This window comes from Ensifer sp. VA4, from assembly GCF_055710065.1.
The window spans coordinates 115,343-230,685 of record NZ_JBVQPO010000009.1; the positions used below are offsets into that span (position 1 = coordinate 115,343).

The 115,343-nt window shown below is 59.2% G+C and carries 101 protein-coding genes, 4 pseudogenes and 1 riboswitch (2 of these 106 running past the window's edge); of the genes and pseudogenes, 39 read left to right on the forward strand and 66 right to left on the reverse strand.

Translation table 11 applies throughout. The features are described 5' to 3' along the window. The 5 genes from AC0C6X_RS17105 to AC0C6X_RS17125 all read right to left on the reverse strand — a co-directional run. Window positions 1-849, reverse strand: partial view of a putative FMN-dependent luciferase-like monooxygenase gene (locus AC0C6X_RS17105; protein ID WP_472954212.1) — the 5' portion only. Its footprint begins 198 nt before the window's first position; the window shows 849 of its 1,047 coding nt (coding positions 1-849); the start codon lies at window positions 847-849; the stop codon falls past the left edge of the window. Between the two features lie 29 nt (window positions 850-878). Next, the gene (locus AC0C6X_RS17110; protein WP_472954214.1) at window positions 879-2,522 is read right to left on the reverse strand and encodes a dipeptide ABC transporter ATP-binding protein; all 1,644 of its coding nucleotides are present in this window, start codon (window positions 2,520-2,522) and stop codon (window positions 879-881) included. Further along, entirely contained in the window at window positions 2,519-3,403 is an 885-nt protein-coding gene (locus tag AC0C6X_RS17115; RefSeq protein WP_173518260.1) for an ABC transporter permease, read from the reverse strand. Before AC0C6X_RS17115 ends, AC0C6X_RS17110 begins: the two co-directional genes overlap by 4 nt. Beyond that, window positions 3,400-4,344 (reverse strand): ABC transporter permease, encoded by a 945-nt coding sequence (locus tag AC0C6X_RS17120; RefSeq protein WP_472954215.1) that lies wholly within the window; start codon window positions 4,342-4,344, stop codon window positions 3,400-3,402. Before AC0C6X_RS17120 ends, AC0C6X_RS17115 begins: the two co-directional genes overlap by 4 nt. A 66-nt stretch (window positions 4,345-4,410) precedes the next feature. Further along, complete coding sequence (locus AC0C6X_RS17125) at window positions 4,411-6,051, reverse strand: TIGR04028 family ABC transporter substrate-binding protein (protein ID WP_472954218.1); 1,641 nt, start codon at window positions 6,049-6,051, stop codon at window positions 4,411-4,413. 335 nt (window positions 6,052-6,386) lie between these two features. Between AC0C6X_RS17125 and galE the strand changes: the two genes are divergently transcribed. Continuing rightward, window positions 6,387-7,373 carry a UDP-glucose 4-epimerase GalE gene (gene galE, locus AC0C6X_RS17130; RefSeq protein WP_173518257.1) on the forward strand — a complete coding sequence of 329 codons (987 nt, stop codon included), beginning with the start codon at window positions 6,387-6,389 and terminating at the stop codon, window positions 7,371-7,373. A gap of 55 nt (window positions 7,374-7,428) precedes the next feature. On the opposite strand, the gene AC0C6X_RS17135 is transcribed toward galE, so the two are convergent. The 4 genes from AC0C6X_RS17135 to AC0C6X_RS17150 all read right to left on the reverse strand — a co-directional run bounded on the left by AC0C6X_RS17135 (window position 7,429) and on the right by AC0C6X_RS17150 (window position 11,774). Next, window positions 7,429-8,457, reverse strand: a complete 1,029-nt coding sequence (locus tag AC0C6X_RS17135) for an acyltransferase family protein (RefSeq protein WP_247960437.1) — start codon at window positions 8,455-8,457, stop codon at window positions 7,429-7,431. Continuing rightward, window positions 8,457-9,740 (reverse strand): O-antigen ligase family protein, encoded by a 1,284-nt coding sequence (locus tag AC0C6X_RS17140; RefSeq protein WP_472954219.1) that lies wholly within the window; start codon window positions 9,738-9,740, stop codon window positions 8,457-8,459. Before AC0C6X_RS17140 ends, AC0C6X_RS17135 begins: the two co-directional genes overlap by 1 nt. A gap of 8 nt (window positions 9,741-9,748) precedes the next feature. Continuing rightward, window positions 9,749-11,020: a polysaccharide biosynthesis/export family protein gene (locus tag AC0C6X_RS17145; RefSeq protein WP_247960439.1), complete on the reverse strand. Its 1,272-nt coding sequence runs from the start codon at window positions 11,018-11,020 to the stop codon at window positions 9,749-9,751. Window positions 11,021-11,093: 73 nt separating this feature from the next. Beyond that, complete coding sequence (locus AC0C6X_RS17150; protein ID WP_173518254.1) at window positions 11,094-11,774, reverse strand: sugar transferase; 681 nt, start codon at window positions 11,772-11,774, stop codon at window positions 11,094-11,096. A gap of 740 nt (window positions 11,775-12,514) precedes the next feature. Between AC0C6X_RS17150 and AC0C6X_RS17155 the strand changes: the two genes are divergently transcribed. Continuing rightward, window positions 12,515-12,799: an exopolysaccharide production repressor protein gene (locus tag AC0C6X_RS17155; RefSeq protein ID WP_472954222.1), complete on the forward strand. Its 285-nt coding sequence runs from the start codon at window positions 12,515-12,517 to the stop codon at window positions 12,797-12,799. Window positions 12,800-13,018: 219 nt separating this feature from the next. Beyond that, window positions 13,019-14,038, forward strand: coding sequence for a glycosyltransferase family 2 protein (locus tag AC0C6X_RS17160; protein ID WP_472954224.1), 1,020 nt, complete (start codon window positions 13,019-13,021; stop codon window positions 14,036-14,038). 46 nt (window positions 14,039-14,084) lie between these two features. On the opposite strand, the gene AC0C6X_RS17165 is transcribed toward AC0C6X_RS17160, so the two are convergent. The 3 genes from AC0C6X_RS17165 to AC0C6X_RS17175 all read right to left on the reverse strand — a co-directional run bounded on the left by AC0C6X_RS17165 (window position 14,085) and on the right by AC0C6X_RS17175 (window position 16,938). Beyond that, complete coding sequence (locus AC0C6X_RS17165) at window positions 14,085-14,525, reverse strand: lipid-binding SYLF domain-containing protein (RefSeq protein WP_173518251.1); 441 nt, start codon at window positions 14,523-14,525, stop codon at window positions 14,085-14,087. Between the two features lie 408 nt (window positions 14,526-14,933). Beyond that, window positions 14,934-15,881 (reverse strand): polysaccharide pyruvyl transferase family protein, encoded by a 948-nt coding sequence (locus tag AC0C6X_RS17170; RefSeq protein WP_472954227.1) that lies wholly within the window; start codon window positions 15,879-15,881, stop codon window positions 14,934-14,936. A gap of 91 nt (window positions 15,882-15,972) precedes the next feature. Beyond that, on the reverse strand, window positions 15,973-16,938 hold the full coding sequence (locus AC0C6X_RS17175) for a glycosyltransferase family 2 protein (protein WP_472954229.1): 966 nt from the start codon (window positions 16,936-16,938) through the stop codon (window positions 15,973-15,975). A gap of 122 nt (window positions 16,939-17,060) precedes the next feature. Here AC0C6X_RS17175 and AC0C6X_RS17180 point away from each other — a divergent pair, with 122 nt between their 5' ends. From AC0C6X_RS17180 to AC0C6X_RS17220, 9 genes are all read left to right on the forward strand, one after another. Next, window positions 17,061-18,545: a lipopolysaccharide biosynthesis protein gene (locus tag AC0C6X_RS17180; RefSeq protein ID WP_472954231.1), complete on the forward strand. Its 1,485-nt coding sequence runs from the start codon at window positions 17,061-17,063 to the stop codon at window positions 18,543-18,545. A gap of 410 nt (window positions 18,546-18,955) precedes the next feature. Then, window positions 18,956-20,077 carry an acyltransferase family protein gene (locus AC0C6X_RS17185; RefSeq protein ID WP_472954445.1) on the forward strand — a complete coding sequence of 374 codons (1,122 nt, stop codon included), beginning with the start codon at window positions 18,956-18,958 and terminating at the stop codon, window positions 20,075-20,077. A 2-nt stretch (window positions 20,078-20,079) separates the two neighbouring features. Beyond that, window positions 20,080-20,862: an endo-1,3-1,4-beta-glycanase ExoK gene (gene exoK / locus AC0C6X_RS17190; RefSeq protein WP_472954233.1), complete on the forward strand. Its 783-nt coding sequence runs from the start codon at window positions 20,080-20,082 to the stop codon at window positions 20,860-20,862. A gap of 100 nt (window positions 20,863-20,962) precedes the next feature. Further along, the gene (locus AC0C6X_RS17195; protein WP_472954234.1) at window positions 20,963-22,168 is read left to right on the forward strand and encodes a glycosyltransferase family protein; all 1,206 of its coding nucleotides are present in this window, start codon (window positions 20,963-20,965) and stop codon (window positions 22,166-22,168) included. Continuing rightward, a complete protein-coding gene (locus tag AC0C6X_RS17200; protein WP_472954236.1) occupies window positions 22,165-23,163 on the forward strand; it encodes a glycosyltransferase family 2 protein in 999 nt (332 codons plus the stop codon). The genes AC0C6X_RS17195 and AC0C6X_RS17200 overlap by 4 nt, the downstream gene beginning before the upstream one ends. Continuing rightward, the gene (locus tag AC0C6X_RS17205; RefSeq protein ID WP_472954238.1) at window positions 23,160-24,086 is read left to right on the forward strand and encodes a glycosyltransferase family 2 protein; all 927 of its coding nucleotides are present in this window, start codon (window positions 23,160-23,162) and stop codon (window positions 24,084-24,086) included. Before AC0C6X_RS17200 ends, AC0C6X_RS17205 begins: the two co-directional genes overlap by 4 nt. Then, window positions 24,086-25,102 (forward strand): glycosyltransferase family 2 protein, encoded by a 1,017-nt coding sequence (locus tag AC0C6X_RS17210; protein WP_472954241.1) that lies wholly within the window; start codon window positions 24,086-24,088, stop codon window positions 25,100-25,102. Before AC0C6X_RS17205 ends, AC0C6X_RS17210 begins: the two co-directional genes overlap by 1 nt. Window positions 25,103-25,106: 4 nt before the next feature. Beyond that, window positions 25,107-26,012, forward strand: a complete 906-nt coding sequence (locus AC0C6X_RS17215; RefSeq protein WP_472954243.1) for a UTP--glucose-1-phosphate uridylyltransferase — start codon at window positions 25,107-25,109, stop codon at window positions 26,010-26,012. 72 nt (window positions 26,013-26,084) lie between these two features. Then, window positions 26,085-28,448, forward strand: coding sequence for a polysaccharide biosynthesis tyrosine autokinase (locus AC0C6X_RS17220; protein WP_472954245.1), 2,364 nt, complete (start codon window positions 26,085-26,087; stop codon window positions 28,446-28,448). Between the two features lie 108 nt (window positions 28,449-28,556). Here AC0C6X_RS17220 and AC0C6X_RS17225 read toward each other — a convergent pair. Beyond that, window positions 28,557-28,808: pseudogene (locus tag AC0C6X_RS17225) on the reverse strand (TrkH family potassium uptake protein); the annotation flags it as partial. Between the two features lie 634 nt (window positions 28,809-29,442). Next, the gene (locus AC0C6X_RS17230) at window positions 29,443-30,696 is read right to left on the reverse strand and encodes an ATP-binding protein (protein ID WP_472954247.1); all 1,254 of its coding nucleotides are present in this window, start codon (window positions 30,694-30,696) and stop codon (window positions 29,443-29,445) included. A gap of 521 nt (window positions 30,697-31,217) precedes the next feature. Here AC0C6X_RS17230 and AC0C6X_RS17235 point away from each other — a divergent pair. Next, complete coding sequence (locus AC0C6X_RS17235; protein WP_247960455.1) at window positions 31,218-31,460, forward strand: hypothetical protein; 243 nt, start codon at window positions 31,218-31,220, stop codon at window positions 31,458-31,460. A gap of 37 nt (window positions 31,461-31,497) precedes the next feature. Here the strand turns inward: AC0C6X_RS17235 and AC0C6X_RS17240 are convergent, their stop codons facing one another. The 7 genes from AC0C6X_RS17240 to AC0C6X_RS17270 form a co-directional block, all read right to left on the reverse strand. Beyond that, the gene (locus AC0C6X_RS17240) at window positions 31,498-32,595 is read right to left on the reverse strand and encodes a glycoside hydrolase (RefSeq protein ID WP_472954447.1); all 1,098 of its coding nucleotides are present in this window, start codon (window positions 32,593-32,595) and stop codon (window positions 31,498-31,500) included. Window positions 32,596-32,626: 31 nt separating this feature from the next. Then, entirely contained in the window at window positions 32,627-33,799 is a 1,173-nt protein-coding gene (locus AC0C6X_RS17245) for a polysaccharide pyruvyl transferase family protein (RefSeq protein WP_472954250.1), read from the reverse strand. Window positions 33,800-33,951: 152 nt separating this feature from the next. Then, window positions 33,952-35,130, reverse strand: a complete 1,179-nt coding sequence (locus AC0C6X_RS17250) for a polysaccharide pyruvyl transferase family protein (RefSeq protein WP_173518237.1) — start codon at window positions 35,128-35,130, stop codon at window positions 33,952-33,954. Window positions 35,131-35,168: 38 nt separating this feature from the next. Beyond that, window positions 35,169-37,850 carry a glycosyltransferase gene (locus AC0C6X_RS17255; protein WP_472954252.1) on the reverse strand — a complete coding sequence of 894 codons (2,682 nt, stop codon included), beginning with the start codon at window positions 37,848-37,850 and terminating at the stop codon, window positions 35,169-35,171. Further along, window positions 37,837-39,309 (reverse strand): DUF6212 domain-containing protein, encoded by a 1,473-nt coding sequence (locus tag AC0C6X_RS17260; protein WP_472954254.1) that lies wholly within the window; start codon window positions 39,307-39,309, stop codon window positions 37,837-37,839. The genes AC0C6X_RS17255 and AC0C6X_RS17260 overlap by 14 nt, the downstream gene beginning before the upstream one ends. 176 nt (window positions 39,310-39,485) lie before the next feature. Continuing rightward, window positions 39,486-40,739, reverse strand: coding sequence for a glycosyltransferase family 4 protein (locus AC0C6X_RS17265; protein WP_472954256.1), 1,254 nt, complete (start codon window positions 40,737-40,739; stop codon window positions 39,486-39,488). Between the two features lie 45 nt (window positions 40,740-40,784). Continuing rightward, window positions 40,785-41,357, reverse strand: a complete 573-nt coding sequence (locus AC0C6X_RS17270) for a MarR family transcriptional regulator (RefSeq protein WP_472954449.1) — start codon at window positions 41,355-41,357, stop codon at window positions 40,785-40,787. A 232-nt stretch (window positions 41,358-41,589) separates the two neighbouring features. Between AC0C6X_RS17270 and AC0C6X_RS17275 the strand changes: the two genes are divergently transcribed. The 9 genes from AC0C6X_RS17275 (at window position 41,590) to AC0C6X_RS17315 (ending at window position 54,495) form a co-directional block, all read left to right on the forward strand. Further along, window positions 41,590-43,335, forward strand: a complete 1,746-nt coding sequence (locus AC0C6X_RS17275) for a type I secretion system permease/ATPase (protein ID WP_247960461.1) — start codon at window positions 41,590-41,592, stop codon at window positions 43,333-43,335. Beyond that, on the forward strand, window positions 43,332-44,750 hold the full coding sequence (locus AC0C6X_RS17280; RefSeq protein ID WP_472954258.1) for an HlyD family type I secretion periplasmic adaptor subunit: 1,419 nt from the start codon (window positions 43,332-43,334) through the stop codon (window positions 44,748-44,750). The genes AC0C6X_RS17275 and AC0C6X_RS17280 overlap by 4 nt, the downstream gene beginning before the upstream one ends. A 292-nt stretch (window positions 44,751-45,042) precedes the next feature. Continuing rightward, window positions 45,043-45,702 carry a calcium-binding protein gene (locus AC0C6X_RS17285; protein ID WP_173518231.1) on the forward strand — a complete coding sequence of 220 codons (660 nt, stop codon included), beginning with the start codon at window positions 45,043-45,045 and terminating at the stop codon, window positions 45,700-45,702. 66 nt (window positions 45,703-45,768) lie between these two features. Continuing rightward, window positions 45,769-48,021, forward strand: coding sequence for a glycosyltransferase family 2 protein (locus tag AC0C6X_RS17290; protein ID WP_472954261.1), 2,253 nt, complete (start codon window positions 45,769-45,771; stop codon window positions 48,019-48,021). Then, window positions 48,018-48,863 carry a class I SAM-dependent methyltransferase gene (locus AC0C6X_RS17295; RefSeq protein WP_472954263.1) on the forward strand — a complete coding sequence of 282 codons (846 nt, stop codon included), beginning with the start codon at window positions 48,018-48,020 and terminating at the stop codon, window positions 48,861-48,863. The genes AC0C6X_RS17290 and AC0C6X_RS17295 overlap by 4 nt, the downstream gene beginning before the upstream one ends. Then, window positions 48,860-50,122: a glycosyltransferase family 4 protein gene (locus tag AC0C6X_RS17300; RefSeq protein ID WP_472954264.1), complete on the forward strand. Its 1,263-nt coding sequence runs from the start codon at window positions 48,860-48,862 to the stop codon at window positions 50,120-50,122. The genes AC0C6X_RS17295 and AC0C6X_RS17300 overlap by 4 nt, the downstream gene beginning before the upstream one ends. 113 nt (window positions 50,123-50,235) lie before the next feature. Next, window positions 50,236-50,967 carry a hypothetical protein gene (locus tag AC0C6X_RS17305; RefSeq protein ID WP_472954266.1) on the forward strand — a complete coding sequence of 244 codons (732 nt, stop codon included), beginning with the start codon at window positions 50,236-50,238 and terminating at the stop codon, window positions 50,965-50,967. Window positions 50,968-50,977: 10 nt separating this feature from the next. Then, window positions 50,978-53,197 (forward strand): hypothetical protein, encoded by a 2,220-nt coding sequence (locus tag AC0C6X_RS17310; RefSeq protein WP_472954268.1) that lies wholly within the window; start codon window positions 50,978-50,980, stop codon window positions 53,195-53,197. Continuing rightward, window positions 53,194-54,495 (forward strand): glycosyltransferase family 4 protein, encoded by a 1,302-nt coding sequence (locus AC0C6X_RS17315; protein WP_472954270.1) that lies wholly within the window; start codon window positions 53,194-53,196, stop codon window positions 54,493-54,495. Before AC0C6X_RS17310 ends, AC0C6X_RS17315 begins: the two co-directional genes overlap by 4 nt. 157 nt (window positions 54,496-54,652) lie before the next feature. Here the strand turns inward: AC0C6X_RS17315 and thiD are convergent, their stop codons facing one another. Continuing rightward, window positions 54,653-55,462, reverse strand: coding sequence for a bifunctional hydroxymethylpyrimidine kinase/phosphomethylpyrimidine kinase (thiD, locus tag AC0C6X_RS17320; protein WP_472954273.1), 810 nt, complete (start codon window positions 55,460-55,462; stop codon window positions 54,653-54,655). A gap of 243 nt (window positions 55,463-55,705) precedes the next feature. After that, a riboswitch (TPP riboswitch) is annotated at window positions 55,706-55,808 on the reverse strand. A 1,166-nt stretch (window positions 55,809-56,974) separates the two neighbouring features. Further along, entirely contained in the window at window positions 56,975-57,145 is a 171-nt protein-coding gene (locus tag AC0C6X_RS17325) for a transposase (protein WP_472954275.1), read from the reverse strand. A 107-nt stretch (window positions 57,146-57,252) separates the two neighbouring features. Here AC0C6X_RS17325 and AC0C6X_RS17330 point away from each other — a divergent pair. Continuing rightward, window positions 57,253-57,426: pseudogene (locus AC0C6X_RS17330) on the forward strand (IS66 family transposase); the annotation flags it as partial. Between the two features lie 41 nt (window positions 57,427-57,467). Here the strand turns inward: AC0C6X_RS17330 and AC0C6X_RS17335 are convergent. The 8 genes and pseudogenes from AC0C6X_RS17335 to AC0C6X_RS17370 all read right to left on the reverse strand — a co-directional run. Next, entirely contained in the window at window positions 57,468-58,658 is a 1,191-nt protein-coding gene (locus AC0C6X_RS17335) for a KpsE/RkpR family capsule polysaccharide export protein (protein WP_472954277.1), read from the reverse strand. Window positions 58,659-58,773: 115 nt separating this feature from the next. After that, the gene (locus AC0C6X_RS17340) at window positions 58,774-59,835 is read right to left on the reverse strand and encodes a hypothetical protein (protein ID WP_472954279.1); all 1,062 of its coding nucleotides are present in this window, start codon (window positions 59,833-59,835) and stop codon (window positions 58,774-58,776) included. Window positions 59,836-59,846: 11 nt separating this feature from the next. After that, window positions 59,847-61,115, reverse strand: coding sequence for a KpsE/RkpR family capsule polysaccharide export protein (locus AC0C6X_RS17345; protein WP_472954281.1), 1,269 nt, complete (start codon window positions 61,113-61,115; stop codon window positions 59,847-59,849). Window positions 61,116-61,128: 13 nt separating this feature from the next. After that, window positions 61,129-61,782: an ABC transporter ATP-binding protein gene (locus AC0C6X_RS17350; protein ID WP_472954284.1), complete on the reverse strand. Its 654-nt coding sequence runs from the start codon at window positions 61,780-61,782 to the stop codon at window positions 61,129-61,131. Then, the gene (locus AC0C6X_RS17355) at window positions 61,779-62,621 is read right to left on the reverse strand and encodes an ABC transporter permease (protein ID WP_472954286.1); all 843 of its coding nucleotides are present in this window, start codon (window positions 62,619-62,621) and stop codon (window positions 61,779-61,781) included. The genes AC0C6X_RS17350 and AC0C6X_RS17355 overlap by 4 nt, the downstream gene beginning before the upstream one ends. Next, a complete protein-coding gene (locus tag AC0C6X_RS17360; protein ID WP_472954288.1) occupies window positions 62,599-64,410 on the reverse strand; it encodes a glycosyltransferase in 1,812 nt (603 codons plus the stop codon). Before AC0C6X_RS17360 ends, AC0C6X_RS17355 begins: the two co-directional genes overlap by 23 nt. Window positions 64,411-64,629: 219 nt before the next feature. After that, window positions 64,630-65,170, reverse strand: a pseudogene (locus AC0C6X_RS17365) (UPF0149 family protein). A 129-nt stretch (window positions 65,171-65,299) separates the two neighbouring features. Continuing rightward, window positions 65,300-65,484 (reverse strand): annotated as a pseudogene (locus AC0C6X_RS17370) (IS3 family transposase); the annotation flags it as partial. A gap of 220 nt (window positions 65,485-65,704) precedes the next feature. Between AC0C6X_RS17370 and AC0C6X_RS17375 the strand changes: the two are divergent. From AC0C6X_RS17375 to AC0C6X_RS17385, 3 genes are all read left to right on the forward strand, one after another. Further along, on the forward strand, window positions 65,705-66,346 hold the full coding sequence (locus AC0C6X_RS17375) for a class I SAM-dependent methyltransferase (RefSeq protein WP_472954290.1): 642 nt from the start codon (window positions 65,705-65,707) through the stop codon (window positions 66,344-66,346). A gap of 1 nt (window position 66,347) precedes the next feature. Then, on the forward strand, window positions 66,348-67,544 hold the full coding sequence (locus AC0C6X_RS17380; RefSeq protein ID WP_472954292.1) for a hypothetical protein: 1,197 nt from the start codon (window positions 66,348-66,350) through the stop codon (window positions 67,542-67,544). Between the two features lie 240 nt (window positions 67,545-67,784). Then, window positions 67,785-68,615 carry a hypothetical protein gene (locus tag AC0C6X_RS17385; RefSeq protein WP_472954295.1) on the forward strand — a complete coding sequence of 277 codons (831 nt, stop codon included), beginning with the start codon at window positions 67,785-67,787 and terminating at the stop codon, window positions 68,613-68,615. A gap of 6 nt (window positions 68,616-68,621) precedes the next feature. On the opposite strand, the gene AC0C6X_RS17390 is transcribed toward AC0C6X_RS17385, so the two are convergent. The 13 genes from AC0C6X_RS17390 to AC0C6X_RS17450 all read right to left on the reverse strand — a co-directional run bounded on the left by AC0C6X_RS17390 (window position 68,622) and on the right by AC0C6X_RS17450 (window position 84,611). Then, window positions 68,622-69,557, reverse strand: a complete 936-nt coding sequence (locus tag AC0C6X_RS17390) for an NAD-dependent epimerase/dehydratase family protein (protein WP_472954298.1) — start codon at window positions 69,555-69,557, stop codon at window positions 68,622-68,624. A 43-nt stretch (window positions 69,558-69,600) separates the two neighbouring features. After that, entirely contained in the window at window positions 69,601-73,005 is a 3,405-nt protein-coding gene (locus AC0C6X_RS17395; RefSeq protein ID WP_472954300.1) for a glycosyltransferase, read from the reverse strand. Window positions 73,006-73,472: 467 nt separating this feature from the next. Continuing rightward, the gene (gene rfbA, locus AC0C6X_RS17400; RefSeq protein ID WP_472954302.1) at window positions 73,473-74,357 is read right to left on the reverse strand and encodes a glucose-1-phosphate thymidylyltransferase RfbA; all 885 of its coding nucleotides are present in this window, start codon (window positions 74,355-74,357) and stop codon (window positions 73,473-73,475) included. A 34-nt stretch (window positions 74,358-74,391) separates the two neighbouring features. After that, a complete protein-coding gene (rfbD, locus tag AC0C6X_RS17405) occupies window positions 74,392-75,276 on the reverse strand; it encodes a dTDP-4-dehydrorhamnose reductase (protein WP_472954305.1) in 885 nt (294 codons plus the stop codon). Next, a complete protein-coding gene (gene rfbB / locus AC0C6X_RS17410; RefSeq protein ID WP_472954307.1) occupies window positions 75,273-76,328 on the reverse strand; it encodes a dTDP-glucose 4,6-dehydratase in 1,056 nt (351 codons plus the stop codon). Before rfbB ends, rfbD begins: the two co-directional genes overlap by 4 nt. 13 nt (window positions 76,329-76,341) lie before the next feature. Further along, the gene (rfbC, locus tag AC0C6X_RS17415; protein ID WP_472954310.1) at window positions 76,342-76,914 is read right to left on the reverse strand and encodes a dTDP-4-dehydrorhamnose 3,5-epimerase; all 573 of its coding nucleotides are present in this window, start codon (window positions 76,912-76,914) and stop codon (window positions 76,342-76,344) included. Between the two features lie 42 nt (window positions 76,915-76,956). After that, window positions 76,957-78,075 (reverse strand): glycosyltransferase family protein, encoded by a 1,119-nt coding sequence (locus tag AC0C6X_RS17420; RefSeq protein WP_472954313.1) that lies wholly within the window; start codon window positions 78,073-78,075, stop codon window positions 76,957-76,959. Then, window positions 78,072-80,006, reverse strand: a complete 1,935-nt coding sequence (locus AC0C6X_RS17425) for a glycosyltransferase (RefSeq protein ID WP_472954451.1) — start codon at window positions 80,004-80,006, stop codon at window positions 78,072-78,074. The genes AC0C6X_RS17420 and AC0C6X_RS17425 overlap by 4 nt, the downstream gene beginning before the upstream one ends. Before the next feature lie 147 nt (window positions 80,007-80,153). Continuing rightward, on the reverse strand, window positions 80,154-80,966 hold the full coding sequence (locus AC0C6X_RS17430; protein WP_472954315.1) for a sterol desaturase family protein: 813 nt from the start codon (window positions 80,964-80,966) through the stop codon (window positions 80,154-80,156). An 80-nt stretch (window positions 80,967-81,046) separates the two neighbouring features. After that, the gene (locus tag AC0C6X_RS17435) at window positions 81,047-81,844 is read right to left on the reverse strand and encodes a 3-methyl-2-oxobutanoate hydroxymethyltransferase (RefSeq protein ID WP_472954318.1); all 798 of its coding nucleotides are present in this window, start codon (window positions 81,842-81,844) and stop codon (window positions 81,047-81,049) included. 52 nt (window positions 81,845-81,896) lie between these two features. Beyond that, window positions 81,897-83,123 carry an NAD(P)/FAD-dependent oxidoreductase gene (locus AC0C6X_RS17440; protein ID WP_472954320.1) on the reverse strand — a complete coding sequence of 409 codons (1,227 nt, stop codon included), beginning with the start codon at window positions 83,121-83,123 and terminating at the stop codon, window positions 81,897-81,899. A gap of 50 nt (window positions 83,124-83,173) precedes the next feature. Next, complete coding sequence (locus AC0C6X_RS17445) at window positions 83,174-83,491, reverse strand: MocE family 2Fe-2S type ferredoxin (RefSeq protein ID WP_173519892.1); 318 nt, start codon at window positions 83,489-83,491, stop codon at window positions 83,174-83,176. Window positions 83,492-83,519: 28 nt separating this feature from the next. Next, window positions 83,520-84,611 carry a fatty acid desaturase family protein gene (locus tag AC0C6X_RS17450; protein ID WP_472954453.1) on the reverse strand — a complete coding sequence of 364 codons (1,092 nt, stop codon included), beginning with the start codon at window positions 84,609-84,611 and terminating at the stop codon, window positions 83,520-83,522. 164 nt (window positions 84,612-84,775) lie between these two features. Between AC0C6X_RS17450 and AC0C6X_RS17455 the strand changes: the two genes are divergently transcribed. From AC0C6X_RS17455 to AC0C6X_RS17480, 6 genes are all read left to right on the forward strand, one after another. Then, complete coding sequence (locus AC0C6X_RS17455; protein ID WP_472954322.1) at window positions 84,776-85,807, forward strand: LacI family DNA-binding transcriptional regulator; 1,032 nt, start codon at window positions 84,776-84,778, stop codon at window positions 85,805-85,807. Between the two features lie 176 nt (window positions 85,808-85,983). Further along, window positions 85,984-86,796 carry a TIM barrel protein gene (locus AC0C6X_RS17460; protein ID WP_472954325.1) on the forward strand — a complete coding sequence of 271 codons (813 nt, stop codon included), beginning with the start codon at window positions 85,984-85,986 and terminating at the stop codon, window positions 86,794-86,796. Window positions 86,797-87,030: 234 nt separating this feature from the next. Further along, window positions 87,031-87,960, forward strand: a complete 930-nt coding sequence (locus AC0C6X_RS17465; protein ID WP_173519896.1) for a sugar ABC transporter substrate-binding protein — start codon at window positions 87,031-87,033, stop codon at window positions 87,958-87,960. A 163-nt stretch (window positions 87,961-88,123) separates the two neighbouring features. Continuing rightward, on the forward strand, window positions 88,124-89,665 hold the full coding sequence (locus AC0C6X_RS17470) for a sugar ABC transporter ATP-binding protein (RefSeq protein WP_472954328.1): 1,542 nt from the start codon (window positions 88,124-88,126) through the stop codon (window positions 89,663-89,665). Between the two features lie 34 nt (window positions 89,666-89,699). Continuing rightward, entirely contained in the window at window positions 89,700-90,725 is a 1,026-nt protein-coding gene (locus AC0C6X_RS17475; RefSeq protein WP_472954330.1) for an ABC transporter permease, read from the forward strand. Between the two features lie 212 nt (window positions 90,726-90,937). Next, a complete protein-coding gene (locus AC0C6X_RS17480; RefSeq protein ID WP_268802306.1) occupies window positions 90,938-91,060 on the forward strand; it encodes a hypothetical protein in 123 nt (40 codons plus the stop codon). Between the two features lie 117 nt (window positions 91,061-91,177). Here the strand turns inward: AC0C6X_RS17480 and AC0C6X_RS17485 are convergent, their stop codons facing one another. Beyond that, window positions 91,178-92,557, reverse strand: coding sequence for a sensor histidine kinase (locus AC0C6X_RS17485; protein ID WP_472954334.1), 1,380 nt, complete (start codon window positions 92,555-92,557; stop codon window positions 91,178-91,180). Continuing rightward, window positions 92,554-93,231, reverse strand: coding sequence for a response regulator transcription factor (locus AC0C6X_RS17490; RefSeq protein ID WP_472954337.1), 678 nt, complete (start codon window positions 93,229-93,231; stop codon window positions 92,554-92,556). The genes AC0C6X_RS17485 and AC0C6X_RS17490 overlap by 4 nt, the downstream gene beginning before the upstream one ends. Before the next feature lie 77 nt (window positions 93,232-93,308). On the opposite strand from AC0C6X_RS17490, the gene AC0C6X_RS17495 reads away from it, so the two are divergent. After that, a complete protein-coding gene (locus AC0C6X_RS17495) occupies window positions 93,309-94,376 on the forward strand; it encodes an ABC transporter substrate-binding protein (protein WP_472954339.1) in 1,068 nt (355 codons plus the stop codon). 41 nt (window positions 94,377-94,417) lie between these two features. Here AC0C6X_RS17495 and AC0C6X_RS17500 read toward each other — a convergent pair whose 3' ends face one another. Both AC0C6X_RS17500 and AC0C6X_RS17505 read right to left on the reverse strand, forming a co-directional pair. Continuing rightward, window positions 94,418-94,864, reverse strand: coding sequence for a DUF1801 domain-containing protein (locus tag AC0C6X_RS17500; RefSeq protein ID WP_472954341.1), 447 nt, complete (start codon window positions 94,862-94,864; stop codon window positions 94,418-94,420). A gap of 70 nt (window positions 94,865-94,934) precedes the next feature. Continuing rightward, entirely contained in the window at window positions 94,935-95,468 is a 534-nt protein-coding gene (locus tag AC0C6X_RS17505) for a DUF1801 domain-containing protein (RefSeq protein ID WP_472954343.1), read from the reverse strand. Between the two features lie 447 nt (window positions 95,469-95,915). On the opposite strand from AC0C6X_RS17505, the gene AC0C6X_RS17510 reads away from it, so the two are divergent. The 4 genes from AC0C6X_RS17510 (at window position 95,916) to AC0C6X_RS17525 (ending at window position 99,271) form a co-directional block, all read left to right on the forward strand. Further along, complete coding sequence (locus AC0C6X_RS17510) at window positions 95,916-96,860, forward strand: Bug family tripartite tricarboxylate transporter substrate binding protein (protein WP_173519904.1); 945 nt, start codon at window positions 95,916-95,918, stop codon at window positions 96,858-96,860. After that, entirely contained in the window at window positions 96,857-97,348 is a 492-nt protein-coding gene (locus tag AC0C6X_RS17515; protein ID WP_247960955.1) for a tripartite tricarboxylate transporter TctB family protein, read from the forward strand. Before AC0C6X_RS17510 ends, AC0C6X_RS17515 begins: the two co-directional genes overlap by 4 nt. A 14-nt stretch (window positions 97,349-97,362) precedes the next feature. Next, the gene (locus AC0C6X_RS17520) at window positions 97,363-98,880 is read left to right on the forward strand and encodes a tripartite tricarboxylate transporter permease (protein ID WP_472954346.1); all 1,518 of its coding nucleotides are present in this window, start codon (window positions 97,363-97,365) and stop codon (window positions 98,878-98,880) included. Window positions 98,881-99,103: 223 nt separating this feature from the next. After that, window positions 99,104-99,271, forward strand: coding sequence for a hypothetical protein (locus tag AC0C6X_RS17525; RefSeq protein ID WP_089045897.1), 168 nt, complete (start codon window positions 99,104-99,106; stop codon window positions 99,269-99,271). A gap of 178 nt (window positions 99,272-99,449) precedes the next feature. Here AC0C6X_RS17525 and AC0C6X_RS17530 read toward each other — a convergent pair whose 3' ends face one another. From AC0C6X_RS17530 to AC0C6X_RS17600, 15 genes are all read right to left on the reverse strand, one after another. Continuing rightward, window positions 99,450-99,896, reverse strand: a complete 447-nt coding sequence (locus AC0C6X_RS17530) for a universal stress protein (RefSeq protein WP_173519907.1) — start codon at window positions 99,894-99,896, stop codon at window positions 99,450-99,452. Window positions 99,897-100,083: 187 nt separating this feature from the next. Beyond that, window positions 100,084-100,359 carry a hypothetical protein gene (locus AC0C6X_RS17535; RefSeq protein ID WP_210266661.1) on the reverse strand — a complete coding sequence of 92 codons (276 nt, stop codon included), beginning with the start codon at window positions 100,357-100,359 and terminating at the stop codon, window positions 100,084-100,086. A 101-nt stretch (window positions 100,360-100,460) separates the two neighbouring features. Continuing rightward, window positions 100,461-101,453, reverse strand: a complete 993-nt coding sequence (virB11, locus tag AC0C6X_RS17540; protein ID WP_173519909.1) for a P-type DNA transfer ATPase VirB11 — start codon at window positions 101,451-101,453, stop codon at window positions 100,461-100,463. A gap of 10 nt (window positions 101,454-101,463) precedes the next feature. Next, window positions 101,464-102,636, reverse strand: coding sequence for a type IV secretion system protein VirB10 (gene virB10 / locus AC0C6X_RS17545; RefSeq protein WP_173519910.1), 1,173 nt, complete (start codon window positions 102,634-102,636; stop codon window positions 101,464-101,466). 9 nt (window positions 102,637-102,645) lie between these two features. Beyond that, window positions 102,646-103,500, reverse strand: a complete 855-nt coding sequence (virB9, locus tag AC0C6X_RS17550) for a P-type conjugative transfer protein VirB9 (RefSeq protein ID WP_173519911.1) — start codon at window positions 103,498-103,500, stop codon at window positions 102,646-102,648. Further along, complete coding sequence (locus AC0C6X_RS17555; protein ID WP_173519912.1) at window positions 103,500-104,171, reverse strand: VirB8 family type IV secretion system protein; 672 nt, start codon at window positions 104,169-104,171, stop codon at window positions 103,500-103,502. Before AC0C6X_RS17555 ends, virB9 begins: the two co-directional genes overlap by 1 nt. 4 nt (window positions 104,172-104,175) lie before the next feature. Continuing rightward, complete coding sequence (locus AC0C6X_RS17560; protein ID WP_173519913.1) at window positions 104,176-104,451, reverse strand: hypothetical protein; 276 nt, start codon at window positions 104,449-104,451, stop codon at window positions 104,176-104,178. A 37-nt stretch (window positions 104,452-104,488) separates the two neighbouring features. Then, window positions 104,489-105,424, reverse strand: a complete 936-nt coding sequence (locus AC0C6X_RS17565; protein WP_173519914.1) for a TrbL/VirB6 family protein — start codon at window positions 105,422-105,424, stop codon at window positions 104,489-104,491. Between the two features lie 3 nt (window positions 105,425-105,427). Continuing rightward, window positions 105,428-105,658: an EexN family lipoprotein gene (locus AC0C6X_RS17570; RefSeq protein ID WP_173519915.1), complete on the reverse strand. Its 231-nt coding sequence runs from the start codon at window positions 105,656-105,658 to the stop codon at window positions 105,428-105,430. Then, on the reverse strand, window positions 105,655-106,353 hold the full coding sequence (gene virB5, locus AC0C6X_RS17575) for a P-type DNA transfer protein VirB5 (protein ID WP_173519916.1): 699 nt from the start codon (window positions 106,351-106,353) through the stop codon (window positions 105,655-105,657). The genes AC0C6X_RS17570 and virB5 overlap by 4 nt, the downstream gene beginning before the upstream one ends. Continuing rightward, complete coding sequence (locus tag AC0C6X_RS17580) at window positions 106,353-108,719, reverse strand: VirB4 family type IV secretion/conjugal transfer ATPase (protein ID WP_472954355.1); 2,367 nt, start codon at window positions 108,717-108,719, stop codon at window positions 106,353-106,355. Before AC0C6X_RS17580 ends, virB5 begins: the two co-directional genes overlap by 1 nt. Further along, window positions 108,712-109,053, reverse strand: a complete 342-nt coding sequence (locus AC0C6X_RS17585; RefSeq protein WP_247960967.1) for a VirB3 family type IV secretion system protein — start codon at window positions 109,051-109,053, stop codon at window positions 108,712-108,714. The genes AC0C6X_RS17580 and AC0C6X_RS17585 overlap by 8 nt, the downstream gene beginning before the upstream one ends. A gap of 4 nt (window positions 109,054-109,057) precedes the next feature. Further along, complete coding sequence (locus AC0C6X_RS17590) at window positions 109,058-109,357, reverse strand: TrbC/VirB2 family protein (protein WP_060582384.1); 300 nt, start codon at window positions 109,355-109,357, stop codon at window positions 109,058-109,060. Beyond that, complete coding sequence (locus AC0C6X_RS17595) at window positions 109,354-110,025, reverse strand: lytic transglycosylase domain-containing protein (protein WP_472954359.1); 672 nt, start codon at window positions 110,023-110,025, stop codon at window positions 109,354-109,356. The genes AC0C6X_RS17590 and AC0C6X_RS17595 overlap by 4 nt, the downstream gene beginning before the upstream one ends. A gap of 2 nt (window positions 110,026-110,027) precedes the next feature. Beyond that, the gene (locus AC0C6X_RS17600) at window positions 110,028-110,549 is read right to left on the reverse strand and encodes a hypothetical protein (protein ID WP_246304583.1); all 522 of its coding nucleotides are present in this window, start codon (window positions 110,547-110,549) and stop codon (window positions 110,028-110,030) included. Between the two features lie 93 nt (window positions 110,550-110,642). Here AC0C6X_RS17600 and AC0C6X_RS17605 point away from each other — a divergent pair, with 93 nt between their 5' ends. Beyond that, window positions 110,643-111,011 (forward strand): MarR family transcriptional regulator, encoded by a 369-nt coding sequence (locus tag AC0C6X_RS17605; RefSeq protein ID WP_173519920.1) that lies wholly within the window; start codon window positions 110,643-110,645, stop codon window positions 111,009-111,011. 216 nt (window positions 111,012-111,227) lie between these two features. Here the strand turns inward: AC0C6X_RS17605 and AC0C6X_RS17610 are convergent, their stop codons facing one another. The 3 genes from AC0C6X_RS17610 to AC0C6X_RS17620 form a co-directional block, all read right to left on the reverse strand. After that, window positions 111,228-112,691, reverse strand: coding sequence for a hypothetical protein (locus AC0C6X_RS17610; RefSeq protein WP_472954363.1), 1,464 nt, complete (start codon window positions 112,689-112,691; stop codon window positions 111,228-111,230). A gap of 121 nt (window positions 112,692-112,812) precedes the next feature. Then, on the reverse strand, window positions 112,813-113,517 hold the full coding sequence (gene traR, locus AC0C6X_RS17615; protein ID WP_472954365.1) for an autoinducer-binding transcriptional regulator TraR: 705 nt from the start codon (window positions 113,515-113,517) through the stop codon (window positions 112,813-112,815). Between the two features lie 169 nt (window positions 113,518-113,686). Further along, entirely contained in the window at window positions 113,687-114,646 is a 960-nt protein-coding gene (locus AC0C6X_RS17620) for a LysR family transcriptional regulator (protein WP_472954368.1), read from the reverse strand. Between the two features lie 151 nt (window positions 114,647-114,797). Here AC0C6X_RS17620 and AC0C6X_RS17625 point away from each other — a divergent pair, with 151 nt between their 5' ends. Continuing rightward, window positions 114,798-115,343, forward strand: the 5' portion of a protein-coding gene (locus tag AC0C6X_RS17625) for a nucleotidyltransferase and HEPN domain-containing protein (protein ID WP_472954371.1). 348 nt of this gene lie beyond the right edge of the window; 546 of the gene's 894 nt are visible here — the first part of the coding sequence; it begins with the start codon at window positions 114,798-114,800; its stop codon lies off the right edge, out of view.

Here is a 115,343-nt window from a genome sequence, read left to right on the forward strand (position 1 = left end):
CACCGATCCGACATGTACGTCGAAGGCGGCGATCAGATCGGCAAGGGAGTTGCCGGCAACCTTGTGGCCGGCGGCAATCAGGCGTTCTGCACCGCGGTTCAGTCCAATCTCCGCCAGCCGCAGCGCTTCGGCGCGGCTATCGGCGACAAAAAGGCTGCGGGAACCGAGAATGCGCGGCGCGCGACCGGCGGGAAGCGCATGCAGATAGGCGTCAATGATCGGGTTCTGCAGTTCCGCCAATGTGGCACTCGGGTTGTCGTGCGGTCGCGGCTGCGTGCGTGAAAGCATCAGGCCGTCGCCAGCGCGACCGGCGCGCTCACCGCCGGCGACCGAGAAGCTTGCCTGCCAGATACGATCGAGCAGTTGCGGTGCCGCGGGATAGAGACGATCGCCGCCGGCGAGCGCTCGGCCGGCCCAGGCATCGAGCACGGTTTGCAGATGCCGGCCAAAGACCACACCACGCTCCGCGCTTTCAAGGCCGAAGGCAGTGAAGGATGATGGCGTTCCGCCTGTGCCGAAGCCGACCTCCAGCCGGCCGCCGGAGAGCAGATCGAAAACCGCTGCGTCTTCCGCCACCCGGATCGGGTTTTCGAGCGGCAAGGTGATGACGCCCGTGCCGAGGCGGATGCGCGTCGTCTCGGCAGCCACATGAGCGAGGAAAACAAGGGGCGCGGGCAGGCCGCCCTCATCAGCATGAAAGTGATGCTGCGCCACCCAGGCCGTATCGAAGCCAAAGCGCTCGGCCGCGACGATCTGCTCCTTGGCGTAATAATAGCGTGTGCCGGCGGGAACATCGTCGAGCAGGCGCGTGAAAAAGCCAAGGCGCTTGCGTGGGGTCGTCTCTGTCATGATCTGTCCTGTCTGTCGTTCCCGCTGCCTCAGGCAGCGGCCCGGCGGCTTTGCCCGGGAATGGCGTTGATCAGTTCGCGCGTGTACGCGCTTCTGGGGTGTTCGAAGACTTCCGAAACCGTGCCACCGTCGACGAGGCGGCCATCCCTCAGGACGGAAACGGTGTCGGATATCTGGCGCACGACGGCGAGGTCGTGGGAGACGAAAACGTAGGTGAGGCCGAGATCGCTCTGCAGTTCCTGGAGAAGCGCGAGAATACGCGCCTGGACGCTCACATCCAGTGCGGACACGGCCTCGTCCAGCACCAGCACCTGAGGATCGAGCACAAGCGCCCTGGCGATCGCGACCCGCTGACGTTGACCGCCGGAAAGCGCGTGCGGTCGCCGTGCAAACACGTCTTCGGGCAACCCGACCCGGGTGAGGATCGCCCACGCCTTCGCCTCGCGATCGACGCGCTTGAGCCTGCCGAAATTGAGCAGTGGCTCCGTTACGATTTGCAGGATGCTCTGGCGCGGATCCAGCGATCCGTAGGGGTTCTGGTAGACGAGCTGGATCCTGCGTCGAAACTGCCGGAGATCCTCTCCAGCAAGGCACGAGAGATCTGTCCCGTCGATAACGATCCGGCCCGCAGTCGGTTTGTCGAAGCCAACGATACTGCGGATGGTCGTCGTCTTTCCCGAGCCGGATTCTCCGACGATCGCATGGGTCGACCCGCGGCGGACGCGAAAGCTCAGCTCGTCGACTGCGCGAAACCGGCTGCTGCCCGCGCCGGCAAATTCGCGAACAAGACCGTCCACGACGACAATATCGTCCTCAACGCCTGGTGGGCTTGAACGCACTTCCGATTGCGGCCTGGACACCGGCCGCGCAAAGGACGGTGCAGCCGCAAGCAGTTCTCGTGTGTAAGGGCTGCGCGGAGCCGCAAGAACGGCGCTGGCCGCGCCCTGCTCTTGAATTCGGCCGTTCTGGAGGACGACAATCCGGTCAGCGCGGTCGGCAGCCACGCCGAGATCGTGGGTCACGAGGAGCACGGCGGTGCCGTACTCGGCTCGCAATTCATCGATGAGATCGAGAATGCGTTTCTGCACCGTGACGTCGAGCGCACTCGTCGGCTCGTCAGCGATGATCAATTGCGGTTTCAGGGCGACGGCGATCGCGATCAGTACGCGCTGACGCATGCCGCCCGATAGCTCGTGCGGGTACTGCCGTGCTCTCAGTTCCGGCTCGCTCAGCCCTACGCGCTCGAGCAGCGAGATGACGCGGTGGTCGATTTCGTCCGGGTGCAGCGCCCCGTGAATCCGGAAGATCTCACCGATCTGCGCCCCGATGGTCTTGACCGGATTGAGAGAGTTTCCCGGGTCCTGCGGCACCAGGCTGATCCTGGCACCACGCACCGTCTCCAGTTGCCGGTCGGTCCACCGGGCAATGTCGGTCCCGTTGAGCTTGATGCTGCCGCGCTCCACGCGGCCGTTGGCGGCGAGCAGACCGATGATCGACTGCGCCGTGGTCGTCTTGCCCGAGCCGGATTCACCGACAAGAGCAACGACTTCGCCAGGATTGATGCGGAAGGAAACATCTTGGACGACGCGGCGCGGCGCAGTCCCATCATCATAGGCGAGGCAGAGCCCCTCGACTTCGAGAACGGGCGGCACTTGTTTGGGAATTACGGTCATGCTGCGGCCCTTCCAAAGGATTGGCTGACCCGGTTGGCGGCCAATACGACGAGAACGACCACGACGCCGGGAGCCGTCGTCAGCCACCAGGCCGTCGAGATGTAATTGCGTCCTTCTGCGATCAGCAGCCCCCATTCGGGCGTCGGCGGTGGCGCGCCATAGCCGAGAAAGCCGAGGGTCGAGATTTGCAGGACCGCCGAGCCGAATTGCAGCGATGCGAAGGCAAGAACCGATGTCAGCGAGTTCGGAAGAATGTGCCGCCAAAGCACCGATACAAAGGTACCGCCGCTGCCGAAGGCGGCCTCGACATAGTCGCTGCGGCGCACGCGTACGACTTCCGCTCGCGCCAATCTGGCGAAGCCAGCGACCGAGGTAACGCCGACGGCAATGGCCGCATTCACCGTGCCGAAGCCAAGCAGGATAATGATGCTGAGTGAAAGCAGCAGTGGCGGAATGGACAGGAAAACGTCGACGAGGCGCATGATCGCATCGTCAAAACGACGCCGGACGGAGCCGGCGACGACGCCGAGCCCGGTGCCGACGATAAGGCCGAGGCCAACCGCGACGAAGGCGCCGGTCAGCGAATGCACGGCACCATGGATGATGCGGGCGTACAGGTCGCGCCCAAGTGCATCGGTCCCCAGCAGATGCTCTGCGGTCGGGCGCTTCAACTGCGCGCCACCCACGCCCTCGAGCGGATCGTAGCCTGTGAAGAGCGAGGGGGCGACCGCCCAGAGGAAAACCGTCGCCAGGATAAGCCAGGACAAGGCCAGTCCCGGAGGCACGCGCCGCAGCGTCGAGGCCGCGCGAGAGCGCTGTCCTTGGCGCTGCCGCCTCGCATCCGCGGCGGTCTCCTCGTGAAGTGTATCGAAAGTGGTCATGCGGCGGCTCCGATTTTTGTTCTCAGGCGCGGATCGAGCACAGGGAAAAGCAGGTCCACGATGAGATTGATGATCACGAAGGCGAGCGCCGAGAGCACGACGATGGCCTGAAGAACGGCGGCGTCCTGGCTGCCGACGGCGCGTTCGGTCAAACCACCGATGCCGTTGAGCCCGAAGACGGTTTCCGTCACGACGGCTCCGGCGATCAGTTCGCCGAAGAGCACGCCGGCGATGGTCAGTGTCGGGAGGAGTGCATTCTTCGCGACGTGCCGCCAGAGTATCCACTGGCGGTTGGCGCCTTTGGCGCGCGCAACGCCGACGAAGGGTCGCGTCATCACGTCGTCGATGTGGCGCACGAGCACCTGGGCGAGCGGTGCGGAGATGGGCACCGCCAGCGTGATGACTGGCAGGATCAATTCCTGCCATGGGCCCGGGTTGATGACCGGAACGAGCTTCAGGCGAAAGGAAAAGATCTGGATCAGCATGATCCCCAGCCAGAAAGTGGGGATCGAAATGAAGAGTGAAGGAACCGATTGCAGCGCGCCGCGCAGCGAGGCGAACGGCGTCAGGCTGGAAAGGAAGGCGATGAGGATCGCCAGCACTGAGGCAAGGAGGAAGCCAAGCGTGGCGAGCTTCAACGTCGCCGGCAGATGAGCTGAAAGAAGACTGCTCACCGGGACACCGGCCTGAACGGAGTAGCCGAAGTTGCCGGTCAGGAATTTGCCGATCGTGTGTGCGTACTGGACGAAAACGGGGCTATCGGCAGCGTAAGATGCCCGGATCTCGGCAACCTGTTGAGCGGTCAGCCCGAGATCGGGGTTCTGGAACTTGATGAGGATTGCGTCGCCGGGCATCGCCTGCAGCAACACGAAGGAGATCGTGAAGGCGGCCCACAGGACGAGCAGCGCCTGTCCAACACGATTGAGCAAAAAGGCGGACATGATCCGTTCCTCTGGACGCAGATTTCAGGAGTGGCGGCCACCGCGAGCGCGGTGGCCGCGGCTCGATCAGTGCTCGGGGAGCCAGGTGCTGTAGAAGCTTGGGCGACCGACGGCCTCGAAGGCGACGCCCTGGACATATGGTGCACCGGCATAAGCCTGCGGCTCCTCGAAGATCGGGATCGCATAGGCCTGGTCGACGACGTAGTCCTGGATCTCGCCAGCAATCGCCAGGCGCTTTTCGCGGTTCGGTTCGGAGGCCAGCGCCTCGAGCAGGCCGTTCAGCTTGTCGTCGACGAAGCTCTGGACCTTGTCGCTGAGACCGCCCTTCTGGCGCAGCACGTCACGGTTCTTTGGATAGTATTGGCTCTTGATCACATCGGGGTCGGCGCGGCCGACCATGGCCGGCGAGACCGGCGTCTTCAGGGGATCGAGATCGTCGACCGTCTTGCTGCCGCTGTCGCCGGCAAGCACGTTGAGCTTCACGCCCACCTTGCCCCATTGCTGGGCAACCAGTTGCAGCGTTTCCTTGTTCTGCGGCTGCGGCAGAGATTCATAGGCCGTCAGAACCAGTTCCTTGCCGTCCTTCTGGCGCAGGCCATTGGAACCGACCAACCAGCCGGCCTCGTCAAGCAGCGCCTTGGCCTTCTCGGGATCAAAAGCAAGCTTTGCCGAGATATCCTTGTAGCCAAGGGCGGAGGACGCGATGATCGATGTCGCCTGCGGATAGTTGGCCGAAAACAGCGTCGTGACGATTTCCTTGGTGTCGGTCGCATGCAACAGCGCCTGGCGCACCTTGACGTCGGCCACCAGTGGATTGTCCGGCCGGAAAACGACGCTGTTGTTCACGCCGCGTGTCGATGGTGCATAGATCTGGTAGTCCTGTGCCTCGACCTGACCCTCGTCATAGGCCTGGACCTGGCGGATGAAGTCGGCCTGGCCTGCAAGCAGCGCACCGATGCGGACACTGTCCTCGCCGGTGATGATGTAGGTGATGCCATCGAGATAGGCTCGCCCCTGGTGCTCGAGCTTCACCGGCCCCCAATTGTACTCCTCGCGGGCCTTGAGTTTTAGTTCCTTGCCGATCGTCTCGCTCTCGACCACGAAGGGACCGGAGCCGATGATCTTAGTCGCGTCGCCGAGTTCTTCGAAGGGCAATGCGAGAGTGCTTGCCGCCACGAGACCGGAGCCGATCACCGATGTTCCCTGCAGGAAACCGGGTGACGGCTTCTTGAAGTAGAATTTCACCGTCAGCGGGTCGACGACTTCGCTGCGTTCATAGTTGTTGATGACCTCGGAGACCGGGTGCTTCAGCGCTTTGTTGCCGAGGCCGAAAACGTCGTAGTTCTTGGCGACGGCTGCAGCGTCAAGCGGCGTGCCATCAGAGAAGGTGACGCCGGGGCGGATCTTGAACGTGTATTCGGTTGCATCCGCGTTGACCGTCCAGGATTCGGCAATCCACGGCTCGATCTCGAGCGTCTTCGGGTTCTGATAGGTCAGCTTGTCGGTGATCTGATTGAGGATACCGCCGTTCGGATAGAAGCCGCCTGCGGGGGGATAGAGATTGGTATGGGCCTGCTGCTCCAGATAGATCAGTGTTCCGCCCTTGGCCGGCTCCGCCGTGCCTTCGGCCCGGGCACCCGGGTGGGCCAGGCTGGTTGCTGCAAGCATCGCCAGGGTAAGCGCTAACCGTTTCAGTTTCGTCGTCATGAGAGCCTTCCTTCAAAAATCCGAAGGCAATGGTACGACTGTCGGCGTCATTATCAATTAAATCTAGTAAATTAATATGCTATATGTTTTGGCGGATGGGAAAGAAGCATCTCGCTCATGGGCCAGGCTGAGATAATTGTCCCCGGAGCGGATTTTCGCGCCGACCTCGACATGGCATTGAGTGGCTTGTCCTTGTGGAAAAGCCGCCGCTCAGCCTAACCGCCACACACGCGACATGGACGCGTGCTTGATTGCAGCCGGCATTGACAAGCCTGTCATTATCCGTTGAAAAATCTCGGCAATTCCTTTGAACCTCCCAGGGATCGAAAAGCATCATGGAAAGCAACAAAGTCCTCGTCGTCGGCGGTGCCGGCTATATCGGCTCGCACACCTGCCTCGAACTTGCCAACAAGGGATTCGAACCGGTCGTCTACGACAACCTGTCGAATGGTCACGAGGAATTCGTCAAATGGGGCGTTCTCGAAAAGGGTGATATCCGCGATCGCCAGCGGCTCGACGAGGTGCTTGCCCGTCACAAGCCGCGCGCGATCCTGCATTTCGCCGCGATGATCGAGGTTGGTGAATCGGTCAAGGACCCGGTCTCCTTCTACGACAACAACGTCATTGGCACCTTGACGCTGCTTTCGGCCGCGCTCGCCGCCGGCGTCGAAGCCTTCGTCTTCTCATCGACCTGCGCAACCTATGGCCTGCCGGAAAGCGTTCCGATCGACGAGCAGCACCGGCAGGCGCCGATCAACCCCTATGGCCGGACAAAGTGGGTGTGCGAGCAGGCGCTGAAGGACTATGGCCAGTACAAGGGCCTTCGTTCGGTGATCCTGCGCTACTTCAACGCCGCCGGCGCCGATCCGGAAGGTCGCATCGGCGAGTGGCACGAGCCCGAGACGCATGCGATCCCGCTTGCGATCGACGCTGCCCTTGGCCGCCGCCAAAGCTTCAAGATCTTCGGCACGGACTACGACACCCGCGATGGCACCTGTGTCCGCGACTATATCCATGTGCTCGATCTGGCCGACGCGCATGTGCGCGCCGTCGAGTACCTGCTTTCCGGCGGCGACAGCGTCGAACTCAATCTCGGCACGGGTACGGGCACGACCGTCAAGGAGCTTTTGACGGCGATCGCCGACGTCTCCGGCCGCGCGTTCAATATCGATCTGGTCGAGCGTCGCGAAGGCGATTCCACGACACTGGTCGCCAACAACGACAAGGCACGCGACATTCTCGGCTGGGTCCCGCGATACGATCTGTCGGACATCACCCGCACCGCATGGAACTGGCATTCGCGTCGCAACCAGGGCGCCTGATGACGTGCTGACGTCGGTGCGGCGATTCGTGCGCCGCGCCGACGAGAACCGTAAGCTACACCACCTGCTGCGATGGCTTCGACACGATCCGCGAGCGCAAACGCCGCGTCAGCGGTTTTTCGAAGAGAATATAGGCAGCGACGCCCAATGCCGTTCCCGCCAGGACGGCGAGGAACGCCGATAGCGCCAGGTCCACACCTGCCCGGGCACAGACCTTCACCACAACCGATATGGCGAAGGTATGCCAGAGATAGATGGAATAGGACGCGTCGCCGAGAAGCATCGGCATCCCGCGCCCGCGAAACCAGCCACGGCCTTCGAGCGCCAATGTGCCGACGACGAGCATGACGGCCAAGGGGCCAAGGACGAGTTCGTCGAAGGGCAGACGAAACACGGCCAGCGCCGAAAAACCCGAAATAGCGGCTGCGACGAAGGCCCATCCGACGACATTGCTTCCCGGTACCCTGCCCCGCAGCCAAAGCTCGGCTATGATCATGCCGGCCACGAATTCGAGAATGATCGGCCGCGTGTAGGCGACGAACAATGCGTTGTCGCTGTCGATGGCATAGCCCAGGCCCACCAGCAGCAGGAAGCAGGCGGTGATCGCCAGCAGTCGGCGCGACCGCGGCACAAGCAGGGTCAAGGCGAAGAGGGCGTAGAAGAACATCTCGTAGTTCAGCGTCCATCCCTGGACGAGAACCGGCCAGACCTCGCCGGTGCTCGGGGATGGCATCGGCACGAACAGCAGCGACGCCATCACGTGAGCTGGGCTCAGAACAAGATTGGGAAAAAGCCCGACAAGGCCGCCAAGGACCATCACCATCGTCGCCAGCCAATAGACCGGCGCGATCCTTTGCACGCGGTCTCGCAGGAAGGAGAACGGCGACATCGGCCGGCGCTCGCTGATCACCCACATGATGAAGCCGCTGATGACGAAGAAGATATCGACGCCGGCAGCGCCGATCGCGAAATGATGCCCCGTGCGCTCGGCCGCATGAAAGAGGACGACGCCGAGCGCCGCAAAGGCGCGCAGATACTGGATGCCGTAGATTGTGGCCTTCACGCCCCCCGTGGTCCGATCCATCAGTACCTCAACTGCGGCATGCCATGCGGTGCGATCCGCGCGCTGCGGACCTCAGCCGGGCGCACTTCCGGTCGGGTGAGCGGCAAGGTCAGTTTGCCGGCGGCGAAATAGAGCAGGAACGAGCCGACGTGATACGGGTTCATGATGTCGATCTCGACGAACGAGCGTACCAGCAGCAACATGGCGATACCGAAGAGCACCGAGGACTGGGTATCCTGGTCTAGCGTCAAGAGGCGCTTGATGTGGCCGAGGACGGTCGTCAGCAGAATGCCTGACAAGAGGACAAGCCCGATGGCACCGGTTTCCACGATCGCCTCGATGAAGGTGTTGTGGAAGTGGAAGCCCGCGCGCGTCGCGATGTAGAACTCCTCCCAAAGGCGTTCCGCCTCCGAGAAGCCCTGTACCCAATAGGCCTGGTAGCCAACGCCCACCAAAGGCGAGGCCATGGCTGCTTCAATGCCCTGCTGCCACAGATAGGTGCGCCCGGTCAGCGTCGAATCCTTGCCGAAGAGGCCGAGCACCAGATCGACGCCGCCGCCGTAGATGCCCGCGACGGCAACCAACGCGCTGCAGATGACGGCAGCAAGAAACAGACCCTTGCGGTGGCCGGGCGAGAGCAACCCGACGACGCGCATGCCAAGCCAGAGCCCGATAATCACGGCGGTGGTCAAGACGGATGTGGCCGATTGCGAAGCGAGCAACGAATAGGCCGCAAGCAGTCCGACTGCGGCGGATGCGAAGAGCCACAGGCGTCGTTCCCCAAGGGCGACCGGCGCAATGAAAGCGAAATAGATGCCGAGCGAGGCGTAGAAGCCCAGCTGGTTCTTCGAAGCGAAGGCGCCGACGAAGCTGTATGTGCCGTCGAGCGGGTCCAGATGGTAGACGCCAAAAAGCAGGGAATAGACGAGTACGATCCCGGTCCCCGCAATCGCGCCGCGCGTCAGCGTTCTGATGTCGATGAGCCTCATGGCGATCAGGGCGCAAACGACATGCGAGAGATATTGGATGCCGGTGCGTGCCGTCATCGCAGGTGCTGCCGACCAGAAGACCGACAGGCAGGCAAAGACGGCAAAGCCGAGGATCCAGAGACGCCTGCCGTAGTTGCCGAGCACGCGACGGTAATCGACAAGCACCAGCGGCAGCCAAAGCCCGTAATAGAGCAGGATCGACGCCTGCCCGAAGCGTGACGAATAGGCGAAGACGAAAAACGACAGCGCGACCGCAACGGTGCCATAGGCGCCGTTGCGGTCAGGCGATATCAAGCTCGACTTCGCAATTCTCACGGCCGATCCTACTGTGTCGCGAGGTTGGCTTGAACCTTGATCACGTCACCGGGCAACACCGCGGTGTTTTCATCGGCAGGGATCTCGGTCGGCTTGCCGTCACGCTCGCGGATGATCGAATAGGCGATGACGGCATCTTCCGTATTGTCCTTCGATTGAGCCGCTTCTGCCGACTGCAACAGTGCTTCGGCCATCAGGTCGCGGCTGGTGCCGAGCTTGAGCTGCAGCGTTTCGAGCTCGGCTTCGGTGTTCTGAAGATCCTGCGCCAACTGCGCGTCCCAGTCGTTGCGAAGATTGGTCTCGTCCTGTGCCGCCTTGCTGGCATCCTGCTTCGCCTTGAGCGAGGCCGTGTCGATGTCGAGCAAGGCCGCCTGCAGTTCCGCCACCCGCTGCTCCAGTGACAGCTTGCGCTGGCTGAGCGCCAGCCCCTTTTCGGCCAGGCTCTCGACCTTCTCGCGATCTTCCACCACCAGCTCCATCTGGCGGTTTTGAGTTTCCGACTTCTTTGTCAGCGACTGGATTTCGCTTTCCAGCAATGACTTCAGGTCGGCGAGTGATTTCAATTGCAGCTTCTGCTTCCGGTCGCGCGAGGCCATCAGAGCCGTCTCGTTCGCAAGAAGCTTGTCGATGCCCGGTACGCCCTGGAGGTCCTTCGGCAACTCGATGTCCTGCTTGTCGGCAATCTCCGCCTGAAGCCGGGCGCGGCGGATCAGCAGCCTGTTGCGTTCCGCTGTCTGCACGCTCGATTCGCCATGAGCGTTGATGTAGTCGCGGGCGAAACGTTGGCCGCTTTCGGAGCGACGCAATCCGCCGCCGAGGCTTATCGCTTTCAGCACCGTCAGATTGGGTGCGTAGGGATATTCGCCTGGCTTTTCGACTTCGCCCGATAGATAGAGCGGGCGGTATTGTGCGAGTTCGACGGAGGCGGACGGGCGATCGCGCAGACCAAACAGGGTCTGCATTTTCTCGCCGATCGCTTCACCGACCTCGGCGGTCGTCTTGCCGGCCGCCGGCAGATCGCCGATGAACGGCAACGACAGTGCACCGGACGGCCCGACGGTATATTCACCGGTGATGACGGACCAGTCGCGCACAGCGCCTTCAGCGGTCTGCCACTCGGCTACGCGGATTTTGAGCTTGTCCATGGTGCCAAGTTGATAGTCCTCGGCTCGGACCTGAGCGGCCCCGAGGACCAAAGCGCCGGCCAGGACCGTGTGGTGAAGGAAACGAGACACCTTGCGGGAAATCCGGGACTTCCCTGACGGAGCATGCTTGTTCATATGAGCTTCCCGTTAAAAGACGCCGATCCCGCGGCCGACCTTGTTGGTCGGGCGGGAGTCAAAGCGCTGATCGTCAGTAGCTGCCGCGCGAGAAGCAAACGGCTGGAATGGTCTTCACGACGATGGAGAAGTCGCTGAGCAAGGACCAGTTCTGGACATAGTGGGTGTCGAACGCGACGCGAGCCGCGTAGGATACGTCGTTGCGCCCGCTGATCTGCCACAGGCCGGTCAGACCGGGACGCGATTGCAGGTAGTAGACGGCAGCACTGTCATAGAGCTCCAGCTCATCCTGCACCACCGGCCGGGGGCCGACGATGCTCATTTCACCGCGCAGGATGTTGATGAGCTGTGGCAGTTCGTCGAGGCTCAGCTTGCGCAGCACGCTGCCGACGACGGTGACCCGGGGGTCATCCTGCAGTTTGCGTGTCGCACGCCACTCCTCGTAAGCGGCTGGATTGTTTCTAAGATACTCTTGCAGAATCCGGTCGCCGTCCGCCCGCATCGTGCGGAACTTCAGACAACGGAAAGGCTTCCCGTTGTGACCGATACGGCGATGGCCATAGAAGACGCTGCCGCCGTCAGAGAACTTGACGAGCGCAACCAGCATCAAAAAGAGCGGGCTCAGAAAGACGAGCGCCAGTGAAGCGGCAAAAATATCGAAGCCACGCTTCGAAATACCACCCACGGGCTTGAGCGCCGCAGTCTCTGCGGCACTGAAAAACGGCGAATTGGCCGATCGAGTCGCAGACTTCATAGAGATGACTCCATTTACGTTGGCGAATGGTCGGTCCCCCGAAAGGGAGCACTCATTATTCAAGGAAGAGTGTGTGGTGAGAATTTGTCTTTTGAAGGCAAAATAATGGCGGGTGCCCGAAAGGCGCCCAAACGACGAATATCACTGATTTCGAATATATAATATTTCCATCCGGCAAGGCGATATATTGTCAGACGATGAAGTCTTACGTTCGGCGCTTTCGTGTATTGTATTCAAGGCGCGCAATTGTGTTGCGATAAAGCCAATATATCTTGGTATCTGTTATGTTTGCTTTCATCTGCAACCACGTGTTTTAGCGTCGATGAAAATTGACAGGCGTCAGTCTTTCCGACCGAATGCTGCGTTGCAACAGGGTTTTGCACCGCACGCGCAGCGGGACACCAAAAGTTAATTTTGTAACAAAAGGTGATATCAATCGTTACGCAAACAGCAACCAGTGGGCGGTGCGGGCCTGACAAAACGCCGGATGGTGGAGGAATTGCCTTAGGATTGCCATGGAGTCACAAAGGCCGGACCGACGCGGGATCGAAAAACGGCCAATTTGATTCGTATGCTGGTGTTCTAAACACGACATAAAGACTTTGGAGGCAGGGTGGCAGCAGGACGCGGGCTTTTGGCGGTTGAAGCGAAAGGGCGCTGCCAATATATTGGAACTCTGAGGAGGAAAGGCCGAACTCCGATGACCACATCGTCGACATTACCGAGTGCGAGGTAGCGCTATGTACGCACCGCGCGTTCTTGCGAGCATGCTCGGCGCCCTCGCCGTATTTGCGATCGTTACCTATTTCCTAAACGGTTCACTGGCGTCGACACTTCTCCAGACCGTCATATGCGCCGTTCTGATGCAGGTCGGCTATTTCGTGGCCGTGCTTTACCTCGTGTGGAAGAAGGCGCGGGAAAAGGAAAGACAGGCCGCCGCGTTGACGCAATTGGCTGGCGACGAGAAGTCAGCCGCCAAGGCGGCGCCGCGCGGCCTCGATCGCCCCGGGCATTTCAATCGGTGATCCCGGCCGGGCTTGCACTCGGCTGACGGCAACGATCCACCAGAAAATCATATCTTTGACGCGTTTGCGACACGATCGCCCTGCATGGTTCGGCCGTCGCCATCGTCGGCGACGTCACGTGGCCGACCTGACCCAGAAAGCGGGCCACGCCGAACGGAAGTGCCGCAGCGAACGCAAAGACCAGTGCGCTGCCTGTAAGACACGATGCTGGAGGCCCTCATGACCACGGACGTCTGCGTCATCATCGCCGCAAAGAATGCCGAGGCGACCATCGCCCGAGCCGTTGCATCGGCCCTGGCCGAGCCGGAAAGCGCCGAAGTGGTGGTTATCGATGACGGATCGTCGGATGAAACCGAGGCGGCTGCCCGCTTGGCCGACGACCTGAGCGGGCGCCTGACGATCGTGCGCTTCGAAAGCAATCGTGGACCGTCGGCCGCCCGCAACCATGCCATTTCGATCAGTCGTTCACCGGTGCTTGCCATCCTCGACGCCGACGATTTCTTCCTGCCGGGTCGCCTCGGCCGGTTGCTCGCGGAGGATGATTGGGACTTTATTGCCGACAACATCGCCTTCATCGACGAGGCCGCAGCGACCGACGTCGCCCGGAAGATCGACGATTTCCAACCGCAGCCCAGCCTGCTTGGCCTTATCGACTTCGTTGACGGCAACATCTCCCGGCGCGGCGTGAAGCGCGGCGAGGTCGGGTTCTTGAAGCCGTTGATGCGCCGCGACTTCCTGGATCGTCACTCCATCCGCTACCAGGAAACGCTTCGGCTGGGCGAAGATTACGATCTCTATCTTAGCGCTTTGGCCAAGGGCGCGCGCTACAAGGTCATTCGCAGTTGCGGCTACGCGGCAATCGTGCGCAGCAATTCCTTGAGCGGTAGCCACCGTACCGAGGATCTCAAACGGCTCTACGAGGTCGACCGGATTATCCTCGCGGCGAACAGGCTGGAGAGCGCGGCTGAGGCCGCGATCCGAAGACACGAGCGGCACGTCAGGAGTCGTTATCAGCACCGGCACTTTCTCGATTTGAAGAGAGAACGCGGCGCGGTTGCCGCAATAGGCTATCTTCTACGGCAACCCGATGCCGTTCCCGCCGTCACGGCCGGCATTCTTGCCGACAAAACCGAACGCTTCAGACAACCTCGCTCGGATGCTCCGGCCGCTCTCGGTGGCGCCGGAGGGCTGCGTTATCTCCTTCCCGCAACTGCCAACGGTCAAGCGTCCAATCGCTGAGTTTTCACTCCTGCCTATCCGGCGACTGGCGAACGGGTGACGCCCCCTACTTCATGGTGATGGTCATCCCGCTGACATCGGCGTTGACTTGAAGGCCGACCTGCTTGCCTGAGAGTTCAAGTTCGGCGCCCTTGTCGTTGGTCATGACGATCACCTGGGCCCCTTTGCCGACCGCACCGCCACCGCCCGCCGCAGCGTAAACTCCCGTCACATCTTGGGCGCGGCGAATGTGGCGCACGGTACCTTGGAAATAGGTCTTAGAAGCCCCAAAGGCGAGGCCGCCCGAGATGCCGCCAACCGTGATCGGATAACGGCGACCATGGAAGGTTAGCGTGCCCTCGCCTCCGGCGCCACCCACGAAGAAAGCGGCCTTGTAGATGGCGAAGCGGATCTGGCCGGTATCGGCGTGCGCAACACTGGCAATGCTGATTCCCGCCGCGGCGATAACGGTGACCGCGACTGCACGGAAGCTGGACGAGATTTTCATGATGAGAGCTCCTCACTTGTCGCCGCGGACCCGGCGGGCCGGATACGTCAGCGTCGTATCAAAGTTACAACTGAACAGCCCGGCCGGACATTAGTTCCGCGCCCGTAACTGATTTTCGACGGGGCTGGCCCCTCATAACAGGTCGCTTCTGTTGAGTGTGCCTGCGGCATCCGATCCCTGAACGGATGGATACGACCGAGCCCGAGTGCTCGTCTTTGGCCGGATTCATTTTTGCGATCGAAACCAATGGCTTATGCCATCGCGGCTTGGCAACAAGACGGCCCTCGGATCCTCATCATGGCGCGCCCATCCGGACAGGGGCCGGCGGCAGTCGACGTTCCCTCCTGGTTGAATGGGCGATCAGGTTCGGCGCATCAGCGCTGACGCGCCAAGGCCGTGGCCGGATCATCAGAAGTACGCGCGCCGTACGGCCGCCAGTGCCTCCTGAAAGCGGTCCTTGCGCTCGGCAAGTCGGTCGTCTGCGCTCAATTGCGGTGTTGCCCGCATTGCCTGCCAAAGTGCGAGCGTCGACGGTGCGGCAAGAACCTGCTTGGCGGCGCTGCGCAGGAAGGTCTGCCGCGGCTCTCTTGCTGCCGCGATCACACCGTGACCGACGGGGCGCAGGTTCGGGGCTTCGGCCAGCGCCTGTGCCTCGAAGTCCATCCCCCAGAAACGCTCCCCCTTGAGCATGGCTTCGGCGCGGCTCGATACCGGTACGTGGCGAGGCTGATAGCGGACGCCGACGGTGCTTGCCCAATCGTTCCACTTGAAGCTGTTGATGCTGTCGGACGTCGTCACGGCCACCCACGGCACGCGGAAAGCATCTGCGAGAATGGCCCCATGCATCGATTCGGCGATGATGAGCTCGGACTGGGCAATCTCACGGATCACGCTTTTCGCTTCGCCACGCGGATCGATATAGTGCAGGCCGACCGTACCGCAGGTCACCGGCCACATGCCGGCTACCGCACTTTCCCAGTGCGGAACGAAGCTGCGTTTATGGCGCTTCGGCAGGTTTTGGAACTCCGGCATATCGGCGACCATCACGGCGGGATCGACGATGCCGAGTTCGGGCGCGATGCCGATTTTCCCGGCGGTCAGCGGACCTCGGACACAACGAATGTCCCATTCCTTCGGGTCATGCATGTCTGGCAGGGTGCCGTAGCCGAAGCCGCTGCCGATAACGAGCTTTCTGATGCCGTCAGGCAGAAGCGCCCGGTTGAGCACCGTGCCGACGCCCACCAGCAGGATATCCTCATGAACGTCGCGCAACCCCGGCAGCAGGAAATCCCAGAGCCAAAGATTGAGGTCGTCGCCGAAATTTCCGTGCTGAGATTCCCAATAATAGGGGTTCATGGGGTAGTCCCTTCTTTCAAAATGCCGGGGTACGTCCGTGTGTACCGACAGGCGGTCTTGTTCTTCCTCCTCGAAGGAGCGTTTCGGTTGCTCAATGCGAGCGGGAAATCTTGCCGAGAGCGAGTTCCAGCGCGCTTCGCAGGAGTCTGGGATCACGCAGAACCCAACGTGCCAGCAAGCGGAATTGCGGCGACTTGCGTCGCTTGAGCCGGCGCGCCTGGCTCCACAGCGCCTGACGCCGGGCGGTATGCTGATAGGAGCGGATCGAGGCGATTTCCGTGGGCTTGCGTGAGAAGCGGCCCTCGAGCGTTTCCAGCGCAACGAAGGTGTTGAACTGCTGCTGCAGGAACTGCGGCGAATCGTTGTCGATCGAGTGAAAGATGTTGATGCCCTCGCCCCGCTCGGCGCCAGCTGCGTCGCAAAGCACGACGCGTCTTGCGGCAAGAATGCAGTCGCAGAAGAACAAGACATCCTCCGCTGCCAGTCTCAGCGCCGCGTCGAAGCGGATCCTCTCGAAAAGGCTGCGCCCGATCACCATGCAGGAGAGATGCAGGAAGCTCCAGTTTCTGAGCATCACATTGGTAAGGTCAGGAATTTCGACGACCAGCGGCGCTTCCTGCAGCCTGACAACGCTGTGGCTTTCCGTCAGTTCGGCAACATCGAAATGGTAGTAGAACGCCTCACCGCCGGTGATCGAGGCCCAATAGCAGTCGGCGCCAAAGCGGCTCATGCTTTCATAGGCATTTTTCAGATGGTCCGGGGTCCATTCATCATCGGAATCGAGGAATGCCACGAACTCGGCATCGTCAGGAACATGGTCCAGTCCGGTGTTGCGTGCGCCGCCGGGCCCCTTGTTGGGTTGGCGAATCACGGTCAGCCGCGCTCGTTCCTCCTCGGTTAACGGTTTCAACTCCTCATCTATCGAATAGGGTGAGCGATCGTCTATCACCAGAACGTGGAAGTCCTGGAACGTCTGGGCAAAGACGGAGCCGAGCGCCCGCCGAAGAATACCCGGTTCCTTCTGATAGTATGGAATAATAACAGTCAGCTTCGCCATCTTTTCGCCCCTGCGGTTTCTCTAAAAGATTCTTGCGTGGTCTCCTCCCACCGGGTCGCGGCCTTATATTTAGCCCTAGTCCTTTGTCGGGAATCCTTCAAAGGCATCATAGGATGCTCGCTATGCCCTCAACCGTAAATGCCAAGTCCGTGACATGGAATGTCGGCTGGAGCGTCCTTTCAAAGACAGGTACTTTCGGGCTGAAGTTTGTCACGGTGCCGATTCTGGCGCGGATCCTGACTCCAGAAGAGTTCGGAACGGTGGCCGTTGCGCTCACTGTCGTGCAGTTCCTGGCGATGATCGGCGGTGCTGGTCTCGCCTCCGCGCTGATCATTCAGCGCGATGAAGACATGGAGCTCATCCACTCCGCTTTCTGGGCCAATCTCGCGGTCGCGCTTCTGATGGCGCTTGCGCTTTTCGCCTTCGCCGATCCGCTCGCACGCCTGCTCGGGGCACCCGAGGCGGGTCACCTGCTCCGGATCATGAGCCTGTTGATCCCGCTGCAGCTTGGCGGAGACGTCGCCTATTCGCTCCTTGCCCGCAGGATGAATTTCAGCAAGGACGCGGTCTGGACCATGATCTCCGAGACCGTCGGGGCGCTTGTTGCCGTCGGAGCAGCCCTTCTTGGCTTCGGCGTCTGGTCGCTGCTGGCGCAGCTTTTCGTCTCCGCATTCATCCGCCTTGCCGGCCTCTATACGGTATCCGGCTATGTGCCGCGAATGGTCTTCTCCCCGCGCCGCGTTCTTACGCTCAGCCGATTCAGTTTCGGCATGATGGGGTCGGAAATGGCCAATTTCGTCACTTTCCAATCGCCGATGGTGGTGGTCAGCCGGTACCTCGGCCTTTCGGACGCCGGAGCCTATTCGGCGGCAAACCGTTTCTCCAGCATTCCCAACCAGATCGTGCTTTCGGCGGTTATGGGCGTGCTCTTTCCAGCCTTCAGCCATATGGGCGAAGATCGTCAACGGCGGTCACAAGCGCTGATGCTGAGCACGCAGGTCACCACCATACTGCTCGCGCCGATGATGTTTGGCCTTTGGGCGCTCGCCGAACCCGCAATGCTGGTCCTTTTTGGCCAGCAATGGGCGGCAGCCTGGCCGGCCCTTGGATTGCTTGCGTTGTCAAAGGGACTTTTGACGCCCTGCAGCACCTACATTCCCTACCTGAAAGGGATCGGCCAGGGGACCGTCCTCTTCTGGTGGGCGGTGATCCGCGCCGTCGTGACGACGGCGGCGGTCGCGTATGGGGCGATCGGCGGCTCGCTCGTGGACGCGATGATTGCGCTCTGCGTCGTCAATCTGGCAACGCTGGTCGGCTATTCCTGGGTGGTATTCCGGGCCGACCGCCTACCCTTCCTGCGCAGCTTCCTGGTCTCGATCAGGCCGATGATCGCCGCTTTCGTGATGGCGGTTGCCGTCAGGCTGTTGCTGGATTTCTATGGTGCGATGGTCCAGAACGCGGTCGTGCAGGTGGTTATCGGAGCCGCGGTCGGCGGACTGATCTATCTCGTGCTGATGTTCCTGGTAGAGCGTCCATTGTTGCTGAAACTCTACGGCATGATCCGCAAACGCGATGTCGAGCCGACCGCGCGCGTGGCGGCGGAATAACCGATTTCAAGGGCTGGAAACTGCCTCACCCTTGCCGCATTTCGGCTTGGTGCGCGCTCGTGTAGGTCCTTTTTCGCCTGACAAAAGAGAAAAAATGCACAATTTTACCGCGCTTCAGCGCGAATTATGCAAGTAAAAGCATCTACCAAATAAGCATCTGATAATATTCCGTAAACGCCGAGGGCATAGGCTTTTTTCCTCGTCACCGCCGCTCCGATAGGCACATGTTCCTAGAAACCGTGGAGCGCGCCATGCTGCATCGCAACAAACTGCGACCGATTCGTTTGCTGCGGCGCCATATTTTGATCCGCGCCCAAGCCTACCTTTAGCACAGTGAAATGCGGGCTCTGGTCTGCTCTGTTGAAACGGTCGCCTGCAAATGGCGCTGGCAGATAGGGGTGACGGACATCGTGGATGTGAACGCGAACATCTCGTCGCGGATCAATCTGATGCGCATCGTACTGATCTCCGGCATCGTCTTCGTACACGTGCCGCATGATCCGGCGACGAGCCCGTATGTTGGCACCTATGGTGTGCTCGATTGGCTGCGCGTCTTCCTCGGCGACAGCCTCTTTCGTGTCGGCGTCCCGTGCCTCAGCGCGATCTCCGGCTATCTCCTGTTCCGGCGTGGCCTCGACAATTTCGACTACGGCAAGACGCTGAAAACAAAGGCAAGAACCGTCCTGTTGCCCTTCCTGCTTTGGAACATAGCTTTTCTCGCGCTCGCCTTCGTTGCGCAAAGCAAGGGTATCGGCTTCGGCTACCTGCCGGATGTCGTGGGTGCAAGCGCACGGGAATGGTTGAACCTTGCCGTGGCGATCCGGGGTCTGCCGATCAACGTGCCGCTCTACTTTCTCAGGGATCTGCTGCTTTGCATCGTGATTTCGCCGTTCCTGGCGTGGCTGATCATGCGCTATCCGATGCAGACGCTCGCCCTGCTGTTCGCCTATGCCGTGCTGCCATTGCCAAACGGGATCTTCCTGAAGAAGTCGATCCTCTTTGGTTTCAGCGCCGGCATCTATATGAGCCTGCATCGCGTCGACGTTCGCAGTCTCGATCGCTTTTCCTGGCCGATCGCCATCACTGTTCTTGGCGCCTCGGTGCTGCTTTCGCTCCTGCTCTACCCGTACGGACCCGACTTCCCTGTCTGGGTCGACATGCTGCGCAGCCTGACGGCCTTGTCCGGCATCCTCGGTTCCTGGGCGGTTTCCGCGTTCCTGGTCCGCACGGGCTGCGGGGCATCGCTGGCGCGCGGCGGCGGGCTCAGCTTCTGGATCTTCTGTGCGCACTATCCGCTGCTGGTTCTCTTCTGGATGATCTGGAACCGCACCGGATTCGGATATTACCCGGCCTTCTACTACACGGTTCCGTTCATCACGATCGCCATCCTTGTCGCCGCCTACGGCCTCGCCAGGCGTTGGCTTCCGAACCTGACCGCAATCCTGACCGGCAGTCGAGCGGGAGCGACGCGAGGCGCGAGGGCGCGGCCGGCGGAAGCGCACGCCGAACTCTCACCACAGCAAAGGACCTGACCATGAGATCTTCCGGACCTCACCGCCTTGCCCTTTTGAGCCTTGTCGCCATTGGCCTTGCCGGCCCGGCAAGCGCCGCAGGCATTGGAGAGGTAACGTCCTTCATCGACAACTTCGATACGCTCGACACCGGCATCTGGTACGTCTCAGACGGCTGGAACAACGGGGCACACCAGAACTGCACCTGGTCCAAGAAGCAGGTGAAGGTTGAGAACGGCATTGCGGAACTCTCCTTTGCCGAAGGAAAGCTTAGCAAGCGCAACTACGTCTGCGGCGAAATCCAGACACGCAAGCGCTTCGGCTACGGCACCTACGAGGCCCGCATCAAGACGGCCGATGGTTCCGGGCTGAACTCGGCTTTCTTCACCTATATCGGCCCGGCCGACAAGAAGCCGCATGACGAGATCGATTTCGAAGTCCTCGGCAAGAACTCCGCAAAGGTTCAGATCAACCAATATGTCTCCGCCAAGGGCGGCAACGAAAAGCTTGTCGACGTGCCCGGCGGCGCCAACCAGGGTTTCAACGATTACGCCTTTGTCTGGGAAAAGGAGCGGATCCGCTACTACGTCAATGGCGAACTGGTCCACGAAGTCACCGACCCCGCGAAGATCCCCACCAACCCGCAGAAGATTTTCTTCAGCCTCTGGGGAAGCGACACGCTTTCGGATTGGATGGGCATCTTCTCCTACAAGGGGCCTACGACAATGCAGATCGATCGGATCGCGTTCACCGCACCGGGAGACAAATGCCAGTTTGCCGAGTCTGTCGCCTGCCGAACGAACTAGGCGGAGGCGAGGAACAGCATTCATAGGCGACGCGTTCAAACCGCGACGTGCAACGTTCTAAACCATGCTCGGCGACAGCCGAGCAGAAAACCGGGTGCAAATGCTGCAGGTACTTTATTTCGCACAGGATCTTGCCGATCCCGCCGTCCGCCGGCGCGTCCTGATGCTTCTTGCCGGGGGCGCAAAGGTCAAGCTTGCCGGGTTCCGGCGTGACGCCAACCCACTGGCGGCGATCGAGGGCATCGAGCCCATTGAGCTCGGGACAACGCATGACGGCCGTTTCGTCCAAAGGATCGGTGCGATTGCCAGGAGCTGCCTTACGCTCAGGCAGGCACTACACACTGTCGAACGCCCGGATTTGATCATTGCGCGCAATCTCGACATGCTGGCGATCGCCAGGAAGGCTGTCAGTGTTTTTGGCGGCGACGTGCCGATCGTCTACGAATGTCTCGATATTCACCGGCTGCTTTTGCGCCGCGACATCCCCGGCAAGACGTTGCGGGCGAGCGAGGCGTTTCTCGGTCGGGATGCACGACTGCTGATCACCAGTTCTCCGGCCTTCATCGAGCACTATTTCCGCCCGCTTTCCGGCATCTCGGCGCCAACCATGATGCTGGAAAACAAGGTGCTCGAGCTCGACGAAACCATGGCGCGGCCGCTCGTTCCGGCAGCAACGCCGCCACCGGACGGACCGTGGCGGATCGGCTGGTTTGGAGCATTGCGCTGCCGCAAGTCGTTGGCACTGCTGTCGGCCTTTTCCCGCAGGATGGAAGGCCGCTTCGAGATCGTTCTGCGCGGCCGGCCAGCCCATTCGGAGTTCGACGACTTCGACGGCTTCGTCCGAAATGAGCCGTTCATTGAGTTCCACGGGCCCTACCGCAGCCCGGAAGAACTGGGCGCAATCTATTCCGACGTGCACTTCACCTGGGCGATCGATTTCTTCGAGGAAGGCCAGAACTCGAAATGGCTGTTGCCGAACCGGCTCTACGAGGGCTGCCGCTTCGGCCGTGTGCCGATTGCGCTGCGTGGTACCGAGACGGCAAGGTTCCTTGCGATCCGCGGCCTCGGCATGCTGCTCGATGAAGCCGAGCCCGACGCTCTCGCCGCCCTCCTCGGCTCGGTCGACCCCGAACGTTACGCCGAGGCATCCGACCGGATCGCGGCTTGTGCGGCCGACACCTGGATCTTCAATCGCAGCGACTGTGAAAACCTGGTCCGTTGCCTTTCGGCGGCGACATCGGCGGCTCCGCCGCGGATTGCACCGAAACTCGCCCCAACGCCCCAGAACGAAGGCGGATTGTCATGAGCAACAACACGCTGGCTTCGACACGAACCCTTATCGTCATTCCCTGCCTCAACGAGGCCGAGCACATCGAGGGCCTGGTTGAGGCGTTGCGACCGTCGGCGGCACGTCTCAACGGCGCCATTCTGATCGTCGACGGCGGCAGCACGGATGGCACGCGCGAGATTGCTGCCCGCCTCGCTGCGGCGGACGCATCGGTCCTTGCCCTCGACAATCCCAAGCGCATTCAGAGTGCGGCGATCAATCTGGCCGTCGCCGAATATGGAGCGTCCTTCGGTTATCTGATCCGGATCGATGCGCACGGGACCTATCCTGAGGACTACTGCGAGCGCCTTGTCGAAGAGGCGCTTGAGACCGGTGCGGACTCGGTTGTCGTCGCGATGCAGACGGTCGGCTTCACGCCCTTCCAGAAGGCGACGGCCTACGCGCAGAATTCCAAGCTCGGCAATGGCGGCGCCAAGCATCGACTTGGGGCGACGAGCCACTGGGCCGATCACGGGCACCACGCATTGATGCGGATCTCCGCCTTCCAGGCGATCGGCGGCTATGACGAAATCTTCAGCCACAACGAAGATGCGGAGTTCGACTACCGCTTCCGTCAGGCGGGCTACCGCATCTGGATGACCGACCGGACGAACATGGTCTACTATCCGCGTGCCAAGGTCGGCCCGCTCTTTCGCCAATACTTCGCCTATGGACGCGGGCGCGCGCGCAATGTCCTGAAGCACCGCGCCTGGCCGAGCCTGCGGCAGCTCCTACCGCTTGCTGTAGCGCCGGTAGCGATCGGCGCTCTGCTCGCCGTCATCAACTGGCTCGCCGTCGTGCCGGTCGGGCTCTGGGCTGCCGCCTGCATCGGCTACGGCATGTGGATGGCACTTGGCCAAAGGAACCCCTACGGCCCGCTTGCGGCCCTTTCGGCCATGGTCATGCATTTCGCCTGGTCGGCCGGCTTCTGGCGCGAACTGCTCACCTCCCGAAACCGAAAGATGGCGCCATGACCGGAACGATCGCCAGAAAGCGGATCGATATTGCGGTCTGCACCTTCCGCCGTCCGGAGCTTGCGGAAACGCTGCATTCGCTGGCACTCATCACGGTGCCGGCCGATTTCGACATCCGCGTCATCGTCGCCGACAACGACACGACGCCGAGTGCCGAGGCATTGGTCAACCAGATGCGCCCGACCATGCCTTTCGAGATACTCTACGTACATTGCCCGGCATCGAACATTTCGATCGCCCGCAATGCCTGCCTCGACAACAGCACCGGCCACTATCTCGCCTTCGTCGACGACGACGAGACGGTGTCGAGAACGTGGCTCGTGCAATTGCTCGACACGGCGCTTGCGACCGAGGCCGATGTCGTGCTCGGCCCGGTTCGCGCCGAATACGCGTTGTCCGCGCCGAACTGGATGCGCCGGGGCGACTTTCATTCGACCCGCCCCGTATGGGTACATGGCGAAATCCGCACGGGCTACACCTGCAATGTCCTGCTCGATCTCACCCGGCCGGTCCTTTCCGGCAGGCGGTTCAACCTGGCGCTCGGGCGGACCGGCGGCGAGGACACGGAGTTCTTCCGCCATATGCATGCGGCAGGCGGGCGTCTCGCCTATGCCCCGGAAGCGCTGGTTTTCGAGCCGGTTCCGGAAAAGCGGGCACGCCTTGCCTGGCTTGCCAAGCGCCGCTTCCGCTCCGGCCAGACCCACGGGCGCCTGTTGAGTGAGCCGGGCCAACCCGCAAGGCAGGTTGTGGAAATCGCCCGGGCGATGGCCAAATCCGGCTATTGCGCGGTAGCGAGCCTCCTCCTTCTCGGATCGCCGATCGCCCGTTCACGCTACGCCTTGCGCGCCATCATGCATGCGGGTGTTGTCAGCGGCCTTCTCGGCGTACGTGAACTCCAGCAATATGGGGCCGCGACCGCCTGATGACGCTTTCCCCACCAGAAGTCAGTTTTGTCGTCGCGGCCTATAACGCCGCTGACACGATCCGCCGCGCCATTTTGAGCGCGCTCGCCCAGGAAGACGTCGATCTGGAAGTAATCGTCGTCGACGATTGCTCCGCCGACGACACCTCAGCCGTGGTCGAAGAGATCGCTGATCCCCGCGTACGACTGCTGCGGCTTGCAAAAAACTGTGGGCCCGGGGGAGCGCGCAATGTCGGGCTTGACGCCGCACGCGGCAACTGGATCGCCATTCTCGATGCGGACGACACCATCACCGCCAACCGGCTGTCCCGCATGATCGATCTGGCGTCGACCGCCGGCGCAGAGATTGCTGTCGACAACATCGATGTTGCAAACCTCGATGGGCGCGTCGAGCGCATGTTTCCCGAGGCCTTGCTCGAGCACCACCGGGTCCTGACGCTTGCGGCCTTCATTCAATCCAATGTGCTTTTCCGCTCGACCTATAATTTTGGCTATATGAAGCCGATTTTCGAGCGGCGTTTTCTGAACGCGCATGGTCTGCGCTTCGAGGAAGCCATCCGGATCGGAGAAGACTACATCCTGCTGGCGTCCGCACTTGCTTGCGGTGGGCGCTGCGTCGTCGATCCCTCGGCCGGCTATTGCTACCATATTCGCGAGGGTTCGATCTCTCGCGTCCTCGAACTTCGCCATATCGAGGCGATGATTGCGGCCGACAGGGATTTTCTGGCAAAACACGCGATCGATGCCAGAGCTATGACAATGCAGCGTCGCCGCGACAGGAGCCTGCGCGAGGCGCATGCCTTCCTGCGCCTCGTCGATCATCTGAAATCCCGATCGTTGGTGGAGGCTGCCCAGGTGGCCTTCTCCGACCCCCGCGCGCTTCGGCATCTCAGGATGCCGATCGCCGTGCGGCTGCGCCGCTTGCTTGCGCCGCTCGCACGAATGAAGTCCGCCACACCGACGGTGGCGGCTGAACGATCCACCTCGGGCAATAGCCCCCACGTACGCAAAGGATAAAGCTATGGACCGTATCAGGACCGTCAGGAAAGCTGTGATCCCGGTCGCCGGCAATGGAACGCGGTTCCTCCCCGCGACAAAGGCGATCCCCAAGGAGATGCTGACGATCGTCGATCGCCCGGTCGTGCAATATGCGGTCGATGAAGCCCGCCAGGCGGGAATAGAGCACATCGTTTTCGTTACCAGCCGCAACAAGCAGGCAATCGAGGACCACTTCGACGATACGCCGGAGCTCATCTCGTCGCTGACCCGTTCCGGCAAGAATGCCCAGATTTCCGAGCTGGAAGAGATGCTGCCCCGCGCTGGCTCCGTCAGCTTCACACGGCAGCAGGCGCCGCTCGGTCTCGGCCATGCCGTCTGGTGTGCGCGTGACTTGATCGGCGATGAGCCCTTCGCGCTGCTTCTGCCGGATATGCTGTGTCACGGCGCGCGCGGCTGCATGGCCGGTCTCGTCGATCTCTATCGCCAGACCGGGGGCAACGTCGTTGGTGTCGAACAATGCGCCCCGGAAGATGCGTCGAAATATGGCATTGTCGGCAAGGGCGCTGCGGTTCCCCACGGCTTCGAAGTCACGAAAATGGTCGAAAAACCGCGTGCCGGCGAAGCACCGTCGAACTTTTATCTGAACGGCCGCTACATTCTTCAGCCCGAGATCTTCGACATTCTCGCGCACCAGCAGCGCGGCGCCGGCAACGAAATCCAGCTGACCGACGGGATGCTGAAACTCTCGCAAAATCAAGCCTTTCACGCCCATCCCTATGAGGGGCGCACCTTCGACTGCGGCTCCAAGGAAGGCTTCATCGCCGCCAATGTTGCCTTCGCGCTCGCGCGCTCGGACCTCGGCGACTTGGTCTATGCCTCGGTCAAGGACATGGTCCTGTCTCACGAAGGCCGCATCCGCGCGGCATAACGCTGTTTGGCGCCTCTTTTTAGAAGGGGCGCCAAATCGTCGGACCAAAAGGGAAACGGACAGAGCAACCCAATGAACCAAAGAAGTCTCCCCTTCAACAGCGTTGTGCCGCGGGAAATGGAGGAACCCGACAGGTTCATCGACCTTGATCGGCTCTTCTCGATCATCGTCCGCCGCGCCAGGCTGGTTGGCGCGTTTGTCGTGCTTTTCCTGGCCCTTGGCGCGGTCTATCTCGTTTTCACGACACCGTTCTATACGTCGATGACGCAGATCCTGCTCGACGAGAACCTGTCGAAATACGCCGAGGAAGAGGCGACACCGCAGAACAGCCAGTTGCTCGACACGCAGATGGCGAGCGCCGTCGAGATCCTGAAATCCGGCGAACTCGCCTTGCGGGTCGTCGACAAGATGAACCTCGACGACAACGATACGGTTCTCAATCCGCCACGCTCGCCCTTCGGCGTCGTCAAGGACTGGCTGAGATCCGTAACCGGCATCTTTTCGTTTTTTGGGTCCGAGATCTCGGAAGAAGCAGCGCGCAATGGCCGGCGGCAGAAGGCGGCCGCACTCATCCAGCAGGGACTGGTCGTCGAACGCGTCAACAGGAGCTCCGTCATTTCGCTCGCCTACGGCTCCAGCGATCCCCAGCTCGCCGCGGCAATCGTGCGCGGCTATGCGGACGCCTATCTCAACGATCAGCTGAACGCCAATTTCGAAGCGACGGAACGCGCCTCCGTGTGGCTGCAGGAGCGCCTTGCGGATCTGAGGCAACGCTCCCAGGCCGCTTCGCTCGAGGTCGAGAAATATCGCAGCGAGAACGGCCTGACGCTCGCCCGCGGCGAACTCATGTCCGAACAGCAGCTGGCAGATCTCAACAGCCAGCTCATCATCGCTCAAGCCGACACGGCAAGCGCTTCCGCGCGCTTCAAGCAATTCCAGGCAATCGTCGACCAGGGACCCGAAACCGCGGTCAAGAATGCGACGATTTCCGCCAAGGAGGGCGACAATTCCGTCATCCGGGAGCTGCGCACCCGCTACCTCGCCGTCAGCAAGCGTGAACAGGAGGTGACGCAGAGCTTCGGCGCCGATCATCCCCAGGCGGTATCGCTGCGCAAGGAAAGGTCCGATATCGGCCGTCAGATCTTCCAGGAGCTGCAGCAACTGACTGCGAGCTACCGCAACGAATACGAAGTTGCGCGCTCGCGCGAGGCTTCCTTGCGGGAAAACATCGAAGGCACCACCGGTCGTAACTCGGATGCGAACCTGTCGCTCGTCCATTTGCGCGAACTCGAGCAGAAGGCGGCAGCGTTGAAGACCCTCTACGAGACCTATCTCAATCGCTATGAGCAGGCCTCGCAGCAGCGCTCCTTCCCGATTGCCAAGGCTCGGGTCATCTCCGCCGCTGGCGTTCCGACCGCGCCTTCGAGCCCGAAGAAGACACTGGTTCTGGCGCTTTCGACTGTGCTCGGCATGATGGCAGGCGGTGCCTTTGCCGCGTTCCAGGAGTTCCGCGAGCGGACTTTCCGGCTGGAAAGCGACGTGCGCTCCATCCTCGGACACAGGTCTTTCGGCTACGTTCCGCTGATCGGCCCGCGTCAACCGACCACGACCGACCGGGTTCGCGCGCACTTGATGAAGGGCAAGACGCCCCTGCCGACCACACAGGCCGCAGTGCCGTTCGAGCGGGTCAGTCGCATCGTGCTCGACGCACCGCGCTCCTCTTTCGCCGAGACCTTCCGCAACGCCAAGCTCGCCTGTGACCGGATGCTGCATGGCAATGGCTCGCGCGTGATCGGGATCGTTTCGGCCGTTCCGGACGAGGGCAAATCGATCATCGCGGCGAACTTTGCCGCACTGCTCGCGGCGAGCGGCAAGAAGACCTTGTTGATCGATGCCGACATCCGCAAGCCGGGTCTCAGCCAGATGATCAACCCGCCGCCGAAGACCGGGCTCGTCGAGGCGTTGATCGGCGAATCCTCCTGGCCCGCCGGCATCAAGATCGACCAGAAGACAAAACTGGCGATCTTCCCGGTTGGCGGGGAAGCAGGCGCAAAGAGCGAGCCCTATGACAGTCACGAACTGCTCGCGTCCCCGGCGATGGCCGAACTCATCGACAATGCCCGCAAATCGTTCGACTACGTGGTTGTCGACCTCGCGGCGCTCGCTCCGGTGGTCGATGCCAAGGCGTTTTCACCGCTCGCCGATGGCTTCATCTACGTCGCCGAATGGGGGCGCACGCCGTCGCGTCTGGTGCGTGACCTGCTCAACTCCGAACCGCAGATCAACGGCAAGATCCTTGGCGTGATCCTCAACAAGACGGATATGAACGAGCTGGCGAAGTACAGCGACTTCGGTGGCCCCGAGCACTATCGCCATCGTTTCGAGAAATATTACGTCGAAAACGCCGGGACCTATCGCAGGACCGAGGCGGCCTGACGACCTCCCTCGCCAGGCAGTAAAAGAAACCTCGGATCGGAGACGGTCCGAGGTTTCGTTTTGGGATCAAGGCTTGCTGGGTCGGTGTGCGACCGATAGGCGCTGAGCTCAATCCTTCCAGAACAGCGGCGTCAGGATAACGAGCACCGTCAGGATTTCCAGACGACCGAGCAGCATCATGACCGACAGCAGATAAAGTGTCCGATCCGACAAGGCCGAGAAATTGCCGGCCGGTCCGATGATCGGCCCAAGCCCGGCGCCGACATTCGAGAGTGCGGTGGCAACGGCGGATGCGGCCGTGACGAGATCATAGCCCATTGCGCCCATCGCCAGGCTGCCGAACGCCCAGACGAACATGTAGGCGGTTCTAGACCTCGGCCGGCGCCTCATGCGCCTCTTTATTGGAGGCCATCCGCCCCAGTAACCGGCCATCTCACCGGTCAAGTCGCCCATAAGCTCCGGTGCGCCACGCCGGTGGATCAGCGACGCGCCCTGTCCGGCCTGTATCGAGATGAGTTCGCTGCGCCCCTGCTCGATTGCCGCATTGCGCAATTCAGCGCTGAGTCAATTGCGGATAGGAAAAGGCGGCAGCTCGGCGACGTCGGAGCTATTTCATTCATGAGACAATTTCGCAGGCTGCGCGCGAGGCCGCTTGATTTAGATTGTCTAAGCCGGGCGGGACTTCCCTCGCCTTGCCTGAAGACGATGCCGCCGAGGATGGAAGCGGTTTGCGCCAGCGCGGCTATCGCCGTCGTCAGGCCCGCCGGCGTGTGGGCGAGGATGACCGTGGCTCCACGGACACACCGGAAAAATGCGCGGATCGCATCGGGGCGAAGCGTTAATACGTGCTTTGATGGCCTCGGAGCGCCGAGAACCGCGTGCCAGCTTAATGGTTAAACTTCTCACGCCCTGTGAGGAAGACTTTCGTCGCCTCCCCGTCTCCTGAACCGGACCGCGCCGTGGCGTCATCGCGCCGCCCGACGGTTTTGTCATTCTACATCGACCAGAGGATCGATAGCGGAGCGGCGTGCAACTTCTCTCCAAACGCAGTTACACGATCATGGTCGTGAAGCACTAGACCACGGACAAAACGATCTCCGACCGCCTCCTGCAGTTGCCTCAATCCTTTGAAGTCCTCCGATTTGACCGTCGCCGACGCCTTCACTTCAATTCCAATGATACGCCCTCGTCTGTCCTCGATCACCACATCCACCTCATCCTGGTCCTTGGTCCGGTAATGCGAGAAGGAGAAGCGACGATCCGACCAGGAAGCGAGTTTCAGAAGTTCGGAAACCACAAAGCTCTCCAAAAGTGCACCAAACCTGGTTTTGTCCCGCCGCAGCGTTTCCAGGTCGTCGTCTCGCAAACTTGCGAGAAGACCGGTATCAACGAAGTGGAGCTTGGGGGTCTTCACGAGCCGGCTGAGGCGATTATTCGACCAAGGGGCGATAGTGCGCACCAGAAAGAGGCGCTCAAGTATTGCCACATATTTCTGCGCTGTAACACTAGATAATCCGAGCGCCGCCCCAAAGCTGCTGTGGTTGACCAATTGCCCGGAATGTTCGGCAAGAACGTTAAGCAATCTTGGCAAACGGTCGAGCTGGTCTATGTTGGCGATATCCCGCACGTCACGATCGAAAATGAGAGACACATAGTCCTCGAGCCATGCAGTTCGGCGGGCAGGTGTCGATCGACGTAGAACTTCCGGGTACCCCCCCTTCAAGACGACATTCATCAATTCTTCGCCGAACACGACCTCGCTGCGGGTCGTCGGCTCATCGCCAGCGAAGAGGGCATCGAGCATTTGACCGGGCGTAGAGTGGAGTTCGGATTGTGCAAATGGAAGCAGTGAAACCACGGCCATTCGCCCGGCGAGGGAATCGGCGATGGCTGGCACAGTTGCAAGGTTGGCAGATCCAGTCAGCAGGAAACGGCCGGGATCTTCGTAACGGTCGACACTCTCTTTGATGGCAAGCATCAGGTCGGGCGCACGCTGCACCTCGTCGATAACAGCACGGTCGATGCCACGAATGAATCCCGTCGGATCGGACCTCGCGGCGTTCAGTGTGCCCGCGTCGTCGAGCGTGATGTAGGGACGATTGGCATCCGAGAACTGGCGCGCAAGCGTTGTTTTGCCCGCCTGACGCGGGCCTGATATGAGGACAACACGCGTGTCCGCCAGTGCCGTTTCTACAACGGATCGTGCTTTTCGATCGACGTAAGATTTTGCTAGGAGGCCGGTCTTCATCCGACTATTTTTAGTTCATTTTTCGTCCAATTTAAAGTGATATGGCGACCAATTTAAAGAGAAAATTCGACCGTTCGCGAAATTCCATGTGCGGGAAAGCCATCCAATGGAGCAGTCCTACACCAACTACCTCCGGAGGTCGCGAATTGGGTGTCTGGCGAGGTGGCGGCGATTGGGTGGGGTTGCCGGCGACGACAGCTTCCGGCCGCCGGATCAGTGGGTCATCGCCAAACCAGGAGATAGTTTGCAAAGGGGACGTGAAGCGGAATCTCGAAGAGCCTCGTTACATGCTGGTCGTAACCGTAGTCTGCGACCCCGCACCACAAGCAAGAGCGATTTTCGTCAATTCGACTCAGCGAGGCTCAGCGGGAAATTCCGCAGATTGATGCCTCGATATTTATCAATCAATTCTAACTCACGAAAAGATCAGGGCTTTTGGGCGCGACAAGTCATCACCTTGACTTATTTCTGCGTGTAAAGCCTGCTTCATCCGTTCCACAATGCAACCTTGAGCACGACCGATGACTCCCGCCCGTTTCACCCAATGCCTTCTTGTTCTTCGTTGGACGCCGATCAATCTGGCGAGCGCCCTCCATTGCAACCTTGCATGGATAGAGGCGATGGAGACCGGCGAGGAGAAAGTGCCGGAAGAACTAGCGACCTGGCTCGAGACACTGGCACGCACCCATGAGGAGCTCGGCATCCCGGTCACCTATCGCGGCAAGGGCCTGGAGCCCGCATCGAGCCGTGCTGCACGCCGCTGACCGACATGGTTGGCGCCTACCAACGGGGAGCGCCCAGCTAACGAGGATCGACTGTTTCCGGGGCGATCGCCAAGGCACCCGCCCGACTTAGGGAACCGCAGCGCCACAGACGATAGGATTGCTGCGTGTCCCAGTCGTAGTAGTAGGCCGCACCCAGCCGCGTTGCCTTCGCGAAATCGGAAAAGACCGTGCGCATGGCGGCCATCGCGCCTAAACGCTCACGATCATCGACGGGACAGGTACGCGCCGTGTTGGCGATCCCCCATTCCGTCACCCAGCATGGCCGGCCGCTCTCCGATGGCTTGCAGAAATCGAGGAGCTTGGTGACGACGGATCTGATCGCGCTCGGATCCTTGCGGGCGGGGTAGATGTGGATGCCATAGGCATCGACAAGCTGGTCCATTCCCCGGGCCCGCAGAAGTGTTATCACCTCAGCCGGATCGAGCCGCTCCATGCCCTGTCGGTCCGCTTCCTTGGCACCCATGTCGGAGAGCCCGGCGGAGACGATGGCGGCGCCGCTGCTCTTTTCACTTTTGCGCACCTCGTCCCGCGTGATCTTTAGCACCTCAATATAGCGGTCCAGACCTTCTTCAAACGCTGCGCGATCCTTGAGATCGGCGAGCATTCGCGGCGTTGGCTGACCGGGTTTTGGATAGACGGCAAGGTCGCCGTTGTAGCCGGCAAGGTTGATCTCGTTTCCAGGCTCCACCGCGTCGAGGCGAACACCGAGAGCATCGAGGCGCATGAGCGCTTCGCGAAGGCCTACGCGATACCGATCGAGATCCAGATCGGACAGGCGGTTGATGTCCCAGATGTGCCCCTCGCCGCTGCGGGGTCGAACCGCATCCCCATAATAGCTTGTGTTCGAAAGTTGGATTTCGAGCAGGATGCGCAGGCCCAGCCGGCTGGCTATGGCGACGGCCTCGATGCTTCTGTCGACTGGCCGAGACAGGGAAAGACGCACATGCGTGGCGCCGCTTTCGGCGATCTCCTTGAGCACGCGCTCCTGTTCGCGGGGATCGAGCCAGGCGAGGTTGAGGCGATTGACCCCGTAGTGCGCAAACGCCGCGTCGTCGGCCAACGCCACAGGCGCGCAGACGATCGCCGCCAAGGAAATCTGGGTGGCAAGGAGCAGCGCCCTTGGCGCTGCCCTCGTCATATGGCGATCAGATCCCAACCTGTTTAAGCGCACTTTGGAAGTTCGCCTCGCAAGCCGAGTACCGCTCGGTGACGGCCTGTGCGTCGATCTTGGACAGGAAGTTGGCAAGATGGGTGCGCTTGTCACCTTCACGGTTCCACACGCCCGCCTCGATATAGGGGAAGCCGATGAATTCGAGCATCTCCCGCATGCGGTCGTCGACGGCGATCATCAGCGACGGCGTGCCCGCCTGCATGCCGATGACGCAACCGTGGAACCGCCGGCCGATGCAGAGGTCGCGGGACGACGACCAGGCGCGCCACTGGTTGGTGTCGAAGAACACCAGGAGCTCGTTCTGCCTCTGCCACTTCTCCTGATGCTTGTATTCGGTCTTGCCGGTGATGCGTCCGCTCGACCGGTCATAGACCGGAGCGTTGTCGTCGACGGGAAGGGTCAGGTTATAGGCGACAACCTCGTCCTGGATAACGTAGCTTGCGATGCTATCCGGCTTTAAGAGCGCATGGGCATCGACGATCGTGTCGGCGACGCTGCCGAGATAGCCGCCGAGCGCGAGTTTCTGAGCCGATGCCAGGTCCGCATTGGCAAGAGACGTCAGCGAGCGCCGCATCTCGTTCGGCGCGAAGAAGAGCGACGGGCAGCCGGTCGGCTTGACGAACTTCATGCCTTCGGCCCTGAGGAACTCCGCGGTGAAATAGCCGCGAGTCAGAAAGAAGCTTTCCTTCTGCTTCAACACCTCGAGGAAACGCAATGTGCCGGCCGGCAGGTTCTCCTTGAGCCCCTCACGCTTCTGGATGCCGATGCCCATCACCAGCACAGGCATCTTCAGTTTCTCAAAGACATCGGCTTCGAGGTCGGCTGAATATCCCGGACGCAAGAGGTTCGCCGAGGCGAACACGCACATGTCGAATTCCTTGTTCAGCGCCTCATAGACATCGTTGGCTCCGCGGCTGTTGGCCAGGTGCCAAAAGGGCACATAGGTCACATCATGGCCGCGCAGGGCGTAAGCTGCCCCCTCGCCGATCAGGTAGTTGCCGGTGTTGGCGATCTTTTTAACCTGGTCGATCAGCTCCTTCTTGCTTCGGATGTCGTCGAAGTAGGGCTTGTGATGAACCGTCGCACCGGAAACGCGCGAGACGGTACGCTGGAGATAAGAAGGAATTCCGGTGAGCAGGATACGCATCGATACACCTGAGTTGTGGACTGACCGACAGAGTTGACGAAGAGCGCGGGCGGAATGAGGAGACGTATGCGCGATCTTCCTCTTTCCGCCCGAACATTATTAAATCGATCGCATTCATGCCTCGGGTGCGAACGCACCCGAGGCGCTGCGATTTACTGGCCGATGCCGATCTCGCGCAGCACCGTGCGGAAGTTGCGTTCGCGGTCGGAGTAGCGGTCAACCAGTTCCGACGCGTTCAGACCGGCCAGATGGTCGGCAACGAACTGCGCGCGGTTTTCCGCCTTTTCGAGGTCTTGGACTTCGACCGCCGGCAGACCGGTAAAGCCCAGCATTTCGCGCATGCGGTCGTCGACCGCCACCATCAGGCTGGGAACGCCCGCCTGCATGGCGATGATCGAGCCGTGGAACCGCCGGCCGAAGTTGAAGTCCATGTGCGAGGCCCAGGCGCGCCACTGGTTGGTGTCGAAGAAGGTGCGCACGTCGAACGGCACCTTCTGGCGGTCGGCGCCCGGAAAAGTGAGATCGCCGAGCATCTTGCCCGAGCAGGAGTCGAAAACCCTGCCATCGGCATCCGGCTCGACCTTCATGTCGAAGTGCAGGAACTCGTCCTGAATGACATATTGCGGCTTCGCGCCCTCGGGGTTCAACGCAAGGGCATCGACAATGCAATCGTGATTGGCGCCGAGATAGCCCGAGAAGATGGTCTTTGCCTGGCCGATCTTGACGTTCGGCAGCTTGCGCATCGACGCGCGCATGTTGTTCGGCGCGAAGTAGACCGAGGGGCAACCAGTCGGCCGAACGAACTTGAAGCCCTGGTCCTTCAGGTAGCCGGCCGTTTCATAGCCGCGCGTCAGGAAATAATGTTCACGGTCCTTCAGGACCTCGAGCAGCCGCCTCGTTCCTTCCGGCAGGCCGGTTTCGAGATCCTTGCGGTTCTGGTGGCCGATGCCGAGCATGACGATCGGCATCTTGAGCTTGCTCAGAACATCAGCCTCCGCATCCGCGGAAAGTCCCTTGCGCAAGAGGTTCGCGCAGGTGAAGACGCAAATATCGAAGTTGTTGTTGAACTCTTCGAAACCGGTGCCGTTCTTGTGGCAATTATAGAGGTGCCAGAACGGAATCTGCTTGGCGTGCGGTGCGATGGCGCGCAAGGCCCCCTCACCGATCAGATAGTTACCGGTGTTGCTGATGTTGCGAAGCTCCTGAAGAAACTCGTCCTTGGATTCGGGCTGCTTTTGCCGTTCCGAATAGGAAACCGACAGGCCATTCGCGCCATTGGCGAGGCGCGTGTAATGACCAGGAATTCCCGTCAGGAGGATTCTTGGACGCATGCGTATGTCCCTTCTAGTTGAATAGTCGCCCGGCGCGCTCAAACTGCTGCTGCGACGCCGGTATTGGTTGTCTCACGCGCACGGATGACCTTGGCGCGCGAAAGAGATGAGTTGCTCACGGCGCCGTCGCACCAGCTAAGGAATTCCGCGAAGGAATTGGGCCAGGCGCGTCGCGCCGCCGTTCTGAGGCAGCCTTCCATGATGGGGGCAAGCAGGTTGCGGTCGCGGGCAACCTCGGTGATTGCCTTGACCATGTCTCGGACCACCTGCGGATCGGAAGGAGCGTCGATCAGGATACCGTCCTCGCGATCGACGATGAGCTCGTCCACCGCACCGACGGCGGTCGCGATCGGAACGCAGCCAAGCTGCTGTGCTTCCGCGATCATCAAGGGCGCACCTTCCCAGCGCGACGGCATGACCAGCACGTCGGCCCAGCCGAGCGCCTTGATGAGATCCCGGCTGGCAAAGACCGGCGGACGGACGTCAACGCCAAGCTCCTTGAGCCGGTCCGTCCAAGAGAAGCTGGCGTCGGCCAGGATCTCGCCCCCGATTGCGCGCGCGTCGAACGGCACATGAGCTGCGCGCAGTTCCGCAATCGTCGCGGCAAGCCGGTCGATGCCCTTCTGCTGGTCGAGGCGGCCCATGTAAAGCAGCCGCAACCGATCGTCCTTGCGTTCGATCCGCCGCACCTGCAGCACCTCCGCAAGCACCTTGGGCGGGACCGAGAAGCTCGCGCCGTTCGGAACCGCAAAGATCTTCTCAAGCGGCACGCCGAAGCTATGCAGATAGAACTTCAGCTGTTCCGAGCAGGTCAGGAACGCGTCATAGCAATGCTCATGCGCGATCGCTGCGAAAGGCTGCCCGGCCGGGCGCTTGAACGGCGTGTTGTCGACGACGTGCAGATAGCAGGCCGTGCGCGTGCCTTCGGAACGCAGGCGGGCGATCAGCGGGTGCATCGCCATGACGTGGTTGTTGATGACGAGGTCGAAGCCCGAAAGCTGGCCCTTCAGTGCGCCCCAGTCGACCTCATGATGTTCAGCAATGAAGTCCTGTCCAAGGAAGGAACCGGAGCCGCCCCAGGCCGGAATGCCCTGATCCCAGAAATGAACGTAGTCGAAGCTCGCATCGAATTCGTCGATCACGTCCATTCGGCTGGTACCGAGCACGAACAGATGCGTCTCGTAGCCGGCGGCGCGCAGTTCGCGGGAGGCAGCATAGATCACTTTCTCAGCACCGCCGAAGGAGGCGTTCGGCACGAGCAGAGCCGCCGTCTTCTTTCCGGCTTCGCTGTGCCCGAGCGGCAGCACCGGCGAACCGCCGATTTCGCTGCGCAAGGCCTTGTGCAGATCGGAATAGGGCATGAGGCGTGGCGGCCGCCAGGTCCAGCGGCGGCCGGCCGTGCGACGCAGCGGGCTCGTGGCGATTGCGTTGACGCAGTTGATCATCACCTGTTGCGGCGTGATCAGCGTCCGGCGCGGCAGAGCCCGCGGGAACGGGAACCGCACATTGAGAACCGCCGACGTCGGCCAGACCTGCTGGCTGCCGATCGAGGCGAACCAGTCGAGCGCGTTGTTGCGGATGACGTCGCGCAGAAGCGCCGTCGAAATGAAGATGAGATCCGGCTGGCCGACATGCTCGGTTCCGGCATCGCGGAAGGTCGGCTCGATCTTGCGCTGAGTTGCGTCGTTGCCGAGATGGACGAAGACGACGTTGGCCTTTTCGCTCAGGCGCTCGAGATGGCACAGCACGTTCGGCAACATGCGCGAGCGCAGGAGCAGATCGATCGTCGCGCCGCTGCCAGCCATCACGAAGGGCGGAAAGTGCACGTTGTCCGGTTCGCCTGTGTTTGCCCAGAAGGCCGGAATGATGTCATCGAGGCGCAGCCGCTTCGGCTGCTTGGTCGGGTCGGTGAAGAATGAGATTGCCGCGTCTTCGGTGCGGGCGAAGAGATAGCGCGGGCATTCCTCGTGTTCGAAGTCGACGAGCATCGGCCGCTGGAAGAGCGCTCTGTGACGCTTTCTGAGGAAGCTGACGGACATCGCACGGTCGCGGTTGGCTTCCTTGAAGCGGCTTTCCGCGCGCAGCCGGTATTCGAAGGTCGTCTCGTGGCAGGGCGTACCAACGAATCCGTGCTCGACACAGGAAAGCCAGAATTCCCAGTCTTCGAAACCGTTCTGCCGGTCGTCGTTGAAACGAACACCCTCCCGGAAGACATCGATGGAGATCATCGAGCCTGTGTCACAGATGTTGTCGGTGATGCAGTGAACCAGTCTGGAATAGTGGTTGCCGTAGTGCGCTCGCCAGCTAACCGAGAAGGTATCGATGTTGGTGTAGACCCAGCCGGCGCCGCTCTCACGCAGTTGCCGGTAAAGGGTTTCGATCGTGCCCGGCAAAATCCGGTTGTCGGCATCGAGAAAATAGACGGCCTTCGCTTCGGACAGGTTTTCGAGCACATAGTCGATGGCCCGATTGCGCGCGCCACCCGGCCCCGCATTGCGGCCAAAGACCACATGGATGTCGGGATGAGCTGCAGAAAACAACAGCAACTGATCGAAGGTTTCGTGCCGCGGATCGCCGTCGACGGAGACGACGATGGCGATCCGGCAATCTGAAAGCACCGAAGCCAATGCGGATTCGATTGCCTCGAGCGCCAGTGCCGCGTGCCCGTAAAGCGGCATGGCAATCGCGATAAGGTCGCGGGGATCGCTATTGCTGGACATGAGACGCACCACCCGATTGCTTCACCATCCGGAAGCCCGACACCTTGAGCCAGGAAAAATCGACGGAGTCGGTGACCGCACGGCTGAGGATCATCAGATCCATGGGCTGGCGCACCGGCTCGTCCAGTTGGAAATTGATGTTGATCGGCTGTTGGTTCGTCACCTCGCGCCAGCCACTGAAGAAGGCCGAAGGCTTGGCGGAACCCTTGCGGGCGAGCTCGGCCACTTCCGAGCGCGCGTTCGAATTGGCGGGCGCAAGCAGGAAGCTGACGGCGGCAGGGGCGCCCTTTGGATGATCGACGATGGCGCTTGCGGAAAACGATATGGTTCCAGGCTCGATAGCGCGACCGATTGCACCGGCCGACACCCCGCTCGCCAGCGGATGGCAGACGACCGCGTTGTCGTGCTCGAGGAAGCGTACCGTCTGGAATTCCGGAACCACCGGAGTGACGGAAACATCGACGATCTGGCTCAAGAGATCCACCGACAGCCGATAGTCCTCGATGAAGTGACCGTCGAGCAGCGCCGTTGGCGCGATCATGTTGGGCATGCGTGCCGGCTTGACGCCGGGAAGGCCCGTATAGATGCGAAACGCGAGCGGCCGCAGATCGAGGTCGGCATGACGCGTCTCAGAGCGTGCCGTGTAATGCTCGCTGGCAATGGGGTAACCGAGCGAAAGGCCGATGGTTTCCGAGCCGGTGGTCGACACCCTCACCCGTAAGGTTCTTGCGCCGCCGCCGCAGGTGCGCGGCAGGGCGAAGAAATTCCACGTTGGCACCAGTTGCGAAAACGGCACGGACCATTCGGCGACACCTTCGCCGCTTTCAACATAGCTCAGGACAACGACCAGTTCGCCGCCGTCACGTGGGACCGAATTGAAATGAAGCGCAATGCCAGCCACACCATGGCTGGAAACCGGCAAGAGCTGTTCGACGAAGGCATTGGCGATCAGATGGCCGATCCCCTCATCCTTGGGGTCGACATAGGGATCGTGCGCAAAGACCTCGGTGACCGGCTCCCAGTTGCGGGCCTGGAAGGCATCTTCGAGCGCACGGTAGTTTTCCAGCAGCGTTTCGCGCTCACGGCGCAACAGCGCGAGTTCCGAGGTAATTGCACTCGAAAATCGCGCAAGACGCCCGACACCGCCATCGACGAGCGCCTGAATGAGGGCGGCACTTTCCGTCGCCGTGTGTGCACTCAACCGCTTGACCGGGAATTCCGGCACGGTGCCCAGCGCACGCAAGGAGATGAGCCGCTCCGTAAGGTCCTCCTCCCCCTCTTTCGAGAAGGCGAGCCCGATCAGCGGGAATACGTTTTCGAGAGTGGTTTTCTCCCGATCCCCCGCAGGAAGGAAATGGACCAGATGCTCGATGCCGCTCCCCTCGACACTCGCCCTGTCGTGATCCGATGCCACCACCAGCTTTCGCTTCGCCTGCGAATACCTCACGCCAGAAGACATCAACTCTTGCACGCGCCACCTTCAAAAAATAAACAACTTCCCTCTGAAGTTGAATTCGCCGAGACGAAATAAGTCGGCGAATTCAAGCTTCTACGAAAATCATACCAAGGTTATTTGCAGTGCACAATAAGTTATATTTGTGTTTCTCATGAAATAATACTTCGGATTTTGAAGTATTATGCAGATGAAACCAGTGAAATATTAGAGGGCGAGGCATTGCCTGTTGCCTTATCCAGCAACATCATCTGTCGGGCGATGCAATCACCCAGCCGGAACCGCTGCTCGATCGTCCGACGGGCGGCCGCACGCATCTCGGTATACTTTTCCGGATGCCGCAACGCTTCGGATACGACACTCGCGAGCGCGTCGGTATCGAAGAACGGCACGAGCATGCCGTTGCGACCGGAACTCACCACTTCCTGCATGGGGGCGGTATCCGACCCAATGACCAGTGCGCCGCAGGCCATGGCCTCCAGCACCGACCAGGAAAGGACAAAGGGATAGGTCAGGTAGATGTGAGCCGCAGAAATCTGGAAGAGTTGCCGCAACACGGCATGCGGTACTGTGCCAGGAAACAGGAACCTGTCGGCCGGCACATCCAGGGACTGGAGGAGATAATCCTTCCAGGAGCCTCCGCCCGGTGGAGGAGCGCCGTAGCTGACGCCGTCGCCCCCGACGAACACGAAGAGCGCATCGGGGTGTTCCCGCGCGACTTTCGCAGCCGCGGCAAGCGCCTGTGGAAAACCGCGATAAGGTTCGAGATCACGGGCGACGAAGGTGACAATCGGCGGGTCGCCGGCCTTCAGCACCCGCCCATCCGGAAGCTTGAGGGAGGCTGATGCATCCGGGCGGAAGACGCGCGTATCCACTCCCTCATGGCAGACGGCGATGCGTCCCCGGTGCTCGGCCGGATAGAGGCTTCTCTGCCAATGGGTGGGGCTGATGCCGCCATCGATTGCTTCCAGCGACAGAAGCTGCGCCATGTTGCGCAGGCGCAGCCGCTTTCGCGTGTCCGAATCGGGCTGGTCGCCGGGGGCAAAACCGATGTCCGCCCCGTCGGCGCGATAGAAGAATTCGCAATAGCCGAGTGCTGGAACGTTCGGCAGCACGTCCTTGACGAACATCATGCCGCCCCAGCCGGTGTGCCCGACGATGACATCAGGCACCTGGCCCTGCTTCGCCATCGCCTCGAAGGTCTCTGCGACCCGGTGACCTATCCGGACGTGATGATCCGGGACACCCAGATGCCTTGCCATTTGCGCATTGGCCTGCGGGCCCGGCTCGGCCCTGTGGCGGATGACCCTTGTGGACGGAATCCGCTGGTCCACGGTTTCCGTCACGAGGGTTACCTCGTTTCCCGTCTGCGCCAAATGGGCCACGAGAGCGGCGAACTGGCAGAAGCCGCGCCGGTGTACAAATGCTACGTGCATGTTCCTAGCCTTTTGCCGATGAAAGGACAGCGTTCGCGCCGCGGCTCAGATGCCGTAGCGCGTTGCATTCCCCCAAACCAGCTCAAGCCGGTGCAGCGTTTGAAATGCGGTTTCGAGATTGCGTCGGTCCTGCTCGCCGTGGCTGAGCACCCGCTCATAGGCGCCGGCGGCTTTCCTGAGCGAATCGCAGAGCTGCCTGCCCTTCTCCGAAAGCCGGATGCGCGCCGAACGCCGGTCGCGCTGCGATGCGGCCCGATCGATATATTCCCCATCGCCGAGCTGCTTCAGATAGTAGGAAACGTTGGAACCGACATAGTGGCCGCGATCCAAAAGCTCAGCCACGGACACTTCGGCATCGCCGATCGCGAGCAAGACCATGGCTTGCGCCGGACCGATGTCGTCGACGCCAAGCTTCGTCAGCTCGGCGCGCAACAGCCCGGTAAAGCGTCTGCTTGCTCGCTCCATCATCCGCGCCAGCTCGAAATACGTGACCACGGAGGCTTCACTCTCCTGGCCAATATTTTCGTGTTCAGGGGCACTACCAACTGCGTCATCCCCGGGGCGGATGGCAACAGCGCCGCCAAAATCTGCGAACGGATAGAGAATCTTTTGATTCATCCCTCTCTCCAACTAAGCATTACTACAATATTCAAAAATTGCTTCAAATTTTGAAGCAATTTCCGGCCCCCTTTACTCCCCCCGAATACGATTATCTTGAGCATTCCACCATTATTGTGTCACACTTATCACGGCAACACTGTGATTTAAGTGATAACAAACAAAATAGCTTGCTCAAGACCCCAACGAACTTATCCAGAAAATCGCCACGCGTGACAGCAAACGAGGCAATATGATTAGCAAGAACCAAATTGGGCCAAAGACGGCGCAAAATGGAGCAAACGATCCACGGCTGCTTATTTTGAAGGCGCGCCGCGTGTTCGTTTTGGCACTTATTTATGCAGCGGTGCTGAGCGCCTGCATCGGCATCTTGCAGCTGTCGACGCCGCTTTACATGATGCAGGTCCACGACCGGGTTCTCAACAGCCAGAGCATGGACACGCTCACCATGCTGACGATTCTGGTCGTCGGCGCGCTCATCATCTATGGCGTGCTCGAATATATCCGGGCGCTGACATTTCAGGCGATGGGCAGTGCGGTCGTGCGCTGGCTGAACCTGCCAGTGCTGACGGCTGCCGTGCAGGCGGCGGCCGATCAAGGGCTGACCCGCGCGACCCAGTCGCTACGGGACCTGGCTGAGTTGCGCAGCTTTCTCACGACCTCAGCCGTCAGTGCGCCGCTCGATGCCGCCTGGTCGCCGATTTTTCTCGGCGTGCTCTTCGCGCTGCATCCAATGTTCGGCCTTCTTGGCGCCATTTCAATTGCCCTGCTCGTATGTTGCGGTTTGCTGACTGATTTGCTGACTCGCCGGCTGATGAAAGAGGCCAATCAAGCCAATATCGAGGCCGTCTCGAAAATTGGTGCGAGCTTGCGGCATGCCGAAGCCATCGAGGCGATGGGCATGCTTCCGGCCCTCGCCCGCCGCTGGCGTGCGGCGCAACTGCATGCGCTGGACGCGCTCGAAGTCAGCGGCAGCCGAAGCAAGGCGATGGCGTCCATCACCCGCTCGCTGCGGTTCATGATCCAGGCGGCGGCGCTGGCGACGGGCTCTATCCTCGTGATGAAGCAGGAGATTTCTCCCGGCGCGATGATGGCGACAACCATTCTGACGGGGCGCCTGCTCGCCCCATTTGATTCGATGATCGAAAACTGGCGCCAATGGGTGCTCGCCATTGCCAGCTGGCGCCGCATCGAGGCGGCCCTCAAGGAAGATCTGGCCGTACGCCAGACGATGCCGCAGCCGCGTTCTCAGGGTGATCTCGTCGTCGACAAGCTGGTTTATGCCGCCCCCGGCCTCGATGTTCCGATCATCAAGGGAATCGGGTTTACGCTTTCTCCCGGCGAGGTGCTTGGCATCGTCGGCCCGTCGGCTGCGGGAAAATCGACGCTCGCGCGGCTTCTGGTCGGCATCTTGAAGCCGACCACCGGTGGCGTCTTCCTCGACGGCAACAACGTCTATCTCTGGGAGCGCTCATCGTTCGGACAGATGACGGGCTACCTGCCGCAATCGGTCTCGCTGCTCGAAGGGACTATCCGCGATAACATTTCGCGCATGGAGGAAGGCGAGCCGCAAAAGGTGCTCGATGCCGCCCGCCTTGCCGACGTGCACGACATGATCGGCCGGTTGCCGCTTGGCTACGATACACCTGTCGGTGATGGCCACCTGACACTTTCCGGCGGTCAGCGGCAGCGAATAGCACTTGCCCGCTGCCTTTATGACCGCCCCCGCCTGATTGTCCTCGACGAGCCAAACGCCAACCTCGACGCGATCGGTGAGCGCGCGCTGATTCGCGCCATCGAAAAGGCCCGCAACGACGGCGCGATCGTCATCATGATCGCCCACCGGCCGACCATCATGCAGGCGGCAGACAAGCTGCTCGTCCTCGAGAACGGCCGCATCACCCAGTTTGGACCGCGCACCGACGTGGTCGCATCCATGACCCCTGGCGAACCGAGACGGGAAGGCGCTTCCGCATGACGAACAAGCCAAAACTGCCGATCGCGCGGGCCGCAAAGAACGCGGTGACAACGCGTGGCCCGGAGAACCTGCCTGCCATCGTCGACCGGCCTCATCCGCTCCACGGGCTGGAGGTCGATGCGGAAGGCAGCGCCACCCGTCCGCTGCGCGGCGTGGTCCTTGCAGGGCTCACGACGATACTCGTCGCCTTTGGCGGCTTCTTCGGCTGGGCTTTCTCGACGGAGCTCAGCAGTGCTTCCGTCGCAAGCGGCACCATCGTGGTCGATTCGAAACGCAAGACCGTCAGCCATTTCGAAGGCGGTATCTTGAACCGGCTCCTAGTGCAGGAAGGGGATCGGGTTGCGGCCGGGCAACCGTTGCTCAAGCTGGAGGACACGCGCGCACGCTCTGACCTTCAGGCGCTGCAAAGTCGTCGCATCGGCCTGATTGCAAAACTTGCGCGTCTGCGCGCGGAGCAGACCGGAGTGCAATCAATCGCCTTTCCGAACGACCTGACCGCAACATCTGATGCGACGGCCGAGGATGCGATCACAGCGGAGACAAACTTCTTCGAGCGGCGGCGTGAAGCCAAAACCGGCCGCCTGGAGGTTCAGAGCAAGACGATCGAGGAGTTTTCCGAAAAAGCGAAATCGCTTGCGGAGCAGCTCCGCGCGACCGATCGCCAGATCGAACTGATTAGCGAACAGCGCACATCAATCGCGACACTGGTCGAGAAAGAATACGCGCAGCGCTCGAAGCTGATCGAGATCGACGCCAAACTCAGCGAACTGGCCGCAACCCGCGGCGAGCTTGCGGGCAACAAGGCCCAAGCCGAGAAGGCGGAAGCCGGCGCCGAGCTCGGTTTGACCGGGATCGAGAATGAATTCCAGTCGGAGATTGCCGGGGAAATCACCACGGCCCGTCTTGAGCTTTCCGATGTCGAAGAGCGACTGGTGGCCGCCAAGGACGTCCTGACGCGTCTCGATATCCGCTCGCCGCAGGCAGGGATCGTCACCAATATTCAGCTACGCACGCCGGGTAGCGCCGTCTCGGCCGGCCAGCCGCTGCTCGATATCGTGCCTGAGGACGAACCGCTCCTCGTCGAGATGCATGTCGGCACCCGTGACATCGACAGCATCGGTATCGGTTCGAAGACGCAGATCCGGCTGACGGCCTACAACCAACGCACGCATCTGCCTCTTGACGGCGAGATCAGCTATGTGGCGGCCGACCAGTCGGTGGATGAGAAATCGAATGTCTCATACTACGTGGCGCGTGCCCGCATTGCGCCCTCGTCGCTGAGCGCCAACCCTGACATTCGGCTCTATCCGGGCATGCCCGCCGAGGTTCTGATCGTCCACAAGCCACGTTCGGCGATCGACTATATGGTCTCACCGATTGCGGACAGCCTGAACCGGGCATTTCGTGAAGACTGAACCAGGAAATCGAAAGACAGCTGATGCCGGCGAAATTCAGTTTCGTCGGCAATTTGCTTCTAATTTTGAATTTATTTCCAAGTAATACCAAAGATACTTACCCCTTATATCGTGGGGATAATCATCAAAACGACACACTAGATACATCCTAGGTAGAAAATAATAATACAGTACGTCCGTATTTCTTTTGTTTTTGCTGTTGCCTTCTGTTTTATTGCAGTGCAATGTCGCGACGCTCATCCAAGGTTTGAGACCAGTGATGGGCGTAAGCAACAACTAAGAGGAGTAGCATATGGCCACGTTGGAAGGCGGCGCGTATGATGACGCCCTTTTTGGCTCGCGCTTCGACGACTTCATCCATGCACGTAGCGGTGATGACTTCGTGAACGGAGGCAATGGCGACGACACCATCTTCGGTGACGAAGGTGATGATCTGCTGTTCGGTGGTAACGGCAGCGATACTCTGTTCGGCGGCTGGGGCAGCGATGTTCTCCATGGCGAAAACGGGAACGATGTCCTGTTTGGCGGCCAGGGTGACGACCTGCTCTACGGTGACAATGGGAACGACATTCTCATTGGCGGCGGCGGCAGCGACCTGCTCATGGGTGGCCGCGGTAGCGACATCCTGTTCGGTGGTGCCGACAACGACATCATCAACGGCGGCCAGGGCGACGACGTCATGACCGGCGGCGAAGGCAGCGATGTGTTCGTCTTTGACGGCGGTGGCGGCAACGACGTCATCCTCGACTTCACGCCCGGCGAAGACCTGCTGCAGGTTTCGAAGGACATCAACGGTCTCGACATCTCTTCTCCGGAAGATCTGGCATCGCGCGTCACCCAGGTTGGCGGCAACGTGGTGATCGATTTCGGCCATGGCGACACTCTGACGCTCGTCAATGCCGATGCCGAAGACATCCAGGCCAACCCGAACCACTACTTCACGATCCATTGAGATTGACCGGCGCGCCCCACTTCCTCCCGTGGGGCGCCCTCCCTTTTCGTCCTTCAGGAGTAACGCGTGGCGGCAGACGACCGTATCAGGGGCCTCAGTGCGGAATTCACGACGGCTGTAACATTCAGGCTCAGCCTTGATGTTGCTGTGTTGATCTGGGACGCACCTGCAGAGCTGCCGGCGAAAACGAAATACGCGCTCACTGCATCCCGGCCTCTCATTCCCCTCGTCAGCATGGCCCTTCCGCGCGCCGATGGCGGGCAACGTGTTTTTTGGGCAATGCGGGCGGGAAACGAACGTGAACTTGCGGAAATCACCGTCGGTCACGATGTCCTTCAGACCGTCGTCCTCGAGCCGGCCGGCAGGCTTCCGTTCCTCGATATGGCAGCCCAGTTCGCTGGCCTTCTGCCGGAGGGACGCTTCAAGTTTCTCAACACCCTGCTCACCGTCTGGAGGAGCGCATTTAGGCTCTCCCGCGATGAGTTCTTTACCGGCCTTGTCGACGACGCAATCCACGCCCTGAACCTTGGCCAGCGCCCTGCGGCGATTGCGTGCCGGCTCGCCGACGGCCGATATCTGGCGGAAACGGCCATAAGCGCCGAATTCGGCGAGATCAGCGCGATTTATGCGTTGAGTGCGGACGCAGTCCTACCGTTGCCGCAACAGTTTGCCGTCACCGGTCGGGCGGAGCGCGGCTGGCGCCGCTGCCACTTCGTCATCGAAACGCCGCGTGCGCCACAGGCGCTCTCCCTAATGATCATGGGCAAGCGCGGGATTGCCATCCGTGAGGTGACGGATCGCGGTACACGCTGCCCAAGCCTGCAGGAGTGGTGGCCCGAGCACGGCGCCGCTCCAGGGCTACGGGAGTTCGTCGTCAGGTGTCTCTCGACAATGCCGGAAAGTGGAACGGCACTTGCAACCGACTTGCAGCTTCGTTCGCCCTTGCAGGCGCGCCAGGCCGGCAAATCCCCGCTTCATCCCGGTGCAGAGATCGATCTGGCGCTTGCGCTTGCCGATGGGTTGCTGGTCGGCGGCTGGACGCGTGACCCGTCCGGCGTGCTTGCTGGCATCGACTATCTCCAGGAAGATGGCACGGCGCTTCCGCTTGACGGCAACTGGTATGAATTCCCGGGCTGGGCCCGCGGAGCGGAGGAAGGCTCGAAGACCGATGTAACGGGCTTCGTCAGTTGGTTGCCTATGCGCGAACCGCTTGGCGCCCTGCTTCAGCCCCGCTTCCAGATGCGGCTTGCTTCCGGCGCCGTCAAATCGCTCATACCGAAACCGCAGCCCTTCGATCCCGTTACACAACGCAACCGCATCTTGAGGGCAGTCCCGCCACAGCATGCCGTCGATGCGGCTTTTCGCACGATCCTTGCGCCCGCGCTCAAGGACGTCGAGGAAAGGCTCGGAAAGACAATCAGGGTCGATCAGACGAAGGACTTCGGTCCGATGCTGGAGGCGCCCCTGGTCTCGATCGTCGTGCCGCTCTACCGCGTTCTCGATTTCCTGCGTTTCCAGCTCTCCGGCCTCGCCACCGACCCCTTTGTCGCCGCCAATGCCGAGATCATCTATGTGCTGGATTCTCCCGAGATCCACGACGAAACGGAACATCTGCTCGGCGGCTTTCACCTGTTGCACGGACTCTCGATGAAGCTCCTGGTGATGAACCGCAACGGCGGCTATGCCCGTGCATGCAATGCCGGCGCACGTCATGCCCGCGGTTCCGTCGTCGTCATGCTGAACTCGGATGTCGTGCCTTGCGGACCGGGCTGGCTCGAGACGCTCGCGCTTCCCGTGCTCCAGCAGAAGTCGCTCGGCGCGATCGGCCCAAAGCTCCTTTTCGAGGACGGATCGCTGCAGCATGCGGGTCTCTATTTCGGCCGCAACAAGCAGGGCATCTGGCTGAACCATCATTTCTACAAGGGCATGCCCGGTGCCTATGCGCCCGCGCAACAAGCGCGCGTCGTGCCTGGCATCACCGGCGCCTGCCAGGTGATGCGCCGGGAAGTATGGGAACGCGTCGGCGGCTACTGCGAGGATTTCGTGATCGGTGATTACGAAGACAGCGATCTTTGCCTCAAGATCCGGCGGGCCGGTTTTGACATCGTCTACGAGCCGGCCGCCTGTCTCTACCATCTCGAGCGGCGATCGATCAGCCGCAGCCAGGATTACACGCGCGGTGTAGCGAGCCAGTACAACGCCTGGCTGCACACCCAACGCTGGAACGACGACATCAGTGCGCTGATGCCAGCTTACCTCGGCGCCGAAGAGGCGGCAGCGTCGAGCGGTCTCAAGTCTGCCGCCAGGAGCGCCGCATGAACCAACCCGCACTTCGCCACGCAGACAGCCTGCAAACGGCATGGCAGCCGAACGAGGACCGTATTGACGGGATGCTTCAAACGGTTCTCGCCAATCGTTTCCTGCCGCAGCCCGACAGCAACAGCGTCTTCGTCGGAGACGGCAACTACCGGGCGGTTGGCGCCGAATTTCTCGGTCATTTCATCCGCATGGGCGGTTTGCAGCCGGAAAGCGCCGTGCTCGACATCGGCAGCGGCATTGGCCGGATGGCGGTCCCATTGACGCAGTATCTCGACCCTGATCGCGCCCGCTACGTCGGCGTCGATCCGGTCGAAGGCGGTGTCGCCTGGTGTCGCAAGTCCGTCACGCCGGTCTACCCGAACTTCACGTTCGAGCACGTCGACATTGCCCACGAGCTCTATAATCCCATGGGCAAGATCAACGGCAAGGCGCTGAAGCTGCCCTATCCGGATCGAACGTTCGATTTCGCGATCATGACGTCGATCGTCACGCATCTACCGCCGGACGAAGTGCTCGTCTATTTCAGCGAGATCAGCCGGATGCTTAAGCCCGGCGGCCGGCTCTTCGTGACGGCATTTGTGGTCGATCGCGTCGCCGCGAAGAACGAAAATGGCAGGCGGGATCCGCGCCTCGGCTTCAATCGTAGCGGCGACGGCCCCTGCTGGTTCGTACCGGGGCTGCCGCCGCTCGCCGCCGTCGGTTTCGATGACGGTTTTCTCGATCGGGCGCTCGAACGGGCGGGCTTTTCAACCATCCTGAAATCACTCGGCCATTGGCGCGGGCAGGATGCCGGTCACTACCAGGATGTCTTCATTGCCGAACGCCGGGGTGCAAACGGATGAAGAAGCGCATTCTGGTCGCAGCGCACAATCATCCGGCACTCCATCCGGGCGGCACGGAGATTTTCGCGCACGACCTCTTCCGTGCCTATCAGCGCGCCGGCCATGAGGTGCTCTTCCTCGGCGCCACCAACCAGACCCACCGGCAGGTGCGCCCAGGCACGAGCTTCCAGGCGATCGGCTCCGAGGGCGACGAGGTGCTGTTGTGGTCCGGTCATTTCGACCGCTTCTTCATGAGCCAGATCGACCTCTACGGCGTCGTGCCCGATCTCACCGAACTTCTGCGCGATTTCCAGCCGGACGTGGTCCACATCCACCATCTGCTGCTGCTCGGCGCCGAGTTTCCGCACATCGTGCGCCGGACCTTGCCCGAGTGCCGCATCGTGATGACGCTGCACGATTACTATCCGCTATGCCACCATGACGGCCTGATGGTGCGTACCACCGGCAAGGAGCTTTGCCATAAGTCGACGCCCGACCGCTGTCACGCCTGTTTCAAGGATATCCCGCTCGACCGCTTCGTGCTTCGCGAGCAGCATCTGAAAGCCTTGTTGCGCACCGTGGATCGCTTCGTATCGCCGAGCCATTTCCTGCGGCAGAGATTTATCGACTGGGGCCTCGACGGGGTACAGATCGATGTCATCGCGAATGGGTTACCACGGCGGGACGTTCCGGCGCGGAAAGATCGGCAGGAAAACGACCGGCCGATCTTTGGTTACTTCGGCAACCTCAATCCCTGGAAGGGCACCACCGTCCTGCTCGAGGCTGCGCGGCAACTGATCGACGAGGGCCTCCGCTTCGAGCTCAGGGTGCACGGCGGCGCGCCGTTCCAGAGCGATGGTTTCAAGGACGAGATCGCCCGTCTCTTCAAGAAGACGGCGCCGACCGTCCAGCAGCGCGGCGCCTACAGGCGCGAGGATATTGCCGACCTCATTGCCGCTGTTGATTGCACCATCGTGCCTTCCATCTGGTGGGAGAATGCGCCGCTCGTGATCGGCGAAGCGCAATCCCAGCGCAAGCCCGTGATCGCGAGCAACATCGGCGGCATGGCCGAAATGGTTCAGGACGGCGTGAGCGGCCTAACCGTTACGCCCAACGACCCGCGCGCGCTCGCCGCTGCCATGCGCCGTATTGCCGAGAACCCTGACCTCAGGCGCCGCCTTTCGGCGAACGCCCGCAAACCCGATGATATCGATGCCACGGCACGCCGCTATCTTGCGCTCATTGACGCAATTGAGCCGGCACGAACCGCCGCGGCTTAGAGCGGCTCAAGTTGAAACGGAACAATAGAAAACCGCTCCATCTCTTTGTTTATACGTATTTCCGGACGCGAAACCGCTCCGCACTTTTGCTAGCAATGCTTTAGGGGAAGACCATGTCTGTAGCAGCCGACAAACCGGATGTCGCACCGGAACAAAACAATGCCAAGCCCCTGAAGGGCCGCGTGGACGCGATCGACCAGGGCCGTGTTTTCGGCTGGGCCTTTGATCCCGAGACGCCCGAGAAAAGGCTTGCCATTCGCGTGCTTTTGGACGGCAAGGTAATCGCCGAGGCGCTCGCCGACCGCAACCGGCCCGATCTCAAGCGAAACGGGATCGGCGATGGCAACCACGCCTTTGAAATCGCGCTCCCCGAGTTGGCAAGTGCACGCGCCGGCGAACTGGTTGTCATGGCATCGACGGACAAAGGTGGTGAACTGCCGCTTCGCGTTCCAAAGCCCGACGAACAGGCGGCCGAGGCGTTGATTGCCGCTCCGCTCGCCAAGGTGCTCGACAAGCTCGATGTGCTGATGGCGGCACAACGTCAACTCCAGGTCTCTCAGCGCTCGGCCATCCGGCAGAAGCTCGGCGATGGCGAGGAAGGCGAAGCTGCGGGGCTCGCAGCAGTTAGCGAAGATGTTGCGAGCCTGCGCTCGGAAATCACCCAGCGATTGACCGATCTCGACGTACACCTGATGCGCCTTGATGGCGTCGTCGCCGGCATGGAAAAGAACCTCAATGCCTTGAAGCAACGCTCGAACGGCGACTTGAAGCCGGCATTCCTGCTGCTCTTCGTACTTGCGGGCTTTACCGCAGGTGCGATCTTGACGCTTCTTCTGCGGACTTAAGGGGCGCCTCATGCCCAATTCGGAGCTTTCCCTTTCGCCGAACCCTGCACCGCTTGCCCGTATCATGCGTAGCGGACGGGTCGTGGTGTGCCAGATCGATGACACGCTGTTGCTGGTGATCGGCGCCGGTGGCCCATTGGCAGATCAGTTGCCGGTGGAGATCGACGAAGACACGACGATCCAGGCGATCGCCTCCATCATCGGCTGGCGGCTTGCCGCATCGCAAGGATCCGCCACCCATGGATTCGCGGCGCTTATCCCAGTCGATCGCGAAAGCAGCATGCCGACAACGCTGCGTTTCGGAAAGGATGGTGGCGGCAAACGCTACATCGTTGCGCCGCGCACCGTGGCGACCGGAGATGTCGCCGCCATGCTGAAGGAGCTCGCCGGCCCGCAGGTCGTCCACGTGCTTGGCCGCTTGGTGGACGTGTTGATGAAGCCGCCGCTCGATCCGCGGAAGCTCGCGGTAATCACACCCCTGCTCAAGGCGGGAACCGCAAGAGACGGCTATATCGAGCTGCTCGGCGAAAGCCACGACGACGCGATCGCGCTCAAGGGCTGGGCGTATGACATGGCCGGCGGCGTCTGCCGAGCCATCATCAGGGGCGAGAATACCTCGGTCGCCGATTGCAACATTGCGGTTTTCCCACGCAACGACGCACCGGAAGACGCCGTCGGCTTTCTTGGCCTGCTGTCGGCGGGCGATCTGCCGCGCGCCCGCGACATCCAGGGCATATTCTATCGCGGCCGCAGCGCCTGGCGCTACCTGGCCGTTCACGAGCGCAAGCTCGTAGCCGGGCCGCTCGAAACGCCGGGACATATTCGTGCGATGCTGCTTCAGAGCCAAAGCGCGCCGCAGGTGCTGTTGCGCCTGCGCGACGCGGCCAACGGCTTCGACGGCACGGAAACGATCTCAAGCCTCCCCCTTCCTGTTCGGCTCGGCGTCGACGCGCTCTACCAGGGCGACGAAGGCACCTTCCTGATCTCGGGTTGGATGCTCGACCCTGACGATCATGTGCAAAGCGTTCGGCTGCGCCGGGGGCGCGCCGAGGCGCGTCTTGATGGAAGATGGACACGCGCCGAACGGCCGGACGTCGAAGATGCCTTCGCGGACCGGCCGGAATTCAAGAGCGCAATATCCGGACATCGCCGCTCGCACGGTTTCATCGCTTTCGCGGGTGACCTCGTCGGCGATCCGGCAGCGCCGCTTCACCTCGAAGTGACGCTGCGCGATTCCCGCCGCGCCTATATGCCGCTTCACCCGACGCGGCTATCGGCGAGACATGCGGCGCTGCGGCTGCTGAACGCCATCGACCCGACGAGCTGGGCCCTGCCCGATATCGTCGATCGGCAGATCGTCCCGTTCCTTGGCGCTGCGCGCGCGGACGCACCAACGGTCGAAACCGTCATCGACATAGGCCGGTACGGTGAGGCCGTGGGGGCGGCAATCCTTGTCGCTGTGGGAGACGCCGAGGAGGATTTCGCCCCGCTGTTGGGTCTTCTGGCGCTCGATCCGCATACGCGGCAGGCGCCGATCGTGCTCGTTCTTCAATCGGAGCAATTTCGCCGGCGCGCCGCCCGTATTCGCCAGCATGCGGAATTTTATCGCTTGCCGCTGCGCCTGGTGTCCGTCGATGGCTCGGGCGACGCCACCGACCTGGCGCGGACTGCGGCGCAGGCAATCGACAATGAGACCGTCATCCTGCTGTCAGCGTCGCTGACGCCCGCCAATCCCAGTTGGTACCAGACGCTCGTTGCCAACTACGAGACAAAGAGCGGAAGCATCATATCGCCGACGCTTGCCTATGAGGATCATTCGATCCGCTGGGCCGGCAGCACCTCGCTCGACCGTGCCGATCATCTTCAGTCGAGTCGCTATGCCGGTTATCCGGTCGGCGCCGTGAACCGCCTGAAGCTGACGCGGGTTCAGACCGCCTCGCTCGAATGCTGCATCATGCCGCGCACGGCACTTCTCGATGAAACCGGCGTTTCGCCCACCTATCTCGGCGCGTCTCTCAAGGGGCTGGATCTTGCATTGGGGCTGAGCCGCAGGGGCTACGAATCCTATTGGCTGCCCGCCTTGCAAATGCTCGGATCGGATGAGGCATCCGGTGCCGTTTCTCCAGCCACGGCGAGGTACGTGGAGCGTGTCGATCAGACGCTGTTCCGTGGACGCTGGATGCAGACGGTGGAAGCAGAAGGAACGGCCCACAATGAGGTTTCGGCATGAGTGACAAACTCCGCGTGCTGGTCGTTTCGCACGGCCACCCGACCCATTCGCTCGGCGGCGCCGAGATCGCCTCCCATGGATTGCACAAGGCGTTGAACGGCCTGCCGGGCATCGAATCGATCTACCTCGCCCGTGTCGGCCATCCCGTGCCGCGCCACGGCGCGTCGGCGCTGATGAGCCTTCGCCTGGCGATGGACGAGGTGCTCTACCATGCCGAGGACTTTGATCATTTCTTCCTGTCCAATGGCGATACCGACGCAATCCGCCGAGACCTCTTGCGCTTCGTGGGAGACATCAAGCCGGACATCGTCCACTTCCACCATGTCATGGGCTTTGGGCTGGAAGCGCTCTATGCGGTGCGTGACGCTCTGCCAAAAGCGCGCATCGTCGTGACCTTCCACGAATATCTGCCGATCTGTCACAACCACGGACAAATGGTGAAGCGACCCTCGGGTCAGCTATGCAATGGCGCCTCGCCGATCAGCTGCCACACGTGCTTCCCCGAAATCCCGGTGTCGCGCTTCGTCCGCCGCGAGCAATTCGTGCGGGGCATGCTGAACCTTGCCGACGCCTTCATCGCCCCGAGCGCCTTTCTCGCCAATCGCTATGTCGAGTGGGGCATCGCCGCCGAGAAGATCTTCGTGATCGAAAACGGCATCGTCATGGGGGAAAAGACCCCCGCACGCGAACTGCCAACGCCGACGGCACGACGCAACCGCTTTGCCTATTTCGGGCAGATGACCCCGTTCAAAGGCGTGCATGTGTTGATCGACGCCGTGTCACGCGTGCCCGAGGAGATCTGGGGTGACGATTCCACGCTGATGATCTTCGGCGGCAACCTCGAACGCCAGCCGACCGGGTATCAGGAGCGCGTCGCGAAGCTGATCGAGGACGCCGGCCGGCGCGTCCGCTTCTATGGTGCCTACCAGAACCAGGATATGCCGCGGCTGATGCGTTCGGTTGACTGGGTGGTGATGCCCTCGGTGTGGTGGGAGAATTCTCCGGTCGTCATTCAGGAAGCCCTGCACCATGGTCGACCGATCCTGTGTTCGGATATCGGCGGCATGGCCGAGAAAGTTCGCGACCGCCTGGACGGCTATCATTTCCGGGCCGGCAGCGCACAAGACCTTGCCGATCGGATGCTTGATGTGCTGAGCACACCGCGATCCTGGGACAATCTTCGGGCAACCCTCAGGCGCCCGATGAGCCATGTCGACTGCGGCCGCGAACATGTCGCGCTCTACCGGAAACTGCTCAAGGCGGAGCAGCCGGCTCACGTCAGCGCTGCGGTAGCCTGAACCGAAACGCGCGCGCCGTCCCCGTCGCGCGTCCGCATCTCGCAAGCGACGAACTTCTCGCCTCGAAGGTCATTCCATCGCTTATCCGCAATGGAATGACTTGGTTTTCTTAGCTGAACTTGAACGGTGAAACCGGCACACGGCTTCGGGAATGGGATTAATCGCCGCTTCGGCCCCACCACTGATGGAAGTGATGGACCGGTCCCCGCCCCTGCCCGATCGTCAAGTCCGCTCCGGCAACAAGCGCCTCGTGCAGATAGGTCTTGGCGGCTACAACCGCGTCTTCAAGCGTCTGCCGGCGGGCAAGACCAGCCGCGATTGCGGCTGACAGTGTGCAGCCGGTGCCATGATCATTCCTTGTCTCGACCCGCGAGCGCGACAGGCGCAAGAGGGTGTCGCCACAAAAGAGGATATCCACCGCTTCATCGCCCTTCGCATGCCCGCCTTTCATCAGCACGGCGCGCGCACCAAGCTTCAGGAGCAACTCCGCCTGGCGCGCCAGCTCCGTCTCGTTCTGCGCAATCGCGCGTCCTGTCAACAACGCCGCTTCAGGCAGGTTCGGCGTCACGATAAGCCCAAGTGGCAGCAACTCCTCCTTGAGCGTCGCGATCGCATCCGGACGTAACAATACGTCACCTGAAGTGGCGACCATCACGGGATCGATGACGGCCATCTGTCCGTGCCTCTTCAAACCGGAAACGATCGCGGTAATGGTCTCCTGGCGGGACACCATGCCGAGCTTCACCGCGCCAACGGCGAGGTCCGAAAACACCGCATCGATCTGAGCTGTGACGACGGCCGGAGAGATATCCTCGACGGCCGTGACCCCACGGGTGTTCTGCGCCGTGACAGCAGTAATCACGCTGGCGCCATAGACGCCGAGCGCCGAAAACGTCTTCAGATCCGCCTGGATACCGGCACCACCACCGGAATCCGATCCTGCAATAGTGACAGCGATAGCAGTCATGTCCAGCTTCCGTGGCAGGTAGAGGTGGTGCGCTCAATGTGGACGGCTGCTCGCACCCGGGTGCTAAGGCGCGCGCCCATTCCAGCTGCCAGCGAGGAACCCGAATGATCGAGGGTAGCTACTGGCCGGCTCGGCTCCCGGAATTCTCCGTCGCAACATCCTAAACTACGTGCAGGCATCAGCGATCTTTCCAAAACCAAATGATGGAGATCCGGATGAAAGGCGCAGGCGCGGCTGATGTGCCGATGGAGGCCCCGCCGTTCCTACGCCGGTATGATCCGGTTCAGGTTCAAGGGTCTGGCTCACCGCCATCTCAGCACCGTCAGATGCGCCCCTCGGCATTATTGGATGCTAGGGGAGCGTGGGAGGTAATGTCAATTATTGGCGATCAACATTATGTCATCGTGTTCCCAACCAATGCCCACAGCTGGGACAAATATGGTCGGCGGCGCTGCCGCGAAGCCGCTCGACGTTCAGCGAGAGTTTCTCTCACGTCGTTGTCTCTAATCTAGGCCCTTGGCTTGGAAAGGCGGGGCACCGGCGCCGCCCTCATCTTCTGGTTTGAACTCTATACCAGTTCAAAAGTGGATCGGACGAACTCTATGGTCGATCTCGAAGCCGCTCGGCGCTCTCCAGTCTGGCGATCGGGTGATACGCGGGCATTTTAGCCAGATCCCGTGTGCCGCAACCCAGGCAGCACGCATTGTATCGGCGTTATTTCGTAACACCGATTTTGCTGATCTGGATACGATCCTGTGGGGGTCTTGAGGTCTCTGCCGCGCGACGGAGGAACAGATATGCGTGTGTCGCGAGTTTTAACGGCTGAAGATCTCTGGGGCCTAGCGGATGAGTGCCCCCAATTTCCCGGCCTCGGCCGCCACATGCCGCGTCTTTGGCGTGATTCCGAGCAACATCGCCTCACTGGCCAGATTAAGCCGCGACCCGACCCCGTCACTGGGAATTGAAGACCGGATTCTTGCGAAATGACCTGAGCGATTGACCCGCTCCCGTGTTTACCGATGCCGGTGCCGGTGCCGTTCCCGGTCACCGGCACTCACTTTCATCATTGGCAATAATCGAGCTGTCGCACAGTATCGACAATGTCTTCAGGCGTCGCGTTTCTTTGGCCCGGCACAGCTTCGGCAGCGCAGTTCGGTGTGGGGCCCGATCCAATGAATCACGAAGACGAGCCCAGGGGTTCGACCATCACGATCGGCGGCCACTTCATTGATGAGCGTCCGACGATATGTTTCATTGCGTCGGTTATCGGCGCCATCCAGACGGCGCGAGATTCCCGGTAAGCGGCAAGCAGCGACACGGACATGGGAGGCGGCTTTTGCGTAACTGTCCAATGTTTAGCAACTTCGCCTCGACTTCGCCTCCGCGAGCTAACGACTTGTTCCCATAGCTTCAGATTGATAGTTCAATAATTCTAATATATTTGGGGCAAAGATAGTGGGGCAAAAATGAAACTAATCATGACATTGTTGGTCAGAAACGAGGCCGATGTTATCAGGGAAAACGTAGATTTTCATATTCGGAGGGGGGATAGATGTCATGGCGGCGAGCTACATCACCAATGCGGACGCCAGGCTGGTCAGCTTCCGCCAATATCTTCAGCTTAGTTTCTTTCGACCATCGCCGCCTACGCTCAACGCCGGAAATGATCTCCATGCGAGCCATGCCAACCTCTCAGATCTGGAATTAGTGTCAGCACTAATGCTGGTTCTAATGCCAGAACATCGCCTAACTGGCTCGTTCAGCAAAATCCGCTCCCCGGACGCTTACGCTACACCAAGCTCTATCTTCCGGATCGACGGTCCGGCCCGATAACAGAAGCAGCCTGCTGGGTGCATGCGCGGCGGCCCTTCTACGCGACGGCCGACGTCGAAGCGAACGCGCGCCGACGAGCGCAGGGCAAGAAGCCGGCCGTCATCTCGCCGATCGCCGTGGAGATGGTGCAGCATACTCGCCATAAAAGGCGCCGTATATTCTCGGCTTGAATTCACACTGTGCTGTCTCTGACGGTAGCAACTAACAAGCAAGCTATCGCCCAGAAAACTAACAAGGCGAGAAAGGTAACCGCAGCTTCTTGAAGAGGTTTCGGATATATAGAAGAGTCCGGGATGAGCGGGGGCACAATTACAACGACATACAGCTGCTGGTTCGTCAACTTTCGCCTAGCCTCTTCCAGACTGTTTCTAGCAGCTGTGTACAGTTGCTCCGCAAATTTCTCCTTCAATCTCAACAACTCGTAGTCTTTCAGGTGATCGGACAGCGCACTTGAATCTTTGCTAGTCAGAGACTTTTGTAAATCATCTAGTTGCTTGTCGATTGCAGCCAAGTTAGTTCTTCGGTACTTTTCTCCGGGCTTATTAGCTGCGCCTGATAACTGAAGAGCTTTCAGCTCTCCTTCTAGCTCTATCTTTTTAACTGTAAGTTCGGCAATTAAGGAGAGAATTTGCTTCGCTGTGTCTTGAGGATCAATCGTGTTGGTCCGTCTTTGAAAACTCAGAATGTCTGCTCTCGCCGCTGCCAACTCGGCCATTGCACGGTCGACTTCTCCCGCTGCAATATCAAGCGCGTCCTTCCTATTTCGTCGAGATATCGTGTTGATTAGAGCCTCACTCTGCTTCGTCAGTTCCTTCGCCAACCAAAATGCGTCGTCCGGCGTGTATCCCCGAACTTTTAGCGTCAGAATATTGGATGTTGAGTCCACATAGGTAATTACGTGCTTTTTCCAATACGCCCAGATGGACTCCAGATCCTCATCTGCGTCCAATCGGGAGAACCAGTCAATGCTAGCCTTACCAAACATCTCCCTAAGTTTCGCTTTACCGCCAATATCAATGATCACGGATCGACTCTTCAAATAATCTAAGATGATCATCGAGTCTTGCGATGTTACGGCTCCTCCTCCGATCCCGATCTTACCAATTATGGATGTAACCGAACTGCTGCCGTCCAACGAATCTTGATAGCTAGGCTCGTATGCCTCTCGCACACTCAGCTTCGCTTCGGCAACATAGATATCAGAGGCTACCAGACCATAGTAAGCTAGTGTTAAGATCGCTGGCATCGCGACCATCAAAAGGAAGCTTTTTATTAAAAGTTGGTTCGCACCTGTTCGTTGATCAACTGCACTCGTCTTAATAAATCGAAACGAGCTTCTCACAATTGGCGGAAGTGTCTTCAACGAACGGAAATACTCACTTCGTCGCACAGTTCCCCTACTTGCGTGGCCTTCGTTCGCGGGAACGCTATTCGGTTCGTCTCTCGGTATCTGTAACGTCATTTAGATGCGCCGCTACTCACTTGCCATGGCTTTCCGATTTCTGCAAATTTGCCTCGATCGCCTCTACTGCAAATGAGTAAAGCGCGATGTCCTCGTCGAGCAAATCCGAAGCAATCCCGATGTTCCTCAATCTCTCAGCGAGCTCTTCAGCTTCAGGAAACCCACTAAGCTCGGTTCCCGACGCGATTGGCGCCTCGACATACTCGTTTAACATTCCGCAAAACAAGTCAAAGTGGCTCCGCAAGCCGACAACGTTAAATTTGGCTAAGTTGTCGAGTGCGACACTGACATTGCGACGTTGAACACGCTCATCAGGCGCGGTTCCGAACAACATTGTCATTGGCGATTGCAGCTTCTTCCGCCCCTCATTAGGGATTCTGCGTAAAGCGGAGAGTATTGATCTAGAGTCACGAAAATTTATCTCCTCAAGATACGGCAATAGGTCAGCAAACCTCGCGATTGTCGGGCTGGCACGAACAGACTCTGGCTGTCTCGTCGCGTGGGCTAAAAATATCAGCTTTTCCGCCAGTTCTGCGAAAGGCTCCCTAAGCAGCGCCGCGGTCACAAATCCGTTATTCCTGGCGATTTCACCGTGGCGAATCCAATTCATCGAGCCGGAAAGGAATACCGATCTGATGTTTGTTAAAGAAAGAAGCCCAGTGATTGTTTCGAGAGATAGCCTTTCTAATACTGGATACGATTGAGTGAAGAACGACATAAGTTGCCTAACAAGCGCGATTTGCGGGAATGCGCTGGAATCGACAAGTAGAACTTTTCGCTCGATATGATCGCTAGCGTTAAACCGCCTATATATCGTTATGCCGGTCTCTGATTCGATCAGAGTGATGTCGTTGAGTTCATGCAGCTGGGGCACATGTCTTTCATCGACCACAAACCCGGCTTGACCTGTACTATGCATACCTAAATCGCGTAGGTCGGGTCTAAAAACGTTTGCGGTCAGAACGAACTCTTTTCGCCCAGGAACCTTAACTAATATCTCAGGTGTGTCCCCAGGATTGTCGCATATCACCCAGCCGCTGATGTATGCACCAGTATCCTGATCAATGTGAAAATACATACTCCACCCACTCACGCCGTGTGATCGCGCACCAAGAGGCCAACGCCAGCGGCGATCGCCCACGCCAAAAATGCCACCATACAGATTGAGACCGACATCAAAAAACGCTTTGGATAGAGTGCTTCCTCCGCTTTCCTCGGCTGGACGTAGGTAAGAAGATAAGACCTTTGTCTCTCATTATTCATGCGGGCAAGCTCATAGGCGGTTGAAGCGCGTGCGTAATCTGACTGCGCGATCTTAAGCTCCAACGCAGTCTGAGCTAGAACTGCTGTGCGATCGGCTAGCGAATCTCCTGCACCACCGCCCTGCGGGAATTCTTCGCTGGCAAGGCTTTTTTGATATCTATCAATTTCCTCCCGAAGCGACGCAGATTTAGCCCTCAGCGCTGTAAGTTGGGGGCCGGCCTCAGCAGATCCCTTGGTGAGGGTGGCTATCTGAACATTGACCTTCGCCTCTTCGAGGCTAAGGGCAGTAAGGATCTCCGATTGGGCTTTTGCGCTTGTGTCAGCATCAATTATTCCTGCCGCGTTTCGGGCATCTCGCATAGCAACAACTGCTCCGACCAACGTAGACTTTGAACGCTCCAGCTCGGCACTCGCTTCGGCGAGCGCATTGTTTTGGTTCCGACCGGTCAGCTTGTTGACCATCCGTTCTGAACGTACAATTATTTCCGCTGCTAATCTGAAGCTCTCATCCGCAGAAAACGCCTTCACGCGCAACGTCATCAAGCCGCTGGATCGGTCTATCGTCACGCTGACCTGCCGCCCCCAATACTCTAGGAGATCCTCCATGGTTGCGGCGACTTTAAGCTCTGCGAAATAGTCGTAGGTTCCAGGCCTAAAAATACGCCTCAAATCGAACTTCGAGCTTAGCTCATCAATTATGGCGCGGCTCTGAATGTACTCCGCAATTATTGCCTCATCACCAGACTGCCCTCCAAAGAGGGAGGTTAGACCGGCAAGCGCGTCAACGCCACTGCGGTCAGTCGATTTCACCGCAAACCGCGCTTCCGACACGTATTGGTCCGCAGCGATAAAGGAGTAATATAGAATGGAAAGTACCGCCGGTATAACAAAGAGGAGCACAAAGCTGCCAGTCAGATAAAAGCGAAAGATTTTATCGCTGCGTCGCGCCCTGAACCCGCCACCGCCACTGCTGACGGGTCTCGGCGTTCGAGCCTTTCTCGCGACGCGACGCAATTCGATAGATATCGCCTCTGATCGCTCCTGCACGCTTAAACGCTTCAGCTGGCCGTTCTCATTTTTTGCAGCGATCGGCATTACTAAAGACTTTCTATTGATTAAGCTTGTTGTACAATTCTACGGCATCATCGACATCAGAGAACTCGTGCATGACACCGTGAGCTAGTACAACCGCGCGACTGCAATAGGTCCGAATTGTTTCCATCGAATGCGAAATCATAATCACGTCTGCGTGGTCGCGCCGCTTCGCGAACTCGTCGTGGCATCGTTGCTGAAATCGTGAATCCCCCACAGCAGTGACCTCGTCAATCAAGTAGCACTCGAAGTCGATTGCCATTGACAGCCCGAACGCCAATCTCTGCGCCATCCCGGACGAGTATTTGAAGTACGGTTCGTCCATGTAAGAACCGATCTCCGCAAAATCTTCTACAAACTCAATGGCGCGCGCCGGATTCTGTCCATATATTCGCGCAACAAACTGAACGTTTTCACGACCCGTCATTGCTGGATGGAGACCGCCTGAAAACCCAAGCGGCCATGACACTCTGGCAGAACGTGTTATCGCTCCCGCGTTAGGCAACTCGGTTCCGGCTAACATCCGCATCGTTGTAGATTTTCCAGCACCATTGATCCCCAATATTCCATATGAAATCCCAGCCCGGAAATCCATCGACACATGGTCGAGAATAATCTTTGCACCACCTTTCGTGCGAAAGAACTTAAATACGTTGTTAAGCTTAATCATCCTGTTAACAGCTTTCCCCGCAAATATCTTTCGCCTAAAAGTCCCAACAAAAGGCAACCGGTCCCCATCGCTAAGAAGTAAAGCTTCGAAAGCATATCGTCGCCGTAGCCATCGTAGTAAGCTGAGCGCATCCATTCGATCGCGTGCAACAAAGGATTATACCACATCATCTCTCTCACCCCAGGAGGAAGGCTTGAGGGAAGAATAAATATTCCGGACGTTGCGTATAGAATAAGCATAATGAACATAAATGCGAGGTTCCACATTCGAAAAATTGATGACATTACGACGTTTAGAATTCCAAGTGAAAGCGAGAAAAAAATAATTGCAATCACACCAGAAGCAAAAATAAACTCATCAAGCGGAACGAGGTCGACGCCAGCAAGCAAAGCCGTCAAAAAACTAAGGATTATCACTATGAATGAGGTGATGAATTCGATCGTAGCTCTAGCTACGATTACGTCAAACGGTCGCACGACTGGAAACAGAAACAGCGGGCGATTCATGTCGAGCGCCATCCCCATTGCGCGAGCCGGATACAAACAGAGAATGTATGCGAGCGCTCCGCTTGTAACAAACACGACCGGATCGCCACCAATTGGAGCTAACCGATTCACGAACGCCATGATTGAAACCAGAACGATCAAATGTGTGAATGGCCACGCGATTGCAATCAAGTAGCTCACATGAGATCGTCCAAACCTGGTACGCATATCTCGCAATATTAGGGCGTAGATCACACCCAATCTGCCCAGCACCAAGTCGCCTACTGAAATACGGCCGCGAGTATCGTCCATGCGCTTGAGATCACCATGCTCAGTTTGACGGCTTTTGGACAATGTCAGGTGATCCAGGAATCCTACGCACCAACCTAAAGTCGGCCACACCCGAGTTGTGATTTACGGAGTAGTAGGGATCTCGTAAAATAGCGTTGCCCCATGCCCGCCTCAAACGAGCGTAATCGCGTAGATATACGTCTTTTTCGTGGGCGACATCGAACCTCTGCGGAGACGTATCATTTGAGTTGAGGAGCACAACGTCAGGGCAAATGACGTGCCTCCTGCCTGAAAGCCTCATTCTCAGTCCGAGATCGATATCGTTAAGCATACCCATCTCCAACTCTTCATTGAATGCACCGCTCTGTAGGAAAGCTTCACGCAGCGTCACCATGCAACTAGAACTCACCGCAGAGACGTTGTGCCTCACCTTGAGTCGTGAAAAGTAACCGGAGTTATCGGCGGGAAAATTCGCGTAAGCTAAGGCAGCCGAGCCCCCTACTCCAATAACAATTCCCGCGCTATGCACCGTAGAGTCGCTTTCGATTAACTTGACACCGACGCATCCCACGCCGTCTTGTAGCGCCATCGCTGACAATTGTCCAATCCACGACCTCTTAGCCGGCTGCAACGTACCGGATACGAAGCAGAGGATTGAGCCCGCCGCCCTATTGGCGGCTGTGTTTACAGCGGTTGGCCAATTGCCGGTGACCGCGATACACGATATCGATAAAGCGTCGCCGTGATCGAGTTGGTCAAGCAGTTTTGAAATGCTCTCATTGGCAGTCGGTTCGTGAAGGACAATCAACTCGATCACTGGACCATCCAGCGAATTGAGGAACCGCTGGACCTTCTCAGAAATATTCTGCGCTGTGGGCCGCAGCGACAATATGACACTTATTGAAGCGGCTGGAGGGAGTACAGGGCTCACTCGGAAGAACTGTGTCTTCGCTACTCGCTCTACAATCGCGTCGAGGCCCACGCGCATTGCGTGCTCAGACAGGGCTCTTTTCGCCGACAGCAATGCGTAAGGCTTTTGATCTCCGCCCCGCGCCACAGAGCCCACAACCGCACGCCAATGGTAGAGTACCTTAGGCACATGAACGACCTGATCAGATCTGAGGCTTTCGACAAGCCTGAGATTTAGATCATAATCTTGGCTTCCCTCAAATCCAGTTCGCCAACCCGAGAGAGCCCTGATCGTGCTCGCACGGTAAGCCGTAAGGTGATTGATGTAATTCTGTGACCGAAGAAGATCCAGGGAAAAGTCCGGCTTGAAGAATGGCGAAAAACGCCTTCCGTTGGCCGTGATTTTGTCCTCGTCGCTGTAGATCAACTCAGCCTTTGGATGGTTTCGTATTGCGGCAGCAATTTCGCTGATCGCATGTTTGTGGAGCAGATCATCGTGATCCAACATGGCAACCCAATCACCCGTCGCAAGCTCAAGCGCCGAATTGGTCGCGGCAGATATATGTCCGTTAACTTCACGATTTGCAATTTTAACCCTACTGTCAAGGCAGGCCCAAGCCAGTACTTCTAAAGTGTTTTTTTTTGTGGAACAGTCGTTTGCTATACACACCTCGATATTACTATATGACTGATTGAGCACGCTCTCTATGCAGTCGCGGAGAAACCTCGGCTTCGTATTATAAACTGGTATCAAAATGGACACCTTGATATCAGCGGAACCTCCGTACTCAGTAATTTCTTTTTCGTGTTCACGGAGCCACCGGGTATATTTGAGCCCACCACTCATTTTGAGGTACAGCGAACGTAGTCGCCCTTTTAGTCTTGTCGAATACATACTGGATTGCTGTGCTTCTGTGGCGCCGATCGGTTGTCTAATCAACATGGATGACCTTTCATTTTTTTCCGCCGATCGCAAGCCCGCAAAAATTTCGTTTCGATAAAGCTGTCGAGAGCTCGTTCCATTTCTGGGTTGGGCTTGCGGGCACACGAGAGCATTTGTTCAGTCTCTCCATGCCGTCGTCGTGAGCGCGACGAAAAGCCTACCGTTTCCGTGTAATTCATTACCGTTTTCGACGTTGACGGATCGCAATAGCACTTTCCTTCAGAACTTTCGCTTTACCCGCGTAGGCATAAAATAGGCTACGATCCTGACGAGTGCTTCGGCGACGTCAGCAGCCTCCTGGCGGGTTGCTTTCAGTGTCTCGCCGAGTTTGCGGATTGGGCGCGATGATATCGCCAGTCCGGAACGGCCTCGAAGCACCGGCTGGCAAAGCCTCGGCGCGTATCCTGCAAAACTAACAAACGGCAGAGGTCCCAGTCGAACCGATCAAAGGTCTGATCACCGATCCTGGTGAACCTGAGCCGGTGGTCTTTCGGTCTTTCGGAAAAGGCTCGCCGAGATGCGGCTCTACTCCGCGACTGTTCTGTCACCATCGGCAGGTTCCACCGCATCCGACCGGTCAGTTCCGGCATCCATTTGGGTCAGTCGTACTCGGACCGATGATGAGGGTCGTACGATAACCATCAAGACCGCTGATTGACCAAATTGGCGATGCCGGGGGACGTCCCCCGATAAACGCCTCGAACCCCTCATCATCCAGATTCGGTCGTGCGGTCGTCATCCCCTGGCTGTTGTGCTTCATGCCGCCCGTGGCTCCTGCCCTGGCATCGCCTCGCGGACAGCCTTCCAGTTTCACGGCTGGAGGTTTTCCATATCGCTGGCCGTTACTTTGCCCGAGATAATGTGTCTCAGCACATCGGCGCGGACCTGGCACGCCCTTGACATAAGCCCAAAAGCCGAAATCTCGCAAGACGAATTCCGTGCCCTGAACCAACCTCGTCATCTCGGATAACCAACCTGCCGGCATACCCGCCCCAATGTCTGCACTACATTTTCGGCGCAATAGCTGTGACGCGGATCGAGCACCGGGACATCGTGCGACAATGAGTCGGCCACCGGCCGACGATCCGAGTTCCGGCGGCTAGCTTCGAAGCACATTCGGCCCCGGCCGTTCCCTTGACTGTATTGAGGTGGGAGGGCAGGGATCAGTCTTGCCAGACTCCTATGGGGATTTCCCGGAACGAAGGGTCTCCAGTTCAGATTTCCGATGGCGGCATCCAACAATATCCGATACATGGCGCACATAGCGACATTTAGGTTACAGATAGGTTCTAAATTGGAAAACTCAGCAGGCATCGGCGAGTATTGGGAAGAGTACTACAAAAACGCCTATCCGAAGACAGATCCAAGTTTGTTCGCAAAATTCGTGTTAAAAACGTATCCAGAGCGAAAATGTATCTTGGATGTCGGATGCGGAGATGGGAGAGATTCCATCTTTTTCGCCACAGAGGGTAAGACCGTTGTTGGTATAGACGCAAGCGAGTCTGCAATCAAAGTTTGTAAGTCGCGGGCGGCTCAAATGAATGGCTCGTGCACGTTCAACGAGGCCACCGTATCAAAAGATTATTTCAATACTCTTGACCTCGGCATGGATTTTCGCGTCAGCGAATCGATTATCTATTCGAGGTTCTTCCTTCATGCCGTTGTAGAGGAGGTTGAGGACTGGTTTCTTGATTCCGCAATGGCTCTTCTAGGCAGTGGGGCATTACTTTGCATTGAGTTTCGCACCGTTGCGGATGCGGAGCTAAGCAAAGTTGAGAAAGATCATTTCCGGAGGTTTATCTCGCCAACAACCTTAATGAATAAATGTCTTGAGCGCGGTATGAATTCGCTGCACTTGCGCGTAGGTAGGGGACTAGCGCCCTACGGCGACGAAGATCCAATGATCGCGCGAATGGTGTTTTCTGGGCGGATTTGAGATGCTTGCGACGGTCAGCCAGGAATCTAATCGAGAAAATTTGCTGCAGGTCTATGCAGTCATAAAGGACCTGGGCGCATTTCCCTTCTTCGGAACTCTTCTCGGATTGACGCGTGAAGGCGACATATTGAGCCATGATGACGATGTCGATTTTTATGTCAACATGTCGCATCGAACTACGATCATTAGGTTAATGCGTGAGCTCGGATTTACGCTTGATGAAGGATCTTATCCGAACCACACGCCATACTTCTTGCAAGCGCAAAGAGAGATCCGCGACGTAAGTACTTACGTCGATTTTTACTTGTATGAAGACAATGATGACTGGCAATTTATCTTGGACCGATGGAACTTCCTTGGGAATCCGCATACAGAGAAAGAGCATCTTCGCATCGATAAGAGTATGCTGTTCCCGTTGGTGACGACCAAGTTTTTTGGCGTGGACATTCGCCTACCCGCCAAGCCTGATAAATGCTGCCAGTTTCTCTACGGTGATGACTGGCGGGAGAGAAAATCAAAGGAAAAAGGCGAGTACAAGATTGCTCTGTACAATTATCAACCGCTACTGGTCACACCAGACGGTCCAATTCGCTCACTGCTCGCAGATAACGCGGCACTTGAACACGAGAACAAAATCTTATCAAGCGAATGTGAGCGTCTTTCAGTTGGCAGGGATCATTTACTAAATGAAACCTTTGTTGCGGAAGCAACGATCTCCGATCTTGATGCCGAATGCGAAGAGTTGCGCAAACAACTGGCGGAGACCGCTGCCCAGAAAGACGTCCTCGCCCAAGCCAATGATCAACTAACTAATGCGCTTGATTTAGCTTACAAACAGATCGAAGCTGCCGAATTGCATGGCGAGCGTGTGATGCAAAGTTATCTCCAAAGCACCGTTAGAGAAGGACTGTTGCTGAAGCGATTAAACCAGCTGACCCTGGTGGCTGAAGGATTGCAGCTCCGGTTCGAAAATCTCATTGCGTCACCAAACACTTTTATAGGATTTTTGATAGACGGTGGGTGGCCAATAGCATCGCATCTTGCCGCGCGACTCGAATGTCAAAGGCTCCTCAAAGCTGGTTTTAACAGTGAGTACTATTTGAAGAAGAATGCTGACTTAGTGAATTCCGGAATGAACCCTGTTCTACATTTCGTTCGCTTCGGTAGACGTGAAGGCAGAAGAGCGGCCTTTTATTAACGCCGAGGACCCGAAGGCCGACCCGCCCCAATGTATGCGATCGACCGGCTGTAGCGTTAAGATGAGGAGCGAGAGCGTCCCTTGCGTGGTTCCTCTCAGACTCTCAGATGTGGATGACTTCCATGGGTCTGTTTGAGTTGCCCTTCAAATGTGTTTAGTCGCAAGTGGACAAATGTTCCGCAGTGGGGTGGGAGTGTGACGTTAGACGATAGTAACACAGGAGTAATCGCGATAGCGGGTATGTATCTTTGCTACAATACTCACGATAGCGCTTTTGCTCACGCAATGCAGGATCCAAGAGCGCGGCTTGTATCTGGTGTATCGTTTGAATCATCTTGGCACGCGGGCGAGATCGATCCGGGCGAAGCCTGGCACCAAGTGAAAGGCTTGGGCTTGCTCAGTCTCGCAGCATTGCATTTCGCACGTAACGGCGTTGCTTTCAACTACTACGATGTCGGTTCTAATATTGGGATGGGCGTGATAGCCGAAGCCATTTTTCAACAGCGGTGTGGCATCGGTAACCGTTTGTTTGCATTCGAAACCGGACCGAGCTACGATTTATTGGTTCGCTCGATTGAAATAAACAAGCTCGCAGGAGTAATCTCGCCTGTCAGAGGCGTAATTCCTGACGAGGAGCAACATTTTGGCTCAACGGGCAACATTTGGACGTCAGCGGTGAATCTAACTTCTCATACACTCGACGGCGTCATCCGAGATCAATGCCACGCTGGCGCAGTGGTAAGAATTGATGCCGCAGGTGCTGATGTTGCTGTGATCGAAGGGCTTCGCGACGCGATCAATTCGTTGCCCTGCGTAATTCAATTTCAGTATTGTCCCGAGATCATCGACACCTACTCCAACTCAATTGACGCGCTTATCTGGTTGGGACGAAATTGTGAGATTTGGGAAATCGACGGATTACGGTTGCGTTCAATCAAATCCAGTACGCTTGGCTTTATGGAACTGAATGACAGACTTACCAGGGGTGGCGCGAAAGCGGCGGACTTGCTGTTGGTGACAAGGACTGTTCCTCGCTACTTTGACTTAATCGCGAGAATGATCAACAACTGACTGGAACTAAACCCTGTGTGCGGCGCGAGTTTTCCACCACGCATATGTCATGCTTAAGCCCTGGGACAGGGTAACAGCTGGCCGCCATCCGAGCAACTCAGTTGCAAGGCGAGTATCCAGCACATTCATCTGAACATCAACTCTCCGTTGCGACTCGAATAGAACCTCTGGCCTAATTCCAAGCGATTTGTCCATTTCGTCTAAGACACCAACGAGCGAAATACCGACCCCGGACCCCACATTCATCACCGGTTCGGCGCCCTGGTAAAGACACGCCAAAATTACTGCCTTGGCCACATCCCCAACATAGATAAAGTCGCGTACTGCGCTTCCATCGCCCCAAATCACCAACGGACGTTCCGCAATAACGTGTTCCATAGCCGCAGCAATGAACCCTTGCCCGCCCCGCGCTATCTGGCGTTCGCCGTAAGGATTCGAGATGCGGAGGGAAATTGTTGCCATATCACCCGTGTCACCTAGTAGCCGAAGGTAGTGCTCACATGCAAGCTTGGAAACGCCATAAGCATTTTTCGGCCAACATGGATGGTTCTCTCTAATAGGCGCATTCGAATCCACGCCATAAACCGTTCCTCCGGACGATGCGAAGACAAATCTCTTCACACCATTTGCCGCGCAAGCCCTGGCCAATCCGATCGGCAATGAGATGTTCTCGTGCAGCTGCGACTCAACTTGCGCGCCATCAGCCGGCACGCCCCCCGCGACTAAGTAAGCCGCAAAATCGACGCCTTTTGTCAACGGCAACAGCAATTCACTTCGATCGACTGACCCTACTGTCCATTCGAGATTAGGATGCTCAATCTGTGAGGGCGTCCGATCGAATACTCGTACTTTCGCCCCATGCTGCAACAACTGAGCGACAACGTGCCCTCCAATAAAGCCCCCACCGCCAAATATGAGAAAATGCAATCCGCGTAGATTCATTTTTCAAAAGGCTCCAACCTTCGTCCAACCAAATTGGTCGGGCTCAACATGCCTGACCGCCTTGAGCACCGACGGTACCTAACGCCGAAAGTAAGCGCTTTTTGAATCCAAGCTCTGTGAAATTGTGCTCATACACCAGCACTGCTTCACGGCCGACGTCCGGCAACCGATCGGACTTGCGAATGATATCAGCAAGCACTTCGCAGATTACATCGGGATGATTTTCTTTCAGAACGAACCCAGATACCCCGTCAACGATGAAACCCGACGTTCCGGTTTCCCGGCTGCAGACTAATACCTTTCCTTCCGCCAACGCGTTAAGGGATACTAGCGGTAATGTGTCGTCACGAGACGGACAAATCACGACATCTGTCTCCCTCAACCTGGTCAGATAGGTGTCGAAGTCGAGGGCTTCCTCTATTTCTATATCTTCATGTCCCTTGGCAAAATCGACTAGCGCCTGATAGAAGCCTTCAGAGTTCACCCTACCTGCGAGCCTTAGCTTACATTTCTGCCGTACGTCCGCCGGCAACGCCAAGTAGCCCTGAATCGCGAGATCTTGCCCTTTTCGCGGCTCGATCGTGGCCAATACCGATACCACGAACGTCTTACTAGTCGAAGCGACAGCCTCGGACAGGGGCGGCGCTTCAACTCCGTATGGAAGGATCTTGTAATCCTGAATACCGAGCTTACGAATGTACTGGCCGGAAGCGTCAGAGCCACACCAGATCTCCGTGGCGTCTAAGAGCGCATCCTTGAATTTGGGCTTTGACTCAGCCAAATGTCGAACTAGTTCCGTCTCGTGAAAGTACCAATAAACCGGCGAATATTTGGCGAACTGAGAAACTATGGGCCAACATACCGCCGTGTTCGCTATTACGACGTCAAAGTTTTTACCGAGGTCGGTTACATTAGCGTTTCGCGTGAGCGCAAGCGGGTCGACAATCACGTGCGCACCTACCCGATGCAACCTTTCTCTCATGGGGCCGTCTTCTGGTGATATCACGAGCACAAAATTGCCGGCTTCGATGAGAACTCTCGCCATATCCAGGACAATTTTCGGAGCGCCACTGCCGCTTAGGTCGTGTGAGAAAATTAGCACATCACTTTGGTAGTTCTCAGTTCTCGGCGCGGCCGGGTGATAAGAGAAGGGCTCCTGCGAATCTACATACAGAATATCTCGCATTGATGGCGTAAAAAATGGATCTCTAGCGCACAAATTCCCCCAGCGCTTCATTAGATAAATATCAGCCTTATCTTTCTTAAATTCTTTCTTTTTCTTTGTTTTGCCGATCGAAAGGTGGCCAATATGCGTCAGCTCGGCGTGGGGGGTGTAGATGCAATTATAGCCGCGATCGCGAACGCGGAAGCACAGATCTACATCGGAATGGGCAATGGGAGCGTTAACTTCGTCAAAGCCGCCAATCTCATTGAAGACTGAAAGCGGCATAGCCAAGCATGCCCCACAGATCACAGATACTTCACGGACGCTCTGCCCGAAATTAAAATGCGCAGGTGTCATCGACGGGAACGTGTGAAACGCTGTTCCGATCAACCGTCTGACGCCGGTAAGCATTCCGGCATGCTGAATCCGTCCGTCCTCGTAAAGGAGCTTCGGACCTACGACCCCTACTGTGGGAAGCGTCAGGTATTCAAGCAGGCTTTCAACCCAATCTGCAGAGATGACCCTTACGTCATCATTAAAGAAGATGACGTATTCGCCACGGGCGTTGGCAGCCCCCGCATTGCATTTCGCCGAGAAGTTGTATTGATGATCGTACCTGACGAAGCGAATACGAGGGTTTGTTACCGTTCGTTCCAGCAACTGAACGACTTCGGAGTTCGTAACCACTAATATTTCAAAGTTTTCGTAAGCCGTCTTCTTGAGTACTGACGAAATGGTGTCCCTGATGTGGGCCACATTGTCAGATGGCACCACCAACGAAACAAGACTCGCGGCATCTGGGAACGAACGTTTTGCGCGGTTTGCCATCGGCAACGCGAGAGCTGTCCCGTTGTAGTTGCGACGATCCATCGCGGCTTGAAGCGCTGCAATATTGGTCCTTCGCGCAGTCGGTTTTCCGCCTATTGCGGCAGACCCTTCGATCATGCGCCAGCCGTAGAGCACTCGTTCAATATGCTTCACATTCGGCTTTTGTTCAGCGACTCTTAGGGCGAGATCGTAATCTTGAGATAAGTCGAAGCGGCTGTCGAACCCACCCAAACGCGTTACTAGCTCACGTTTGTATGCCGACAGATGGCCTGTGTACATGCAATTCAAAAGGAGAAATGGACTCCAATCCGGCTTTGAGAATATGTCAACAACTATATTATGCTCATCAATCTTGCATTCGTCGGAGTAGATTAGGTCCAGCGTGCCATCTTCAATCACTTCACGCGCAAGGCACTGCAGGGCATCGCACGTCATCATGTCATCGTGATCCAACAGCACTATGTATTCGCCGTTTGCGGCATTTAGTGCAGTGTTTGTGGCGACAGCGATGCCACTATTATTCGGTAGTGAAATACACTTGATGCGCCTGTCGAGTTGCTCGTAATAAGCGAGGAGCGCTGTTAGCTCCGCTTTCTCGGAACAATCATCTACTATGACCAGCTGCCAATTCGCGTAGGTTTGCCCCAGAACTGATGCGATGGCGCGCTCCAGGTACACAAGGGGAGTCCTATAAACAGGCATCAGGACGCTAAAGGTCGGACCTTCGAACTCCGATGATGCAATACCCGGATCAAACCTGAACCTGTTCAACGCGTCAGTACGCATTGCGTTGTAATTGTCTAATATAGGAGTTCCGGTCGGCGGGGACTCGACTTGACCAAATTCCGGATTCAAGCCAAGCGAAGCAAATATCTCAACGTAGCTGGCGCCTATACCAGATGTCGCATGTCCAATCTGTTCAATCCAGCGTTGGTTAAACGACGGATCGCTGCCAATGCTCGCGAGCTTAGCCGACAAAAGCAAGCCTTCGTAGGGCAGCCCCCCAGCGTTGGAGAATGGGCCCCGCTCTCGATGACTGCGAAACACTTCGACGTTCTGCGCAACAACAGTCGCCCAGTCCCTTGCTACGTGCCCCAATTTCTCTGGTTTTATTTTTGGTTCGCTAGCACTAAACCATTTGCCGAAATTGAATAGCATTCCGTGGCCCTGATCTTTTCCCGATGATTTGTTCAACTCGCTTGCAGATTCGAGATCACCTGGGCCATGTGCGCTGCCAGCCCCTTCGTCGGAAAGCGGCATTGGCAATCGTCCCTCTTGGTGCCCCCACCGGATGTAATGCGTCAGCGGTTCAATTCCGGCCTTCGCTACATCCGGGTTCTGCAGCAGGTACCATCTAGTATCGAAACTGCGAGATATCTGAAGCCCACACTTCCAGCCGAACTTTGCATAGTGTGTGAGCGGATCGAGGCTTCCCAGATTAGGTTTCTGCGACAAATAGTACTCCACATCTACCAACGGATGTGGATTTGTTCTCTCCCGCCAACCGAACTTTGCGAAGTGCTTGAAGGGCTCCATTCCGTGAGATACGACGTCGGGCCTCTGATCAAGGTAGAACGCCGTAGCGAACAGAGGGTGAGGTGACAGCCCCTTTCGCCACCCGTCCTTCAGGTAGTCACTCTTGGTAGCGGTCTGTGCGCCATCGCGCTTTTGACTTGCGTACCAGCTCCTATTAAAAAGCAAATTTGAATTTCCTCGTGGTAACCAAAATCTCGAAGAATACAGTATTGCGGTCTTCATGACCTGCACCTCTTGTGCGACAGAGCGGAACCTCTACGCGACGCCAATAAAAAAACGAAACGCGCGGTTTAAGCAAAAAAGCTGCCGACGCCTCAGCGAAAATCAACCCTCATGGGTAAAGAGCCGCGCGTAAGTTGGCCCGTGAAGAGTAGTCGCGACTGTGATTATTCGGTATCAGGGATCAGGTCTTCGGACACCTTCATCAAATATCGACCGTAAGCAGTCTTCAAGTACGGCTTTGCGTTTTCGACGAGTTGCTCTTTGGAGATAAAGCCATTGAGATATGCGATCTCTTCGATGCACGCTATATTAGTGCCCTGGCGATGTTGTATAGTTCGCACAAATTCTGCAGCCTCCAGCAAGCTGTCATGCGTTCCCGTGTCCAGCCACGCATACCCGCGAGACATTCGCTCCACAAAGAGCTCGTTGCGGTCGAGATAAATTTTGTTAAGATCCGTAATCTCGTACTCACCACGCTGGGATGGCTTTAGCTCTTCCGCGTACTCGACTACCTTGTTATCGTAGAAATACAATCCGGTTACAGCAAACTTCGATCTTGGTCGTGCTGGCTTCTCTTCTAAGCTCAATGCTCGGCCTTCTGTATCGAGTTCGACCACACCATAGCGCTCCGGATCATCCACTTCATACGCAAACACTGTCGCGCCCTCACTGCGGCTCCTCGCTCGCCTCAGAAGGTTTAGCAATCCGGCGCCAAAAAAAATGTTATCCCCAAGCACGAGAGCGACCCTATCGCCTCCGATAAAGCCCTTCCCTATGGTGAAAGCCTGCGCTAGCCCGTGCGGTTGGTCTTGGATAGCATACTCAATGCTCACTCCCCACCGCGAACCGTCGCCAAACAGCCGTCGATAACTGTCCATATACTCCGGAGACGAAATAACAAGTATATCTTTTATCTTCGCCTGCATCAAAACGGACAATGGGTAATATATCATCGGCTTGTCGTAAACAGGGACGAGCTGCTTATTTACCGCGAGTGTCGCCGGGTAAAGTCGGGAGCCCGATCCACCTGCAAGAATAATGCCTTTCAAAACGAAACTCCTCTATGGGGTTAAATTTCGCTGTTCATTTCGACAACGCAACCAAGACATCCCTGAGCGCTTCCTGCCAGTGCCGCGGGACAGTTCCAAATGTATTTGAAAACTTTTCATTCGAAAGGCGAGAGTTTGCCGGCCGACGAGCGGCGGTCGGATAGTCTGTGGTTGGTATCGGTTCAACTAGCGCCGACGCATGGCCATGCGTCGGCGCTTGGCGGAATATCTCTTCGGCGAAGGTGAACCACGTCGCCTCCCCCGAGTTAACAAAATTGTAAGTTCCAAAAGCCTCGAAATCTTCCTCGAGGACTTTATTTATGACCCGAGAGAGACCCTCTGCGAGGTCTGCCGCACAAGTGGGGCAGCCTCGTTGATCACTAACTACTTTAATTGTTGGCCTCTGTGTCGCAAGGTTCAACATCGTCTTGACAAAGTTGCTGCCATGCGCGCTGAACACCCAAGCGGTCCGCAGAATAATGTGCTTCGCATTGCCGGTTCTTATTGCTTGCTCCCCGCCAGCTTTCGACGCTCCATAAACGCCTTGGGGGGACAAACAATCGTCTTCAACATAAATCTCCGATTTGGATCCGTCGAAAACGTAATCAGTCGATACATGGATGATCGGGACCGATTGCTTGTGACTAATAGCAGCTAGAGCTGCCGGCGCCAGAGCATTTACCTTCCAAGCTTGCAAGACATCGTTCTCAGCGCTGTCCACCCCGGTATAGGCGCCCAGATTTACTATTATGCTAAATCCGCCTGAATCAGCATATTGGGCCACCGCATCCGCATCCGACAGATCGAGTTCACCTCTTTTAGGCGCGACAAGCTCCACGTCGCTTGGCCACCGACTGCGGAGTAGCTCGGTTCCGACCTGCCCAGTCCCACCGGTGACTAGAATCCGCCGCGTCGTCATGCACCCAACCCCTGCCGCTTCCCAGCTTGATTACGCTGAAGTAGTGCCGACCACCACTCGCGGTTGTTCAAGTACCAGGAGACAGTCTTCTCGATCCCACTCTCGAACGTCTCAACCGGTTGCCAGCCAAGTTCGTTTCGGATCTTAGTGGCGTCGATGGCATAGCGCTGATCGTGGCCCGGTCGATCGGCTACGTGGGTGATTTGTTTGCTGTAGGACTGCCCATCCTCCCGCGGTTGCAATCGATCCAAAATCGTGCAGACGGTGTTCACAACGTCGATGTTCCGGCGCTCGGAATTGCCGCCGATGTTGTAAGTCTGGCCCACAACGCCTTTTTCGAACACATATTGAAGTGCGCGAACATGATCCTCCACATACAGCCAATCGCGAACGTTTGCACCACTTCCGTAGACGGGGAGTGGTTCGCCCGCGAGCGCCTTTACGATCATCAGGGGAATGAGTTTCTCCGGGAAGTGGTAGGGCCCGTAGTTGTTCGAGCAATTCGTGATCAGCACCGGCAGACCGAATGTGTGCCCCCAAGCGGAGACAAGATGGTCCGAGCCCGCTTTAGAGGCCGAATAGGGGGACCGGGGATCATAAGGTGTCGATTCAGTGAAATAGCCGGTCTCACCGAGCGAACCAAAAACTTCATCGGTCGAAATATGATGAAAGCGGAACTCTTCTCGACGATCGGCAGGCAGCTTCCGCCAATAACCTGCGCTCGCAGCCAGCATCGTGTAGGTGCCTACTACGTTCGTCTGGATGAATGCGCCTGGTCCGTCGATGGATCGGTCGACGTGCGACTCTGCTGCCAGATGCGTGACAACCTGTGGCTGGAAACTTTCAATGATAGCAGCCACAGCGCGCTCATCACAAATATCGCCCTGCTTAAATCTATATCTGGACGACGATGCAATTGACGACAGAGAGGTCAGAGTACCGGCGTAGGTGAGCTTATCGAAATTCAACACATCATGTTCGGTATTCTCAATCAGGTGCCTAACTAAGGCCGAACCGATGAACCCGGCACCGCCGGTAACGAGAATGCGCATGAACAATCCTTTTTCAAAGTTCAACTAGTTCGAGCGGGATACCGTCGTAAACGAAGGGGCTATCGAAATCATTCAGCAACGGCTGGCGCCCGTCTTTTGGGCTTAATATTGGCTCGATATCGCGAGGCAGAGGCCAGTCGATCCCGATCTGTGGGTCACTCCAGAGGATACCACCATCGTTTTCCGGAGAGTACAGACTGGACACCTTGTAAGTTACTTCGGTCGAGGGTTCGAGCGTGACGAAGCCGTGCGCAAAGCCCACCGGGATGTAAAGTTGCTTACCGTTCTCAGACGAAAGCTCGGCACCGACCCATCGCCCAAACGTCGGGGAAGATCGACGTATATCGACAGCAACGTCAAAAATCCGGCCACGTATACACCGAACGAGCTTGGCTTGTTCGAAAGGTGGAGTCTGGAAGTGCAGCCCCCTCAACGTTCCAATTGGAATAGAAAGCGAGTGATTGTCTTGAACGAACCGGTCGGCAATGCCAAGACCGGCGAAAATCTCCTCGTTGTAAACCTCGGCAAACCAACCCCGTTCGTCGCAAAATCGCTTGGAACTAAGCAACACAACTTTAGAAGCCATATCTATATCCTAATTGCATCGATCGACACATTGGGCCGAAAACTAGAGCGGAAGGAAACTAGCTTGCCGCGAGTTAAGGACATGGAGACCCGTATCCGCTGCCGCCGCCATTTGCAAGACCGCATGCTGCGATGCAAACGCAACTTTAGCGCGCACGTTCAGATCATCAACAAGTTGTGCAATCGCGCGATACCATTCGTCGGCGATATAGGGCAATCGTAGTTCACCTCTTTCATCCGAGAAGCCGTATGCGAACCCCTCTGAATAAATCCCGGCCGCCTGATAACGCGCCACGTCAATGCGCTTTGTCGGCGCCCGACTGTCATTGACGTGCGATGGCGTCAAAGGAACAAGCATGATGTCAATGCGGCGAGCGTTCGCGTCGGCCAAATACTCGGTCCACGGCATCGGCTCGCGGATTTGCACGTGGTCAAGACCGCGCCAGATTCTCCTTGCGCGCCGATCCGCAAACACTTCGAACCGGGCTTGCGGGCGTTCACGGAGCACGTCCGCAATGATCGGCCGGAGAAATCGATGCTCCTCCAGATGCACGCCCGTTGCGTGATAGGCGATCAGGACCTCGTCCTCTGTCTGATCACCAGCCAAGGCATCGTCGCGGGCACTCGCCCAAAGCGCCTTCGGCGGCGCCGGCGGCAACAACACGGCCTTTGCCTCCGCCAGTCGTGATGCCAGGTGCGGCGTCGAAGCCCAGACCATATCCAAATGTCTGTTCAGGCGGCCAAGCGGCCAAAGTGCGCGGTACCAGAGGAACAGCCGATAGAAAAAATCCGCATCCTTCCCCGTCACGACGGCAGGGATATCGTCGTCGAGGAACAACCCCACACCAGAGAGACGCTCCGCATTCTCCTCAAGCCAGCGCAGCACAGGCGGCGATGCGTAGCGGCATATGATGACAAAGGATCCGTCGGAATCCAAGGTCGGCGTTTCGTGGCCGCGAATGTCCACTACCTCAAATGGCGGCATGCCGGGTTCTTCGAGACGGGCTGAGAGGTAGTAGTCGAATGTCGGGTTTGGGATACGGCCGAAAACGATGATTCGCTTGACGGGCCGCCGTGGACGACCGGTAGCCCCCTCGCGCAGCCGCGGCCGAGGCAGCAGCCGCTCAATCCAGCGGGCGAACCGTTCGCTCGCGTTGCTCAAACGCTCGGCCTCGCAGCAAGGTTTCTCGGATGGGCTTCGAGAACGAATTCTTCCGCGATAAGTGAGAGGTTCGGATTGTAGTATGGGTCGGCTTTCAACGTATCGCTCCAGCGCTCATGCATGGCTCGTTCCTCCCGCGCGAAGCGCTGAAGCTTTTGCGGCGTATCGTCGGCGCCACGCGAGACGCTCTCTCTATGCAACATCGCCGCCATCGGCGTCCAGACAATACGGAAGCCCGCTTTCCTTAGCTTCAGGCAATAGTCCACGTCATTGAACGCGACGGTCAACTTTTGCTCATCCATGCCGCCCAGCCGGCGCCACAGGTCTTTCCGCGTCAGCAGACAGGCCGCAGTTACAGCCGACATATCACGCCGCTGTCGCAATAGTCCCTTATCCGTCCCGTCTTTTGGATGAAGAAAGTGAAAGCTGTGCCGCGCCACTGTCCCCGCACCGAGCGTAACCCCGCCATGCTGAACGAATCCATCAGGAAACAGCAGCAAATTGCCGGCAGCGCCGACCGTTGGATCATCGAGCTCACCTGCCAGACACTCAAGCCAATGGCAATCAACGGGTTCCACGTCGTTGTTCAGCAACAATATGAGGTCGTGCCGGGCTGCGTCGACACCGATGTTGCAAGCACGGGAGAAGTTGAAAGCTCCCGGGAGAGGTATCCGACGGACAAGTCCTGACTGCTCATACCGTGAGAACAAGGCCAGCGTGGCTGCTTCGGCGCTATCATTGTCGATGACGATCACGTCAAGATCGGCCCGAGCCGTGTTCTCAAAGAGACCTTTCAAACAGGCCTCAAGCAAGTCGGCCCTGTCGCGCGTCGGAATGATGACACTGACCGCCGGGCATTCCCGTTTAGGCTGAATAAAGGTCTCGCGACGGTCGCGACCACGGCATGATGGTCCTCGATGCAGCAGAACCCTCGGTAAATGCAGAATTGTTCCGGACGACAACTGAGCCATCGTGAGGACAACTTCGGCGGTGGATATGCTCTGTAGAGAAACGCCACGGGGGATGCAGGCCAAGCGAAGAAGGGCGCCTTCCAGGGGGAGCCATCCGGAGCGAGCAAGTGGCTCATTCCAGGCTGGCTTGAAGAAGGGGGCAACACGCGCGCCCCGAGCATCGATATGATCTTCGTCGCAGTAAACGACTGCGACATCCGTAGAGAATGCAAAAGGGCGCGCCAATCGCGCCAACGCCTTTGGAGCGACGCGCATTCCCGCCGGAAGCCTTATCCATAAAAGGTCATCGGTCGCCTCGCCTCGCGCCAGCAGTTGGTCGATCTCTGCAGCGGACGCTTCCTGAAAGTCTCGCCATGTCTGGGTTTCGAGCGACTGTCTGGTCTCCGCGACAGCGGCCGCATTGCCCCGCTCAATCGAAACGAGGATCCGGGGCCTTCGCGGCCACCCGCGCCTATCGTCTCCCGTCTCGCCCGCCTCCGCCAAAGCTTGGGCTTCGATCCAATTACTGTAGTCTGGGGCAGAAAGGGCGTCGCATTGCCGAACGAATCGAAACTCGGCTCCCTTTCGGTTGCCCGCGAGGAACAGTCTGACAATCTGAAGGAATGCCAGGGTTTGCCGGAGTGCGATCAGGACTGCTGCCTCCGCGAGCGACATACGCCGGATCATGATCTGGGGCTCGGTCCTTGCTGAAGCATTTGCAGTCGCGACGTCGGGCACCAAAGACACTGCTTCAAGCTGTACCGGCGTCCAACCGTAGAAGCACCCTCGCCCTCGCCGATCCAGCAGGAAAGAACGGAAGACCGTATCAGGGGTCCTGTCACGGCGCCTGAAAGCAAGCTGTGGCCGGCGACCAAGGCGCTTGTCGGGATCGCAAACCGTAAGCGTAATCGGCCGGTCCGCATAATGCGCCGGGCCACGCGTCAGCGCGACCTCTATTTCGTCCTGCGACGGCTCGATCATCTGCTCCAATCCATGACCGCCTGGCGGGTGTTCAATTCTCAATCGAGCCATGCCATCGCACAAAAATGGATCGGAAACAACGCCCTCGGATGTTGAGTGAAAGTCGGGCGAAGCGCTATCCAAGACGCCTGCGGAAAACTCGTCGTATCATTCCGCTGGCGAGCTCTCCGCTGCTCCCGTGGCGACAGGTCCTTTTCTCAGTTTCAGCGCCGGCGCCTCCCCCTCGAGCGCCTCCACCCGCCGATCATAATTCGGCGCGATCGTGCCCATTACCCGATCCCAGAACGAGAAATAGTTGGCATAGTTGTATTCGAACTCGGCGTGGTGCTGGTCGTGATAGGTCGTGCAAAGCATCGGCCAGGGGTGGCGCGCTGTGCGCGAGGCGAAATATTCAAAGCCCGCATGGCCGAAGGTGCCGTTGATCTGGTCGAAGAGCCGATGCGCTAAAAGAATGATCGGCGGGAACGGCACGAGGAAGGTGATCACGGCGTAATAGCCCTGCGACAACGCCGTATCCACAAGACCGATCGAATCGTTGCTCCAGACAGTCGGCGCGACGCTGCGGTGATGCAACAGGTGATATTTGTAGAAACCCTTGGTGTGCAGAAGCCGATGGGCGAAATAGAACCAGGCGTCGAAGAGCACCATGCAGAGCAGGAACAGTGGCACGGCCGTCCACCAGCTAAAGGCCCAGGGCGAAAAGAACGTCCAGCCTTGGTGCTGGACGAAGAGACCGATCGCGACAGACGTGCAAGTGACAAGGATTGATGCCATGCTCTGTCGGATCTCGATGGCCTTGCGCTTTTCGCCGCGCCGTCCCTTCTGGATGCGGCGCTCGGGGTTGCGGTCGTTGAGCCAGGTGATGCCATAGCCCAGAATGAAATAGACCAGCACCGTTGCCGCGTAGATGACGGCCAGCAAGGCAACAAAGGTAAGGCTGTCCTCGAGAAGGGCGCTCAAATCGAAATCCGCTGCGGAAAGGGAGGTTCAGATGCCGATGGACTATACCAACCGCCCTCCCCGAGGCAAGTCATCCGGCGCTAATTGCGTTCCAGTTCGGCCAGGAACGTTTTGAGCTCACTTTGATCAATGCCAACGAGATGCCGCTGTTCCGGATAGGCGCCGGATCGAACGTCTTCGGCAAATTCGGTGAATGCGCCAATCCGTTCCCGCTGAAGTCGATCATATTCGGCGGCGAAGTTGCGATAGGTCTTGGCGTGACGCGGCACGTGGCCGCGGTTGCTGCCGAGCACGTCATCGGCGAACAGATATTGGGCGTCGCAGCCCGAACCCGCCCCCATCGACAGCATCAGCATGGAGGTTCGCGCACTGATCGCCGATGCGACGTCGCCGGGCACGACCTCGATTTCGGCAGCGAAGGCTCCAGCTTCTTCCAACGCCTTCACCTGACGCCAGATCTCGAGCGCGCTCGCCGCGGTCTTGCCAACCGCCCGGAACCCGCCGGTCCATGTGGCCTTGGAGGGGATGAGCCCGACATGGCCGCAGACCGGAATGCCCTCCTCCCGCATGCGCCGGACGGTCGAAAGACCGGCGGCGCAATAGACGGCATCACCGCCGGCCTTCAGCGCCTTGAATGCCGCCCGGATGTATTCTTCCGCCGAAACGTAGTCGCCATATTCGAGACCGGGAAAGGCAAAACAGGTTGGCGCTGCTTCCCGAAACTGCGGCCCCAGAAGTGCCGGCGGCACGGAGACGAGGTCGATGCCGGCAGCTTCTGCCGCTTCGGCTTCGTCGAGCGTTTCCACCCGCAACATGGTGAGTTGGCGTTTGCCCTTCATCGAAAGGAGGTCGGCAACGGTCGGGCGGCGGCTTTTCATGAGAAGTCTCCGAAGTCAGTGAAACAGGTGAGGATCGGCGATAAGGCTCGCACTAAGCGGCAAGCAGCGCCTTGAGCTTGGTTTCAGGCGAAACGAGCGCCTGAGGATCGGGCCGTTTTCCGGCGGCAATCAACATTTCCGCAAGACGAATGTCGCGCGCGACAGCGTTGCCTGGACCGATGCCGGAGGCGGCAAGCAGCCGGCCGGTGACGTCGAGGTGGAAGAGAATGAAGGCGCCCCCTGAGAGGTCGCGACGTACGGTTTTGGCCGCTCCGTCGGCAAGTCCGGCAATCTGTAGCGTCAGGTCATATTGGTCGGACCAGAACCACGGTACGCTGGCGATGGCTTCGTTCGCGCCCAGCAGGTTGCCGGCAACGAGTGATCCTTGGTCCTGCGCATTGCGCCAGGCCTCAAGGCGCACCCTCCGGTCGCCATAGTGACAGAGCGGATAGGAGCAGCAATCGCCGGCCGCGAAGATATCGGGATCCGAAGTCCTGAGGGTCGCGTCGACCGCAATGCCATTGTCGACGATGAGGCCAGCGGCTTCTGCCAGTTCCGTATTCGGCAAGGCGCCAATGCCGACGACCAGAAAATCAGCGTCGACCGTTTGCCCGTTCACAAGCAGGATGCGCATACCGCGCTCATCCGCATCAATGCGATCGATTTTCGTATCGCACCGTAGGTCGACGCCCTCCGCGCGGTGCCGCTCTGCGACAACGGTCGCGATCTCGGCGGGGACGGCGCGCGAAAGGATGCGTGGCAGTCCTTCGATGAGGACAACCTCCACCCCGAGCCGGCGCGCCGATGCCGCCAGCTCCAGCCCGATAAATCCGCCACCGATGATGGCAAGCTTTCGCCCGGGCAGAAGTTCGCGCCGGATCTCCTCGGCGTCCGCATGCGTTCTGAGCGTGCGAACGCGGCGAGACGCATCATCGGTTCCGGGTATCGTTCGCGCTCGGGCGCCGGTCGTCAGCAGGAGCCGATCATAGGGGATGCTGCCGCCGTCGACCAGTTCGACGCGCTTGGCGACGCGGTCGATTGCCTTAACCGGACTGTCGGTCAGAACGTCGATCCCTGCGGTCGCGTAGCGTTCGGCATCGGCGACATATTTCGGTTGAACCTGTTCCTTGAGGCCGTCCTTCGAAAGCGGCGGCCGTTCGTAGGGAAGATGCGGCTCGGCGCCGATCAACGTGATTGACCCGTTGCAGCCTTTCTCCCTCAGGGCAAAGGCAGCTCTCGCGCCGCATTCGCCGGCGCCGACAATGACGATTCCACCCATTTCAACCCTCCCTGCCCGCTCTTGCTGAACTTTTCGCGTTGAAGCCGCAATCAAGCGATCGCGATGAACACGCTTCCGGCCTCGACCTTCACCGGATAGGTCTTCAGGTTGACGCAAACCGGGGCGCCCTTGGCCTGGCCGGTCTTGTAGTTGAAGCGACCGTTGTGCTTCGGACATTCGATGATGTCGTCCATCACGAGGCCGTCGGCCAGATGGATATGCTCGTGCGTGCAAAGTCCGTCGGTCGCGAAATATTCGTCGTCCGGGCTCCGGTAGACCGCAAAGGTGCGACCTTCGTGGTCGAATCGGATGACGTCTTCTTCATCGATTTCATCCGCCGCGCAGACTTCAACCCAGTTTCCGCTCATGACTTCCTCCCATTCCTGATTTCATTGGTTATTCGGCCGCATTCGCGATCGCGTCGCTGTGAAACTCCTCCCGGTAGGGCTTCGCCGTCGCCGGCAGTTCGCGCTTCAGGAAATAATCCTCGTTGCGCAACTGCCGCAGGAAGGCCGGGATCATCTCGCGATAGCCGTGCAGGATCGACGGGTTTGGCGCTGGCAGATCGTGCTTGATCATCGCGTGAAGCTTCGGCAGCGCGTGATAGGGCACCATCGGGAACATGTGGTGCTCCACATGGTAGTTCATGTTCCAATAGACGAAGCGGCTCACCGGGTTCATGTAGACCGTGCGGCTGTTCAGCCGATGGTCCGTTACGTTATCGGCGAGACCGCCATGCTGCAGCAGCCCGGTCAGCACATGGTGCCAGGCGCCGTAAAGCCGCGGCAGACCGATCAGCATCAGCGGCAAGATCGAGCCGAGGTAGAGCGAGAGCGCGATCGTTGCCGCGTAGATGGCAAACCAGATACGGGCAACAAGGATCGCCTTCGGCTGCTCCATTTCCGGAATGAATGTCGCTTCCTCGGCACTGATGATGCCAAGCGTGTTGCGGACCATGTCGATAACCGCATGCCAGACATCGAGAATACCGAAGAAGTTCAAGACGAGGCGCAGGAGATCCGGCGGCCGCATGACGGCGATCTCAGGATCGCGGCCGACGATGACGGTGTCCGTGTGGTGGCGCGTGTGGCTCCAGCGCCAGGTGACGGGGTTGCGCATGATCATGAAGCAGGCGATCTGGTAGACGGCGTTGTTCATCCACATCGTCTTGAACGCCGTGCCATGCCCGCATTCGTGCCAGCGACTGTCAGAGGCCGAGCCGTAGAGGACGCCATAGGCGAGGAAACACGGAATGGCCCACCAGCTGCCCCAGAGGGTGATGCCGAGCCCGCCGAAGAGAACGAGGCAACCGAGCCAGATCGCGGTGTCGCGAATGGCCGGTCCATCCTCACGCTTCATCAGTTCCTTCATCTGCTTGCGCGGGATCTCCGTGTGATACCACTCCGCGGCCGAAAGGCCGTTGGCGACGGCCGCCTGGGCATCACGCCCGAGGAGACTGTAATCTCGCTTCGTTGGAACCATCGCTATTTGCTCTCCTCCCTGCGATCCGGCCAGCTTGGCCAGGAGCGTCCGATGTCGTGCAATGACGATAGGTTGACTTTTGCTAGGTCTCAATGCAGCAATGATATATTCTCTCAAATGATGTCATTCACGGCATATCATTCGTGATGCAAACCTATCAGGAGGAAGCGATGAGCAATCGTCCGACCATTGCGGACCTCGCACGAGCCGCTGGCGTCAGCGTCGCGACTGTCGATCGCGTCCTGAATGGACGCCATCCCGTGCGGGAGGAAACGGCGCGCCGTGTCTACGAGGCTGCCAAGTCCATTGGCTACCACGCAGTCGGCCTCATCCGGCAACGTGTCTTCGAGGATCTGCCGCAGTACAAGCTTGCCTTCGTGCTGCAGAAGCCGGAGCAGTCCTTCTACAAGGCGGTTGCAAAAGAGATCGAAAGCGCCGCACTGTCGCTGTCGAATGCGCGTGTTTTCGCGCAGATCGACTTCGTGGCAAATTCCACGCCGACGGCGATAACCGACAAGCTCCGCGCTGCCGCGGCGCGAAACCAGGCAGTTGCGCTCGTCGCCCCCGACTATCCGGCTGTCACGGCCGCGATCGAGGAATTGAAGGAGCGCGGAATTCCGGTCTTCTCGCTGCTTTCGGACTTCGCCGCCGGCGTGCGTGAAGGTTATGTGGGGCTCAACAACCACAAGGTCGGTCGAACCGCCGCATGGATGATCGCCAAGGCGGCCAAACGCCCCGGCAAGGTGGCAGCCTTCGTCGGCAGCCATCGCTTCCTCGGCCACGAGCTTCGAGAGATCGGGTTTCGCTCCTATTTCCGCGAGCATGTGCCAGATTTCGAAGTCCTTGATACCATGGTCAACCTCGACACGGCCGAGATCACGCACGAAGCAACGCTGAACCTTTTGCAGCGCCACCCGGATCTGATCGGCTTCTACGTCTGCGGCGGAGGCATGGAAGGCGCCATCTCGGCTATCCGCGAGGAAAAACTGGAAGGCAAGCTCATCGCCGTCGTCAACGAACTGACGCCGGAGTCCCGAGCAGCCCTTGGAGACGACGTCGTCACGTTGGCGATTTCGACCCCAACCGCGGCCCTGGCACGCGAAACGATCAATCTGATGATCCAGGCGATCGACAAAGGTCCGACGGGCGCCCCAGGGCAAACATTCCTTCCCTTTGACCTCTTCACGCCCGAGAATATCTAGCGAACCGTGATGGATTTATATCATTGACGAAAGACAATATTGCAGCAATGCAAGCTGTTTGAGCGCCATGCTCTTTGACTGTTCTCCAGCAGTTGGTGAAATGTCCGCGACGATGTAAATGGAATGAACGTTCTATTTATAGCGCGCAACCCATCCCCACTGGAGGAGACATTCCCGTGACAGCCCTGCCCTTCGCCCTCAATCATATGACGACGCCCGGCCTTCCGCTCGGCGCCTTCTTCGAACTTGCAAAGTCCCTAGGGATCACCTCCGTTGAAATCCGCAACGACCTTGCGGGCAATGCCATTATCGACGGTACGCCCGCCAAGGATGTAGCGGCACTCGCCGCCAGCAACGGCATAACGATCATCTCCATCAACGCGCTGCAGCGCTTCAACGAATGGAATTCGGCGCGTCAAGAAGAAGCCGAAGAGCTGATCGCCTATGCGCGCGACTGCGGCGCCAAGGCCCTCGTTCTCGTTCCCGTCAACGACGGCTCCGGCCAGGCGGACGGCGAGCGTCAGGCAAATCTTCGCGAAGCACTTACCGCACTGAAACCGATGCTCGAATCGGCCGGAATCGCCGGCCTCGTCGAGCCGCTGGGCTTCGAAATCTGCTCGCTGCGCTCGAAGACCGAGGCAGTCGAGGCGATCAAGGCCACCGGAGGCGAGAAGACCTTCCGGCTGGTGCACGACACGTTCCACCACCATCTTGCCGGCGAGCCCGCGACCTATCCTGAGATGACCGGGCTCGTGCATATTTCCGGCGTAACCGACGGCCGGATTGCCGTTTCCGATCTGCGCGACTCGCATCGCGTTCTGGTCGACCAGGACGACCTTCTCGACAATGTCGGACAGATCCGGGGGCTGCGTGCCGAAGGCTATGCAGGACCGCTTTCCTTCGAGCCGTTTGCCGCCGAAGTTCACGACGTTGCCGATCCGGCGGCTGCGATCAAGCAGAGCATGGACCACATTCGAGCCCGGATCTGATCTGTCGCCGCTGGCGACGGGAAATCGATGAGAGGCGCCGCAACAGGTCTTGACGGCGCCCCATAAAAATGGAATACATATTCCGTAATCGCAATTTACTGGTTCGTTTGTTCCGTTTTTTCTTTGAAGGCGTAACGGGAGTGGCGCTTTCAATGTGAATGAGCGCAATCCGGCAAGGATTGCGCTCCCGGCAGGAGAAGGTGTCGCCGGGCACCATTGTGGAGGAGAAAGACAATGAAGAAATTCGTGCTGGGCACAGCGCTGGCAGTGATGATGTCGACGGTTGCGCATGCCGAGACCATCGGCGTATCGATGGCCCTTTTCGATGACAACTTCCTGACGGTCTTGCGCAACGGTATGTCCGACTACGCAAAGACCCTCGACGGCGTCGAGCTGCAGATCGAAGACGCGCAGAACGATGTCTCGAAGCAGCAGAGCCAGATCCAGAACTTCATCGCCGCCGGTGTCAGCGCCATCATCGTCAACCCGGTCGATACCGACGCGACGGCAGCCATGTCGAAGATTGCCGCAGACGCCGGCATTCCGCTCGTCTATGTCAACCGCGAGCCGGTCAACGTCGACACGCTGCCGGAGAAGCAGGCTTTCGTCGCTTCGAACGAACAGGAATCCGGCACGTTGCAGACGCAGGAAATCTGCAAGATGCTCAACGGCAAGGGCAAGGCCGTCGTGATGATGGGCGAACTCTCCAACCAGGCCGCCCGCATGCGCACCAAGGATATCCACGACGTTCTGGCAACCGACCAGTGCAAGGGTATCGAGATCGTCGAGGAGCAGACCGCCAACTGGTCGCGTACCCAGGGCTCCGACCTCCTGACGAACTGGCTGTCGGCCGGCGTTGAATTCGATGCCGTCATTTCGAACAACGACGAAATGGCGATCGGCGCGATCCAGGCGCTAAAGGCCGCTGGCCGCTCGATGGACTCGGTCGTCATCGGTGGTATCGACGCGACGCAGGACGCACTTGCGGCAATGGCTGCGGGCGACCTCGACGTGACCGTGTTCCAGAATGCTGCCGGCCAGGGCAAGGGTTCGGTGGACGCAGCACTCAAGCTCGCCAAGGGCGAACCGGTCGAAAAGAAGGTCTATATTCCCTTCGAGCTGGTGACTAAGGAAAACCTCGACACGTATCAGGCGAAGAACTGATCGCCTTCAAACGAGAGCGCGGAAACTTCCGCGCTCTCGTTCAAATGCAAGTCCCGCTGCGGATGTCCGCGTCCCGTTGGATGCGACCTGCGACAAATGGGCTGGTGACCCGCCAGCAACGAGGCCTTTCGGCAACAGCCGGAAATGACGGGGAGGCAATTAAATGACGCTCAGTCCGACAACGATGGCAGCCGTGCGCGCCAGCGGCGCCGTGCCCAAGGCCGAATATCTTCTTTCGGCGGAAGGCATCCGCAAGGAATTCCCGGGTGTCGTTGCCCTCGACGACGTCGAGTTCAAGCTCAAGCGCGGCACGGTCCATGCGCTGATGGGCGAAAACGGCGCCGGCAAATCCACGCTGATGAAAATCCTCGCCGGCATCTATACGCCCGATAAGGGCGAAGTCAGGCTGAAAGGCGTCGACATCCGTCTAAAGTCGCCGCTCGACGCGCTCGAAAACGGCATTGCCATGATCCATCAGGAACTGAACCTGATGCCGTTCATGACGGTGGCGGAAAATATCTGGATTCGCCGCGAGCCGAAGAACCGCTTCGGCTTCGTCGACCACGGCGAGATGAACCGCATCACCGCCCGACTTTTCGATCGCCTGAAGATCAAGATTGATCCGGAGATCGAGGTGCGCCACCTGTCAGTCGCCAACCGCCAGATGGTCGAGATCGCCAAGGCGGTTTCCTACGAATCCGACGTCTTGATCATGGACGAGCCGACCTCGGCGCTGACCGAGCGTGAGGTCGCGCACCTGTTCGAGATCATCCGCGACCTGCGCGAACAGGGCATCGGTATTGTCTACATCACCCACAAGATGAACGAGCTCTTCGAGATCGCCGACGAGTTCTCGGTATTCCGCGACGGCAAATTCATCGGCACCCATGCCTCGAGCAACGTCACCCGCGACGACATCATCCGCATGATGGTTGGCCGCGAGATCACCCAGATGTTCCCGAAAGAGGAAGTGCCGATCGGCGACGTCGTGCTTTCGGTGAAGAATCTGACGCTCGACGGTGTCTTCCGTGATGTCTCCTTCGATGTCCGCGCCGGGGAAATCCTCGGGATCGCCGGCCTCGTCGGCTCCGGCCGCTCGAATGTCGCCGAAACGCTCTTTGGCGTGACACCGGCGAGTTCCGGCACGATTGCGATCGACGGCAAGGCGCTGTCGATTGATAGCCCGAACACGGCGATCAAGAACCGCATGGCGTTCCTGACCGAGGACCGCAAGGACACGGGCTGTCTTCTGATCCTCGACATCCTCGAGAATATGCAGATCGCCGTGCTCCAGGATCGCTTCGTCAAAGGCGGCTTCGTCACCGAGAAGCAGATCACCGCCGCTTGCGAAGAGATGAGCCGCAAGCTGCGCGTTAAGACACCGAACTTGCAGGAGCGCATCGAGAACCTCTCCGGCGGTAACCAGCAGAAGGTGCTGATCGGTCGCTGGCTGCTCACCAATCCGCGCATCCTGATCCTCGACGAGCCGACACGCGGCATCGATGTGGGCGCCAAGGCGGAAATCCACCGCCTCGTTACCGAGCTGGCGCGAAACGGTGTCGCCGTCATCATGATTTCTTCGGAAATGCCAGAGGTGCTCGGCATGAGCGACCGCATCATGGTCATGCACGAGGGCCGCGTCACCGGCTTCCTCGACAGGGCGGAAGCAACCCAGATCAAGGTCATGGAGCTCGCTGCGAGCTGAGCGGGAAGCGACCCGACGAAAGGGAGGAACGAAAATGGATACCAATATCGCCGCACCGGGCGCGAGCACGATGCTCGTTGGCGCAAAGCGCCGCCTGCCGCCCGAATTCAACATCTTCCTGGTGCTGATCGGCATCGCCCTCGTCTATGAAGTTCTTGGCTGGATCTTCGTTGGCCAGAGCTTCCTCATGAATTCGCAGCGCCTGACGATCATGATCCTGCAGGTCTCGGTGATCGGCATCATCGCCGTCGGCGTGACCCAGGTCATCATCACCGGCGGCATCGATCTCTCCTCAGGCTCCGTCGTCGGCATGACGGCGATGATCTCGGCAAGCGTCGCTCAGGCATCAACCTGGCCACGGGCCCTCTATCCGTCGCTCACCGACATGCCTGCGATCGTTCCGATCGGCCTTGGGATCGGCATCGGCTTGCTCGCCGGCGTCATCAACGGCCAGCTCATCGCCCGCACGAAGATCCCGCCTTTCATCGCCACGCTCGGCATGATGGTGTCGGCACGCGGCATTTCCAAGTGGTACACCAAGGGACAGCCGGTCTCGGGCCTCACCGAGCAGTTCAACTTCATCGGCACCGGCATCTGGCCCGTCATCGTCTTCCTGGTCGTCGCGATCATCTTCCACATCGCACTGCGCTACACCCGTTACGGCAAGTTCACCTACGCAATCGGCGCCAACGTCCAGGCGGCGCGCGTCTCGGGTATCAATGTTGAAGCGCACCTGATCAAGGTCTATGCCATTGCCGGCATGCTGGCGGGGCTCGCCGGTGTCGTTACCGCTGCCCGCGCTCAGACGGCCCAGGCCGGCATGGGCGTCATGTACGAACTGGACGCGATCGCCGCGACCGTCATCGGCGGAACGTCGCTGACCGGCGGAGTGGGCCGGATCACCGGCACGGTCATCGGCACGATTATCCTCGGCGTGATGACCTCTGGTTTCACCTTCCTGCGCGTCGACGCCTACTATCAGGAAATCGTCAAGGGCCTGATCATCGTCGCCGCCGTCGTCATCGACGTCTATCGACAGAAAAACCGCAAGAAGGTCTGAAGCTCTAAAGAAAAACTCTCCTCCCAGTGAAGCCAACTGGCCGGGATGATGAAAATCATCCCGGCATTTTGTTTTTCACGTCAGGTATTTCGCCCCTCTTCTACCACTTTCCACATATGCTTGGCGCGCAGGTCTGCCCCGGCGCGGGCGCTCTGGCACGATCCTTCGTGATGCACTATACGCATGCTGTCCAAAACTATCGGAGACCTATCATGTTGTCGCAGCGCAAGCTTGCGAGCCAGTTTCAGCCGCGTTTCGTTCTTCAGCTCTGGAACGCGATGCTGCGGGTACAGACCCGCGAGACAGCTTCTCTCTTCGGCCAGCGCGGCCGCTAAGCAAGTTAATCGAAAATGCCGCAACCATTTGGCGTGTCGATCTGACCGCCTGCAGATGGTTTTACTCATCCGGCCCGCCGTCGCGGCGCCGGAGGGGCCGGCAGCGCCGGCCTGTAACTAGCCCGCCGGAAAGCGGATGGTCACCTTCAGGCCGCGACCGTCCGCCCCTTCGTTGAGACTGGTCGTCGCCCCATAAAGATCCGCGATCTCCTCGACGATCGGCAGGCCGAGCCCCGAACCCGGCGCTTCGCTGCCTCCGCGCTCGAAGCGCCGCAACACTCTCTCGCGCAACTCCGCCCGGATGCCCGGGCCATTATCCTCGACCTCCAGCGACACGGATCCGCTGTCTGCAACAACGCGTGTCGTCACTTCGGCACCTGAGCCGGCATAGAGCAAGGCGTTGCCGATCAGGTTCTTGAGCATCTCGGCCACCAGCAGGGGCTCGGCGCGAATGAAGGCTTCCCCCTCGCCATCGAAGCCGAGATCGATATCGGCCTCTCCAGCCGCCGGCACGTGTTCCGCGGTGATCTCGCGCGCGAGTTCGACAAGATCGACACGCTCCAGCATCCGCGCCTCGTTCTTGCCCGCCGCGTCGATTTTCGCCATCAGCAGCAATTGCCCCAGGATGCGTTCAGCATTGGCGACGGCTTCGTCGGCCTTTTTCACAGCACTCTTCGTCTCCTCGAAGGACCCGGCACGCTGTGCCAAGGCGAGCTGAGTCCGAATGATCGCAAGCGGCGTTCGCAATTGATGGCTGGCGTTGCCGGTGAAATTGCGCAGCGCATCGAGCGCCGATTGCAGCCGCCCCATGAAGGAATTGACCGTGTCAACAAGCCCCTGGACTTCGTTTGGTACGCGTTCACCAATCGGGTGCAGATCATCAGGATTACGCTCGGCGATCGCGTCTCCCAGCCGATAAAGCGGGCGCAGCGAAAATGTGACTGCGGTCCAGACGATCACCGCGGCGCCGGCGATCATCATGCCGAGACGAAGAGCCGATCGGACCAGGATGGTCTGCGCCAGTTGCCGGCGCGCAATCGTCGTTTCGGCAACGGTGACGACGAAGGGCACCGAATTGACGCCCGTCGAGGCGGAACGGCGAAGGGCGGCGATGCGGATCGGTTCCCCACGAAACGTCGCATCCGCGAAGGTCGTGGATGTCCCGGGCTCTTCGGTAAGCGACGGCAGCGTCTGGTAGCCGGTGATGAACTGGCCCGGCGGACCGTCGACCCTGTAGAAGACGCGATCCTGCGCGGCTGAGGTCAGCATCTCCAGGGCAACATAGGGAATATCGACCTCGAGCGAGCCGTCCTCTGCCACGACCACACGCTCCGCGATCGCCAAGGCGGAGCCAGCGAGCACGCGGTCGGAGACGACGTTGGCGGTCGTGACCGCCTCCCTATAGGTATCCATGAGCGCAATCACGCCGATGACGACCGTCGAAATCAGCAGCCAGCCAAGTAGGCGCCGGCGGAGGCTGTAGACCGTCGCTCTCATTCGGGCCTGGCCATCTTGTCGAGGTAGTAGCCGATGCCGCGGGCTGTGCGAACGGTCAGGCCATGCGGCGCCAAGCGCTTGCGCAGCCGGCTGACATATTGCTCGATCGCATTGGGGCTCAAATCGTCGTCGAAGCCGGTCAGCGACTGCATGATCGCGTCCTTGGCGACCACCTTGCCGGCCCGCATGAACAGGAGTTCGAGAAGGCCTAATTCGCGCGCAGGGATCTCGATGGGCGCGCCGCCTGAGGAGAAGCTGCGGGTATTGAGATCAAGCGAAACATTGCCATAGCTCACCGTGGATGCTCTGAGGCCCGCCTGCCGGCGCAGCAACACGCGCACGCGCGCCTCGAGTTCCCCTACGTCGAACGGCTTGATCATGTAGTCGTCGGCGCCGAGATCGAGCCCCTTGATCCGTTCCTCAGGCGCTCCCCGCGCAGTAAGGATCAGCACCGCCGCACGGTTCTGCCGAGCGCGCATTGCCCGTAGCACATCGAGCCCGTCCATTTCCGGCAGGTTGAGATCGAGAATGACGAGATCGAAGGTTTCAGCCGCAGCGACCGCATGCGCCGACGCCCCGTCACTGACGACGTCGACGGCGTAGCCGCTGCCACGCAAAATGGCAGACAAGCCCTCGGCCAGGTCCTGGTTGTCCTCAACAAGCAAGATGCGCAAATATCGTCACTCCCTGCCCCACCTTATCCGGCGACGCCTTGCTTGTGAACGGTGACGCACTGAGGCATTGTGGATTCATGCGGTTCTTGATTTCTCTTCTTTTTTTTGCCCTTTGCCCCCGGCTGCTGCTTGCGGCACCGATCATATTTCCTGCGCTTTCCGGCAACTCCGATGCACGCACGCTTGTGGTCTATTCCTCGCTCGATGAACCTCTCGCCAGGCCGATGATCATCGGCTTCCAGAGGGCCAATCCGGATGTGGCCGTACGCTATGAGGACATGCTGACCGGCGAGATCTACGACCGCATCGTCAAGGAGACGGACGCCGGAATGAAGACGGCGGACTTCGCCTTTTCTTCCGCCATGGATCTGCAAGTCAAGCTTAGCAACGACGGCTACGCCCAACGCAGTGACCTGCCGATGAGCGACCGCTGGCCCGCCTGGGCGAATTGGCGCAACACGGCCTATGCGCTGACCTTCGAGCCCGCCGTCTTCGTCTATCACAAGCCAAGTTTCACGACGGAGAAGCCGCCGTCGACACGGGCCGAATTCGTCAATTATCTGAAGCGCCAGGGTGGCAACGTCTTCGGGCGCATCGGAACCTACGACATCGAGCGCTCCGGCGTCGGCTTCCTGTTCATGTCGCGTGACCAGGAACAGTTCGGCGATATCTGGAACGTGATTCAGGCCATGGGTGCTGCCGGCGTCAAGCTCTACTCCACCAGTGAGGCCATTCTCGAGCGTGTCGCCGACGGGCGTTTCGTGCTCGGCTACAATATCCTTGGCTCCTACGCGGCGGACTGGGCAGCGCGGCATCCGGATGTCGGGATCGTTCTGCCCAAGGACTACACGGTGGTGATGTCGCGAATTGGCCTGGTTCCACAGGCCTCGGCCTCTCCGGACCTTGGACGGCGCTATCTCGAATTCTTCATGTCGAAGGAAGGACAGACGATCATGGCGCGGGAATTGCAGATTGCCGCCGTCAGCCCCGAGGTCGCCGGCGAGAACACCGCGAATACGATGCAAGAGATGCTCGGCGCTCAATTGCGCCCCGTTCCCGTCAGCCCCGGGCTGATGGTCTATCTTGATCAGGTGAAACGCTCGCGGCTGATCGCCAAATGGAACGAGGTCCTGCGGCTCCATTGAAACAAGGCGCGCGCCAAGTCGGCCGCGCCTTATCTGGGTTTTCAGGCCCTCTTCCGGGACCGGCCGCTACGCTCGGCCTGCACCGACAGGTTCAGGTCCACAGCCGCTTGAATGAGAGCCTTCAAGGCGTCTTCGTCGATCTGTTGGCCCTCATGAATATCGATTGCCCGCCGGACATTGCCGTCGAGGCTAGAATTGAAGAGACCCGCCGGATCTTCGAGCGACGCCCCCTTGGCGAAGGTCATCTTGACCACGGACTTGTAGCTCTCGCCGGTACAGATGATCCCCGCATGTTCCCAAACCGGAACACCTCTCCATTTCCATTCCTCGACGACCTCAGGATCGGCTTCCTTGATCAGTCTCCTAACCCGGGCAAGCATCTCGCCCCGCCAGTCATCCAGTTCGGCGATCCTGGCATCGATCCGTTCGGAGGCAGACGCTTCTCCGTTCGCGGCCTCAGTCTTTATCGTCTTCGCCGTCTTCTTCATCCCATTATCTCCTCTCCGGTGCCACACTTTGCACGCAGGGGTCGTTCGCGCAACACCGATGGCTCTCCGTTCACATGCGTTCGCCGGGCAGTCGGCTCGCTTGTTTTACCCAATCGCTGAATTGAGCCTCGTCAATCTCGTCCTTCTCGTGGATATGGAAATAGCGCGCGTTCGCCGTCTTGGATTCGACGGGCGGCGGCGGGCTCAGGGACGCGCCATTGTAAAACGCGACCTTGATGTATTTGGCAAAGCAGTGAATGCCGAGGAACCAACCGTTGCCCTCCATCCCATAGAGCGGCGAATTCCACTTCACAGCCTTTTGCGCTTCCGGGACGGCACGCATGATGAGTTGGTCGAGGCGGCGCCCGACCGCGCTCTTCCAGCCCGGCATGGCGGCAACATAGGCTTGGACCGGTGCATCGCCGTAGCCCTTGGCGATCTGAGGATTACCGCCTGAAAGCAATTTCGGCTGGTCCGCGGGCGCCTGTCCCCTCTCCTCTTTTTCGCCTTCGCTTTTAGCTGACGCATTCGCCCGCGTAGCGTATCCTCTTGCGGGTCGCTTCGATGTGGCCTTTGCGATTTTGGAATTGGCTGTCTTGGTCATGGCTCCATCCTTTCGAACAGGTCTTCGGGGTGGCAGGCGCGACACTACCACAGCTTGTCGTCCTCGCGATATCGCGACCCATCATCCGTGGAGCCGGCGCCTCGGCTCCGAGGTTTCGATTCGCCCCTTTCCGGTGGATCTACCTCTGCGAACCCGGCCACCCAGACTGGCAGCGACGCCATTTCCCTCGCAGGCAGGGCCAAGAGCCTAAGATTTCGTAAACGTCACGCCTCGAAAAGCGCATTCGGGGCTTGATGTCAGCTAAATGTCAGCTTTCTATGATGGCTTAGGGTCACTGGTACCCGTGGAGGCGGGTGGCCGGTTGCGTACTGGGAGGAAGCCACCAATCCGGTCAAGCGATAAGGGTCGAAAGAACCCGTCGCCGTCTTCCCGTCCGCACGCAGAAACAACGTGCGCGGTGAAAACGCGCCTCACGGAGGACTGACCTTGAAACATTTTTTCCTCGCAACGATTCTCGCCGGCGCCATGGCACTGCCGGCCTTTGCCGCTGACTACACCATCATTGCACCGGCAAACCCGGGCGGCGGCTGGGATCAGACGGCCCGCTCGCTGCAAACGGTTATGCAGCAGGAAGGCATTTCCGGCAACGTTCAGGTTCAGAACGTACCGGGCGCCGGCGGCACCATCGGTCTCGCCCAGTTCGCAAGCCAGCAGAAGGGCAACCCGAACGCCCTGATCGTCGGCGGCTACGTCATGGTCGGCGCGATCCTGACCAACAAGTCTCCGGTTACCCTCAAGGACGTGACGCCGATCGCCCGCCTCACCGGCGAATATGAAGCCGTCGTCGTACCGGCTGCTTCCGAAATCAAGACCATGGGCGATCTCGTCGAAGCGCTGAAGAAGGATCCGGGCGCGGTCTCCTGGGCAGGCGGCTCGGCCGGCGGTACCGACCATATCGCCGTTGGCCTGATCGCCAAGGCTGCCGGCGTCGATCCGACCAAGATCAACTACATCGCCTACTCCGGCGGCGGCGAAGCGCTTGCAGCAATCCTCGGCAGCCAGGTGACGGCTGGCGTTTCGGGCTACGGCGAATTCGAATCGCAGATCAAGGCCGGCACGCTTCGTCTGCTCGCAGTCTCGGGCCCCGAGCGTATTGCGGGCGTCGACGCTCCGACGCTGAAAGAGGCCGGTGTCGACGTCGTCGTCGAGAACTGGCGCATGGTCGCGGCTGCTCCGGGCCTGACCGACGAGCAGAAGGCGGCCGTTTCGGCCGATATCGAGAAGCTTGCCAAGTCCGCTGGCTGGCAGGAAGTGCTGAAGACCAAGGGCTGGCAGGACAGCTACCTCGCCGGTGACGCCTTCAACGCCCAGCTTGAGAAGGACGTTGCGGCAACCGAAGGTGTTCTCAAGGACATTGGACTGGTGAAATGACCAAGGGGCATCACCCTTCCACTCCAACGCGCCGCCCGGATCGGGCGGCGCTCTTCATCGCGGCGGTTCTCGCCGCTATCGCTGGACTCATTTTCTGGGACGTGTCGCGCTTGACCGGTACTGCCGGTTATTCTCAGGTCGGACCGACGACGGTCCCCTATGCGATCGCCTGGTGTCTTCTCGGTCTCTCGATCTGGACCGTGTTCGAAGCGCTCCGCGGCGATTTTCCCGAGCGTGAGCGCCAGGAGATTGCCCCGGTCATCTGGATCGTCGCAGGTCTTGCAGCCCAGATGCTCCTGCTCAACGTCGCGGGCTTTTCGATTGCCACCGGCATTCTGTTTGCCTTGACCGCACGCGGTTTCGGCAAACGCAAGCTCTGGCTCTCTCTCCCCGTCGGCATCGTGCTCTGTTTCGTCGTCTGGGTTGTCTTCGCCAAGCTCTTGCAATTGTCGCTGCCCGCAGGGCCGCTTGAACGCCTGTTCTTCTAAGAGGGCCGACGACCATGGCTACTTTTGATTTCCTGCTGCAGGGATTGTTGGTTGCTGCGCAGCCGATGAACCTGCTCTATGCGCTGATCGGCGTGACGCTCGGCACGGCCGTCGGCGTTCTGCCGGGCATCGGCCCGGCGCTAACCGTGGCGCTCCTGCTGCCCGTTACCTATCGGCTCGACCCTGGCGGTTCACTGATCATGTTCGCCGGCATCTATTATGGCGGCATGTATGGCGGCTCGACCACGTCGATCCTCTTGAACACGCCTGGCGAAAGTGCCTCGATCGTCACTGCGCTCGAGGGCAACAAGATGGCCCGAGCCGGCCGCGGTGGTCCTGCTCTGGCAACGGCCGCAATCGGCTCCTTCGTCGCCGGCCTCATCGCCACGCTCGGCCTCGCCTTCATCGCCCCCTACATTGTCAAACTGGCCCTGGTATTCGGTCCGCGCGAGTATTTCGCGCTGATGGTTCTTGCCTTCGTCACCGTTTCTTCGGCCTTCGGCGACTCCACCCTTCGCGGCCTCACGTCGCTGTTCGTCGGCCTGGCACTTGCGGTCGTCGGCATCGACCAACTGACCGGCCAGGCGCGCCTTTCGTTCGGCGTTCCGGAACTGCTTGACGGCATCGAAGTGACGACGCTCGCCGTCGCGATGTTCGCCATCGGCGAAACGTTGTTCATCGCCGCCCAGGGCGACAAGGGGCCCGACAAGGTCGAGGCTGTCCGTGGGTCGGTATGGATGAGCGCTGCCGACTGGGCGCGTTCCTGGAAGGCCTGGCTGCGTGGCACCGTCATCGGCTTCCCGATCGGCGCCATGCCAGCCGGCGGCGCCGAGATCGGCACCTTCCTGTCCTATGCGACGGAAAAGCGTCTGACCAAACATCCGGAAGAGTTCGGCAATGGCGCGATCGAGGGTGTCGCCGGTCCGGAAGCGGCCAACAACGCCTCTGCCGCAGGCACGCTCGTGCCCCTGCTGACGCTCGGCCTGCCGACGACCGCGACGGCCGCGATCATGCTCGCCGGCTTCCAGCAATACGGCCTCCAGCCCGGCCCGCTGCTGTTTGCCACCAACCCGCAGCTCGTCTGGGGATTGATCGCCAGCTTGCTGATTGCCAACTTCATGCTGCTGGTGCTGAACCTGCCGCTGATCGGGCTCTGGGTGAAGCTGCTGACGATCCCGAAACCCTGGCTCTATGCCGGCATTCTCCTGTTCGCGACGCTCGGCACCATCGGCGCCAATCCGTCGGTCTACGAACTCGGCATGCTGCTTGCGTTCGGCCTGCTCGGCTATGGCATGCGTGTCTTCGGCTATCCGATCGCCCCTGTCGTCGTCGGACTGATCCTCGGGCCGCTTGCCGAACAGCAGCTGCGCCGGGCGCTTTCGATCAGCCAGGGAGACATCACGGTGCTGTTCACGTCGCCGATTGCCGCCGTGCTGCTGGTGATCGCGGCTGCCGCCCTGATCGTACCGCTGATCCTCAGGGCCCGCGGCCGTGGCGAAGTGCTCGCCCAGCTCGCGGCCAGCGAAGACTAGATCGTTGAAACGACGCAATTCCGAACGGAAAACCGTTTCAAACTTTTCGTGGGATTGCTCTGAATAGCGCCTCCTCCCCAGGCCTATCCGCAGGCCCGGTCGGTTTGACTACCGACCGGGCCTGCTTCCATTGCATGGCTGGGGTGCCCGATTGTGCATTGCAAAAAGAACGGTGAAAGCCCATCTTTTCCTCATCAGAGAGAAAACGAAAGCGAGCAAGAAGATGGCTACCACAACTTACCACAAGGGTTTCATCGGCCGTGCGTTCGCAGTTCTCGGCGCTGCCAGCGCTGCCGCCGCCGCTGTCGAAGGTCACCGCCGCCCGAAGGCAAGCGACCTGCGCACTCTCGGCATCGACCCGGCAAACTTCCCGGACACGCGCCGCGGCTAACCAATTCCAGCGCCTCGAGGGGCGCCTTATCCTCCCAAGGATCAAACGGCCCGGGATCGGAAGATCGCCGGGCCGTTGCTATGTTGGAAAAGCGCGTCCCCCTCATCCGGTACCGTCATACGCCTTCAGCGCGCTGCCGGCGCACGCAGGACATAACGACGCGTAGAGCTACGTCGCCTCATTTCTTCGCGCGATAGATCAATACCGGTATCGTCGAATGAGCCAGCACCTTGGCAGCTACGCTGCCGAGCATCAGGCTTCCGACGCCACCGCGTCCATGCGATGCCATGATGATGAGATCGGCATCTTTCTGTGTCGCTTGGTCGATGATTGCTCGGTAGACCTCGTGGCTGCTGACCTGCTCCGTCTGGCATGTCACGCCTTCCGCCTCTGCTTTGCGCGCCAGAGCCGCCAGCATTTCCGCGGCATGCTTGCTGGCCAGCGCCTCATATTCGTCGCGCGTGCCCGACAACTGCTCGGGATCGACCGAAAAGAGATGGTATGGTTCGGTAACCGCAAGGATGGTCACTTTTGCGCTGACCTCCTTCGCAAAAGTTATGCCTGCATCGACCGCGATTGTTGCCAGGGGCGAACCGTCGGTGGGTATGAGAATGTTGCGAAACATGGAATCCTCCTCTTCCGATTTCCGGAAAGAGCCTAGCACCGACGGCGGCCTATTCCTTGATCCCGATCAACGTTCCGCACTTCAGCAGGGAGGCGACGAGTTTGCCTGAGAGATGGCTTGCCGTTTCCCACATTAAATGGCCCCGATCGCGAGACCACCACGCAATTTTGCGTTCTGGCGAGGCCGCTTAGCGGCCTTTTCCGAAACGAAAGAAATCCCGCAGTCGCCGGCGCAGGATATAGGACCAAGGTACGTCTGCCTCGATCGCCTCGTAGCCGGCCCGTGTCAGCGAGAATTCGACGCGGCCATCGTCCACTGCTCTTCGCGTAATGTATTGCATGTTCAGGGCGCGGAAAACCGCCGGATGCAGTTCCGGTGGCCAGTAGATTTCGTCTGCCGGCACCCGATAGGCACCAGCGTTATAGAGCTCCTCAAGCACATTCCTTAGATCAATGGCCAGCATTGAATGTTTATCTGGCGCAGCACGCGGTTTGGCAATGCACGGCACGACGACCCAAAGAGATAGGGTCGAGGTTTTCAGCACCGTTCTTGAACATCTGTCCGTCAGTGGGCTCTGAAATAGATCTCGGTCACGCGAAACTGCCCATCGATGCGCTTACATTGTACGACGACGTCAATTGCAATTTTCAGGAGTTCGCGGATGTCAGTGCGCTCCAGGTATTGACCGCCCTCCGATTCCTTTACGAGTAGCGTCAACTGTTCAAACGCCAGTTTCGCGGAGTCGGCGTGCACCGTCGTGATCGAGCCGGGATGCCCAGAGTTCACGTTGCGGATGTAATAGAAAGCCGTCCCATCGCGCAGTTCCTGTAGAAGGATTCGATCGGGCCGCATGCGCAGACAGGATTCCAGGAGTTCCTTCGCACCGACTCGCGCAAGCCCTTGGCCTCCCTTGGAATAGAACAGCCGGACGTGGTTCGGCTGCTGGATCACGAGTTCCGGCGTGTCTTCGATCGAGATGACCCGCTCATCATCCGGAATATGACGAATGAGTGCCTTGGAGAGCGTGGTCTTCCCCGACCCCGTCGCCCCTGAGATCACAATATTCTTTCGGGCCAGCACCGCTTGGCGGAAGAACTCGGCCCACGCGCCCCTTTGATGCAGATCGATGAGTTTCCGGTCCGTCGCACCGGCCACGTGACTACCGGGCGTCATATCAGCGAACAAGCCAGCCTTCTCCAGGTCATCGAGCGTGAATGTGACCAATGATGGCTTTCGGATAGTGATGCTGACCGTGTTCCGAGCGGTCGCAGGCGGGATGACGATCTGGATTCGCTCATCCCCCGGCAGTGTTGCCGACAGGATCGGCCGCGTTTCATCGATGGATTGATGGGAAAAACTGGCCACGGCCCGGGCAAGACGCATCAGCTTTTCGAAGGATAGCTCCGGCAGATCATGGGTCCGCCATCCTCCGGAGCCTTCCGTCAGCACCTGCCCAGGCCTATTGACGATCACTTCGTAGAGCGAGGAGTCGTCAAGGAACGGCGCGAACGGAGACAGCAGTTCACGAACGACCGCAGCGTCAGGACCCTCCGTCATCGCCCCTACCCTACTTCGTCACGAGCGTCGACCGCGGGCTGAAATCCCCCAGCACCGCGCGGTCAAAGACCTTGTTCTTCGGCTCGGTCACCCGCAATCCGTAAACACCGGAAAAGTCGAGATCACGTGCGACGAAGATCGAGACGAGCTCGCCTTGGTGCTTGTTGAGCGTCGGAGGAATGTTGATTGATTGCTCGACAGCGATGGCTGCCGCCTGCTGGCCCGCGTTTGTGGTGTTCTCAGCGTCGACGTCGCTGTTCCGCAGGCGACTGTTGGCATAGCTCGTGGCATCACCGACGATGGATAGGAGAAGCGCACTCCCGAACCGCTCCCACCAGTGGGTGTCGACATACCCGTCGACGCCGGCCCGGCCGAGCGCATCCGTCGCCGGCGAGGCCAAGGTGACGATGACGCCGTTCGGGGTTTTTGCACGGCTCCAGAGCACGAAGAGGCGCTTCTGTCCTCGCTGTAAGCCGCCCCGATATTCGCCGACAACTTGCGTGCCTTTCTCCAGCAGCACGACCCGGCCATTGTCCGAAAGGACATCCCGGTTGATCACGCAGCTTGTGAAGCCAGGCTGATCGGATGCCATGGCCGTTTCCAGGACACAGGGTATCGAGGTTCCCATCGCAACGATGAAGTTTCGATTGCCGAGCGTGCCGGCGCGCGAGCCTTCAAGCCTGGTCGGCCGTAGCAATCCGTTGAACCGCTGTTCATCGGCACTGGCCGCATTCTGGTCGATCATGTTTCCATCGAGCGGCAGGAAATTGCTGTCCGTCGACATGGCGGGACCCGCGGTCTCACGGTGCGATGTCGTGTTCTTCTGGCCACCGCTGAAGGCCATGACCGGAGCTCGGCGCGCCGAGTCGAGCAGCGGATCTTCGTCCTCCACCTTCTCAGGCGCGAGCGGGGTCGGCAGCCTCATTTCTGGCACGGCTTGGGCCGGCTCTACCTTTTCTTTGACCGGCTCGAAATTTGCCGTTTGCCGGATGACAACCCGCTCGGCTCTGGTTGTGTCCGTCGGAGTCTTCTCGCCGCTCATCGACCACAGAGCGAAGGCGATAAAGGTAACAACGGCCAGCGCAACCGCGCCGCGCCTCAAGGCGGGATTGCTGTCGATCTTCCCGCCGGAAACCGTTTCGGCGCGTTCCCCCGGTATCCGGCTTTCATCTTCATGAACCATGACCGCTTCCTATCGCGTCACGTCGGCGTCGGTTCGAACGATGCGCTCGACCGACGGCGAGGTCGTATTGGTGTCCGGGTTGATACCTGCCCGATCGTAGGCCTCATTGAAGACGCAGAGCACGTCCCGTCCCCTCCGCAGGATGAACTTCCGGCCAATCGCATGGACCAGGACGAGATTCCCATCTACGGATTTGGGCACAAGGCTCTCGCTGCCGTCCGAGTTCTCTATGTAGACGGCCGGCATTTCCTGATTGCCAACGAAGGAAAAGGTCGTGACCTTGCCATTGTCGTAGACCGATTGCGGCTCCAGGGCTTGGGAGCCTTGCGCCGAGTAGCGCCAATTCCGCGGCCCATAGGTCTCATGAATGGCCAGCACGTTGTCGGCCTCCTTCGCCTGTGCGGCGACCGCTCGCGCCGCCGCGGCCTGGCGCTGCCGTTCAACTTCGTCGGCGGGATAGCGGTACTTGACGTAGAAATAGGTATTCTGGCCGACCTCCACCGTTCCGTCTCGCACCGTCAGCTCCATCTGGTAGCTGCGCGTGGAGCCATCGCGCCGTGTGGTGACGACAGAGAGATTGGTGACTGGCTGATTTTCCCGGGGTTTGAGGAACAGGATGTTGCCGGCCGGTGCGACCTCCCAGGCGACGCTGTTGCCAAGCGCGACATGGGCAATCTCCTCGTCGGCCGCGAACTCGACCTGCACCGAGGACCGCAGAGAGCCGATAATCCGGGTGATGTTGTACGGCTGGTAGTCGACGAAACGGACACGGCTGTCCTGCGATGCGCCACGCGGGATTTCGAGGGCGAGCGCCGTGGCGGCGGAGGTCGTAAGGAGGAGGGTGGCGACGAAAATAGCCCGCATCAGTTGATGGCCTCCGGATCGGCTCGGTATTCGCCGACAGCAAAACCGAGAGGATTCACCAGCCGATCCGTCGATGACATCGGCGCATTTGCATAGGAGAAGGTGAGCGTCGCAACCCAATGTGTTGTCCGTACTTCTTCCCCGCGGGTGATCGTGCGCATGTAGCGGACAGATACGACATGCGGATTGATCAGTGAGATCGAGGCGATGCTGATGCGTGCGGTGGCGCCGCGCCCGTAGGTGTTCTGTGGCGACTCCGGATTGCTGCCGCGATAGAGCGCCGAAAACCGAGCCTGCTCCGGCTGCGTCGAGAGAAGCGCGACTGTGCGGAAATTCTCTTCCGCCTCGCTCCAGACGTAGCCTTCGCGGGCGCGGACGTATTTCGCGGCGAAGTATTTGGTCACAGCCTCATCGTAAGTGCCGGCCGTCGACGTCAGCGCCGAGACGACATCGACGATGCCAGTCGAATTGTCGACCCGCACGACAAACGGCTCGACCGTTTTCAGCGGCGTGAGGCCAGCGACGGCAAATATGGAAGCGCCCGCAAGGATACCGGCCACGATGGCCACGGACCAGGCGATGCGTGCCGAGCGCTCGACCTGTATCATGCGATCCTGGTCGAAACGCCGCGCCCTTTCGAAATATGTCTTGAGTTCGTCCGCGGAGACCATGGCGTCAGCCCTCGCATGGACGATAGGAGGCGTCGATGCCGAGATGGGCGAAGGCGGGAGGCTCCCTGCCCTTATTGACATAAGCGGTGGCGACGGACTGAGAGGCCGCCGGTCGCGCATCCGACTGTTTTTGTTTGAGGTAGCTATTGTCTTCCCACTGCCACATGGCGCGATTAAGCGGGCGGCGCGAATAGCCGTCGCATTTCGGGAGCGGATACGTCAGCGACGCACAGCCGCTTAAGGCGACCGCCATGCAGAGCAGCGGAAATGTTCTGATCATTCCTGAAGTGCCCTTTTTCTTGTTCGTGCGAAAAGCGTCACGATCCCGAGCCTTTCGACGTGAATGTTCGAGCAACCGCCCGGGCACCGCGTCCGGCCGCACGGGCGGTATGGGACGCCGCCCAGGCGAGCGTGCTTTCGTGGGCGTCGCGTGCAGCACCGTAGCCGTAGGTCAACGACGCGCCGCCGGCGGCAAGCGCCGAAGCGATGTTCGGCAGCTGATAGAAGACATAGAGGGCAGCGAGGCAGATGGCACAGAGCGCGGTTGGACGCATCAGCACGTCGCTATATCCTTGAATTGCCGTGAAGGTCGTATCAATGCAGGTGATCAGCAGTGAGCCGACGGCGACAACGAGCACCTGGAGGATCACGAAGCTCACAATCTGTCCCAGCCACGCCTCGGTGAAGCGCCGCGTCGCCTGGAACATGGCGAGCGCCACGAAGACCGGTCCGATCGCGAGCACGATGGCGAGCGCCAGCCGGGCATAAAGCGAAACAACGTAGCCGATCGCCGCTACCGTGAAGCTCGCGCCGATCACCATTGCGCCACCGATACCCAACACAATACTCGACGACCAAGTGGCACGGGACCAGATATCGATGGCCGAATCCTGTCCCTTGTCGAGCAGACTGTCGAACGTTGTGGCGCTCGGCGCCGCGCCGGTATTCAGTGCCTGCGATATCTCACGCGGCAACACCTCGAAGAAGATGTTAGCGACATAGGTTTGGTACTCGTTGGCGTTCTTCGCCAGCATGACGATGATGGAGAGCTTGATCGCCCGATAGGCGAAGTCAAGGATCGGCTCCTGGACCGACCCGCGAAGCACAAGGTAGCCATAGAGCACCACATAGAGGGTGACCGCTGCCGTCAGTGGGCCCGAGATCCACTCGGAGACGTTCGAGGTCCCGTCGGAGATAAAGGTCTCCAGCGGTGCCTTGAACTGCTCGTCGACGAAGGCGAAGACCTGATACATGCCTCAGCCTCCAAGCGCTTTTCGCATGCGTCGAAAGCGAGCCTTGAAATCTGCGGCCGCCGCGTTCTGGCAATTCGGGGTATTGCCTAATTCACCGGGGTTGTTGCCACACGTCGCCATGATTTCGGCTAGCAGGGCCTCGTCGGCGATGAGTTCGTCGACAGTGTAGGTCCGTTCGGCTTGCTCGGAGCAGCTCACCAACAGGACAGCGAGAAGAACGATATGGCCCTTCATTGCAGTGCAGCCTTCATTGCATCCATGCGCCGGCGCCAGTCCTCCACCTTGCGCTGCTCGTCGACCTGTGCTTGGGCTTGCTGCACCATCCGAAGGGCCTCCATGCGCAGTACATCGGTCTGGAGGAAAGCTGTCTCCGCCTGAAGTCGCGCCTGAAGGTCGGCAATGTCCTTGGCGTCAGCCGCCGTCGAAATCTTCTCGCGCAGTTGGTCAATTCCATCGACGCGCTTGGCCGCGGCATCGTAGATATGCTGCGCCAGGCTCATCTGCCCGGCATTCTTGTTCTGAATGCGCGAAAGCTCCTGCGCGTAGAAGTCATCTGCGCTGGTCCGATAGGTCGAATTCCCCTCAAGGAACTTTGAGGCCGTATCGCCGAGCACGCCCGTTCCGCTTCCCTTGAACAGTCCCTCGATGACGTTAAAGTCCCCGGGCAGCGCCTTGCGGACGGCAGGATCGTTCAAGACGCCGGCAACATCCGCCATGTCGGTGATCTTGTTGAGCGAGCTGTAAAGCTGCTGCGCCTGCTCTATCTGCTGGTTGAGCGCATCGAGCTGGGCTTTCAGTTGGGCGATACTCTCGAGGTGCTTGGCGATCGCGGTCCGGTCGATCACCGGGATTCCCTGCGCGGCTGCCGTGCCGGCGGAGAGAATGAGCGCTGCGGCTATTGCCGCGCCGTGAATTTGATAGGAAGCCATTAGCTCAAACTCCTTCTTTGCTGAAAAATCGGAAGCCAGTCCGCGGGCCGGTCGCCGACCTCTGCGCGGATCGTATCGGCGAGTTCGATATTCGCGGTCCGGCCAGAGAGGATCGCGAGCTCATCGTCGAAACCGCCGAGGTTCAGCTCGGCGACGACGCTGTTATGTCCCTGCTTCAATATGAACCGGCGGCTCTCGACGGAGAGCTCGCGTGCAATGAGTTCGTACTCCCGCTCGGTGAGCTTAAAGCCGTCGACATAGTCGGCGTGGTCACCGCGGGCATTCGGTAGGAAGATCTGCGTCGGGCATTGCTCGATGATCGTATGAGCGATCGGCGATACGATCGCATCGCGCGGGCTCTGCGTGGCAAAGAGCATAAGGCCGTTCTGCTTGCGGATGGTCTTGAGCTTGTTCTGTGCGAGATCGCGAAACCCTTCGTCCTGGAGCGCCTTCCAGAACTCATCGATAACGATGATAATGCGCCTGCCATCGATCAGCTGCTCAACCCGGTGGAAGAGGTAGGCCATCAGGGGCGTCCGGATTTCCTCGTTGTCGAGGAAATCGGTCATGTCATAGCCGACGAATTTGCCGTCGAAGCCGATGTCCTCAATGATGTTATCGAACACCCAACCGAGCGGGCCCCCTCTCTCCCACCGCCGCAGCCGCGCGGCAATGCCTTCGGGATCGGCGTTGTTGAGGAAGGTCCTGAGCGCGCCGATCGTCCGGCGCTCCACCGGCAAGTCGGCAAGGCCGTCGATGGCGGAGGCGATGTCGCGGAGTTCGGTCACAGTCAGTTCCCGTGTTGCCGAGCCGACAAGCCTGCCGACCCAGCGCGTGAGAAACACCTTGTTATCCGGCGTCAGTTCCAGTGCCTTCAGGGGAGCGCACCCGGTCGGGGCACCATTCTCGAGCGGCAGATAGGTGCCGCCGGCGGCGCGCACGTAGAGATCAGCTCCCCTGTCCTTGTCGAAGAACACCACATGCGGGTCATGCTTCTCGAGCTGCGACAGCATGAAGTTCAAAAGCACGGTCTTGCCGGCGCCAGACGGTCCGCAAACGAAAGTGTTGCCGAGATCGCCATAATGGAAATTGAAGTAGTACGGTGACCCCGACGCCGTCTTGAGAAGAGCGACGGCAGGTCCCCATTCATTGCCGTCCTTCCGACCGATCGGGTAGGAGTGGAATGGCGCGAGCGCCGCGAAGTTGCGCGACGTGATCGCGCCGGACCGGGCGCGATAGCGGAAGTTCCCTGGTAGTTGTGCCCACCAGGCCGCCTCGAGGCCGAGATCCTCGCGCGCGACGACGGCGGCGCCACTGGTCAGGCTGGCGCGCGCCTTGGCGAGATTGTCGGTCAGTTCCTTCACCGATGGGGCAAAGACGGAAAGCGTCAGGTGGTGCTCGCCGAGCACGAACCGATTGGACTCCAGATCGTCCATCGCCCCATCAAGTTCCTCGATCTGTGAGGCCGCCTTGTCGCCACTGCTGACCATCTGGTTTTGCTTGCGGCCCATGATCACGCGGGCGTCCGCCTTCGAGACGAAGGAGAAGGATTGCGCCAGGATCAGTTCGAAAGGACTGGTGAGCACACCGTCGAGCATGCCGGTCCGAGTTCTGGCCGGATATTCCTTAAAACTCAGCATGCCGGCAAAGCGGCTTTCGGCCTCGTGCCGGATCTCGACTGTCTCGCGGCCGACAATGACACGATCCGAGTAGATCGCCGACGCGATGCCCCCCTCCGTCAGCGGGATCGGCTCGCGCCGGCCGCCGACGAACTGATGCAGCACTTCGCTCGGCTCCGAGAACAACAGGCCGTCACGTTCGTAGAGGCACAGCACGCGGGGCTCGAAGCGTTTCAACGCCGCTGTGACATCGACGACCTTGTCGCGGAGCTGCTTGAGGGCTTCCTCGTCGAGTTCTGCCCCGGCCTGACGTGCCCGACGCAAGCGCGCCAGCAGCCTTGCCGCCTTGTCGGCCGGATCGCGGGCCGGAGACCAGAGGATCGTCAGATAGAGGTCGTTGCGAAACAGGTCCTCGCCAACCATGCGTGCGCGATACTTATCATTGAGCGCCGCCGAGAAAGGTGTGGTGAACGTGCCTTCCGGATAGCTGTTGTCGCGACGGCGGATGAGATGGGTCCACAAGGCAAGCCGCTCGTCGGCGATGTTCCGATAGAGCGTGTTGAGGTCCCGATGCAGAGCATTCAGGTCGAGAACATCCGCGGTCTCGAAAGAGACGCCTCCGAGCGCGATCATTACCATCAGCGCCCGGGAATCGAGCGCGATCGTCGACTCGTCGACATGGCGGACATAGGGGATGAAGGTCTCCGGACCGAGTTCGCGAGATCTGAGTGTGGTCAGGCTAGGCAAATCCGAGGTCCCTTTCATCGTATTTGCGGGCGAGCTTCAGGGGACTAAGCGTCGCTCCGCCCCAAAAGGCGCTGTTGCGCGACCGGCCGCGTGTCTCCACCCAAGCCAGCAAGATGCGGAACATGTTGTGGTCGTGTTTGACGAGCGCGCGGAAAATGAGGTGAAAGACGACGCCAACAGCCAAGTAGGCGATCGAGCCGGCGATGATGTAAAGAATGGTCGTCAGCATGATGTTCACGCCCATGGCTTCCATCGTCACGCCGGCGATCATCGCCGGCCGGGTGCAAGCGATGAACAGCGTGTCTTCCTCAAGGATTGGCCGCGAACTCGCCATGGCGTCAGCTTCCGACGATGGTGTTCACGAGTTCGGTAGCGCCGAAGATGCCGCCAATGCCGATGATCCAGAACCCTGCGCGCCTCAGATCCATGTAGCCGAACATCCAGGCTATGCAGATCACGATGATCGCGATGACGGCCAGAAGCTTGGCGATGTTGCCGGTCAGCATATCGACGATGTTCTGCAGCACGGTCTCGATGCCGGCCGCCTGCGCGAAGGCAGGTTCGACCATGGATGCCAGGATGGCCGTTGCCATTACGGCGGATGCGGCGATCGGGCGGATACGGGCGCTGAAAGTCATTCACTCTCCTCCATTTGACTGTTCTGAAACACGAGGACGGAGGACCTCCGTCTCGATCTGAAAACGTCCCAGGACGGCACCGACACCGTTTGATCGGCCAGGGCCTCGTCCTTGCGGGCATCGCCGATCGCCTCGACAAGAGGCGCTTCGTTGAGCTCCCTCTCCCGTCCTTCATCTTCGATCATGAGAGTCGTGATGGTGCTGGCGAGCCGGCTTTTTTCCTGGCGGACCTGCTCATCGTACCTGACCATCGCGCCGACAGAGGGATCGTTCCGTCCGTAGTAGGAGTGCAGCATCACCTGTTCGGCCCGGCCCGGGTCCGCGCCCGCTTTCACCGCCAGCCGGTAATATCCGTCGAGAATGGTCGCCGTGGCCCGAAGGTTGAGGCATGGGTCGAAGGCATCTGAAATCGAAAGGTTGAGCTTGCGGAGTTCTTCCATGCCGACGCCGCCGAGACCGAGCTGGATGTCCTGCCGGCCGGCTGCCATTGACGTGGCGATTGCGATCGCCTCCACCTTGGTCGTGGGCTGCTCCGAGAGTGGTGCGCGGCTGTTGACCCGGATGGCGAAGGGTTCGAACCGGCTTTCAAGGCTGACGATGGCGGCGAGCGTCTCGGCTGCAATTGTGGGTGCGCACGTTTGCGCCAAATCGAGGAACGCAACAGGCATGCTCAGTACCACACTCGTTGCTTGCCAACACCGTCGATGGTCACGTCGATGTAGTGGGGTTGCGGGCGTATGTTCGGTCGCATCGTCACATAACGCTGGCACTGCGTACGGCCGTCTCTCCGCCGCCACGCTGCCAAGGACGTCATCCGGTCCTCGTTGGAGTAGCATTCCGCGTTCGAGACAGTCTGTGGCGTGGTCGAGACACAACTCGCTTCGAGCCCGTGGTCTCCATACCGCGTTGTCAGGCGATAACCGTCATTGCAGTAATAGGGGTCGTATCGAGGGCGCGAGGTCTGAAACCCAACGCCGCTGCAGGTGGGAAAGGAGCGCCCTCTTGCAAGCGCGCGCCAGAGCCTGTGGATTGGCGCCCGGCACTCCGCGTATTGCGTCGGACCGCTCGGATTGGAAAGGCACAGGATAACCTGGCACCCCCATTCGGCCGCTCGCGCTTTACTGTCGAAAACAAGATAGAATGGCGCTAGACTGGCTGCAGCGACAAATGCCCATGCAAGAGACTTGTTCATGACCACCACCTTCACTGACGCGATTGTGCGCAATCCTAACAGCGGCGCAATTTCGCGACGCGTTTTACAATCATATATCTGACAGTATAAAAAATGACAAGCGCACTCAATGCCCATTGGCAGAGCCAGCTGTTTTCGGCTTACGCTCTGCAAGAAGTTTTCGACAAGCCGGTTGAGGGAGAGACGCCGCAATCGCGTTTGAAGCAGGTCGGAATGATGACAGTGCTCTACATGATGCATCAAAATCACGAAAAGCTAACCCTTTCGAATATAACCAAAATTACCGGACTGACCCGCAATGCAGTGGCGGAATCGATCGATCCTCTTATTGAGCGGGGCATATTGACCGAAACGATTGTGAAGAACTCGATGGGACGAGGAACTGCGAGGCAGTTTGAGTTCTGCCCGGACGTTTTCGAGCGCCTAAGGTTAAGCCCTGAGCAGCAAAAACCTGGAACTTAGTGATTTTTTTACGACACTAACGACGGCGGCGTTGAACCAGCCTGCGCGCTGACCATTTGGCGCAGCAACTTCGAGCAGCTTCGTGACCTTCCAAGAGGGCGTTGGTTTGGGGGCCTAAAACTTCAATTCGGCCATCCAGATCTGCTTTTCGACGGCCGTCGGGCGAACGCCGGCATCGCGTTCACTTACAAGGCAGATTCCCAAGAGGTACGCTATTCACTTGGCCGTTCGCCGCAGCCCTTCCAGTAGCGGTCGCAGCTTGTGCTTGCGCCGGTGCTGCTCGATGAGCGCATCGAGGTGCGCAAGCCACTGGCCGGACCGTCCGCAAACCTTATGCGCGCGTGCGGCAATACCGAGCCACAGTGCGGCCGCCTCGTAGCGGCTTGATCTTCCTTCAGACAGAATCGGATCGGCCATGCGGCACGCAAGGACAATCACCCAATCGGGGTGATCCGCCAATGCCCGTTCAGCAAGCCGACCCAGCGTCGGGTCACGCGAACTGAAGAAGCGCGTTTCCTGCAGGTTTATGCAAGCAACGGCGTCGGCGACCAAGTCCTCGTCGAGCAAGATTTCGATCCGCTCATTGGCGTAAGGTGCCGCCATCAGTGCCGCCAGCAGCATCTCCCGCAACTTGGGCCAGTCGGCCGGTCCGGCGAGTTTCTCGGCCACGCGGAAGTCTTCACGAGCAAAGCTTTCTTCGAAGGCTATGTGCGCTGCCCTGAGCATCATGTCCCGATTGCCCGCCTCATGCGCCTTCTCGCGCAGCCAGCGGGCCAGCAATGCCCTGCCCGTCCTGTGACACCAATTTTCTTCACCTTCGCCGCGCCCGTCTCGCGACAGCCCCCAGGCAGCAAGGTCGATCGCGGTTTCCAGCTGGCCAACTGCAGCGACGGCCTCGGCAAGCCGCAAGACATCACCATGTGTGGTTAGGCGCACATGGGCGAGCGCGACCGCCTCATCGACACGCCCCGTCTGCGCCAGCTTCACAACATGGTCGCAATGAAACCCCGCCGCACGGGAAAGGTTGAGGAAATGCTCACCACGCCCCATGGCTTCGAGCGCGGCAAGTCGGACCCGTGTCAGATCGTCATCGAGCGGATCGCTACTTCCCCCAGGCGGCCAGCTCTGCCCAAGCCCTGCAAGCGTCGCCTGAAGGCCTGGCTCGTCCCAGCCCTGCATGCAAGCTGCAATGGCAGTAGCAAAGGCATCGTCGGCGCCAAATTTTGCGAGTTCGCCCTGCCAGTCGGCCAGCTCGCCGGCGAGGTCATCGCGCGCCTCCTGTGAGACACCATCCATGAGGGCGGCTTGAGCGATCAATTGATCAAGCCGGGGAAAGAACTCGTGCAGCGTTTCATCCCAATCGGCGTTTTCCGGCCAATATGCGGCCAGCCCCGAGGCCACGGGCATCAAGATCGTCAATGCATTGGCGCCGCGTCCTGCGGCAAGAAAGGGTTCAGCCTCGTCAATCAGTTGTTCGATTGCCGCTTGATCGATACCCGCAGCCCGCTCGCCCCAACTGTGCCGATGCCGTCCGGAACCGGTCGAAGAGAAAAGCGCTTCGGCGCGACGACGATACGGCACCGGATCGAGCGGCGTGCTTGCCTCGTCAGCCACCGAAACCGCAAATCTGGCATCGAGCCAAAGGGCAAAACCCTCGTCTATCTCGGTGCGTTCGAGCACAAGTGCCTCAAGCCGTTCACGCGAGATCGTCCGTAGAAGCTCCGCGCGCTTATTCTCCGCCTGTTTCATCTGTACTCCTCAAAACTTCGACTTCAGATGCTTGGCGGCGAAACGTTTGCCTTCAAATCAGCTTTAGCTTCGTCGCCAGAGCCGTCGCCTGCGGAAGCGAGTAGGCATTAAGCTTCCTGCGCGCTTTATTCATGTGAAAGTTGACGTTCCAGTAGCTCATGTTCTCGATGTCGGCGATTTCTCTCATGGATTTGCCCTCGGAGGCCCACTTGAGCATAAGCGCCTGCCTAGCGGTCAAGCCGATGCTCGGTCTTGCTGTAGGTTCAATGTTCGTTTGCTCGATCCGCACATGAAGCTGGGCGACCGCCATGGCGGCCGCTACCGGATCGATATCCCCTTTCAGCGAGAGGGAAGGCTTGTGTGAGGCCATGGTCAGCATTGCTATACGTCTGAACGCAGTCGCGACTGGAATGGTGATCCCCGACCGAATGCCGAAACCGGCGGCGTCCAGATAAAACTGCCGAACGCGCCTCGATCTGACAGTCCTTGAATTTTCGGACGACCAGGTGAACACCTTCATTGTGGCCCTGGCAATCTGGATTACGGGATCGATCTCGTTGAAGCTCTTGGCGAAGTACCAATCCTGCCATTCGGGATGATAATTCGAAACGGCGAATGTTCCGATTGGTTGAAGATTAAGGTAGGCGTAATACTCGAAGCCGAGTTCTTCCGCGAGCTCGGTGAGCGCTTCGTTGAACATCTCCTTGGTACGCGCCACGGTGGAAACATCGGTTAGCTTCTGAAACCAGCTCTTCACCTTCTCCTCCTTTTTTTCCTCTCGTCTTACTGAAACAATGCTCGGCCCGGCAACATTCTGGACCTTTTGGGAAGCAGTCGGCGAGTTGTGCTCCTGTCTCAACTCGCCTTCAGTATGAAGGTCCAACGACCGTCGTTGCCAACCTCTGGCGGCCTACGTTGCCACTTACCTAATCGCCATGCGCCGGCAGAGGGCGCTTGGTGTTGTTTCTTCCGGAATGGTCGCCCACAGCTTTAAGCGATCTTGATGCCGCCGCCAGCGTGCGGGCAATTTCTACGATCTCTTCACGGTTCGCGGTAGGGTCCTCTTTGTTCCAGGCAAGCCCCATGCCGATCGTGAAATCCACCCCCTCCACTTCCCGAAGGCGAAACGACTGGCGGGGCAAATCCCTGGTCCATTCCGGCACGAAACCTACGCCCATCCCGGCCGCGACCAGCGAAACCAAGGAGAGCGTGTCGTCGCAACTACAGGCAACCTGATCGAGGAGGCCAAATTTTCTGAACTGCTCGAAGAAGTACTTTTCCGTGTAAGATAGATTCGAGCGGGAAAAAGAGATGATCCTCTCCTGTTTCAGATCGCTCATTGTGACGGTGTCCGCCGTCTCAAGCCGACTGCCAAGTGGCACCGCCAGAAGATATCGTTCGTTGGCGATGCTCTGCCAACGGAGCGATCCAATGTTTTCGACCGGCCGGATGAAGCCAAGGTTGATACGGCCCTTCTCCAGGTCGCGGATGATTGCATCCGTGGAACCGCTGCTCACGTGAATCTGTATATCGGGAAATCGCTTGCCGAGCTTGTTTAGAAAAAGCGGCAAGACACCGAAGGTCGCGGGATATATGGTTCCGATGGTGATCCGATCGACATTCTTGCCCGCAACGGCCCGGACGACAGCGGAACTGTTTTCGATCTCCCGCAGAACACTGATGCACCGCTCATAAAAAACTTCGCCGGCTTTGGTCAGTTGAACACGACGCGTAGAGCGGATGAGAAGCTGCACGCCGAGCTCTTTTTCCAACGTTTGTATCTGCACGCTAAGGGCGGGCTGCGCCATGGAGAGCGTGGTCGCGGCGCGACCGAAATGCAACTCCTCGGCCAGGGTTGCAAAACATCTCATTTGACGGAGTTCCATTCGCCTGTCCTTTGCATCCGCGCAAGCCATTCCACAAGGATACAGATCATCCATTAATCGTCAAATTAGATCAATCTGTTATTTTTTAATAATGTGAAACCCATGAATTCCTGCAGTAGACGGCGAATCGTCTTTGTCCTATCGGTTGCACATGAAAACGAGCCTCGAACACCTTCCGGAAAAGAAGCAGCGCGAGCTTGCCCGCGTTGTGGAGATCATCCACGAGGAGTTTGCCGATGCGCTCGAGGGTGGCTCGGCCGACTTCAAGAAGCGCGGGCGGATCCTGAAGATCATCCTGTTCGGCTCCTACGCCCGCGGCACTTTTGTTGACGAACCGCATACGATGAAGGGCTATCGCTCCGATTACGACATCCTCGTCATCGTCAATTCGAAGAAGCTCGCAGAACCGCAATACTGGGACAAGGCGAGCGACCGTCTAATGTGGGATAAGGGGGTCTCGACGCCGGTGGGGCTGATCGTCCATGGCGCCCGGGAGGTGAACAACTTCCTTGCGGATGGGCAGTATTTCTTCGTCGATATCCTGCGCGAGGGCATCGTGCTCTACGAACTCGACGACCGGCCTCTGGCCGAGCCGAAACGACTCTCGCCGGCCGATGCGCTCAGGGTGGCGACGGAGCACGCTAATCTTCATCTACCGGAGATTGGAGACCTGATCGCAGGTTCAAGATTCTATCTG

Bases quoted from the DNA above. Each gene is read 5' to 3' on its own strand.
- AC0C6X_RS17110 (WP_472954214.1), bottom strand. From the start codon at position 2,522: ATGACCGTAATTCCCAAACAAGTGCCGCCCGTTCTCGAAGTCGAGGGG.
- AC0C6X_RS17115 (WP_173518260.1), bottom strand. From the start codon at position 3,403: ATGACCACTTTCGATACACTTCACGAGGAGACCGCCGCGGATGCGAGG.
- AC0C6X_RS17120 (WP_472954215.1), bottom strand. From the start codon at position 4,344: ATGTCCGCCTTTTTGCTCAATCGTGTTGGACAGGCGCTGCTCGTCCTG.
- AC0C6X_RS17125 (WP_472954218.1), bottom strand. From the start codon at position 6,051: ATGACGACGAAACTGAAACGGTTAGCGCTTACCCTGGCGATGCTTGCA.
- galE (WP_173518257.1), top strand. From the start codon at position 6,387: ATGGAAAGCAACAAAGTCCTCGTCGTCGGCGGTGCCGGCTATATCGGC.
- AC0C6X_RS17135 (WP_247960437.1), bottom strand. From the start codon at position 8,457: ATGGATCGGACCACGGGGGGCGTGAAGGCCACAATCTACGGCATCCAG.
- AC0C6X_RS17145 (WP_247960439.1), bottom strand. From the start codon at position 11,020: ATGAACAAGCATGCTCCGTCAGGGAAGTCCCGGATTTCCCGCAAGGTG.
- AC0C6X_RS17150 (WP_173518254.1), bottom strand. From the start codon at position 11,774: ATGAAGTCTGCGACTCGATCGGCCAATTCGCCGTTTTTCAGTGCCGCA.
- AC0C6X_RS17155 (WP_472954222.1), top strand. From the start codon at position 12,515: ATGTACGCACCGCGCGTTCTTGCGAGCATGCTCGGCGCCCTCGCCGTA.
- AC0C6X_RS17160 (WP_472954224.1), top strand. From the start codon at position 13,019: ATGACCACGGACGTCTGCGTCATCATCGCCGCAAAGAATGCCGAGGCG.
- AC0C6X_RS17165 (WP_173518251.1), bottom strand. From the start codon at position 14,525: ATGAAAATCTCGTCCAGCTTCCGTGCAGTCGCGGTCACCGTTATCGCC.
- AC0C6X_RS17170 (WP_472954227.1), bottom strand. From the start codon at position 15,881: ATGAACCCCTATTATTGGGAATCTCAGCACGGAAATTTCGGCGACGAC.
- AC0C6X_RS17175 (WP_472954229.1), bottom strand. From the start codon at position 16,938: ATGGCGAAGCTGACTGTTATTATTCCATACTATCAGAAGGAACCGGGT.
- AC0C6X_RS17180 (WP_472954231.1), top strand. From the start codon at position 17,061: ATGCCCTCAACCGTAAATGCCAAGTCCGTGACATGGAATGTCGGCTGG.
- exoK (WP_472954233.1), top strand. From the start codon at position 20,080: ATGAGATCTTCCGGACCTCACCGCCTTGCCCTTTTGAGCCTTGTCGCC.
- AC0C6X_RS17195 (WP_472954234.1), top strand. From the start codon at position 20,963: ATGCTGCAGGTACTTTATTTCGCACAGGATCTTGCCGATCCCGCCGTC.
- AC0C6X_RS17200 (WP_472954236.1), top strand. From the start codon at position 22,165: ATGAGCAACAACACGCTGGCTTCGACACGAACCCTTATCGTCATTCCC.
- AC0C6X_RS17205 (WP_472954238.1), top strand. From the start codon at position 23,160: ATGACCGGAACGATCGCCAGAAAGCGGATCGATATTGCGGTCTGCACC.
- AC0C6X_RS17210 (WP_472954241.1), top strand. From the start codon at position 24,086: ATGACGCTTTCCCCACCAGAAGTCAGTTTTGTCGTCGCGGCCTATAAC.
- AC0C6X_RS17215 (WP_472954243.1), top strand. From the start codon at position 25,107: ATGGACCGTATCAGGACCGTCAGGAAAGCTGTGATCCCGGTCGCCGGC.
- AC0C6X_RS17220 (WP_472954245.1), top strand. From the start codon at position 26,085: ATGAACCAAAGAAGTCTCCCCTTCAACAGCGTTGTGCCGCGGGAAATG.
- AC0C6X_RS17230 (WP_472954247.1), bottom strand. From the start codon at position 30,696: ATGAAGACCGGCCTCCTAGCAAAATCTTACGTCGATCGAAAAGCACGA.
- AC0C6X_RS17235 (WP_247960455.1), top strand. From the start codon at position 31,218: ATGACTCCCGCCCGTTTCACCCAATGCCTTCTTGTTCTTCGTTGGACG.
- AC0C6X_RS17245 (WP_472954250.1), bottom strand. From the start codon at position 33,799: ATGCGTATCCTGCTCACCGGAATTCCTTCTTATCTCCAGCGTACCGTC.
- AC0C6X_RS17250 (WP_173518237.1), bottom strand. From the start codon at position 35,130: ATGCGTCCAAGAATCCTCCTGACGGGAATTCCTGGTCATTACACGCGC.
- AC0C6X_RS17255 (WP_472954252.1), bottom strand. From the start codon at position 37,850: ATGTCCAGCAATAGCGATCCCCGCGACCTTATCGCGATTGCCATGCCG.
- AC0C6X_RS17260 (WP_472954254.1), bottom strand. From the start codon at position 39,309: ATGTCTTCTGGCGTGAGGTATTCGCAGGCGAAGCGAAAGCTGGTGGTG.
- AC0C6X_RS17265 (WP_472954256.1), bottom strand. From the start codon at position 40,739: ATGCACGTAGCATTTGTACACCGGCGCGGCTTCTGCCAGTTCGCCGCT.
- AC0C6X_RS17270 (WP_472954449.1), bottom strand. From the start codon at position 41,357: ATGAATCAAAAGATTCTCTATCCGTTCGCAGATTTTGGCGGCGCTGTT.
- AC0C6X_RS17275 (WP_247960461.1), top strand. From the start codon at position 41,590: ATGATTAGCAAGAACCAAATTGGGCCAAAGACGGCGCAAAATGGAGCA.
- AC0C6X_RS17280 (WP_472954258.1), top strand. From the start codon at position 43,332: ATGACGAACAAGCCAAAACTGCCGATCGCGCGGGCCGCAAAGAACGCG.
- AC0C6X_RS17285 (WP_173518231.1), top strand. From the start codon at position 45,043: ATGGCCACGTTGGAAGGCGGCGCGTATGATGACGCCCTTTTTGGCTCG.
- AC0C6X_RS17295 (WP_472954263.1), top strand. From the start codon at position 48,018: ATGAACCAACCCGCACTTCGCCACGCAGACAGCCTGCAAACGGCATGG.
- AC0C6X_RS17300 (WP_472954264.1), top strand. From the start codon at position 48,860: ATGAAGAAGCGCATTCTGGTCGCAGCGCACAATCATCCGGCACTCCAT.
- AC0C6X_RS17305 (WP_472954266.1), top strand. From the start codon at position 50,236: ATGTCTGTAGCAGCCGACAAACCGGATGTCGCACCGGAACAAAACAAT.
- AC0C6X_RS17310 (WP_472954268.1), top strand. From the start codon at position 50,978: ATGCCCAATTCGGAGCTTTCCCTTTCGCCGAACCCTGCACCGCTTGCC.
- AC0C6X_RS17315 (WP_472954270.1), top strand. From the start codon at position 53,194: ATGAGTGACAAACTCCGCGTGCTGGTCGTTTCGCACGGCCACCCGACC.
- thiD (WP_472954273.1), bottom strand. From the start codon at position 55,462: ATGACTGCTATCGCTGTCACTATTGCAGGATCGGATTCCGGTGGTGGT.
- AC0C6X_RS17325 (WP_472954275.1), bottom strand. From the start codon at position 57,145: ATGGCTCGCATGGAGATCATTTCCGGCGTTGAGCGTAGGCGGCGATGG.
- AC0C6X_RS17340 (WP_472954279.1), bottom strand. From the start codon at position 59,835: ATGTATTTTCACATTGATCAGGATACTGGTGCATACATCAGCGGCTGG.
- AC0C6X_RS17345 (WP_472954281.1), bottom strand. From the start codon at position 61,115: ATGCCGATCGCTGCAAAAAATGAGAACGGCCAGCTGAAGCGTTTAAGC.
- AC0C6X_RS17350 (WP_472954284.1), bottom strand. From the start codon at position 61,782: ATGATTAAGCTTAACAACGTATTTAAGTTCTTTCGCACGAAAGGTGGT.
- AC0C6X_RS17360 (WP_472954288.1), bottom strand. From the start codon at position 64,410: ATGTTGATTAGACAACCGATCGGCGCCACAGAAGCACAGCAATCCAGT.
- AC0C6X_RS17380 (WP_472954292.1), top strand. From the start codon at position 66,348: ATGCTTGCGACGGTCAGCCAGGAATCTAATCGAGAAAATTTGCTGCAG.
- AC0C6X_RS17385 (WP_472954295.1), top strand. From the start codon at position 67,785: ATGTATCTTTGCTACAATACTCACGATAGCGCTTTTGCTCACGCAATG.
- AC0C6X_RS17390 (WP_472954298.1), bottom strand. From the start codon at position 69,557: ATGAATCTACGCGGATTGCATTTTCTCATATTTGGCGGTGGGGGCTTT.
- rfbD (WP_472954305.1), bottom strand. From the start codon at position 75,276: ATGACGACGCGGCGGATTCTAGTCACCGGTGGGACTGGGCAGGTCGGA.
- rfbB (WP_472954307.1), bottom strand. From the start codon at position 76,328: ATGCGCATTCTCGTTACCGGCGGTGCCGGGTTCATCGGTTCGGCCTTA.
- rfbC (WP_472954310.1), bottom strand. From the start codon at position 76,914: ATGGCTTCTAAAGTTGTGTTGCTTAGTTCCAAGCGATTTTGCGACGAA.
- AC0C6X_RS17425 (WP_472954451.1), bottom strand. From the start codon at position 80,006: ATGATCGAGCCGTCGCAGGACGAAATAGAGGTCGCGCTGACGCGTGGC.
- AC0C6X_RS17435 (WP_472954318.1), bottom strand. From the start codon at position 81,844: ATGAAAAGCCGCCGCCCGACCGTTGCCGACCTCCTTTCGATGAAGGGC.
- AC0C6X_RS17440 (WP_472954320.1), bottom strand. From the start codon at position 83,123: ATGGGTGGAATCGTCATTGTCGGCGCCGGCGAATGCGGCGCGAGAGCT.
- AC0C6X_RS17445 (WP_173519892.1), bottom strand. From the start codon at position 83,491: ATGAGCGGAAACTGGGTTGAAGTCTGCGCGGCGGATGAAATCGATGAA.
- AC0C6X_RS17455 (WP_472954322.1), top strand. From the start codon at position 84,776: ATGAGCAATCGTCCGACCATTGCGGACCTCGCACGAGCCGCTGGCGTC.
- AC0C6X_RS17465 (WP_173519896.1), top strand. From the start codon at position 87,031: ATGAAGAAATTCGTGCTGGGCACAGCGCTGGCAGTGATGATGTCGACG.
- AC0C6X_RS17470 (WP_472954328.1), top strand. From the start codon at position 88,124: ATGACGCTCAGTCCGACAACGATGGCAGCCGTGCGCGCCAGCGGCGCC.
- AC0C6X_RS17475 (WP_472954330.1), top strand. From the start codon at position 89,700: ATGGATACCAATATCGCCGCACCGGGCGCGAGCACGATGCTCGTTGGC.
- AC0C6X_RS17480 (WP_268802306.1), top strand. From the start codon at position 90,938: ATGTTGTCGCAGCGCAAGCTTGCGAGCCAGTTTCAGCCGCGTTTCGTT.
- AC0C6X_RS17485 (WP_472954334.1), bottom strand. From the start codon at position 92,557: ATGAGAGCGACGGTCTACAGCCTCCGCCGGCGCCTACTTGGCTGGCTG.
- AC0C6X_RS17495 (WP_472954339.1), top strand. From the start codon at position 93,309: ATGCGGTTCTTGATTTCTCTTCTTTTTTTTGCCCTTTGCCCCCGGCTG.
- AC0C6X_RS17500 (WP_472954341.1), bottom strand. From the start codon at position 94,864: ATGAAGAAGACGGCGAAGACGATAAAGACTGAGGCCGCGAACGGAGAA.
- AC0C6X_RS17505 (WP_472954343.1), bottom strand. From the start codon at position 95,468: ATGACCAAGACAGCCAATTCCAAAATCGCAAAGGCCACATCGAAGCGA.
- AC0C6X_RS17515 (WP_247960955.1), top strand. From the start codon at position 96,857: ATGACCAAGGGGCATCACCCTTCCACTCCAACGCGCCGCCCGGATCGG.
- AC0C6X_RS17520 (WP_472954346.1), top strand. From the start codon at position 97,363: ATGGCTACTTTTGATTTCCTGCTGCAGGGATTGTTGGTTGCTGCGCAG.
- AC0C6X_RS17525 (WP_089045897.1), top strand. From the start codon at position 99,104: ATGGCTACCACAACTTACCACAAGGGTTTCATCGGCCGTGCGTTCGCA.
- AC0C6X_RS17530 (WP_173519907.1), bottom strand. From the start codon at position 99,896: ATGTTTCGCAACATTCTCATACCCACCGACGGTTCGCCCCTGGCAACA.
- AC0C6X_RS17535 (WP_210266661.1), bottom strand. From the start codon at position 100,359: ATGCTGGCCATTGATCTAAGGAATGTGCTTGAGGAGCTCTATAACGCT.
- virB11 (WP_173519909.1), bottom strand. From the start codon at position 101,453: ATGACGGAGGGTCCTGACGCTGCGGTCGTTCGTGAACTGCTGTCTCCG.
- virB10 (WP_173519910.1), bottom strand. From the start codon at position 102,636: ATGGTTCATGAAGATGAAAGCCGGATACCGGGGGAACGCGCCGAAACG.
- virB9 (WP_173519911.1), bottom strand. From the start codon at position 103,500: ATGCGGGCTATTTTCGTCGCCACCCTCCTCCTTACGACCTCCGCCGCC.
- AC0C6X_RS17555 (WP_173519912.1), bottom strand. From the start codon at position 104,171: ATGGTCTCCGCGGACGAACTCAAGACATATTTCGAAAGGGCGCGGCGT.
- AC0C6X_RS17560 (WP_173519913.1), bottom strand. From the start codon at position 104,451: ATGATCAGAACATTTCCGCTGCTCTGCATGGCGGTCGCCTTAAGCGGC.
- AC0C6X_RS17565 (WP_173519914.1), bottom strand. From the start codon at position 105,424: ATGTATCAGGTCTTCGCCTTCGTCGACGAGCAGTTCAAGGCACCGCTG.
- AC0C6X_RS17570 (WP_173519915.1), bottom strand. From the start codon at position 105,658: ATGAAGGGCCATATCGTTCTTCTCGCTGTCCTGTTGGTGAGCTGCTCC.
- virB5 (WP_173519916.1), bottom strand. From the start codon at position 106,353: ATGGCTTCCTATCAAATTCACGGCGCGGCAATAGCCGCAGCGCTCATT.
- AC0C6X_RS17585 (WP_247960967.1), bottom strand. From the start codon at position 109,053: ATGGCGAGTTCGCGGCCAATCCTTGAGGAAGACACGCTGTTCATCGCT.
- AC0C6X_RS17590 (WP_060582384.1), bottom strand. From the start codon at position 109,357: ATGACTTTCAGCGCCCGTATCCGCCCGATCGCCGCATCCGCCGTAATG.
- AC0C6X_RS17595 (WP_472954359.1), bottom strand. From the start codon at position 110,025: ATGCCTGTTGCGTTCCTCGATTTGGCGCAAACGTGCGCACCCACAATT.
- AC0C6X_RS17600 (WP_246304583.1), bottom strand. From the start codon at position 110,549: ATGAACAAGTCTCTTGCATGGGCATTTGTCGCTGCAGCCAGTCTAGCG.
- AC0C6X_RS17605 (WP_173519920.1), top strand. From the start codon at position 110,643: ATGACAAGCGCACTCAATGCCCATTGGCAGAGCCAGCTGTTTTCGGCT.
- AC0C6X_RS17620 (WP_472954368.1), bottom strand. From the start codon at position 114,646: ATGGAACTCCGTCAAATGAGATGTTTTGCAACCCTGGCCGAGGAGTTG.